Below are 115,343 nucleotides of genomic sequence, written 5' to 3'. Positions count from 1 at the left end.
CTTCGGCACGGGAGAGCTGATCGAGCTCGCGGAGCAGTACGGCGCCGTCGGCGTGGCCGTGGAGTACCGGCTCTCCCCCGAGCATCCCGGGACGGCGGCGGGAGAGGACTGCTACGCCGGGCTGCTCTGGCTGGCCGCGAACGCCGCCGACCTCGGCATCGATCCGGAGCGCCTCCTCGTGTCGGGCGCGAGTGCGGGAGGCGGCCTGTCCGCGGCCGTCGCGCTGATGGCGAGGGACAGGAACGGCCCACGCCTGGCCGGGCAGCTCCTCAACTGCCCGATGCTCGACGACCGCAACGAGACCGTCTCAGCCAGGCAGTACGACGGGATCGGCGCGTGGGACCGCAACAACAACGACACGGCCTGGGATGCGATCCTCGGCTCCGACAGGTTCACCGACGCCGTCTCGCCGTATGCCGCCCCTGCCCGCGCCACCGACCTGTCCCGCCTGCCTCCCGCATACATCGAGGTCGGCGCCGCGGAGGTGTTCCGCGACGAGTCCATCGAATACGCGGGCAGGATCTGGGCGGCTGGCGGCCAGGCCGAACTGCACGTCTGGTCCGGCGCGTACCACGGCTTCTCCGGCTTCTCCCCGGACGCCATCGTGTCGAAGGCCGCCATCGCCGCCAGGGACAGCTGGCTGCGCCGCACCCTGCGCCTGCCCCGCTCGTGACGGCGTCGCGCCCGTGACCACGTCCAGCGCGGTCGCTCCCGTGATGAGCGTGCGCCGCAGCATCCTGGTGCTCGGCCTGCTCGAAGCGTTCGGGCCGCTGTCGATGGACCTCTATCTTCCTCAGCTGCCGCAGCTGGCCGCATCGCTCGGCACCAGCGACGCGCTCGCCCAGGCGACGATGTCGGTCTGCATGGTCGGGCTCGGCGTCGGCCAGCTGGTGGCGGGTCCGCTCAGCGACCGGTGCGGCCGCCGTCCTCCGCTGCTGGTCGGGGTCGCGCTGTTCACGCTGCTCTCGCTGGCGTGCGTGCTCGCGCCGAACATCCAGGTGCTGCTCGTCGCCCGGCTGCTGCAGGGACTCGCCGGTTCGGCCGGGCTGGTGATCACGATGGCGGTCGCGCGCGACATGTACAGCGGCGTCGACTTGTCGCGGATGCTGTCGCTGCTCGCGGTGGTCAGCGCGTCCGCGCCGATCGTGGCGCCGGTCGTCGGCGGAACGCTCGCGCTCCTCATGGACTGGCGCGGGATCTTTCTGGTGCTGACCGGGATCGGCCTCGCCCTGTTCGTCATCGCGCTCACCGGCCTGAAGGAGTCGCTGCCGCCCGGGATGCGGCACAGCGGTGGGCTGCGGACCACCGGCGGCCACCTGCGCGAACTGTTCCGCGACCGGCTGTTCGTCGTAATCGTGATCGCCGCGGCGGCGGGAGGGGCGGCGTTCTTCGCCTACCTGTCGATGTCGAGCTTCGTGCTGCAGGACCAGTTCGGCCTGAGCCCGCAGCTGTTCAGCCTGTTCTTCGCGATCAACGCGCTCGCCAACCTGCTCGGCGCTCAGGTCAGCCGGCTGCTGGTTCGACGCGTCGGACCGGGCAGGATGTACCTCATCGGCCAGCTCGCGACGGCGGCGGCCGCCCTCCTGCTGCTGGCGTCGGTGCTGCTCGGCTGGGGGCTGGCCGGTGTGCTGTCCTCGCTGGCCCTGTTCCTGTTCTCGTCGGGTGTCGGCGGCCCGAACGGCACGACGCTCGCCCTCGGCGCCCACTCCGCCAGGGCGGGGACGGCCGCCGCCGTGCTCGGCACGGTCACGTTCACGGTCGGGCCGATCGTCGGGCCGTTCGCCTCGCTCGGCGGTTCGACCGCGCTGGCGATGGCGCTCACCATCGCCATCGCCGCCACGGTCGCCGGGCTGCTCGCCTGGGCGGTCGTGCCGCGCCTGGCCGGGATGCGGGTCAGCCGCACACGCGCCAGCGGCGCGCCGGCTCCGCTCACTCCCCCGCGAGGATGAACGCCGCGGCCTTCTCGCCGATCAGCACGCTCGGCGCGTTGGTGTTCCCTGTCGTCACCCGCGGCATGATCGACGCGTCCGCCACCCGCAGCCCGTGCACGCCGTGGACGCGCAGCCGCGGGCTCACCACGGCCTGCGCATCCACCCCCATCGCACACGTCCCCACCTGGTGGTGGTAGGTGACGGCGGTGGAGCGGACGTAGTCGGCGAGGTCGTCCCCGTCGCCCACCTCCGGCCCCGGGTAGAGCTCGGTCGCACCCCAGGCGGCGAGCGCCGGACGCGTGCCGATGCTGCGGCACTGGCGCACAGAGGCCACGAGCGAAGCGACGTCGTCCGGGTGACCGAGCGCATCCAGGTCGATGAGCAGGGGGTCGCGCGGGCCCGGACCGGACAGGGTGACGCTGCCGCGCGCCTTCGGGGAGACGATGCCCGCCATCAGGCTGAACCCGTCGGCCGGGCCGGTCATGCCGTCCTGGTACATCGGGACGGAGAAGTGGATGGGCTGAGTGTCCGGCACCTCCAGCTCGGGGTCGGATTTCCAGAACAGGTGGGACTGGGTCACCGAGACGCCGGGGCGTGGAGCGCCGACCTCGCGCTCCGTGCCGAAGATCACCGGGGAGAGCAGGTGGTCGTGCAGGTTCTTGCCGACCCCCGGCAGGTCGACGAGCGACGGGATCCCGACCGCCGTCAGCTCGTCCGCCGGGCCGATCCCCGACCGCAGCAGGATGCGCGGGGAGTCGAGCGCGCCGGCGCACAGCACCACCTCGTCGGCGCGCACTTGGTGCAGTTCGCCGTCCTGCTCGAACTCGACGCCGACCACGCTCGGGACGCCGTCGTCCCCCTGCTCGGTGAGCAGACGGTGCACCCAGCATCCTGTGCGCACATCCACCCGGTCGCGCACCGGTTTGAGGTACGCCAGGTAGGTGTTCAGGCGATGGCCGTCGCGCACGGTGATCTGCTGCTGGGAGACGCCGTCGAGGTGGTCGCCGTTGTAGTCCGGATTGTGTTCGAGCCCCTCCTCCACCGCGGCATCCACGATGGACTGCTGGATGGGGTCGAGCGCGTAGTCGTCCGTCACGTCGAGCAGGCCGTCTGCACCGTGCAGCTCGGATGCTCCCCCGGAGTGCCGCTCGATGGCGCGGTAGACGGGCAGCACGTCCCTCCACGCCCAGCCGTCGTTGCCGAGCGACTCCCAGTGGTCGAAGTCTGCGGGGGCGCAGCGCACCCAGATCATCGCGTTGAGCGAGTGCGAGCCTCCGAGCACCTTGCCGCGCGGCAGGTGCAGCCTGCGTCCGGCCGCGTGCTCCTGCGGCACCGTGAAGTAGTCCCAGTCGTCTGCGCTGTGCCAGAGTTCGCCCATCCTGGACGGGTCGTGGATGGCGGGGTTGGTGTCCTCGCCGCCCGCCTCCAGCACGGTCACGGCCACACCGGCGTCCGCGAGCCGTCTGGCCACCACGGAACCGGCAGAACCCGCACCGATGACGATCACGCTGCGCGGCACCTCCGCCGCTGCGTCCGCCGACACCGCCGCTGCGGTCGCCGCTGCCTTCGCATCCACTGTCTCCGCCACAGGTCCTCCCCTTCGAGTCCCCCCGAGGTTCGCACGCCGCGCCCGCCCGGCGGAACGTCCGCCCTCCGACCATTCGCTCGCAGACAACGGCCGTGCCCCACCGGTCAAGACAGCGCACGACTCCCCCGCGGATACTGCTTGCGTGGGCGTCCGTCAGCGGAGTCCGCCCGTCTCGTCCGGCTACGCAAAGGAGCACGAAAGTGGCCACCAAACTGTTCATCGACGGCGAGTGGACGGAAGCGTCCGGCGGCGCCATCGCCACCGTCGACCCCGCCACCGAGCAGGTCATCGAGGAGGTCGGCACCGCATCCAGGGCCGACGTGGATGCGGCGGTCGCCTCCGCGCGCGCCGCCCTCGGCACGGCGGAGTGGGCCGGGCTCCTGCCCGTCCAGCGCGCTGCGCTGCTGTTCCGGCTCGCCGACCTGATCGACGAGCACCACGACGAGCTCGCCGCGCTGGAGACCCGCGACCAGGGGCAGCCGCTCGGCATCTCCAAGATGGTGTCCGTGACCGGCGCCGCCGAGCACTTCCGCTACTACGCGGGCTGGGTCACGAAGATCCAGGGCACAGTCAACCCGGTGTCGTTCCCGGACACCCTGCACTACACGCGGCGCGAGCCGGTCGGCGTCAACGCGCTGGTCACCCCGTGGAACTTCCCGCTGATGATCCTCGCCTGGAAGCTCGCCCCTGCGCTCGCGACCGGCAACACCGTCGTCATCAAGCCGAGCGAGGTCACGCCGCTCACGACCATCCGGCTGGTGCAGCTGTGCGCAGAGGCCGGCATCCCGAGCGGTGTGGTGAACCTGGTCACCGGCGACGGCGCGATCGGCGCCATGCTCAGCGAGCACATGGACGTCGACCACCTCTCGTACACCGGCTCCACCGCCGTCGGCCGCATCATCACGCGGGCGAGCGCGGACTCGAACCTCAAGAGGCTCACGCTCGAGCTCGGCGGCAAGGCGCCGTCGATCATCGCGGCGGACGCCGACATCGACGCGGCCGTCGGCGGCAACATCGCGGGCAGCATCCTGAACTCCGGGCAGGTCTGCGCCGCGTACACGCGGTTCTACGTCGACAAGAAGCGCGAGGCGGAGTTCGTCGAGAAGCTCGCGGGCGGCGTGGCCGGTCTGCGCCTCGGCAACGGCCTCGACGAGGGCGTCGACCTCGGCCCGCTCGTCTCCGCCAAGCACCTCGGCCACGTGGAACGTCTGGTCGAGATCGGGCGGCAGCAGGGGGCGGAACTGGTCACCGGCGGCACGCGCGCCGACCGCGACGGCTACTTCTTCACCCCGACCGTGTTCGCCGGCGTCACCGACGAGATGACGATCATGCACGACGAGATCTTCGGTCCTGTCCTGTCGATCACGAGCTACGAGGACGAGGACGAGCTCGACGCGATCATCGCCCGCGCCAACGACACCGAGTACGGCCTCGCCGCGACCATCTGGACCAAGGACATCGCCACCTCCCAGCGCCTCGCCAACGGCATCAAGGCCGGTGCGGTGTTCGTGAACATGCCGTCCATCCCCGACATGGCAGCGCCGTGGGGCGGATACAAGGCCAGCGGCTGGGGCCGCGAGATGGGCCCGTGGGCGATCGACGCGTACACCGAGACCAAGTCGGTCTGGCTGCACTACTGAGCGACGAACACAAACGGCCGCGACCTCCCGAGGGGGTCGCGGCCGTTTCGTCGTGCGCCGTCACTCGTAGATGCGCGCGAGCTCCCGTTCGATCGGGATGATGACCTCGGGGTTCTCCTGCGCCTTCCGTCCCGGGACATAGCGCACCGCGTGCAGCACCCCGCTGAACGGGAACGACCTCCGCTGCTCGTACACGTCCCAGTCGACGGGGCCGCCGCGGTCCACGCCGACGCTGATGCCCGTGAACGGCGCCATCCCGACCAGCTGCAGCACCGGGCCGAGCTCTGCCACTCGCTCGCCGCCCGCCTCCACGCCGATCAGCCACCGGATGCCCGGCACGGCCTCGAAGCTCAGGGTCACGTCCCGGCCGCCCAGCGCCGTCAGCGGCACCGTCACCCGGTGCATCCGGCCGTACTCGTTGTACGCGAGCGTCAGCCGCCCGTCGGAGACCTGCAGCGCGTATCCGCCGCCCTGGTCGCCGTGTGCGACCAGCGTGCCCTCTCCCGAGGCCAGGTCGGCGCGCACCTCCACGTCGAAGCTGCGCAGCTTGGTCAGCTTGCTCGCCCGGAACCGCTCCAGCGTCGGGGTGCCGGGGTACAGGGTCACCGGCCGCTCCAGCTCGAGCTCCGTCGACGGCCGGTGCGTGAACAGCGAGCCGTCGTCGCCGAGCGGGAACACCGTGTTCCTCCACGCTGACGCACGCCACTTCTCCGCCAGCTCGGCCACCAGCTCCGGATGCGCCCCTGCCAGGTCCACGCGTTCGGTGGGGTCGTCCGCGAGGTCGTACAGCCGCCACTCCGCGTCGGTGAACGCGTCGGTCCAGCGGTGGTCGGTGACGATCTTCCACCGGCCGCTCACGAAGGCGCGGTTGCCGGCGAACTCCGAGTACTGCTCCGTGCGCGTGGCCGGAGCGCCCGCATCCCGCAGCACCGCGTCGAACGGGACGCCGTCCACCTCTTTCGCCGGGAGTCCGGCGCGCGAGGCGAGCGGTTCGACGCCCGCCAGCGACAGCAGGGTCTGCCCGAGATCGGTCACGTAGGTGTACTGGTCGCGCACGCCGTCGTCGCCAGCATCGCGCGGCAGTCCGGCCGGCCAGGAGACCACGAGCGGGACGCGGATGCCGCCCTCGTACGTCGCCCCCTTGTAGAGCCGGAACGGGGTGTTCGACGCGTACGCCCATCCGGCCGGGTAGTGCGCGAACACGCGGGGGCCGCCGATCAGCGACGGGTCGCGGTCGACGTCGCGCTCCCAGTCGGCGGGCAGTCCGGCGAGCTGCACGAACTGGCTGAAGTAGCTGCGTGTGCCCTCCGTACCTCCCTCGCCCGTGCCCCCGTTGTCGGAGGCGACCACGATGATCGTGTTCTCGTACTCTCCGCTCTCGCGCAGCGCATCCACGAGTCTCGCGAGGTTCTGGTCGACGTTGTCGACGGCGGCCGCGTACACCTCCATGTAGCGGGCGAACAGCGCGCGCTGCTCGTCGCCGAGGTCGTCCCACGCCGTGACGGGAGCGAGCGGTTCCTCGTTGCGCGGGGCAGGCACCGTCTGCGGCGGGAACAGCCCGTCCCGCACCTGCCGGGCGAACCGCTCCGACCGGATGTGGTCCCAGCCGCGCTCGTACGCCCCGCGGTACTTCTCGATGTCCGCCGCCTTCGCCTGGATCGGCCCGTGCACGGCGTGATGCGCGAAATAGAGGAAGAACGGCTTGTCCGCGTCGTTGGCGCGCAGGCCGCGGATCATGCCGACGGCGCGGTCGGTGAGGTCGTCCGTGAGGTAGTAGTCGTCCGGGAACTCGTCGACGGTCACCGGGCTGTTGTCGCTCACCAGCCGGTGCGGGTGGAACAGCGTCGTGAAGCCGTCCATCGAGCCGTAGTACCGGTCGAAGCCGCGCTGCAGCGGCCAGGAGGCTTTGTCTGCGCCGTCGTGCATCTTCGACTCGGTGGTGAGGTGCCACTTGCCCACCATGAACGTGGCGTACCCGGATGCGCGGAACGACTCCGCGATGGTCGGGACGTCGTCCGCGATCTCCATCACGTAGCCCGGGAACCCCGGATCCGCGTGCACCACCGAGGCGAAGCCCGCCCTGTGCGGGTTGAGCCCGGTGAGCAGCGCGGCGCGCGCCGGGGAGCACACCGGCGTCGAGTGGTAGTTGGTGAACCGGTAGCCGGACTCGGCGAGCTGCTGCACGGCCGGGGTGTCGATCTCGCTGCCGAACGGCGACAGGTCGCTGAACCCGAGGTCGTCGAGCAGCACCACGATCACGTTCGGCGCACCCTCGCGCGCTCGGACGCGCGGCGGCCACGACGGGATGGATGCGCTCGCCACCTCGGCGACGAACCCGCCGAACCTCTCGTACCCCCTGCTGTCCGCCGGCGCCCCGTTCGCGCCTGCCCCGGTCCCGCTCGCCCCGCTCACGCCGCCTGCTCGCGCAGCTTCAGCCACGCCGCCCGGCGCTCCGCCTGCCCGGCAGGGTCCGCGACCGGCGATGCCATCAGCAGCCGCTTGCTGTAGGGGTGCTGCGGGTCGCGCGTGACCTGCTCGCCGTCGCCCGTCTCGACGATCTCGCCGCGGTACATCACAGCGACGCGGTGGCAGATCCTGCGCACCACCCCGAGGTCGTGCGAGACGAACAGGTAGGAGACGCCGGTGTCGCGCTGCAGCTCGATGAACAGGTCGATGATGGTCGCCTGAGTGGTGAGGTCGAGTGCGCTCACCGGTTCGTCGCAGACGATCAGGCGCGGCTTGCGCACCAGCGCGCGGGCGATGGCGATGCGCTGCCGCTGCCCGCCGGAGAACTCCTTCGGGTAGCGGTCGATCACGGTCGACGGCAGCTTGACCCTGTCGAGCATCTCGGAGACGGCCGCCCGCGCATCCCGCCTGCCGGTGCCCGCCGTCGTCAGCGGCTCCGCGAGGATGTCCCCGATGGTCATGGCCGGGTTGAGCGAGCCGTACGGGTCCTGGAAGACCACCTGGATGCTCGACGCGAGCGCCCTCCGCTTCGCGCCCTTCAGCCGGGTGATGTCCTCGCCGTCGAACCGGATGCTTCCGCTCGCGACGGGCACGAGGCCGAGGATCGCCTTGCCCAGGGTGGACTTGCCGGACCCGGACTCCCCCACCAGGCCGACGCACTCTCCCGCGCCCACATCGATGGAGACCTCTTTCAGGGCGCGGAACGTCCCGCGCCGGGTGCCGTAGTCGACCACGACGTTGGATGCGCTGAGCAAGGGGGTGTTCATGCGAGGACCGCCTTCCGCGGTTCGGTGGGTTCTGTCGGCCCGCTCGATGCGGCGAGAGACGCATCCAGTTCCGACCGGCTGGCCGCGCCGTCGAGCGAGGCTGCGATCAGCTCGGCCGTGTACGGGTCCGTCGGCCGCGAGAAGATGCGCTCCACGGTGCCGACCTCCACGATGCCGCCGTCGCGCATCACCACGACGCGGTCGCAGATGTCGGCGACGACGCCGAAGTTGTGGGTCACGATCACGAGCGCCATCCGGTACTCCTGCTGCAGTTCGCGCAGCAGTTCGAGCACCTCCGCCTGCACGGTCACGTCGAGCGCCGTGGTCGGCTCGTCGGCGACCAGCACGGACGGCTTCCCGGCGATGGCCCCGGCGATCAGCACGCGCTGGGCCATTCCGCCGGAGAGCTGGTGCGGGTACGACTTCATCACCCTGGCGGGGTCGACGATGCCGACCCTGTCCAGCATCGCCAGAGCCCGGGCTGTGGCGTCCGCCTTCGACAGCTTGTGCACCGAGCGCAGGGGCTCGGTGAGCTGGTAGCCGATCGTGTACGAGGGGTCGAGGTTCGACATCGGCTCCTGCGGGATGTATCCCACCTCGTGGCCGAGCAGCTTCTGCCTGTCGGCGTGCGCCATCCTGGTCACGTCGGCCCCGCCGATCCAGAGGGCGTCGGCCGTGTACTCGCCGCCGGCCGGCAGCAGGTCGAGGATCGAGAACACCGTCTGCGACTTGCCGGAGCCGGACTCGCCGACGATGCCGAGCACCTCGCCGGGGGCGACGTCGAGGGTGATGCCGTGCACCACCTCTACTGTCCCGCCCTCCGGCGTCACGTAGTTCACCCGCAGGTTCTGCAGCTGTACGGCGGAGTCGACCGACTTGTGCGCGACGGAGCCGGTCGACGAGGTGACGACCGCCGGCTCCGCTCCGGAACGCCGTGCGCGCCGCGAGGCCTTCCTGCGCCGCCCGATCGGAGTGCGCACGCTCACCACGTCGGCGAGCGTCGAGCCGAGCACCGCCAGCGCCGCGATGGTGATGCCGAGGGCCAGCGACGGCCAGAGCAGCAGCAGAGGGGTGGTCAGCATCGTGCGGAAGCCCTCGTTCATCATCGCGCCCCAGCCGGGCGTCTTCGCCCCGCCGATGCCGAGGAACTGGAGGCCGGCCTGCATGCCCATCGCCATCCCGGCGGTCAGCGCGGTCTGGATGATGACCGGGGCGTAGACCGCCTTGACGATGTGCTTCGCCATGATCCTGGCGTTGCCGAGGCCGGAGACCTTGGCGGCATCCACGTACGGCTCGTTGCGCACCGCGAGCACGGTGGAGCGGGTGAGGCGGAAGTAGCCGGGCGCCATGAAGACGCCGAGCGTCGCCATCAGCACGGTGAAGTCGTTGCGCGTCCCCGCCGCGACGATCAGCAGGATGATCATGGCCGGGATCGCCTGCAGGGCGTCGCTCACCCAGGTGGCCGCCCTGTCGAAGAAGCGTCCGTAGTATCCGGCGGCCAGGCCGGCGGGTACGCCGACGACGACCGCGACCACGATGGTCACGAACGCGCCCCACAGGGTCGACTGCGTTCCCCAGATGAGGCGGCTCAGCACATCCCTGCCCGCGCTGTCCCCGCCCAGGGGATGCGCGGGGCTCGGCGGCGCCTTCGTCAGCGCGAGGTCGACGAAGTTGGGGTCGTGCGGCGAGAGCAGCGGTGCGAAGAACGCGACGAGCACCACGAGCACCAGCACGGCGAACGAGATCGCACCGGCAGGGCGCTTGATGAAGCGGGCGAACGTCGAGCCGCGACGACCGGCGCGCGGGTCGATGATCACGTCGGTCGGAGTCGTCATTGCACCCTCGCTTTCGGGTTGATCCAGCCGAGCGCCACGTCGAGGACGAAGTTCACGATCACCACGAAGATGACCGTGACGACGGTGATGCCGAGCAGGATTGGGATGTCGCCGTTCTGCGACGAACCGCTGGTGAGCGCTCCGATGCCCGGCAGGGAGAAGATCTGCTCCACCACGATGGCTCCGCCGAGGAGGCCGACGAACATCAGGGCGAGCACGGTGAGGGATGCCGGAGCCGCGTTCCTGATCAGGTGCACGACCACGCGGCGCTGGGACAGGCCGCGGCTGCGCAGGGTGCGCACGTAGTCCTGGTTGTTCGCGGAGATGATCGCGTTGCGCAGCTGCTCGGCGATCATCACGATGGCGCCGAGCGAGAGGGCGATGGACGGCAGGGTGATCGAGCGCAGCCACCCGTCGATGCTCTGCGACGGCTGCACGTAGCCGACGGCGGGGAACCAGTGCAGGTTCACCGCGAACCAGATCACCAGCACGAGGCTCACCCAGAAACCGGGGAGCGCGAACAGGATCACCGAGGCCGCCTTGATCACCTTGTCCAGCACGGAGCCGGGCCGGAGCCCGGCCAGCACGCCGAACAGGGCACCGAAAACGGCGGACAGCAGGGTGGCCGCCGTCACCACGGAGAGGGTGACGGGGAGCTTGATCGCGATCTGCGCGTTCACGGGCTGGAAGTTGCGCCAGGACGTTCCGAAGTCGCCGACGATCGCGTGCGAGCCCCACTCCCAGAACTGCACGAGGAGCGGGCGGTCTGTGCCGATCTTCGCAGCGAGCGCCGCCTGCTGCGCCGGCGTCGCCGACGAGCCGAGGAGCCCCGCCGTCGGGTCGCCGATGGCGGCGTGGGCGAGGAAGAACGTGCCTGTCGCCACGACGAGCAGGAGGATCACGCCGGAGACGAGCCTCTTGACCGTGAATCTGATCATGTCTTGTCCTGTCGGAGACGGGGAGCGGGTGGAACGGGAGCGGGTGGAACGGGGATGGCGGGCCGCGCTCTCACGCGGCCCGCCTGGTGTGCGTCAGCCCTTGACGGTGATCTGGCGCAGGGTGGGGAACATCATGCCGGTCACCGGGGTGATCGAGATGTTCGAGGTGGAGACGTAGCTGTTGTTCGCCTGGTACCAGACGTCGAACCACGCCTTGCCGGTCACGAGGGTGTTCAGCTTCTCGATCTCGGCGGTCTGCTTGCTCGGGTCGGCGGAGAGGACCTTCTCGACCTGTGCCTGCACATCCGGGAACTTCTCGACCTGCGGGGTCGGGTTGAACCACTGCGGCAGGTTGATCATGCGCTGCACCGTCGCGACCGGGTTCGAGTCCATCGCGAGGAAGGAGACGAACATCGGGTAGGTCGGCGCGTTCTTCTGGTAGTCCATGTACTGCATGTCGTCCCAGGTGACTGTGATGCCGAGCTGGCCGAAGGTCTGGTCGACGACCGGCTGCCAGACCTGGAAGACCTGGGACATCGGCATGTGCAGGTCGAACCCGTCGGCGTATCCGGCGTCGGCGAGAAGCGACTTGGCCTTGGCGATGGAGAATTTGTACTCACCGTTCAGGCTCTTCACGTTGCCCGGCGTGCCGTCGGGGAACACCTGGTTGGACACCGCTCCTGCTCCGCTGCCGACCGACTTCAGGATGCTCGCACCGTCGAACGCGTAGTTCAGCGCCTGGCGCACCTTCTCATTGCCGAGCGGCTTGAACTTCTCCCCCGCACGGTCGGTGAACTGCAGACCGACCCAGCCGGAGACCTTGGCCGCGACGTTCCAGTTGTTCTCCTTGGCCTGCTTGAGAGCTGTGTCGTCGGCGTAGTTCACGTTGATCTGACCGGAGGCCATCGCGTTGTCGCGGGCCGTCGCATCCTGGATCGGGTAGATCGCCAGCGGGTCGAACGGGAACTGCTTCGCGTCCCAGTGGTTCGCGACCTTCTTGAAGTGGTATTCGGAGCCGGCGACGCTCGAGGTCTCGAGCGTGTACGGGCCAGAGCCCTCCGGGGTCTTCGCGAGCGTGCCGGCCGCGATGGCCTTGGGCGCCATCATCCAGCTGCGGCCGATGCCCATGAAGTAGAGCAGGGTGTCGTCGCGCTTGGTGAGGTCGATCTCCAGGGTCTTGTCGTCGACGGCCACGAACTTCGCGACGTTCTCGTACGCCTCGCCGGAGCGCGCGCCCTTCTTGAGGTAGTCGAGGCTCTTCACCGCTGCTGCCGCGTCGAATGCCTCCCCGTCGCTGAACTTCACGCCGGTGCGGAGGGTCATGGTGACCTTCAGGAAGTCGTCGGAGACCTTCCAGGAGGTGGCGAGGGCCGGCGTGGGCTTGCCGTCGCCGTCGACGCTGACCAGCGGGTCGTAGACCGCCGACAGGTACGGGCCATCGAAGCCGATATCGGCGAGCGACGGATCCCAGCTGGTCACATCGGCGAAGTTCCCGATGTTGAGCGGGCCACCGGATGCGCCGGTCGTGGCCTTGGTGTCGCTTCCCCCTGAGCCGCATGCGGTCAACGCAAGCGCGGTCACGGCGGCGACGGCCACCGCGATCATTGCTTTCTTCATGTCTTCTTCTCTCGGTTGGCAAGGCAGGAGCTAAAACATCAATCGAACGCTGCGCAGGCGTACGACACAGCAGTTACTGATCCGGTCGTCAACCGAGGTTGGCTACACATCGCTGTGTCGTGGCGGTAATTCTACAGTTGTTGACAAGAAAAACAACCTGTGGAGAAAAACGGGGTGAGACGAGCTTTCCATGACTCGGCCGCTCCGCGAAATCGCCAAGATGTACGGGATGATATACGATTCACCCGAGGCTGCTCCGGCGGCCAGAACCTCCGACGACGAAGGGACCATCCGGTGCTCGAAGACTCGACCATCCACTCGATCGCGGACGAACTGGCGGCCGCAGAACGCGACCGCAACACCGTGCCGCTGCTCACCGCCCGCCATCCGGAGATGACCGTCGAGGACTCGTACGCGGTCCAGAACGTCTGGAAGGAACGCGGCATCGCCGCTGGACGCAGACTGGTCGGCCACAAGATCGGCCTCACCTCCAAGGTGATGCAGCAGGCGACCGGGATCACCGAGCCCGACTACGGCGTCATCTTCGACGACATGGTCTTCGAGACCGGTTCCGTCATCCCGTTCGACGCGTACTCCAACGTGCGCATCGAGGTCGAGCTGGCGTTCGTGCTCGGCGAGAGCCTCACCGGCCCGGACTGCACGCTCTACGACGTGCTCGACGCGACGAAGTACGTCGTCCCCGCGCTCGAGATCCTCAGCTCCCGCATCGAGATGGCAGGGCGCACGATCGTCGACACCATCTCGGACAACGCCGCGATGGGCGGCATGGTCGTCGGGGGCCGTCCTGTGGCCGTGGATGCCGTCGACCTGCGCTGGGTGTCCGCCCTCCTCTACCGCAACGAAACCATCGAGGAGTCCGGCGTCGCCGCCGCCGTCCTCAACCACCCGGCCTCCGGCGTCGCGTGGCTCGCGAACAAGCTCGCGGCGCACGGCACCACCCTCGAAGCCGGCGAGATCGTCCTCGCCGGCTCGTTCACCCGCCCGATGTGGGTGGAACGCGGCGACACCGTCCACGCAGACTACGGAACCCTGGGAGCCATCACATGCCGATTCGCCTAGAACCAACACCCACGCTCGCCGACCGGCTGCGCACAGCATCCCGTCCCCAGTTCGGCATCTGGTCGTGCTCCGGCAGCGCGCTCGTCGCCGAGATCTGTGCGGGGGCCGGACTGGACATCGTGCTCATCGACGGGGAGCACTCCCCCGTCGGCCTCGAGTCGATCCTCGCGCAGCTGCAGGCCGTCGCCGCGTATCCGGTGACGCCGCTGGTGCGCGCGCCGATCGGCGACACGGTGATCGTCAAGCAGCTGCTCGACCTCGGGGCGCAGAACCTGCTCATCCCGATGGTGAACAGCGCGGAGCAGGCTGCGGAGATGGTCGCCGCCGTCCGCTACCCACCGGCCGGGGTCCGCGGCGTCGGCAGCGCCCTCGCCCGCTCCGCCCGGTGGAGCAGGATCGACGACTACCTCTCCCGCGCCGACGGCCTCGTCTCCCTGTACGTGCAGATCGAGACCGTGGATGGGCTGGCGAACGTCGACGAGATCGCTGCGGTCGACGGCGTCGACGGCCTCCTGGTCGGTCCGGCCGATCTCGCGGCGTCGATGGGACTCCTCGGCCAGCAGACCCATCCGGAGGTCGTCGCCGCCGTCGAGACGGCCATCGCGGCGGGGACGGCGGCGGGCAAGCCGGTCGGCGTGAACGCGTTCGACCCGGTCGCCGCCGACCGCTATCTCGCCGCCGGTGCGCGCTGGGTGCTGGTCGGCGCCGATGTCGCCCTGCTGGCGCGCGCCTCCGAGGCGCTGGCCGATCGCTTCATCGGCGGCGGTTCCGATGTCGCGCCCGCGAGCTACTGATGCGCGCTGGCGCACGCCTCACGAATCGTATACAATCTCAGATACAGTCCCCGATGACGAGGAGAACCACCCCGTGAGCGACATCAGCCTCCCCGGCAAGATCATCGCCGTGCACCTGAACTACCGTTCGCGTGCCGCGCAGCGAGGTCGCACACCCGCCACCCCGTCCTACTTCCTCAAGCCGGCCTCCTCCATCGCCGCCTCCGGCTCCGAGCTGGAACGCCCGGCGGGAACCGAACTCCTCGCCTTCGAGGGGGAGATCGCGCTCATCATCGGCCGACCGACCCGCCGGGTCTCCCCCGAGGACGGCTGGGCGGCCGTCTCCGGCGTCACCGCGGCGAACGACTTCGGCGTCTACGACCTGCGTGCGGCGGACAAGGGCTCCAACGTCCGCTCCAAGGGCGGCGACGGCTTCACGCCCATCGGCGCCCGCATCATCCCGGCGGACGCCGTCTCCCCCGACGCCCTCCGCGTGCGCACCTGGCTGAACGGCGAACTGGTGCAGGAAGGCACGACGGACGACCTGCTCTTCCCGTTCGGCCAGCTCGTCGCCGACCTCTCCCAGCTGCTCACCCTGGAGCCGGGAGACATCATCCTCACCGGCACCCCGGCAGGCTCGTCCGTCACGCAGCCGGGCGACCTGGTCGAGGTCGAGGTCGACGCGCCGACGGCCCCGGATGCGCCGAGCACCGGCCGCCTCGCCACCCGCATCACCGAGGGCACCGTCCCGTTCGGCGACTTCGGCACGAAGCCCGCCGTGGACGACCTGCAGCGCTCGGAGGCCTGGGGCACTCCTCCCGCCCCCGCGGCTCCCGGATTCGTGTTGACCGACGAACTGCGCGCCCAGCTGCTCTCCGTCTCCACCGCCACCCTCAGCTCCCAGCTGCGGAAGCGCGGCCTGAACAACGTCTCGATCGACGGCCTCAGCTCCACCCGGCCGGACGCCAAGCTGGTGGGCCGCGCCAAGACGCTCCGCTACCTGCCGAACCGCGAAGACCTCTTCGCAGCGCACGGGGGCGGATACAACGCCCAGAAGCGCGCCTTCGACGCCCTCGGCCCCGGCGACGTGCTGGTCATCGAGGCCCGCGGCGAGCGCGGCAGCGGCACCGTCGGCGACGTGCTCGCCCTGCGGGCGCAGGTCGCCGGCGCTGCGGGCATCGTCACGGACGGAGGCGTGCGCGACCTCGCGATCGTCGCCGCGCTTGACATCCCCACCTACCACGCGGGCGGTCACCCGGCCGTCCTCGGCCGCAAGCACGTGCCGTGGGATGCGGACATCACCGTCGCCTGCGGCGGCGCGGCCGTGCAGCCGGGCGACGTGATCGTCGGCGACGCCGACGGCCTGCTCGTCATCCCGACCGCCCTGGTCGAGGAGGTCGTGGCCGACGCGCTCGAACAGGAGCGCGAAGAGGAGTTCATCGCCGAGCAGGTCGCTGCCGGCGCGACGATCGACGGTCTGTTCCCGATGAACGCCGAATGGAAGGACAGGTACCGCGTGTGGCTGACACAGCAGTAGGAACCGCGAAGACGGCGACGCCGAGCAAATCCCAACTCGCATACGACTGGATCAGGGAGCGCATCGACGACGGCAGGTACGTGTCCGGATTCCGGCTCGTGCTCGGCCAGATCGCCGGGGAGCTCGGCATCAGCGTCGTGCCCGTGCGCGAGGCGATCCGCCGGCTGGAGGCGGAAGGGCTGGTGACGTTCGAGAAGAACGTCGGCGCCCAGGTCGCCCTGCTGCACGACACCGAGTACACGTACACGATGGAGACGCTCGCCCTGGTCGAGGGCGCAGCGACCCAGATGTCCGCTCCCCTGCTGAACGGCGACCACCTGCACAGGGCCCGGTCGATCAACCGGGAGATGATCGCGTGCCTCGACGACTTCATCCCGCACCGGTTCACCGAGCTGAACCTGGAGTTCCACGCCGTCCTGTTCGAGGAGTGCCCGAACCCGCACATCCTGGATCTTGTGCACCGCGGCTGGAACCGGCTGAAGGTGCTGCGCGACTCCACCTTCAGCTTCGTTCCCGGCCGTGCCCGCGAATCCGTCGAGGAGCACGAGCAGATCCTGAAGCTCATCGAGCGGGGGGCCGAGCCTCTCGACATCGAGCTGGCCGCCCGCCGCCACCGCCTCGCGACCCTGGATGCGTTCCACGCCTATCAAGACGAGCACAAGCACCCGCAGCACTGAGACCACTACACATCAATTCACCGACCGCCGAAGGAGGCGTGCGCCCATGACGCAGCACTACATTCCGGAGAATCTGCCAGACAGCATCCAGCACTTCATCGACGGCGCCTTCGTCGACAGCGTTTCCGGCGCGACGTTCGACGTGCTCGACCCTGTGTCGAACGAGACGTACGTCACCGCCGCGGCCGGCCAGAAGGAGGACATCGACCTCGCCGTCGCCGCCGCCACCCGCGCCTTCAAGGAAGGCCCGTGGCCGCGGATGAAGCCGCGCGAGCGGGCTCGCATCCTGAACCGCGTCGCCGACGCCGTCGAAGCCCAGGATGCACGCCTCGCCGAGCTGGAGACCTTCGACACCGGCCTCCCGATCACCCAGGCGCTCGGCCAGGCGCAGCGCGCTGCGGAGAACTTCCGGTTCTTCGCCGACCTGATCGTCGCCCAGGCCGACGACGCGTTCAAGGTGCCCGGCTCGCAGCTCAACTACGTCAACCGCAAGCCGATCGGCGTCGCCGGCCTCATCACGCCGTGGAACACCCCCTTCATGCTGGAGAGCTGGAAGCTCGCCCCCGCGCTCGCCTCCGGCTGCACGGTCGTGCTCAAGCCCGCGGAGTTCACACCGCTCTCCGCCAGCCTGTGGGCGCAGATCTTCCGCGACGCCGGGGTGCCGGACGGCGTGTTCAACCTCGTCAACGGCCTCGGAGAGGAGGCGGGAGACGCGCTGGTGAAGCATCCGGATGTCCCGCTCATCTCGTTCACGGGTGAGAGCCGCACCGGCCAGCTGATCTTCGGCAACGCCGCTCCCTTTCTTAAGGGCCTGTCGATGGAGCTCGGCGGTAAGTCACCGGCCGTCGTCTTCGCCGACGCCGACCTGGACGCCGCGATCGACTCCACCCTGTTCGGCGTGTTCTCGCTGAACGGCGAGCGTTGCACGGCGGGCAGCCGCATCCTGGTCGAGCGCAGCGTCTACGACGACTTCTGCGCCCGCTATGCCGCCCGCGCCAAGAACATCGTCGTCGGAGACCCGCACGACCCGAAGACCGAGGTGGGCGCGCTCGTGCACCCCGAGCACTACGACAAGGTGATGAGCTACGTCGAGCTGGGCAAGCAGGAGGGCCGGCTCCTCGCCGGAGGCGGCCGTCCGGAGGGCATCGACCACGGCAATTATGTGGCGCCCACCGTGTTCGCCGATGTCGCACCGGATGCGCGGATCTTCCAGGAGGAGATCTTCGGCCCCGTCGTCGCCATCACGCCGTTCGACTCCGACGAGGAGGCCCTCGAGCTCGCCAACGGCGTCCGCTACGGCCTCGCCGCATACATCTGGACCAGCGACCTGAAGCGCGCGCACACCTTCGCCCAGAACGTCGAGGCCGGGATGGTGTGGCTCAACTCGCACAACGTCCGCGACCTGCGCACCCCGTTCGGCGGCGTCAAGGCGTCCGGGCTCGGTCACGAGGGCGGCTACCGCTCGATCGACTTCTACACCGACCAGCAGGCCGTGCACATCACCCTCGGCCCGGTGCACACCGCACGCTTCGGCGCCAACTGACCTTCACCCCTTACTCCCCCCTCAACGAAGAGAAAGCGATTCACCCCATGACCACCACCGCCATCCCCACCCCGAAGGCGACGCCGCCGGACGTCGTGCGTTGCGCGTACATGGAGCTCGTCGTCACCGACCTGCAGGCCAGCCGCGACTTCTACGTCGACGTGCTCGACCTGGTCGTGACCGAGGAGGACGAGAACGCGGTCTACCTGCGCAGCTTCGAGGAGTTCATCCACCACAACCTGGTGCTCCGCAAGGGACCTGTCGCCGCCGTCGCGGCGTTCGCGTACCGGGTGCGCACCCCGGAAGACCTGGACCGCGCCGTCGAGTTCTACACCGAGCTGGGATGCCGCGTCGAGCGCAACGCCTCCGGATTCACGAAGGGCGTCGGCGACTCCGTCCGTGTCGAAGACCCGCTCGGCTTCCCGTACGAGTTCTTCTACGACGTGCAGCACGTCGAGCGCCTCGCCTGGCGGTACGACCTCTACACCCCCGGCGCGCTGGTCCGTCTCGACCACTTCAACCAGGTGACCCCCGACGTGCCCCGCGCCGTCAAGTACATGGAGGACCTCGGCTTCCGCGTCACGGAGGACATCCAGGACGAGGCGGGCACCACCTACGCCGCGTGGATGCGCCGCAAGCCCACCGTGCACGACACCGCGATGACGGGCGGCGACGGCCCCCGGATGCACCACGTCGCGTTCGCCACGCACGAGAAGCACAACATCATCGCGATCTGCGACAAGCTCGGCGCCCTCCGCCGCAGCGACGCGATCGAGCGCGGCCCCGGCCGCCACGGCGTCTCCAACGCGTTCTACCTCTACCTGCGCGACCCGGACGGCCACCGCGTCGAGATCTACACCCAGGACTACTACACCGGCGACCCGGACAACCCCGTCGTCACCTGGGACGTGCACGACAACCAGCGCCGCGACTGGTGGGGCAACCCCGTCGTCCCGTCCTGGTACACCGACGCCTCCCCGGTGCTCGACCTCGACGGCAACCCCCAGCCGCTCACCTCCCGCACCGACGACTCCGAGATGGACGTCACCATCGGCGCAGACGGCTTCTCGTACACCCGCAAGGGCGAGGAAACCCAGGGCTTCAAGCTCGGAGCCACCCTCTAGCCGCGAGCCCCCCTCCCCAAACAATCGAGTCCGAACTTGTTCACGCGACACGCCGGTGTCAGGCGTGAACAACTTCGGACTCGATGTTTTCGGGGGGGGTCAGAACGCGACGTCGGCCGCCGGAACGACGGCGAACGTCTGGTCGGGGTAGCGCAGCCCGGAGAAGTACCTGTTGGTGTGCGCGATGATCTGCTGGGCCGTCAGTTGCTCGCCGTCCCACTCCGCGTCCGTCGTGGTGTGGGCGTCGCCCACCAGCGTCACGTCGTAGCCGCGGACGGCGGCGGCCTGCGTCGTGGTCCTGATGCAGTAGTCGGACTGTGCGCCGGCGACCACGATGTGGGTCACGTCGAAGCCTTCGAGCAGCTCGTCGAGCCCGGTGTCCGCGAACGCGTCGCGGTACGACTTGCGCACGAGCGGCTCCCCGAGCGCTCTGGTGAGCCCCTCCACGAGTCCCCAGCCTTCACTGTCCTGCGGGAAGTCGTGCTCGTCCTGCACCCAGATGATCGGCACCCGCTCGTCCCTCGCCCGATCGACCAGTGCGGCCGTGCGGCTGACGACGCCCTCCGCGTCGAAGCACTCCGCGAGCACCCCCCGCTGCAGGTCGATGACGATGAGGACGGTGGGGTTCACAGATGAGCGCACCCCCTCATCTTGCCGCACGGCACCGACACCCGCCGTCAGAAGGTCTCGACGTATTCCTCCCGCTCCCCCAGCTCCGGTCGTGCGCGGAATTCGACCGTCGTCCCCGAGCGATGGAGCTCGAGCACGGTCACCGTGTTCTCCCCCTCCACCAGCAGAGGAGCGGGGACATACAGGGTCCGCTGGGGGCCGATCTCCCAGTAGCGCCCGAGCAGGAAGCCGTTCACCCAGACGAATCCCTTGCCGAAGCCGGGCAGCGCGAGGAAAGCGTCGGCCGGTTCGCCTGCGCCGAGCACGACCCGTGCCGTCGAGAACCCGGCGGCGTCCGCATCCCTGGTCGCTGCGTACGCGCCGGCGAAGCCGGCGACCTCGCTCGCCGTCCACTCGTCGAGCGGCAGCGCCCTGGCCGTCCAGCCGTGCACCAGCCTGCGCCCGACCTGAACACCGCCCAGGATGCCCTTCCCCTGCCCGAGCAGCGGCCCGTAGTTGATGCGTCCCTGGTTCTCCACCAGCAGCTGCAGCGCGATCGTCTCGCCTCTGCCCGTCACCGGGACGGATCCGTCGGCGTCGAGCGTGCCGCACGGCACACCGTCCACGAACACCTGGGCCCGGTCGTGCAGCCCGGTGACCGTGATCGCGTTCTCCCCGCGCGGCAGCAGCGGAGAAGCACTGTAGAGCACCATCCCGGAGGCGATCCCCAGCTCGTCGAAGCTCGGCGGCGCCGGGTGCTCGGCGGTCACGGGCGCCGACAGGAGCGCCTCCAGGAGCCCGGCGCCCTTCGTCACCCGCACACTGCGTCCGGTCAGGATGCGCGGATCGCCGGGCACGGCGGGAACCGGCCTCCCGCTCACGGCCGAGAACCGCTCGCGGAAGGCGTGGAACTTCTCGGTGACCGCCCCGTGCTCCGCGATCGGAGCGTCCGAGTCGTAACTGGTGATCGTCGGCTGCAGCCGTCCATCGTGGTTCGCGCCCGCCCATAGCCCGAAGTTGGTGCCGCCGTGCGCCATGTACAGGCTCACGGAACCGCCGACGTCCAGGATCTCGTCCAGGGTGGCGTCTGCGCTCGGCACAGAGCGCACGTGGTGCAGCTCGCCCCAGTGGTCGAACCAGCCGTTCCAGAATTCGGCGCAGAGGAACGGCTCCCCGTCGCGCCGCGCGCTGAGCAGAGCGGACGCCTCCCGTGCACGCGACCCGAAGGTCGCCGTGGCGAGCACCCCGGGGATGCTCCCCCCGTCGAGCATGAGGTCGGTCGGCCCATCGGCGGTGTAGAGGAGTTCCGTCACGCCGCGCTCGGTCAGCGCGTCACGCAGCCAGGTCAGGTATCCCGCGTCGTCGCCGTAGCTGCCGTACTCGTTCTCCACCTGGACGGCCACGATCGGGCCGCCGTTCGACGCCTGCAGCGCCGCGAGGCGCGGGATGAGGTCGTCGAACCAGGTGGACACGGCGGAGAGGTACGCGGGCTCCGAGCTGCGTGCCCGCATCCCGATCCTGCCGGTGAGCCAGGCGGGAAGGCCGCCGTTGTCCCACTCGGCGCAGATGTACGGGCCCGGCCGCACGATGACGTCGAGCCCCACGTCCCCGGCCAGCAGGATGAACGCTTCGAGGTCGCGCCAGCCATCGAACGACGCCGGCCGATCTGCATGCCGCTGGTGGAAGTTCCACGCGACATAGGTGTCCACGGTGTTCAGCCCGAGCGCCACGATCCGCTCGAGACGGTCCCGCCACTGCTCGGGATGCACGCGGAAGTAGTGCATCGAGCCGGACAGCACCCGGTGCGGCTCTCCCGCGCGCAGCAGCGTGCCGTCCCGGTAGCTCAGCAGGGCGGTGGTGGCCGTCAGCGTCATTTCACCGCTCCCGCCGTCATGCCGGCACGCCAGAACCGCTGCAGGGCGAGGAACGCCACGATGAGCGGGACGACGGAGACCAGAGAGCCGATCACCACGAGGGGCGGGGGCACAGCGACGTGGCTGGCGTTCCAGCCGACCAGGCCGACCGTGACCGGCTGCATGTGGTCGTCGCCGAGCACCATCGCGGGAAGGAGGTAGTTGTTCCAGATGTCGACGAACTGGAACAGGAAGATCGTCACCAGCGCCGGCAGCATCATCTTCGTGGAGATGGCGCGGAAGATCCGGAACTCGCTCGCGCCGTCCAGGCGACCGGCCTCGATCACTTCGTCCGGCACGGACTGCGCCGCGAACACGCGCGCCAGGTAGACGCCGAACGGGCTGACGATGCTGGGCAGCAGCACCGCGAGCGGGTTGTTGATCAGGTGCACGCCGGAGAACATCAGGTACAGCGGGAGCGTGAACAGGATCTTGGGCACGAGCACGGCCGCGAGGATCACGCCGAACGCCGCTCCCCTGCCGGGGAAGTCGTATTTCGCCAGCGCGTATCCGCCCATCGCGGACAGGACGGTGCCGATCGCGGCGCCGACGCCGCAGTAGAGCAGGCTGTTCAGCATCCACTGCCAGAAGATCCCGTCGTTCTGGGCGGTGAGCCTGGCCAGGTTGTCGAACAGGCCGAACCCGTCGAACCAGAGACCGCTGCCGGAGAACTGCTCGCCGAACGGCTTGGTCGCCGCCACCAGCAGCCACCAGAGCGGGAAGAGGAAGTACACGGTGGAGACGGCGAGCAGCACCATCACGACGGTGCGGCTGAGCGGGGAGGTGTCCCTCCTGCTCCTGATGCCGCGAGGGCTGATGGCGGTCACGCCTTGTCTCCTTTGCTGGTGAGACGGAAGAACACGAACGAGATCACGCCGACGAGCACCGCCAGGATGACCGACTGCGCCGCCGCGTACGGATAGTTGCCAGCGCCGACGGCTGCCTGCGCAGACATGATCGGGGTGAACGTGGACGAGACGGACCCGCCGGAGATGGGCTGCAGCACCGTCGGCTCGTTGTAGAGCTGGGCGGACCCGATGATCGAGAACACCGCTGTGAGCACGATCGCGCTGCGCACCATCGGGATCTTCACGCTCCACGCCGTGCGGAATGCCGACGCCCCGTCGAGCTTCGCCGCTTCGAGCACCTCGGCGGGGATCGACTGCAGCGCGGCGTAGATGATGATCATGTTGTATCCGGTCCAGCTCCAGGTGACGATGTTCGCCACCGACCAGAGCACGGTGCCGTCGTCGAAGAACGGCAGCTGGATGCCGAGGGGCTCCAGCAGGTGGTTGATCGGGCTCGACGTCGTCGAGTACATGAACGACCAGACCAGTGCGGCGCTCACGCCGGGGATCGCATACGGGAGGAAGCTCGACAGCCGGAAGAAGCCCTTGCCGCGGGCCGACTTCGAGTCGATCAGCAGCGCAAGGGCCAGCGCGAGACCGAGCATCAGCGGCACCTGCACCACCCCGAACAGGGCCACCCGGCCGAGCGACGCCGTGAAGTCGGGGTCGGAGAACGCGTGCGCGTAGTTCGCGAACGGGTCGAACACCTGCGTCGGCGCCGTCAGCCCCAGTCCGGAGCGCTTCACCGTGAACAGGCTGCTGATGAAGGCATAGACGATCGGCGCGATGTACATGCCCAGGAAGAGCACGAAGAACGGCCCGAGGAACAGCAGCGGCGCCCGCCAGTCGAACGAGCGGCGCCTGCGCGGCGCCCGCCCGGTCGACGGCGCTGCGTCCGCGGTGGTCGCCATGCGCTCGGCGACGGCCAGGTCGGTCACGTTTCCTTCTCTCCGCACACGGGATGCGCGTGCTCGTCCACGGTGGATGCGGCGGCCGCCCGCGTGGTCGGCGCGCCGCATCCACCTGTCACTACTGGGAGACCGTCAGGCCCTGCTTCTTCAGCTCCGCCACCGTCTTCTGCTGCGCTGTCTTCAGCGCGTCGGCGATGGTGCCCTGACCGGCCCAGGCTTTGCCGAGGCCGTCGTCGAGGTCGGCGGCGGTCTTCGTCATCACCGGGCCCCATGTCCAGTCCTGGTTCACTTTCGGCGCCGCCTTCGCGAAGACATCGAAGATCTTCTGGCCGCCGAAGTACGGGTCGGCTTCCGTGAGCGCAGGCAGGTCGGTCAGCGCCGTCGCGGCCGGGTAGAGGCCGGCCTTCTGCACGAGCGTCGCGTACGTGTCCTTGTCCGTGCTCAGCCAGTGCGCGAACTCCCAGGCCGCCTTCGGCGTCTTGCAGCCCTTCAGCACGGCGGTCGCGGAGCCTCCCGCGTTGCCGACCTGGTCGTCCCCCGCCTTCCACTGCGGCATCGGCGCGACGGCCCACTTGCCCGAGCCGTTCGCCGCACCGCCCTTGATGACCCCCGCCTGCCAGACGGCCCCGACGACGGTGGCGATGCTGCCGTCGCCGAGGCCCGTGTACCAGGCCTGGTCGTACATCGGGGCGCTGCTGATCAGTCCTTCGGTGACGAGCCCCTGCCAGTAGTCGGCCACCTCCGCGTTGGCGTCGGAGGCCATCGAGACCTTCCACGCGTCACCGTCGACGCTGAACCACTTCGCGCCGGTCTGCCAGGCGAGCCCGGCGTAGTCGTAGTCGAGGTATGGGGACGAGATGAACTTCTTCGGGTCGGAGGCGTGGATCTTCTCCGCGTCCGCCTTGTACTCGTCCCAGGTGGCCGGGGCGGAGAGGCCGAGCGAGTCGAACAGCTCCTTGTTGTAGAACAGGCCCATTGGCCCCGTGTCGACCGGGGCGCCGTAGACCGCGTCGCCGATGCTCACCGAGCTCCATGCGGCGGGCTGGAAGTCCTCTTTGTCATCGTTCGCATACTGCGAGACGTCGTCGAGTGCCCCCTGCGCCGCGAAGCTCGGCAGGGTCTCGTATCCCACCTGCGCGAGACACGGGGCGTTGTTCGCGGTGACCGCGTTGAGCATCTTCTGGTAGCCGCCCTTCGAGCCGGGCTGCACCTCCTGATACGTCACCGTCACGTCCTTGTGCGATGCGTTGAATGCCTTGACGGCGTCGGCGTATCCAGGGGCCCAGCCCCAGAACGTGACCTTCGCCGTGCTCGGCTCGGTGGATCCTGCGCTGCCGGAACACCCGGCGAGCGACATCAGGCCGAGCGCAACCGCCCCCGCCGCGCCCGCCATACGGATTGCTGCTGACTTCTTCACTGCCTCTCCTTTGATCACAGGAACCCGAGAGCGGGTTCGAGATGCGAGTGTCGCACAGAATTGATAGCGATAACAACTTGTCAATCCGAATTGATCGAAACGGCCGGAAATCTGCGCGAACACGCACATGCGCCCGCTATCATCGAGACCATGAGCAACACCGAGCTCCGGGACGCGGCGGCGAAGCCACCCGGCATGACCGACGTCGCGCGCGTGGCCGGCGTCTCCGCCCAGACGGTCTCCCGCGCCCTCAGCGGTCACCCCAACGTGCAGGAGAAGACCCGTGCGCGGGTGCTCGCCGCCGTCGAGCAACTCGGTTATCGCAAGAACAACGCGGCGCGCATCCTGTCGTCCGGGCACAGCAGGACCATCGGCATCGTGCTGCTGCAGACCAACTCGTACTCGCGCACGGCCGTCACGGCGGGTGTCGAGCAGGCGGCCCGCGAGGCCGGCTACGCCGTGAGTGCCGCCACCAGTCCGTCGCTCGAACCGGTCGCGATCGAGGAGGCCATGTCCCGGCTCGCCGAGCAGAGCGTCGAGGGCATCATCCTCGCGCTCCCGCTCATCCAGGTGACCAAGGGCATCGAAGACCTCACCAAGGACATCCCGACCATCACCATCGACGGCTCGCGCACCTCCTCCACCGAGGTGGTCGCCGTCGACCAGTCGCAGGCGGCCAAGCTCGCCACCCAGCACCTGCTCGACCTCGGCCACGAAACGGTCTGGCATGTCTCCGGCCCCACCGAGTGGCTGGATGCGGTGAGCAGGAGCGAAGGCTGGCGGACCACCCTGGAAGCAGCGGGCATCGCTCCCCCTCCCGAGCTGAAGGGCGACTGGTCGCCGGCCTCCGGATACCAGAACGGCCTCATCCTCGGCCGCATCCCGGACGTGACGGCGGTGTTCGTCTCGAGCGACGAGATGGCGTTCGGCGTGATCAGGGCGTTCCACGAGCTGGGCAAGCGCATCCCGGAGGACGTGTCCGTGGTCGGCGTCGACGACATCGCCCTCGCCGAGTACTGCTCCCCGTCGCTCACCACGGTGGCCCAGCCGTTCTCCGAGATGGCCTGCCTCGCGGTCTCCCACCTGCTGCGTTACATCGCCGACCCCGGCACCACGCTCGCCCCCGCCTCCGTCGAGCCCCGCCTCATCGTTCGCGCGTCCACCGGTCCGGCCCCTGCCCGCCCCTGACCGCCGCCCGCCCGAGGCGGCGAGTCCCGCCGAGTCCCAACGAAAAACGCTGGGCCCGACCGCTCCCCGACCGCTAGAGTGCGGATCGTGAGGATGCGACGGGCGGGTGCTCTGATCGGTGCCGCGGTGGCGGTGGCCACCCTGGTGGGGTGCACGGCGAGCGGCGGGGGCGGAGACCCGGCGCACACGCCGGCGGCCCCGGCCGGCCTGAGCACGGATCCGGGAGCGGACGCCGGTGTGCCCATCGCGCAGGGTGCCGTCACCGCCGCGATCGACAGGCTCCCCGCGCTCGCGTCGTCGATCCTGACGCAGACCGGCGTGCCCGGCATCGCCGTCGGCGTCACCTATCAGGGCAGGACCGTCTTCGCGAAGGGCTTCGGCGTCCGCCAGGTCGGCAAGCCGGGCGCCGTCGACGCGGACACGGTGTTCCAGCTCGCGTCGCTGTCGAAGCCCATCGGCGCCACGGTCATCGCCGACGAGGTCGGCAAGGGCACCGTCGCCTGGAACACCCCGGTGACGGCCAACCTCCCGTCGTTCGCGCTCGCGGACCCGTACGTCACGACGCACGCCACCATCGCGGACTTCTACGCGCACCGCTCCGGCCTCCCCGACCACGCCGGCGACGACCTCGAAGAGCTCGGCTACGACCGCGCAGAGGTGCTCTCGCGCCTGCGCTACCTCCCGCTCGAACCGTTCCGCGCCCAGTGGACGTACACCAACTTCGGCATCACCGCCGCCGCTCAGTCCGTCGCCGATGCCGCAGGCACCGACTGGGAGACGCTCTCGCAGCGCGACCTCTACGGACCGCTCGGGATGACGGCCACCAGCTCGCGCTTCTCCGACTACATCGCGAGGACCGACCGCGCGGTGCCGCACGTGCTGGTCGACGGCCAGTACGAGGCCAAGTACCAGCGCGAGCCGGATGCGCAGTCCCCGGCCGGCGGCGTCAGCTCCTCCGTCACCGACCTCACCAAGTGGATGGCGATGGTCATCGACGACGGACGGTACGGCGGCCACGAGATCGTCGACGGCAAAGCGCTGCTGCCCGCCATCTCCCCGCAGATCATCACGGGCCCGGTCGCCAACGCCGAGACCCGCCCCGGCCAGTACGGCTACGGCTTCAACGTCGGCGTCGCCGCCTCCGGCCGCACCACGGTGAGCCACTCCGGCGCGTTCCAGCTCGGCGCGGGGACCACGTTCGTCACGCTCCCCTCCGCCGACCTCGGCATCGTCGTCCTGGTGAACGCGGCGGCCAACGGCACGGCGGAGACGCTGGCGATGCAGTTCCTCGACCTCGTGCAGTACGGCGCGCCGCGCACCGACTGGGCGAAACTGTACAGCAACGCCTTCGCCAACATGGACGAACCCGTCGGCACCCTGGTCGGCCAGTCGCCTCCCACCTCTCCCGTCCCGTCCGCACCGCTCAGCTCGTTCGTCGGCACGTACCAGAACCCGTACACCGGCCCGGCGACGGTCGCGGCCACCGGCGGCACGCTCACCATCACGCTCGGCCCGAAGAACACCGTGTACACGCTGAAGCACTGGACGGGAGACGAGTTCGTCACGCCGCTCGACAGCGAGAACGCGCCGCCCGGCTCGCTCTCCGCGATCACGTTCTCCCCGCCGTCGGACGGTCGCAGCGCCTCGTTCGTGTTCGAGTACTACAACACGGAGAAGGTCGGCACCTTCACCCGCTGACCGGATGCGCGAGCGGCCTGTCGCGCCCGACGGCGCGGGCACCCGGCGGTTTCGGCCCCCAGGGGGCAGGATGGAGTCGTGGAACCCCTCGAAGTGGTGGCTGCCGTCCTCGTGCGCGACGGGCGTGTGCTGGCGTGCCGCCGCGCCCCCGGCAAAGACGCCGCCGGACTCTGGGAGTTCCCCGGCGGCAAGGTCGAGCAGGGCGAGACCCCGGAGACCGCGCTGGTGCGCGAGATCCGCGAAGAGCTCGGCGTCGGCATCCTGGTCGGCGAGCTGGTCGACCGCAGTGTCACGGAGGCGGGCGGACGCTCGATCGACCTGGCCTGCTACCGCGCAGAACTCACCGGTGAACTGCCGACGCGCAGCACGGACCACGACGCGCTGCTCTGGGTCCGCACCACGGAGCTGGCGGCGCTGGAGTGGGCCGCGGCCGACGTGCCAGCCGTCCGGGTGCTCACGGCATGAGGGCGATGGTCTATGACCGCTTCGGCGGTCCTGTCGAGGTGCGCGACGTCCCCGACCCCGTCGCTCCGGAGGGCGGCGCGGTGATCAGGGTGGGAGCATCCGGCCTCTGCCGCAGCGACTGGCACGCCTGGGCCGGACACGACGACACCGTCCACCTGCCGCACGTCCCCGGCCACGAGTTCGCGGGGACCATCGCCGCGCTCGGCGACGGCGTGACGGGCTGGCGGGTCGGAGACAGGGTGACCGCGCCGTTCGTCAACGGCTGCGGCGCATGCTCCTGGTGCGCATCCGGCCAGTCGCAGGTCTGCCCGAACCAGACCCAACCCGGCTTCACGCACTGGGGATCGCACGCGGAACTGGTCGCGATCCGCGCCGCAGACCTCAATCTGGTCGCCGTGCCGGACAGTCTCGACGACGACGCGGCCGCCAGCCTCGGCTGCCGCTTCGCCACCGCGTACCGCGCCGTCCGGATGCGCGCCGCCGTTCGCCCGGGCGAGTGGGTCGCCGTCTACGGCGCGGGCGGCGTCGGCCTGAGCGCGGTGATGATCGCGGTGGCTCTCGGCGCCAGGGTGGTCGCGGTCGACCGCAACCCGGCCGCGCTCGACCTCGCCGCCCGCCTCGGCGCAGAGCACGTCGTGCTCGCGGACCCATCCACTCCGGCCACCATCACCGACCTCACCGGAGGAGGCGCCGACGTGAGCATCGACGCCGTCGGCTCGTCCACCACCAGCACGGACGCCGTCCTGTCGCTGCGTCGCCGCGGCCGCCACGTGCAGGTCGGCCTGCTCTCCGCCGACCAGCTCCCCGTCCTCCCCCTCGACCGCGTGCTCGCCTGGGAGCTCGACATCCTCGGCAGCCACGGGATGTCCGCCGCCGACTACCCGGGGATGCTCAACCTTGTCGCCTCCGGCGCCCTCCGCCCGCAGGCCCTGCTCTCGGGCGCCGTCAGCCTGGAGACCGGCGCGGCGATGCTCCCCGATGCGGAGACGGCCTCGCCGACGGGCATCACGGTGGTCCACCCGGCCTGAGCGCGCCCACCTCCCGGAAACCCGGCATGATGGCCGTATGCGCCTCGCCGATTTCACCCCGCCAGACACCCAGGCCGCCCGCGCCGCGTACGAGTTCGCCGCAGAGCGGCAGACCCCCGCGCTGCTGAACCACTGCATCCGGTCGTGGCTGTGGGCGCTCGGTTTCGCCGAGCTGGACGGCGGGGACGACATCGACCACGAGCTGCTCTACGTCGCGGCGCTGCTGCACGACCTCGGGCTGGTCGAGGAGTTCGACAACGTCACGCTCAGCTACGAGGACGCCGGCGGTCACGTCGCCGCCGCGCTCACCGCCGGCGCAGGCTGGCCTGCCGAGCGGCGCACCCGCGTGCACGAGGTGATCGTGCGCCACAACTGGCCGACGGTCGATCCAGCACTGGATGCCGAGGGCCACCTGCTCGAAATCGCCACCGGCCTCGACATCTCCGGCGTGCGCGCCGACCTGCTTCCTCTGGCATTCCGGGAGGAGGTGCTCGCCGCATTCCCGCGACTCAGCATCGCCGCCGAGTTCGGAGCGTGCGTGACGGACCAGGCCGCGCGCAAGCCGACGACGCAGGCGGCCAGGATCGTCGCGAACGGCGTCGTGCGGAAGCTGGCGGAGAACCCGCTGGAGGCACTGGGCGCCTAGCGCCCGAACAGGGCGAGCAGCCTCGCCCCGAGTCCTCGCCGTTTCGGCGGCGCATCCTCGTGCGCGACCGGCACCGTGTCCAGGAACGAGATGCCGCACTGCGGGCACTCCACGATCAGCTCGTGCACCGCGAGACCGGCGCCGTAGTACGGGTTCCGCACCACGTGCGCCTCAGCACCGCACGACGGACAGGTCGCCCGTGCTCCCCCGCTGCCGTCCTGCATGGTTCCATTGTGCGCCACGCCAGGCGGGCGGCCGCACGCCACCCGGCGCGCTGGCCATCCGGTCAGCCGAGCGTGAGGACGATCGCCTGGTCTTTCCTCGCCGGCGTTCCTTCAGCGGGGTCCACCGCCTTCACCGTCAGGCTGGATGCGTCTTTCCCGTTCCCGCCGCCGTTGCCGTTGCCGTTGCCGCCACCGGCATCCGGCTTCTTCACGCTCACGTTGGTGAACCCGGCCGCGGCCAGCGCCGCCTTCGCCGCACTCTCCGACTGACCGATCAGGCCACCCGGGATGGTCGCGGACTGCCCGTTGCTGATCTGCACCGTCACCGAACTGCCCTTGTTGACGGAGGATCCTGCTGCAGGATCGGTGCCCGCCGCCGTCCCCGCCGGCTGCGCGGAGTCGACAGGCGTCTGGTCGACCGTCACGTCCAGGCCGAGCCCCGCCAGGAGCGACTGCGCCTCGTCGGGGGTCTTGCCGAACACATCCGGGATCGTCACCTGGTCGCCGTACAGCACGGCGTTGGTCGGCTTGGTGAACGCGTCTCCCCCGTACAGGCCGTCGATCGCCTCGAGGATGGGCTTGGCGACGGAGAACTTCACGTCGCCGCCGCCCACTCCGTTGAAGTCGAGACTGCGCAGCGGGGTCGCCCCTGACACGTTGCCGACCCAGGTCGCCGTCGACACCTTGCTGGTGGAGGTGACGAGCCAGTTCTGCAGCGAGTCGTCCGTCGTGCCCGTCTTGCCCATGATGGGCGTGCCGTCGTACGGGTTGGCGCTGGCCGCCGTGCCGCCGCCGCGCATCACGCCCTGGAGCGCATAGGTGACTCCGGCCGCGATGTTCGGCTGCAGCCCCTGCGTGCAGGTGGTCGGGCTGACCTTGTGCTGCGAGCCGTCCGCGTTCACGACCTTGTCGATGGCGACCGGCGTGCAGACCGTGCCGTTGTTGGCGATGCCCGCGTACGCGGTCGCCATCGTCAACGGCGACAGGTAATTGACGCCGAGGATCATCGACGGCACGGACGTCAACGGGTTGCTCGACGACGCGGGATGCACGCCGAGCGCCTTCGCCGCGTTGAGGATCGAGCAGAGGTCGACCTTGGTCCCCATCTTCGCGAACGCGGTGTTGACCGATTCGGCCGTCGCCGCCATCACCGAGAGCCTGCTGGCCGAGCCTTCGTCGTTGGTGACGGGCCAGTCCGGTCCGTTGATGTCGGCGCAGCTGTTCGTGAACTCGGAGGTCGGGAAGTCGTGCTGGGTGGCGTTGATGGTGTCGTACAGGCTGTTGCCCGCTTCGAGCCAGGCCGCCAGGTCGAACGCCTTGAAGGTCGAGCCGGTCTGGAAGCCCTGCGATCCGCCGTACGCCTCGTCGGTGTTGTAGTTCACCGCCGTCGTGCCGTCCTGCGGCTGGTCGGTGTTGTTGAACGCCCGGTTCTCGACCATCGTCACGATCCTGCCCGTGCCGAGCTCCATCGAGACATTGGATGCGCCGAGGTCGATCCCCGCCATCGACGGCGGGATGTATGCGCTGAGCGACTGCTGCGCCACCGCCTGCAGGTCGAGGTTGAGGGTGGTGTAGATCTTCAGCCCACCGCGGTTGAGCGTCGCCCAGCGGTCGTCGGCGGTCGCACCGTATGCCGGGTCGTTGAGCACGACATCCCGCACGTAGTCGCAGAAGAACGCGGCGTTGTACTGCGAGGCGGCCGCGCATCCGGAGGTGGTCGGCGTGATGACGGGCTGCACGGGCGTCTTCTTCGCCGCATCCCGGTCGGCCGCGGTGATCTTGTGGTTGATGGCCATGCGGTCGAGCACGTAGTCGCGCCGCTCCTTGGTGGCCTTGTATCCGTCGGCCGCGCCGTTGTCCTTGTTGTTCGGTTCGTCGATGCGCAGGTTGGCCGGGTTGTTCAGGATGGCGACGAGCGTTGCGGCCTGCGGCAGACTCAGCTGGGCGGCCGTGGTGTTGAAGTAGTAGTGCGCTGCCGCCTCGATGCCGTACACTGTGCCGCCGAATCCGACGACGTTGAGGTAGCCGAGCAGGATCTGCTCCTTGGTGTACTTCTTCTCCAGCCCGACCGCGTACCGCATCTCCTGCACCTTGCGCTGCAGGGTGACCCCGGCGGCGTCGGTGTAGCAGGCCTGCAGCTTCTTGGCGTCGGTGAGCGCGTCGCAGCGTTCCACCTCGACGTTCTTGACGTACTGCTGCGTGATTGATGACCCGCCCTGCACCGAACTCCCGCTCACGGTCGACAACGCCCCGCGCACGGTCCCGAGCAGGTCGACGGCGCCCTCGGAGTAGAACCGAGGGTCCTCGGCGGCCACGGTGGCGTCCTTGACGGTCTGCGCCACATCCTTCCAGCCGACGTCCTGCCTGTTCTGCGCATAGAACGAGGCGATCGGGACATCCGCCCCGCCCTTCTTGGCGTACACCGTGGTGTTCTGCGCGAACGGCTGGATCTCCAGGTTCGACGGCAGCGCCTCGAACGCACTGGACGCGGCAGCCGCCGTCTGGCCGACTCCCAGGAATCCGGGCATGACGAACACCGAACTCAGCACGGCCGCGATGAGCGCGACCACCCCGAACTGCGCGATCAGCCCCGCCCGCGACCTCGCCGGCCGGATCTCATAGCCCCGCAACGGATCGAACCGCCGCGAGAGCGCGACGAACCACGGCCGGTCACGGAACTGCGGGCGGGAAGACATCCATCCAGCGTTTCACCGCAACACTCAGAAACCACTGACGCACGGCAGCGAACCCTGTCCGTCCTTTCAGAGTGGGTGCAATCGAAGGTGAAGTAGACTTCACGCGCTCCATCTCCGAGAGGCCTTCAATGAAGACCCGCAGCACATACATCGTCTTCCTGGCCTGCTGCCTGCTCGGGCTCGCGGCCATCGCCGCCTGGGGGAACTCCACGGCCTCTGCCCGCCCGGTCTACCCGTGGCTGCTCGGTGCGATCGTGCTGATCGGCGCCATCGGCACCGTCGCGTTCCGCACTGCGCGGGAGCGAGCGACGCTGGCGGCGGAGGCGGAGAGCGTCGAATCGCACACCGCGCTGCGCGTGCGCGCAGCGGCCTTCGTCGACGCCCTGGTTCTCGCGGTCCTCCTCGGCACCCTGACGTTCACCGTCGGCTCGGACTGGCCACCCGGCTTTGTGATGCTCGGCTACGTCGTCGCGCTGGTGATCGACGTCTGCGTCCGCTCGGCGGTCAGCACGACCAGATACGGAAGTCAGGATGCGGAACAGGATTCGTGAGCACCGCCTCGCGGCCGGACTGACGCAGAGCCAGCTCGCCACGGACTGCGGCGTGTCACGACGCACGATCGTCGCCCTCGAGAACGACACGTTCCAGGCCAGCCTGACGCTCGCATTGAAACTCGCCCGCCGCTTCCATGTCCCCGTCGAAGACATCTTCAGCCTGGACTGATCGCGGTCACCGCCCGCTAGCGGCACGTGCTCCAACTGGAATGCACGTGCGCTGAATGCGCACACACAAAGAGGCGGCGCCCCCCTCCCGGGGACGCCGCCTCTCTCACCTCAGCACAACCGCGGCTACGCCGCCCGCGCCATCCACTCCGCAGCACGCGCACCGGCGGTCACCCGCACGGCGCCGTCCACCGCGTCGACGGTGACGGTGCCACCGTCGGTCAGCTCGCCGCTCACCATGAGTTCGGCGATCCTGTCGTCGATCTCGCGCTGGATGACCCTGCGCAGGGGGCGGGCGCCGTATTCCGGCTCGTAGCCGGCGTCGGCGATCCATTCCACCGCGGCGTCTGTCGCCTCGAAGCCGATCGAGCGCGCACCGAGGCGGGCGCTCGTCGCCGTGAGGAGGAGGCGCACGATGTCACGCAGCTGCTCGGCGTCGAGCTTCCTGAACAGCACGATCTCGTCGATCCTGTTGAGGAACTCCGGACGCATCGCCTCGCGCAGTTTGCCCATCACGCGGTCGCGCAGGTCTTTCTCCGACGCGAAACCGGATGCTGAGGCGTCGCCGCCCACCGGCACGAAGCCGAGGGCGCCGCTGCGGGATGCGAGGAACTCCGACCCCAGGTTGGAGGTCATGATGACCACCGTGTTGCGGAAGTCGACCGTCCTGCCCTGGCCGTCGGTAAGGCGGCCGTCGTCGAGCACCTGCAGCAGCAGGTTGAACACGTCGGGGTGTGCCTTCTCGATCTCGTCGAACAGCACGACAGAGTACGGGTTGCGGCGCACACGCTCGGTGAGCTGACCTGCCTCGTCGTATCCGACGTATCCGGGAGGGGCGCCGACCAGACGGGCGACCGTGTGGCGTTCGCCGAACTCGCTCATGTCGAAGCGGAGCATCGCCTTCTCGTCACCGAACAGGGATGCGGCGAGCGCCTTCGCGAGTTCGGTCTTGCCGACGCCGGTGGGGCCGAGGAAGAGGAAGCTGCCGACGGGGCGGCGCTCGTCTCCGAGCCCTGTCCTGTTGCGGCGCACCGCCTTCGCGACGGCGACGACCGCGTCGTCCTGACCGATCACGCGCTCGTGCAGCTCGGTTTCGAGCTTGGCGAGGCGTTCGCGGTCCGCTTCTCCGATGCGGCTGACCGGGATGCCCGTCGCACGCGAGATGACGCCGGCGATCTCCGGCTCGTCGACCACCGCATCCGGCCGGGGCGCGGAGCCGAGCTCGTCGAGCGAACGCTGCACCGCCTCGATCTCGTCGCGGAGGCGCGACGCCTCCTCGTAGTGCTCGGACGCGACAGCGGAGTTCTTCTCGGACTCGAGGGTGGCGAGGGTCGCCATCAGCTCTGTCGTGTCGACGCGCTTGCCGAGACGCAGGCGGAGGCGTGCCCCTGCCTGGTCGATGAGGTCAATGGCCTTGTCCGGCAGGAAGCGGTCGGAGACGTAGCGGGCGGACAGTTCGACGGCCGCGCGGATCGCGTCGTCGGTGTACCGCACGCCGTGGTGCTCCTCGTACGCTCCGCGGAGCCCGGAGAGGATGAGCACGGCGTCCTCGATGCTGGGCTCGCCGACCGTCACCGGCTGGAAGCGGCGTTCGAGCGCCGGGTCCTTCTCGATGCGGCGGTACTCCTTGAGCGTGGTCGCGCCGACCAGGTGCAGGTCGCCCCTGGCGAGCCGCGGCTTCAGGATGTTGCCGGCGTCCATGCCGCCGGACTCTCCCGAGCCGCCGGCGCCGACAACGGTGTGCAGCTCGTCGATGAACACGATGAGCTCGTCCTTGGCCGCGCTGATCTCGTCCATCAGCTTCGTGAGGCGCTCCTCGAAGTCGCCGCGGTAGCGGGTGCCGGCCACCATTCCGGCGAGGTCGAGCGACACCACGCGCTTGTCGCGCAGCTGCTCCGGCACTCCGCCGTCGACGATCGCGCTGGCGAGGCCTTCGACGATCGCGGTCTTGCCGACGCCCGCCTCACCGACGAGCACCGGGTTGTTCTTGGTGCGCCGGGACAGGATCTCCACGGTCTGCTCGATCTCGTCGAGCCTGCCGATCACCGGGTCGAGCTTGCCGTCGCGGGCGAGCGCGGTCAGGTCGGTGCCGAACTGGTCGAGCATCGGAGTGGTGGATGCGTTCTCCGCGTCCTCTCCGTCAGCGGCCTGTCCAGCAGTTCCGGCGCCGACGGTCGTGGTCTGGCGCATGGCGGAGGTCAGCGCATCCGGGGTGACGCCTGCTGCCTGCAGCACCTGCCCGGCCGGGGCGTCCTGGATGATGACGAGCGCGAAGAAGAGGTGCTCGGGGTCGATGTACGTCGATCCGGATGCGCGAGCCACCTGGTACGCGTGGAACAGCGCCCGCTGGGCGGACGGAGTGATGGATGCGGCATCCACGTCGACGGGGTCGCCCGTCTGCGGGAGTCGCTGCTCTGCCGCGGCGGCGACCGCCTGCGGGTCCGCGCCGATGCGGCGCATGGCGTCTGCGGCGGGCTCTGCCGTCGCCATGACGCGGAGGATGTGCAGGGCGTCGAGCTCCCGGTGGCCGTGTTCGAGCGCGAACCGTCCGGCCTCGGCGAGGGTCTCCTGCGTGCGCCGGCTCAGGAACCGGCTGATGTCGATGGAGCGCGCGGTACGCGCACGCTCACCCGCGAGGTAACGGGCGAGGAACTCGTCGAACGAGTTTCCTTCGTTACTGTCGGGAGTGAAGTCTTCGGGCACGAAATCTCCTGTGTGTTGAAAGTTGAGTGAACTGCACTCAAGTTCAACGCTGCGGGGTGCGAGGTATTCCCGCAGGCCCGAACACAGCCGCGGCGCGTTCGCCGTCGACCGTCGGCCGCGTTAACCTTGGTGGATGGAAAGTCGCGCCGGCTCCAGGAATGGCGTCGCGAATGCCAAGGCGAGGGCGCTGTACGACGCTGTAGCGTCAGCGCTCCAGTCCCCCATGCACGCCGACGCGGACACCGTCTCCGTCGAGCACGACGCCGCCCGATTCCTCGTCCGCTTCAGCGACCTCCCTCTCGCCGCGTTCCGTGCGCGCGTGCCGCTGTCCACGCCGCCCGCCCAGGCCAAGTCCGCCGTCGCGAACGCCGCGCGGAAGGCGCACGCGAACATCCTGCAGTGGCGGGAGCTCGGCTACCTCAACGAGGTGGGGGCCAAGATCACCGCTCTCCGCGACGGCGGAGCGTACGCAGGCCGCCTGTTCGAGGCATACGGCGCAGGGCGGCTCGACGAGGCCGAGCTGGTGGCGCGGCTGCGTGAGATCCCTCCAGTCCCCCTCGACGGCCTGCCGCTCGGCCAGGGCGGAGGAGGACCGATGGAGGTCGCGGGCACAGCACTCCGGCGACACCTCATCTCCTCCGCGCTGTTCGAGCACATCGTCGAGGAACTGGCGGACGCGGGACACCAGGCCTGATGCCGTCCACCGGGCTGAGCCGTGCAGAGGCGCGCAGGATCGCGGTGACCGCGCAGCGCCTCGACGCCGACCGGCCCACCGAACTGATCCCGCTGGTCGAGCAACTCACCCTGCTGCAACTCGACCCGACGGCGGCCATCGCACCGAGCGCAGAGCTGATCGCCTGGACCCGTCTCGGCTCCGCCTTCCGGCCGGAGCAGCTGCGCCAGGCGGTCGAGACCGACCGCACCCTGTTCGAGCAGAAGGCGCAGGACGACCAGAGCACCCCGCCCATCGCCATGCTCCGCCCCACCTCCGCCCTCGGCCTGCACCTCGACGCGATGGCCAGGTGGCCGCGCGAGGGAAGCGGCGTGCACGCCTGGCTGGAGGCGAACGCGCAGTTCCGCCTGGATGTGCTCGCCCGGCTGCGCGCCGACGGCCCTCTGCTCTCCCGCGACATCCCGGATACGGCGACCGTGCCGTGGGAGTCCAGCGGCTGGACGCACGGCCAGAACGTGACCAGGATGCTCGAGTTCCTCTCCGCCCGGGGCGAGATCGCCACCGCAGGCCGCATCGGCAAGCAGCGCACCTGGGACCTGGCGGAGCGCGTCTATCCATCCGGCATCGAGGTCGTCCCCGAGGAGGAGGCCGCACGCATCCGGGATGCGCGTCGCCTGCGCTCGCAGGGCATCGCCCGCGCCGCGATGGTCGGCGAAGCGGGCGTGCCGGTCGAGATCGAGGGCAGCAGCAGGCCGTGGCGGGCCGATCCGGATGCGCTGGACGCCCTCGACGCCGGCCCCGTCCGCGCGTTCTCCGGCCGTACCGCGCTGCTTTCGCCGTTCGACAGGCTCATCCACGACAGGGTGCGCACGCTGGAGGTCTTCGAGTTCGAGTACCTGCTGGAGATGTACAAGCCGGCCGCGAAGCGCCGCTGGGGCTACTTCGCGCTGCCGATCCTGCACGGCGACCGCCTGGTCGGCAAGCTCGACGCCACCGCGGACAGGAAGGCGGGCGTGCTCCGCGTCGCCGCCGTGCACGAGGACACCCCGTTCACCCCGGAGACGCGGGATGCGGTCGACGCCGAGATCGCCGACCTCGCCGCCTGGCTCGGCCTCGCCGTCGAGCGCGCCTAGTTCGCCGCGACCGGCGCCTTCCCGTGCGGGTCGCTCGCGTTGAGCGCAGCCACCACTGTCTCGTAGTCGCCGCGCGCCTCGCCGTAGCGCAGGAACTTCACCCGGTCGACCAGGATCTCCCGCGCATCCGGCTGCGTCTCCAGCAGCTCCATGACCTCGGAGACGAACGCGTCGAGCGGCATCGCCACCTCGCTCTCCTCCTGGCCGGGCAGCAGCCCGGTGCGCACCGCGGGTGGCACCAGCTCGACGACGCGCACGCTCGTGTCGGCCAGCTGCAGCCGGATGCTCTCGCTCAGCTGGTGGATGGCCGCCTTGGTCGCGTTGTAGCTCGGCGTCACGGCGAGCGGGGCGAACGCCAGACCGGACGAGACGGTGACGATGGTCGCATCCTGCCTGCTCTGCAGGTGCTCGGTGAACGCGGCGATCAGCCGGATCGGGCCGAGCAGGTTGGTGACGACGGTGGCCTCGGCGGACGCCAGGAATCCTGCTGCCGAGTGCCAGTCCTCCACCCGCATGATCCCGGCCATCGCGATCAGCACGTTGAGGTCGGGATGCGCGGCGATCACCGCTGCGGACGCCGACCGGATGCTCTCCGGGTCGGCCGTGTCGATCCGCACGGTGTGGATGCCCGGGTGCTCGTCCGCGATCCGTTCGAGCAGTTCTGCCCGGCGGCCGCCGACGATGACGGTGTTGCCCTTCGCGTGCAGGGCGACGGCGATGGCGAGGCCGATCCCGCTGGTCGCGCCGGGGATGAAGACGGTGTTTCCTGTGATGTTCATGCTTCGAGTGTCCGGGGGCTGCGCGCCTCCCGGCAGAGAGCGGTTATCGGGGGATCCGCGATCCCTGGCTCGCCACGGCTGGACGACGGATGATGGACACATGGACCGCGCAGACCTCGCCGATTTCCTCCGCAGACGCCGGGAGGAGTTGCAGCCCTCCGACGTCGGCCTCGCGTCCGGCGCCCGCCGCCGCGCGCCCGGCCTGCGGCGCGAGGAGGTGGCCCAGCTGGCGAACATGTCCGCCGACTACTACACCAGGCTCGAGCAGCAGCGCGGCCCGCAGCCGAGCGAGCAGATGCTCGGCTCCCTCGCCCGCGCCCTCCGCCTGAGCGGCGACGAACGCGACTACCTGTTCCGCGCGGCAGGCCACAACCCGCCCGACCGGTTCGCCGGGGCGGCGCACGTCGCCCCCGCTCTGCTCCGCGTGCTCGACCGGCTCGACGACACCCCCGCCCTGATCCTGTCCAACCTCGGGGAGACCCTGGTGCAGAACGGCATGTCGGCCGCGCTGCTCGGCGACCGCTCCGGCTTCACCGGCATCGAACGGTTCGAGGCGTACCGCTGGTTCGTGCATCCGGAGACCGAGCGCATCCGGTACCCGGAGGACGACAGGGACAGGCAGAGCCGCGCACAGGTCGCCTCGCTGCGGGTCGCGTACGGCGCGATGGGCTCCGCCTCGCAGGCGGGCGAGCTGGTGCGCGCCCTGCAGCGGGAGAGCGCGGAGTTCGCCGAGCTGTGGGACAGGCACGAGGTCGCCAACCGGTTCGAGGACCACAAGACCTTGGTGCATCCGGAGCTCGGCCCGATCGAGCTGGACTGCCAGGTGCTGTTCACCGAGGACCAGTCGCAGTGTCTGCTCGTCCTCACCGCTCCCCCGCGCACCGATGGCGCGGAGAAGCTCGCCCTGCTCGGCGTGCTCGGGATGCAGGCGTTCAGCTGACCGTCTTCTCGGTCTCCTCTTCCCGCTTGCGCCCCAGCACCTGCGTCGGGATGCCGCGCGACAGCGCGAGGGAGCCGACCGAGATCACGATGAGGCCGAAGATCGAGATCCTGAGCGACGAGAGCTGCGACTCCCGGTAGATCGACTCCAGCGTCTTCGCGTCGCTCTCCGACAGCCCTGCGTCCTCCCCGATCTTCTGCACGCTGTCCGCCGGGACGATGTCGACGCCGCCGTTCGTCCGCTCCTGCACGGTCGACTGCACACTGTCGGGCAGGCTGCTGCTGGACACCCCCGAGGCGAACGACGTGGCGAGCGCGCCGATCAGGATCGAGCCGATCAGCGCCGTGCCGAGCGACGAGCCCAGGTTCTGGAACACGCCCTGCAGGCCGCCGACCTCGCTGGACTGCTTCTCGCCGACACTGGACATGTTCACGTTGCCGAGCTGGGAGGCCAAGAGCCCGAGCGCCCCGCCGGCCAGGAACATCCCGATGCCGAACAGCCAGCTCCGCAGGTCGGCGGTGACCGCACCGAGCAGGATGAGCGAGCTGACCACCAGGATCACCTGCCCCACCCGCACGATCCGCCTCGGCGACCAGAACCGGGACAGCATCGTGCCGAGCACGGAGAACAAGATGAGCGCGATGGAGAGCGGGAAGATCTTGAGCCCCGTGGAGAGCGCATCCAGCCCCAGCGTCATCTGCAGGTAGACCGGCACCATGAAGAACAGCCCGGCCGTGACCGCGTACTGCGCGCCGAGCACGCTGAGGCCGCTGCGCAACTGCCGGATGCCGAACATCTCGATGTGCACGAGCGGCGATCTGCCGGAGTCGGCCAGTTTCCGCTGCCTTCGCGCGAACAGGAACAGCAGCACGCCGCCGATCAACATGAACCAGGCCGTCAGCGAGATCCCGAACGGGTTGATCGGCACGCCGCCGATCACCGGGGAGTGCAGCGGGATGAGCCACCCCCAGGTCTTGCTCTGCAGCATCCCGTAGACCACGAACACCAGGCCGAACGCCGACAGCAGCACGCTCCACACGTCGATCCTCGACTTCGTGCGTCCCGTCGCGTCGCGCACCACCCTGCTGAAGAGCACGACGATCGCCATGATGACCACCTCGGAGAAGAACACGTATCGCCAGTCGAGGTAGGTGGTGACGTACCCGCCGATCAGCGGCCCGGCGGCGACGGCCGCACCGGAGACGGCTCCGATGATCGCGTACGCCGTGATCCTGTCGTGCCCGCGGTAGTTGTCGGCGATCAGGGCGGCGATGGCCGGGATGACCAGCACGGCCCCCAGCCCCTCGATCACGGACCAGCCGAGGAACAGCGTCTCGATGTTCGGGCTCACCGCGGTCAGCAGTGACCCCAGCGCGTACACGCACGAGCCGATCACGAACGCCCTGCGCCTGCCCCAGACGTCGCCGAGCTTCGCGCCGAGCAGCATGAACGCCGCCATCGTCAGCGTGTAGAAGGTGATAGCGGCCTGCATCGCCGCGACCGTGGTGTCCAGGTCGGCCACGACGGTCGAGATGGAGACGTTCATCACGGTGCCGTCGAGCACCATCACGAACTGAGCGCTTCCCAGGACGATGACGACCGACCACTTCTTCATGTGCGGCTCCCGACTCTGCGGGGTGTTCCTCCCCGACCGGATGCGCTCAGTATGTTCCTCCGCGCGCATCGGCCGCAATGGCGCGGTCAGCCGCGGTCGGCGCTCCTGGCCGCGCGCACCAGGATGCGCGCGGCGTCCCTCGCCTGCTCTGCGGCGTCCGCCGTGCCCGCGATGGCCGCTGTGGTCTGCGCGCCCTCGGCGAGGATCGCGAGCTGGGGAGCGAGCGACGGGGACGCCCCGGCCTCCTCGACGAGCCGGGCGACGTACTCCTGGAACGACTGCTTGTGCTTCCTGGCCGCCGCGACGACATCCGGATGCCCGCCGCCGAGCTCCCCGAACGCGTTGATGAAACCGCAGCCGCGGAACGAGTCGTCGGCGAACCAGTCCGCCAGGTAGTCGTAGATGGCGAGGAGCTTCTCCTCCGGGCCGTCGACGGTGGCGACCCTGCCTGCGACGCCGTCCGTCCACATCCGGTGTCTCCTGTCGAGCACGGCGAGCACGAGGTCGTCCTTCGACGGGAACTCCAGGTACAGCTTCCTGAGCGACACGCCAGCCGTGTCGCGGATCTCGTCCATGCCGACGGCCGTGATGCCGCGCGCGTAGTAGAGGTCGTCCGCCGCATCGACGATGCGGTCCCGCACAGCTTCTCCGGTCATACCCAGAAGTATAGCTTGCGCGAGAACCATCGTTCTCATATGATCGTCAACAGCAGCCGAGAACGACCGTTCTCGGCGAACAGCACACACGAAAAGGGATACGGACATGGCGTTCATCACCGTCGGCGAAGAGAACAGCACCCCCATCGAGCTCTACTACGAAGACCACGGGACGGGCCGGCCCGTCGTCCTCATCCACGGCTTCCCGCTGGACGGCCACTCCTGGGAGAAGCAGTCCGCCGCCCTCCTGGACGCCGGCTATCGCGTGATCACCTACGACCGCCGCGGCTTCGGCCAGTCGAGCCAGCCGGCTACCGGATACGACTACGACACCTTCACCTCCGACCTCGCCACCGTCCTCGAGACGCTCGACGTCCGGGATGCGGTCCTCGTCGGATTCTCGATGGGCACCGGTGAAGTGGGCAGGTACCTCGGCACTCACGGCTCGGAGCGGGTCAGCAAGGCCGCGTTCCTCGCACCGCTGGAGCCGTACCTGCTGAAGACGGACGAGAACCCGGACGGCGCGGCTCCGCTCGAGTTCTTCCAGGGCATCGTCGACGCGGTGAAGGCCGACCGCTACGCGTACTTCACCGCCTTCTACAACGACTTCTACAACCTGGACGAGAACCTCGGCAGCCGCATCAGCGAGGAGGCCGTGCGCAACAGCTGGGCCGTCGCGGCCGGAAGCGGCGCCGTCGCATCCAGTGCTGCTCCGCTCACCTGGTTCACCGATTTCCGCGCGGACATCGCGAAGGTCGACGTGCCAGCTCTCATCCTGCAGGGCACGGCGGACCGCATCCTGCCGATCGACGCCACAGGACGCCGGTTCACCGCAGCGCTCCCCGACGCGGAGTACGTCGAGATCGAGGGCGCCCCGCACGGCCTGCTCTGGACCCACGCCGACGAGGTGAACGCCGCCCTGCTGGCCTTCCTCGCCAAGTAGCCGAAACAGGCGCCACCCCACCGAGCGCCGGGGCGGACGGATCATCCGCCCGCCCCGGCGCTCTCGGCTGGCATACGACATTCCCCTAGTTCCTTGCCAGACAGCCTGCGTAACCTTCGAGGTCCGCCGCACTGCCGGCTTCACGTACGGAGGGGAAACGCATGACGACACGGTCGCTGCCTGCGCCGCGCGCCGATCGGCGGCCGTTCCGCGTCGGCTTCTTCGCCCGTCGCCGCCTGATCGAGCAGGCCAGGCAGGATGCGGCGACCACCGCCTCCGGCCCGGCAAGGGATGCGGACTCCGGCGAGCCGACCACCCCGCACGTCCAGGCGATGCAGGCCCACGCCGACGGATACGCCCGGCGCGAGGAGCAGCGCTTCTTCGCGAGGATCGACCGCGAACTCACCGAGTACCGCGTGCTGTCGAGGGCGCTCGACACCGACCTCGCCGACTACGACGCGCTCACCGGCGACGTCCGGCTCGACGACCGCGAGTTCATCGCCAACGGCACCGGCCCCGGCTTCGAAGAGCTGCGCAGGCTGGAGCGGCGCATCAAGCGCGGCAAGCGCCGCGTCGACGAGCTCTCCGCCCTCATCCACTCGCGGTTCACGGCCGCGAAGCTGCGCACCAACCGCTACTACGACCACGCGGACGAGAAGCTCGCCGTCTACTGGGGCGCGTACCGCAGGGAGCTCGCACCGGACAGGGGGCTCGACAGGGCGCCGGTCCTTCGGCGCTCCGAGTGGCTCACCACGAAAGAGAACACCCGGCTTCTCGAACTCTGGCAGGGGAGAAACGATGTCAAAGCGTGACCGGCAGCCCGCCGACTACTCCGTTCCGAAGACCGGCCGCCTCCGCCGCCGGCTGTTCTGGCGCCTGCGCAGGATGCGCGCCGCCGTCGACGTCGAGACGCTGGAGGTGTTCGAGCACGAGCTCGCCGCGTTCGAGCGCGGCGGCGTCGCGGAGATCGAGCGGCAGCGCACCCGCAACCTGGCCGCCTGCGCCGCCCGCGTCACCGCGTCGCAGAAGCGCGAGGAGCTGATCCGCGGCTCCATCGAGCGCACCGAGCACCAGCTGAAGCGCGCCGAGGTCGCCGCCGAGCGACTGGATGCGCGCCTGCTCGGCCACGACCCCGACCTGCACAACTACGCCTGAGACGGAGAGGAGACACATCATGGCCAGAGACATCGTCGAGAGACCGCCGCGCATCCGTCCCCGCGTCGGGCACATGTCGCGCTTCGCGCACGTGCTCGTCTACCTGCTGCTGCTCGGGATGATCACGGTCGACTACGTGCTGCTGTCGCAGGCGCTCACCCTGCTGTTGCGCAACGACAGCCAGTACGGCTCGATCGGGCTGCAGATGTACGTGATCACGCTGGGCATCTCGCTCGCCGTCGTCACCCTGCCGCACGTCGTCGCCGTCGTCATGCGGCGCATCCAGGCCAGGGTCATGGACAGGCGCTGGTCGATCGCCGCCGTGCTGATGTCCCTGATCTGGGTGGCACTGCTCACCGCCATCACCGTCGCCAGGATCAAGGCGGGCATCGACGCGCAGAACGCCGGCGGCCTGACCGGCCTCGTCGGAGGCTCCGCGGCACCGGCCGCGACCGGCTTCTCCTGGACGGCACCCGACACGATCATGGCGTTCCTCATGCTCGGCGTGCTCGCCACCTCCGGAGCGATCAGCTTCATCGTGGCGTGGCTCACCACCCGCCCGCTGCTCAGCGCCTCCGAGAAGGCGCACGCGCACGTGGACGAGCTGCGCCGCTACCGCGACCGCCTGCTCGGCGAGGCCGTCGCCGCCCGCGAGGAGACCGCCCAGGCCATGCACCTGGCCGCCGCGGACGGCGCCAGATACACCGGCGCCAGGATCACCTTCGCCTCGCGCGTCGACGTGCTCCGCGCCCAGCTCGCAACCCGGCTCGCCCAGCACGAGCGCGACCCGGAGAGCACCAGCCAGATCATCCGCGAGCTGCGCGCCAGACGGCTCAGCGACCCCGAGCTCGGCCAGGGTGCCCAGCCCGGTCGGCTGACCGACTGAGCCCCCTCCTCCCGAACGTCTCCCGAAAGGACGACCGTTGACCTCCCGACCTCTCGCCAAGGCCTTCGTCGCCATCGCGGCCGCCATCGCCCTGGGCGCCACCATGACCGCCTGCGCATCGGCCACCGCATCCGGCGCGGCCTGCGACCAGTCGCAGAAGCGCAACATGGGCGTCGTCGCCGGGAGCACCGCGAACGCCCCCGTCACGAACCTCCCCGCCTCCGCCGTCGACCAGTTGAAGGCGGTCGGCGCCAGCAACGGCAGCGTGACGGTGGTCGTCCCCTCCGGCACCCCGCAGGTGATGGGCACGACGGTGATCGGCTCGACGGCTCAGGATGCCGTCGTCTGCCAGAACGACCAGCGCACCAAGCTCACCCAGATCACCTCGTACATCAACGGCCTCGCCTCCGCATCCCCCGAGGTCGACTTCCTCGCCTCCATCGACCAGGCCGCCCGCAACCTCGGCTCCCACCCGATGGGCGTCCTCGTGATCGGCAGCGGCCTGCAGACCACCGACCCGCTGAACTTCTCCACGAGCGGCGTCCTCTACGCAGACCCGGCCCAGGTCGTCAGCGACCTGACCTCCCGCGGCCTGCTCCCCACCGACCTCAAGGGCGTCACCGTCTACTGGTCCGGGATGGGCGACGTGGCGGGAGCACAGACCCCACTGACCATCCCGGCCAGGAGCAACCTCACCGCCATCTGGACCGCGATCGTGAAGGCGGCGGGGGGCACCCTGTCCCTGCTGCCGGAGCCGGCATCCGGCGCCGCCCGTTCCGGGCTCCCCGCCGTCTCGGCCGTGCCCGTCGAGGCCGTCCAGACCAAGACGGACTGGACGAAGCCCATCGTCATCCGCAACAGCGACCTCCTCTTCACGAAGGACACGGCCACGTTCTCCGACCAGGCGAAAGCCCAGTCCGTCCTCGGCGAGCTGGTGCCGTCGATCGAGCAGAACGGTCAGCCGATCACCGTCACGGGCACAGCATCCAAGGACCAGGCGACCGACAACACCGCGGACACGGCCCTGTCACTGAAGCGCGCCGACGCCGTCAAAGCCGCCCTGGTGAAACTCGGCGTCTCCCCCAGCATGCTCACCACGGCCGGAGTCGGCTACGACTGGTGCGGCTGGAAGAGCGAGACGGACGCGGCGGGAAAGTACTCGGACGCCCTCGCAGAGCAGAACCGCTCCGTCATCCTCACGTCCGCCGGCGTCTCCCTCTGCAGCTGACTACCGCCCCGTCCCGTTCACCCGGGCCAGCAGGGATGCGAGCTGCTCCACGTCTCCGCGATCCCATTTCCGCAGGTTGCTGTAGAACACCCGCTGGTCGCTCGCGCGCACTTCGTTGACCTTCTCGATCGCCTCCGTGGTGGCGACCAGATAGCTGGCCCGCCTGTCCTCCGGGTCGCTGCGTCTCTCGACCAGTCCGAGGTCTTCCAGGATGCGCACCTGGCGGCTGACGACGCTCTTGTCGGTGGACAGCATCCCGGCGAGGGCGCCGGCGTGGACCGGTCCCGTCCTGGCAAGGGTGCTGAGGAGTTTGAAGCCGACCGGCTGCAGGTCGGGATGCACGCCGGCCGCCCGGTCGCGCATCCCGGCGCTCACCTTGTTGAAGAGGACGGTGAACTGCTCCTCGACGGAGGCGATGGCCTCGTCGTTCTCGCGGGTGGCGGCGCCGCTCGGCGCCACCACCCGTTCCGCGTTGCTCATGGCCGCGATCATAACCGACCGGCTAGCGCTGTTCCTCCGAGCGTTCGGACGGCGGACGCACCGCGCCGACCGAGCCGGTGACCGGGGCGCCGATCATGGCCTCCGCGACCTCGATCGCGGTCTCTTCGGCCTCTTCCGCCCCGTTGTGACCTGTACGCTCTCGCATCTTCTCGAGCGCCGTCTGCGTGCCGAGCTTGATGTTCGGCAGGAACAGGATGGCGATGATCGTGATGACCGCGAGCGGCACCGCGATGAGGAAGATGTCTGCGACGGCCTGGCCGTAGACGGACTCGATGATCGTGCGCACACCGACGGGGAGCTTGTTGACCTCCGGCAGCGTGCCGCTCTGCAGCGACTTCGCCACCTCGGCGCCCGCAGCGCCCAGCTTGCCGATCGCGACCTGCAGGTCGTGCTGGCGCTCGCCGAGCATCGTGACCACCTTGGAGCCGAGCACGCTGCCCATCACCGAGACGCCGACCGTGCCGCCGAGACTGCGGAAGAACGCCACGGACGAGCTGGCGACGCCGAGCTGCGACGGGTCGACCGTGTTCTGCACGATCAGCACGAGGTTCTGCATCACCATGCCGACGCCGGCGCCGAGGATGAACATGTAGATCGAGACGATGACGTAGTTGGTGTCGTACTCGATCGTGCTCATCAGGTAGAGGCCGATCGTGAGCATGATCGAACCGACGATCATGTACGGCTTCCATTTGCCGAAGCGGCTGATCAGGTTTCCGACGACCATGGACGAGATCAGCAGGCCGCCGATCATCGGCAGCGTCAGCAGACCGGACTCCGTCGGCGTCGCACCGCGGGCGAGCTGCATGTACTGGCTGAGGAACACCGACGTCCCGAACATCGCGACACCCACCGAGATGGATGCGATCACCGCGAGGGTGAACGTGCGGTTCTTGAACAGGGACAGCGGGATGATCGGCTCCTTGACCAGGAGCTCGGTGATGACCGCAGCGACGAGCATCAGCACGGAGGCGCCGACCATCCACGCGGTCGTCCAGCTCCACCAGTCGAACTGCGTGCCGGCCATGCTGACCCAGATCAGCAGCAGCGAGACGCCACCGGCGATGAGCACGGCGCCGAGGTAGTCGATCTTGACCTTGCCCTTCGGGCGCTTCGGCAGGCGCAGCGTGAGCTGCAGCAGGATGATGGCGAGGATCGCGACGGGCACGCCGACGAAGAAGTTCCAGCGCCAGCCGATCGAGTCGGTGAGCAGACCGCCGATCAGTGGTCCTCCGATGGTGCCGACGGCCATGATCGCGCCGAACAGGCCCATGTAGCGACCGCGGTCACGCGGGCTGATGATGTCGGCCATGATGATCTGGCTGAGGGCGGTCAGACCGCCGGCGCCGAGACCCTGCACGACACGGAATGTGATCAGCATCTCGGGGTTCTGCGAGAACCCGGCGAGCGCGGAGCCGAGCACGAACAGGCCGAGGGCGAGCTGGATGAGCAGCTTGCGGTTGAGCAGGTCGGCGAGCTTGCCCCAGATGGGCGTGGACACCGTGGTCGCGAGCAGCGTGCTGGTGACGACCCAGGTGAAGGCGGACTGGTCGCCGCCGAGTTCGGAGATGATGCGGGGCAGCGACGACGAGACGACGGTTCCGGCGAGGATCGAGACGAACATCCCGAGCAGCAGGCCGGACAGCGCTTCGAGCACCTGCCGGTGTGACATGGACGCCGACGGCGCCTCTTCCTCTCGGGTGAGAGAGCGTGACATGTTTTTCCTTCGTAATTGGTTGACGAGGAGCAACGATATATAATTAGGTGACCGAAATCAACTAATTCTCTGCATTGCTGCAAAATTTCTCAATATGCAAACTCCAGCACCGGCCGCCGAGCCCGGCCTCCGCGAGCGCAAGAAGGCGCAGACACGCGCCAGCCTCGAGCGCGCCGCCGTGACGCTCACCCTCGACCGCGACACCGACGACGTCACCATCGACGAGATCTGCGCGGCCGTCCCCGTCTCGCACCGCACGTTCTTCAACTACTTCGACTGCAAGGAGGACGCGCTCCTCGGCTTCCGCCACTCCTGGGGCGACGCCGCCCTCGTCGCGGAACACCTCGAACGCGTCTACGCGGGCAGCATCGTCGAGTGCGTCGTCACCACGCTGATCCGGGGCCTCCCCACAGCCACCGACCCCGACCTGCACGCGGCCAGGATGCTCATCGCCTCCCGCAACCCCGGTCTCATCCAGAGCAGGATGCGCCGCCTCGACGACCTGCGCTCCGGCCTGGTCGGCTCCATCGCCGACCTGATGCTGCGCGAGGGTCTGGTGGATGCGGACGGTCCCGTCTCCGCCGAGGCCCAGGCCGAGCTCGTCGTCGTCACCTGCATCGGCAGCATCCGCATCGCCCTCCGCGAGTGGGCGGACGCCGGCGCCGTCGGCAGCCCGGACGAGGTCGCCGCGCGCAGCGTCGCGATCGCGCGCACGCTCAGCGCGCTCTCCTGAGTTCCGCTCCTACTCCCGCCCGCGGTTGCGCCGCCGCACCACCCGCGGCGCACGCCCGGCCAGGAACGACTTGCCGGGGTCGACGACGAAGCCCTGACGCAGCGCCTCCCGGCCGATCAACATCCGGAAGCCCATCTGGTCGCGGTTGCTGAGCGTGGTCTCCGCCGTGATGGTGCGCCCGAACAGGTACACGTCCACCAGCACGACGATGCGCTCCTCCGCGTGCCCGGACGAGCTGCGGACGGTGCGGCGGTCGTGCACGGGGCACTCCACCGTGACCACGTCGTCCTCCGACCTCTGCCACGGCCGCACCCGGAAGCGGACCGTGTCGCCGTCGTCCTCGATGTCGAAGGCGTGCAGCGCCGAGCTGCGCGCGCCGGTGTCGAGCTTGGCTTTGATCCAGGGCACGCCGACATCGGGCAGGCTCACCCATTCGCGCCAGCCCACGATGGTGCTTGAATGGAGGTCGTCTTTCACACCCACCATCTTGGCAGGACACCCCCGATGAAACTCGCGCTCCTTTCGCGCGCCCCGCAGGCGTACTCCACTCAGCGGCTCCGAGCGGCCGCGCTGCAACGGGGGCACAGGGTGAAGGTGCTGGATACGCTGCGCTTCGCCATCGACCTGTCCGGCGACGAGCCCGACCTGCAGTACCGGGGCAAGCTGCTGTCCGACTACGACGCGATCCTGCCGCGCATCGGCAACTCGATCACGTACTTCGGCACGGCCGTCGTGCGCCAGTTCGAGCAGATGGATGTGTACACACCCAACACCGCGAACGGCATCACCAACTCCCGCGACAAGCTCCGGGCGACGCAGATCCTGTCCCGCCACAACATCGGGATGCCGGCGACGGCGTTCGTGCACAGCCGCGCCGACGTGCGCCTCGCCATCGAGAAGGTGGGAGGAGCGCCCGTCGTCATCAAGCTGCTGGAGGGAACGCAGGGCATCGGCGTCATCCTCGCCCCCGAGGTGAAGATCGCGGAGGCCATCATCGAGACGCTGCACTCGACGAAGCAGAACGTGCTGATCCAGAGCTTCATCTCGGAGAGCCGCGGCCGCGACATCCGGGCGCTGGTCGTCGGCGACCGCGTCGTCGCCGCGATGCGCCGCAGGGCGAACGGCGACGAGTTCCGCTCCAACGTGCACCGCGGCGGCTCCGTCGAGCCGGTGGAGCTGTCGCCGGAGTACGAGCAGGCCGCCGTGCGCTCCGCCCAGATCATGGGCCTCCGCGTCGCCGGCGTCGACATGCTGGAGGGCAACGACGGCCCTCTGGTCATGGAGGTCAACTCCTCCCCCGGGCTGGAGGGCATCGAGACGGCGACCGGGCTGGATGTGGCCGGTGCGATCATCGACTTCATCGACAACCAGGTCGCGTTCCCCGAGATCGACGTGCGTCAGCGCCTCAGCGTCTCCACCGGATACGGCGTGGCCGAGCTGGTCGTGCACGGCAACGCCGACCTCGTCGGCAAGCGGATGCGCGACTCCGGCCTCGGCGAGCGCGACATCACCGTGCTCACCCTGCACCGCGGAGCGACCGTCATCCCGAACCCGCGCGGAGACGTCGAGCTGGAGGCGGGCGACCGTCTCCTCTGCTTCGGCAAGCTGGAGGAGATGCGCTCGATGATCCCCGAGCGTCGCCGTCGCCGCACCAAGGTCCGCAAGCTCCCGAAGGAGCCGCTGCCGGAGAGCTAGGCTCCCACTCTCTCCCAGCCGGACGCGAGCGGCAGCGGTTCTCCGGGCAGCGGGGCCCAGGTGTCCCAGTCCACCGACAGCGGGAACGCCTGCGCTTCGACCGCCGCCACCGCCCGCCGTCGTGCGTCTTCGACCGCGGCGATCCTGGCGGCGTCGAACTTCCCCGTCTGCTCCGCCCAGGCGAGTTCGTCCTCGTCCTTGAGGCTGTGGCTGCCGTCCGGCTCTGCGATCACATCCAGGATCCAGTCGGCGGTGTCGAACCCGAGCGGCGTGCGCCCCCACGGCGACTCCAGGTTCACGTACGCGTGCTCCGTCCACCCGTCCGGGGTGAGCCAGCGCCACATCGACCACGGCTGCCCTGGAACGTGCACGCGCAGCACGCCGTCGCCCGTCCAGACGTGCTCCTCGTAGCCGCCGCCCCAGCCACCGGGCAGCATGTTGCGCCCGCGCGGCCCTCCGCGTCGCCCGACGGCCACTCTGCCGACGGTTCCCGCCGGCTGCCAGAGGGCGATGCACCGCTCGGAGTCTTCCACCACGTAGTGCTGGTAGACGCTGCTGATGCGGTCGTCGGAGACCCAACGGAGGAGTGAGGTCGCTGTGGTCGCGGTGGTCTGCGGCATGGAGTGGAGTCTAGCCGTGCAGGGCAGGCTCCCCGCTCCGCTCGACCTCGTGCTCGTCGTCGAGGAACGCCTCGTGGTGATATCCGGACCCGTCGAGCACGACCACCGTCGATTCCGGCACCTCCAGGAACACGCCGGGCAGGTCGTTGAGCGGTTCGGACACCACGAGGTGGGCGCGCCGGTCGAAGATCTTGAAGCGTTCGATGTCCGGGTACATCTCCAGCAGGGTCGGGATGTCCACCGAGTGGAACAGGGACCGCGTCCTGTGCTGCGTCGAATACCGGAACGCCCAGATGGTCTTCCCGTCCGCCACGGCGAGAGTCCCCTGCATCGGGAACCGGATGTCGTGCGCGTGCCCGATCTCTTCGACCTTCCGGATGGCCGCCGCGACCGCCGAGATCGGGTCGTCCCGCAGCCCGTAGGAGAGGGCGAGGTAGAACAGCACCTCGCTGTCCGTCGTGCCCTGGATGTACGGGTACAGGGCGGGGTCGACCGCCATCGTGAGGTCCCGTTTGATCGTCGGGAACTCGTCGATCGCCCCGTTGTGCATGAACATCCAGTGCTCGTGGCGGAACGGGTGGCAGTTGGTCTGCTGGATCGGTGGATGCGTCGCCGCCCGCACGTGCGCGAAGAACATCGGGCTCTCGATCGCCGTCGAGAGCTCCCGCAGATTGGCGTCGTTCCACGCCGGTTCCGTGCTGTGGAAGATCGCGGGGGTGTCGTCGCGGGTTCCCCCGCTCGGGTACCAGCCGAGGCCGAAGCCGTCGCCGTTGACCGGCTCTGCTCCGAGAGACGAGTTGAGCGACTGCGCGACGATCGAATTCTGCGCGTCGAGCACCAGGGTCGACGGTCTGAGCGGCCCTCCGGAATATGCCAGCCATCTACACATCGCACGACCTCCTCGTCAGTGCTTTCGGTATGGGCTCATCCTCTCACCGGGGAGGCCCACCGACTAGCCCGGGTTTCCGCTGGCCGCCCAGGCGCGCGCGACCATCGGGATGGTCCCGTCCTCCTGGATCGGCAGGTGCCCGACCAGGTGATCGCGGAGCCGGTCCCGTGCTGCGGCATCCAGCCCCGCGACGTAGCCCGGTGCCGGCCCCTGCCCGCCGAGGAACGGCGTCCAGTAGTCGTCGAAGTCGCCGAACACGGTCTGGATGTCGATCGCTCGTACGGTCACGCCGGTCAGGCCGGCGGCGGCTAACTCCTCCCCCAGCGCCTCCGGCCGGCACAGGGGGAACCGGGCGGCCTCGTCCAGCTCGGCCGCCGCCGGATCGAGCTCGACCGCCGCATCCCAGAAGCAGCGCAGGAACTCCATCCGGCCGCCGTAGTCCCACACCGTCGCCGCGACCATCCCGCCCGGCCGCACCACCCGGACCGCCTCGGCGAGCGCCGCCTGCACCTCCGGCACGAAGTTCAGCACCAGCCCGGACACGGCGACGTCGATGGATGCGCCGGGCAGAGGAAGCGCGTCTGCCGACCCCCGCAGCAGCCTGGCCCTCCCGCCCAGGTTCTCGGCGGCCGAGCGCAGGAAGCCGTCCGACGGTTCGACCCCGACGACCGACGCCGGGTCGCACCTGTCGAGGATCGCGCCGGTCAGCGCTCCGGTGCCGCACCCCACATCCAGCCAGTCGAGTCCGGGGCCAGCACTCAGTCCGTCGAGGAACGGCACAGCCAGCAGCCTGCTCCACCGCCCCACGTACCGCTCGTACGCGTCGCCGCGCTCCCAGGTGTCTCCGCCGTCCCCGTCCACGGTCCCCAGTGTGCGCCTCCCCCGCCCGCGGCGCACCGAATCGCCCGCAAACACTGGACTATTGTTGCCACCCGCAACAGAATGCAGTTATGAGGGGCCCTCATGTTATCCGCACTCCGGATCAACGACTGCGGATCTTCGTCAGTTCCACGCTGCAAGAGCTCGCCGATGAGCGTCGCGCCGCGCGGTCCGCCATCGAGCGCCTGCACCTCGCGCCCGTCATGTTCGAGCTCGGCGCCCGCCCGCATCCGCCCCGCGATCTGTACCGCGCATACCTCGAACAGAGCGACGTGTTCCTCGGCCTCTACTGGGAACGCTACGGCTGGGTGGCGCCGGAGGAGGAGGTCTCCGGCCTCGAGGACGAGTACAACCTCTGCCCGGACGACCTCCCCCGCCTGCTCTACGTCAAGACGCCCGCCGAGCGCCGGGAGCCCAAGCTCACCGAGCTGCTCAACCGCATCAGGGACGACGACCGCGCCGCGTACAAGTACTTCGAGTCGGCGAAGGAGCTGGCCCGCCTCGTCGAGGCCGACCTCGCCACTCTGCTCGCCGAGCGCTTCGAGCAGAGCAGGTCGTTCGTGCCGCTCGACGTCCCCGCCGACGCCGACAGGGTCGCGGAGCCCGTCCGGCTTCCCGAACCGCTCACCGGGCTCATCGGCCGCCACGCCGACCTGGATGCGATCCGCGACCTCTACAGCGCTGGCGCCCGCCTCGTCACGCTCACCGGCCCCGGAGGCATCGGCAAGAGCCGCCTCGCCCTCGCGGCGGCGCGCGCCGTCACCCCCGCGTTCGTCGACGGCGCCGTGTTCGTCGACCTGTCGGCCGTCCACGACCCTGACCGGGTGCCCGCCGCCATCGCGCAGGCGCTCGGCGTCCGGGACACCGGAGACGCCCCCATCATGGAGAACCTGGCGACCGCCCTGCAGGACAGGCACCTGCTGATGGTGCTCGACAACTTCGAGCAGGTGCTCACCGCCGCTCCCACCCTCACCGCGTTGCTCGCCGCAGCGCCGGGCGTCTCGATGATGGTCACCAGCCGCGCGCTGCTCCGGCTCACCGCCGAGCAGAGCTTCGAGGTCGGTCCGCTCCCGGAGGACTCGTCCGTCAGCCTCTTCGTCGAGCGCGCCCACGCCGTCAAGCCGGACTTCGAGGTCACGGACGAGAACCGGTCGGCGGTCACCGGCGTCTGCGCGGCCGTCGACGGGATGCCGCTGGCCATCGAGCTCGCCGCCGCGCGCATCCGGGTGCTCTCCCCCGACGACCTGCTCGACAGGCTCGACCGCAGCCTCTCGGTGCTCGTCGGAGGTTCCCGCGACCTCCCCGAACGGCAGCAGACCCTCCGCAGGACGATCGAGTGGAGCACCCAGCTGCTCGACGACGACCAGCGCAGGCTGCTCGCACGCCTCGGCGTGTTCGAGGGCGGCTTCACCCTGGAGGCGGCGGAGGCGATCGGGTCGGAGGTCATCGGTGCGGACGCGAGCGCGGAGGGAGCCGCTGCCGTCCGCGACGTCCTCGGCGACCTCGCCGCCCTCGTCGACAGCAGCCTGGTCCGGCAGCAGGACGGGGATGGGCGCGCCCGGTTCGCCATGCAGGCCATCGTGCGCGAGTACGCCAGGGAGCAGCTGTGGGACGCCGGTCTGCTGCACGCCGCCCGCGAGGCGCACGCCCGCTTCGTGCTCTCGCTCGGCGACAGCGCCAAAGAGGAACTGAAGGGCGGCAGGCAGCGCGAGTGGCTGCGGCGGCTCGGCGACGAACGGGACAACCTGCGCGCTGCCGAGCGGTTCCTGCTCGGCAGCCGCGACTGGGACCGCGCCGCCCACCTCGCGTACAGCCTCTACCTCTACTGGTGGGTCTCCGGCCTGCTCGGCGAGGTCAGGACCTGGATGGACGAGGCCCTCGACTCGGGAAGCGACCTCACCGACCACACCAGGGCGATCGCCCTCTACTTCACCAGGACCATCATGTTCTGGAAGGACCCGGACGGCAGCGTCGCCGCCGAGCTCGCGGAGAGCGCCGACCTGTTCCGCAGCGTGAACGATCCGGACGGCGAGGGCCTGACCCGCATCTCCCTCGCCCTCGCGCTGCTTGCGGGCGCGAAGCCCGACCCGGAGCGCGCGGAGGAGGTCATGCAGGAGAGCCTGCGCCTGTTCCGCTCCAGCGGCAGCGTGTGGGGCGAGTCGATGGCGCTCGTCCTCCTCGGCCGCGTCTCGCTGCGGAAGCAGGACATCCAGGAGGCGAGGGACCGGTTCGCGAGGAGCCTCGCCCTCACCCGCTCCGCCGGGGATGCGGTCGGAGAGCGGATCGCCACCTACCACCTGGGCTGGGCGCAGCTGATGCTCGGCGAGACGGACGACGCCCGGGCCGACTTCGCCCGCAGCGTCACGGTCTCCGCCGCGCTCGGCCACGTCGAGGGTCTGGCGTACGGCCTGGAGGGCATGGTCGCCATCGCCGCCATCGCGGGAGACGTGGACCGGGCAGGGCGGCTGGCCGGCGCTGCCAGGGCGCTGCGCGAGCGCAGCGGTCTGCACAACGGACCGACGTTCACCTTCCACCAGAAATACCTCGACCGGCTCACCGTCGCCGGCGACGGCGCTGCCCTGGATGCGGCCATCGCCGCCGGCCGCGAACTCTCGGTCGAGCAGGCGGTCGCCGAGGCCCTCGCGGAGGTCGGCGCCTGAGCCGTCACCGCGTTTCGGCCTCACCGCGCACCGCGTCCGTGTCCGCCGGATCGCGCTGCCGCCTGCTCAGGTACAGGATCGGGATCCCGATCAGCTCCACCGCCCCACCGATCACCAGGGACGTCCCGTACCCCCAGGCGTCGGCCGCGCGCCCGAGCGCCGGCTGGATGAACACCCCGCCGAGGCTGCCGAACAGCGAGTCGAACGAGAGCACCGTCGCCCGCTGCTTCGACGGGATCATGTCGTTCAGGTAGGCCTGCCGCACCGGCCCCGCCACCGCGAACACGAACCCCCACACCACCAGGAACACCACCGCCAGCCAGAACAGGCTCGTGATCCCGAGCACCACCAGCACCACCACGCTGCACAGCGACGCGCCGATCACTGTGGTGGTCCGCCGCGCGAACAGCCCCCGGATGCGCGGGGCGAGCACGCCGCCCGCCACCTGCGCCAGCGACAGGATCGCCGCCGCCAGCCCGGCCACCGAGTACGCGGTCGGATCCCCGTACAGCTCCAGCAGGTACGGCTGCAGCGCATAGAAGGCGTAGATGCCGACCCCGGATGCGAACGGTGCAGACAGGATCACGTAGCGCACCGAGCGCTTCCGCAGCCCGTGGTCGATGGACTGGACGAGCACGTTCCTCGTCGCCTTGAGCGGCCCCATCGACCTGTCCGGCGTGAACCCGATGTCCTTCATCACCACCGCCGCGAACACGAACATCACCACCAGGACCCCCGCCCGCAGCAGGAACGGCACCCCCAGGTTCGTCGCCTGGGCGATCACCCCGCCGAGCACGGAGCCCGCGAACATCGCGATGCCGGTCACCACCAGCCCGCGCCCGAACACCGCCTCGAGACTCCCGGTGTACTCGGTGGCGGCCAGCGCGTCCACCAGCCAGGCGTCGACGGCGCCGGAGAAGAAGGTGAAGCCGAGCCCGAGCAGCACGGACACGAGCGCCCACCAGACGAACGGGGCGTGCCAGAGCCAGAGCATCCAGTACAGCGCGGTGGTCACCGACAGCGTGACCGTGCCGAGCAGATACGACGCCTTCCTGCCGACGGTGTCGGCGACGACGCCGGTCGGGATCTCGAAGACCACCATCCCAGCGGTGAAGAACGCGTTCGCAGCGAACGCCTCGAAGTTGGTCAGCCCGGCGTCCAGCAGGAACAGCGTGTTGATGCCCCAGATGAAGGACGCGGCCAGCGTGTTGCCGAGCAGCAGGGTCAGGTAGATCCTCTGCACTCGCCGTGCCGCCGGGTTCATGGCCGGCGTCCGCTCCGCGCATCCGGTGTCGTCACACCTGTCATCATCGACCCGCGCGGCCCGCGACGCCAGGCTCGCGCGAGCGGCTGAGCCCGCTGAGGACTACCGTTGAACGTATGACAGCACCGGATACAGCGCAGGACGAGGCAGAGACTGCCCGCGAAGCGACGACATTCTCTGAGCTGGGACTCGACGGGGCTGTGCTGAAGGCACTCAAGGACGTGGGTTACGAGACCCCGTCCGCCATCCAGGCCGCGACCATCCCACTCCTCCTCGAAGGCCGCGACGTCGTCGGCCTCGCCCAGACAGGCACCGGCAAGACGGCGGCGTTCGCGCTGCCGATCCTGTCCAGGCTCGACACCTCCCAGAAGACCCCGCAGGCACTCGTCCTCGCACCCACGCGCGAGCTCGCGCTGCAGGTGTGCGAGGCGTTCGAGAAGTACGCAGCGCACGTGCGCGGCGTCCACGTCCTCCCGATCTACGGCGGCCAGGGCTACGGCGTGCAGCTGTCCGCGCTCCGCCGCGGCGTCCACGTGGTCGTCGGCACGCCCGGCCGCATCATGGACCATCTGGCCAAGGGCACCCTCGACCTCTCCGAGCTCAAGTACCTCGTGCTCGACGAGGCGGACGAGATGCTCAAAATGGGCTTCGCCGAAGACGTGGAGACGATCCTCGCCGACACCCCGGACGACAAGCAGGTGGCGCTGTTCTCCGCCACGATGCCGGCCCAGATCCGCCGCATCTCCAAGAAGTACCTGCACGACCCGGAAGAGATCACGGTCAAGAACAAGACCACGACCTCGGCCAACACCACGCAGCGCTACCTGATGGTCTCGTACCCGCAGAAGGTGGATGCGCTCACCCGCATCCTCGAGGTCGAGAACTTCGAGGGCATGATCGTCTTCGTCCGCACCAAGAACGAGACGGAGACGCTCGCCGAGCGCCTGCGCGCCCGCGGATACTCGGCCGCCGCCATCAACGGCGACGTGGCCCAGGCTCAGCGCGAGCGCACCGTCGACCAGCTGAAGTCGGGCAAGCTCGACATCCTGGTGGCGACGGATGTGGCCGCCCGCGGTCTCGATGTGGAGCGCATCAGCCACGTCGTCAACTTCGACATCCCGATCGACACGGAGTCGTACGTGCACCGGATCGGCCGCACCGGCCGCGCCGGCCGCAGCGGCGCCGCGATCAGCTTCGTCACTCCCCGTGAGCGCCGGCTGCTGGCCGCGATCGAGAAGGCCACGCGTCAGCCGCTGACCCAGATGCAGCTGCCCACGATCGAGGACGTCAACGTCACGCGCCTGGCGCGCTTCGACGACGCGATCACGGATGCGCTGGGCCAGGAGGACAGGATCGCCCGCTTCCGCGACATCATCACCCACTACGTGGAGCACCACGACGTGCCGGAGGCCGACGTGGCCGCGGCACTCGCCGTGGTGGCTCAGGGCGAGGAGCCGCTGCTGCTCTCCCCCGAGGACGAGCTCTCCCGCCGGGTGGAGCGCGACGGCCGCAGCGCGGAGCGCACGCGCGACTCGCGCGACGGACGCGACACCCGCGACTCCCGGGGCGACCGCTCCGGTCGTTCGGACCGTCCGGAGCGCCGCAGCCGTCCGAGCGGCAAGCCGATGGCGTCGTACCGTCTGGAGGTGGGCCGCCGTCAGAAGGTGGAGCCGCGCCAGATCGTCGGCGCCCTGGCCAACGAGGGCGGCCTGAGCCGCGAGGACTTCGGAGCCATCCAGATCCTCCCCGCGTTCTCCCTGGTGGAGCTGCCGGCGGATCTGCCAGGAGACGTCCTCCAGCGCCTCGAGAGCACACGCATCGGCGGCAAGCTCATCGAGCTGCGCCCCGACCGCAGGGGCGGCACCGTCCACCGCGACGACCGCGCTCCGCGGGCGGACCGCGACGATCGCCCGGCGCGCAAGCCGCGCCACAAGTAGCGCCAGCACCCCTGCCACAACGCAGAAAGGGCCGCCCGGTTTCGGGTGGCCCTTTCTTCATGTCCGCACCGGCATATAGCCGCCTGTGTGGTGTTGTGGTGGTGTTAAATGCGAAAGAGCCACCCGGTGTGGGGTGGCTCTTTCTAAAAGGGAGTCCGGCGGTGTCCTACTCTCCCACAGGGTCCCCCTGCAGTACCATCGGCGCAGAGAGTCTTAGCTTCCGGGTTCGGAATGTGACCGGGCGTTTCCCTCTCGCTATGGCCGCCGAAACACTATTGATGTATCAAAGTGAACGGACCAATCAGCTGATTGGTTCGGTTCTCGACCGTACATCGAGAACCACATAGTGGACGCAAGCATTCTTCAGGCCTCACACACCAGCCTTACAACATGTGTGTGAGTAGTGATTGTCAAGTTATCGGCTTATTAGTACCGGTCAGCTCCATGGGTCTTTAGTCCCCACTTCCACATCCGGCCTATCAACCCAGTAGTCTAGCTGGGAGCCTCTCGCCCGAAGGCATGGAAATCTCATCTCAAGGCCGGCTTCCCGCTTAGATGCTTTCAGCGGTTATCCATCCCGAACGTAGCTAATCAGCGGTGCTCCTGGCGGAACAACTGACACACCAGAGGTTCGTCCAACCCGGTCCTCTCGTACTAGGGTCAGATCCTTTCAAATTTCCTACGCGCGCAGCGGATAGGGACCGAACTGTCTCACGACGTTCTAAACCCAGCTCGCGTACCGCTTTAATGGGCGAACAGCCCAACCCTTGGGACCTACTCCAGCCCCAGGATGCGACGAGCCGACATCGAGGTGCCAAACCATGCCGTCGATATGGACTCTTGGGCAAGATCAGCCTGTTATCCCCGAGGTACCTTTTATCCGTTGAGCGACAGCGCTTCCACAAGCCACTGCCGGATCACTAGTCCCGACTTTCGTCCCTGCTCGACTTGTCAGTCTCACAGTCAAGCTCCCTTGTGCACTTACACTCGACACCTGATTGCCAACCAGGTTGAGGGAACCTTTGGGCGCCTCCGTTACTTTTTGGGAGGCAACCGCCCCAGTTAAACTACCCACCAGGCACTGTCCCTGAACCGGATTACGGTTCGAAGTTAGATATCCAGAGTGACCAGAGTGGTATTTCAACAATGACTCCACGAACACTAGCGTGCCCGCTTCACAGTCTCCCACCTATCCTACACAAGCCACACCGAACACCAATACCAAGCTGTAGTAAAGGTCACGGGGTCTTTCCGTCCTGCTGCGCGTAACGAGCATCTTTACTCGTAGTGCAATTTCGCCGAGTTCGCGGTTGAGACAGCTGGGAAGTCGTTACGCCATTCGTGCAGGTCGGAACTTACCCGACAAGGAATTTCGCTACCTTAGGATGGTTATAGTTACCACCGCCGTTTACTGGGGCTTAAATTCTCAGCTTCGCCTTACGGCTAACCGTTCCTCTTAACCTTCCAGCACCGGGCAGGCGTCAGTCCGTATACATCGTCTTGCGACTTAGCACGGACCTGTGTTTTTAGTAAACAGTCGCTTCCCACTGGTCTCTGCGGCCGTCAAACGCTCCCGGAGCAAGTCCGTTCACGCCTCAGGCCCCCTTCTCCCGAAGTTACGGGGGCATTTTGCCGAGTTCCTTAACCACGATTCTCTCGATCTCCTTGGTATTCTCTACCTGACCACCTGAGTCGGTTTGGGGTACGGGCGGCTGGAACCTCGCGTCGATGCTTTTCTTGGCAGCATAGGATCACCGATTTCGTCACTTAAGACTACCCATCGTGCCTGGCCCTTCATGAGAGACGGATTTGCCTATCTCTCGGGTTACACACTTAGACCGGGACAACCATCGCCCGGCTCGGCTACCTTCCTGCGTCACACCTGTTAATACGCTAGCCGCACCAGCATAGGGTCGTGTGCTAGGCCCACTCGTCTCAACCCGAAGGCCTCGATCAAGGGGATTCAGACACTTAGCATTACTGGATTAGCTTGGGCGGTTCTTCGCCGGTACGGGAATATCAACCCGTTGTCCATCGACTACGCCTGTCGGCCTCGCCTTAGGTCCCGACTTACCCAGGGCGGATTAGCCTGGCCCTGGAACCCTTGGTCTTTCGGAGGACGGGTTTCTCACCCGTCTTTCGCTACTCATGCCTGCATTCTCACTCGTGTAGCGTCCACGGCTGGTTCACACCGCCGCTTCACTCGCCACACGACGCTCTCCTACCCATCAACACGGCTGGACCACGAAGGCCTACCACTAATGTCAATGCCACAACTTCGGTGGCGTGCTTGAGCCCCGTTACATTGTCGGCGCGGAATCACTTGACCAGTGAGCTATTACGCACTCTTTCAAGGGTGGCTGCTTCTAAGCCAACCTCCTGGTTGTCTGTGCAACTCCACATCCTTTCCCACTTAGCACGCGCTTAGGGACCTTAGTTGGTGGTCTGGGTTGTTTCCCTCTCGACGATGAAGCTTATCCCCCACCGTCTCACTGCTGCGCTCTCACTTACCGGCATTCGGAGTTTGGCTGACGTCAGTAACCTTTTGGGGCCCATCGGCCATCCAGTAGCTCTACCTCCGGCAAGAAACACGCAACGCTGCACCTAAATGCATTTCGGAGAGAACCAGCTATCACGAAGTTTGATTGGCCTTTCACCCCTATCCACAGCTCATCCCCTCAGTTTTCAACCTAAGTGGGTTCGGTCCTCCACGACGTCTTACCGTCGCTTCAACCTGGCCATGGATAGATCACTTCGCTTCGGGTCTAGGACATGCGACTGAATCGCCCTATTCAGACTCGCTTTCGCTACGGCTACCCCTCACGGGTTAACCTCGCCACATATCGCTAACTCGCAGGCTCATTCTTCAAAAGGCACGCTGTCACCCCTACAAGGAGGCTCCAACGGTTTGTAAGCAAACGGTTTCAGGTACTATTTCACTCCCCTCCCGGGGTACTTTTCACCTTTCCCTCACGGTACTTGTCCGCTATCGGTCATCTGGGAGTATTTAGGCTTATCAGGTGGTCCTGACAGATTCACACGGGATTTCTCGGGCCCCGTGCTACTTGGGATACTCTTCACGCCATCAGAACATTTCGGCTACGGGGTTGGCACCCTCTATGACTGGCCTTTCAAAACCATTCGCCTATATTCCTCTGTAACGTTCGCTGTTCGGCAGAAGCAGCAGAAAAGTCCCACAACCCCGACCATGCAACGCCTGCCGGCTATCACACATGATCGGTTTAGCCTGATCCGGTTTCGCTCGCCACTACTAACGGAATCGCTTTTGCTTTCTCTTCCTGTGGGTACTGAGATGTTTCACTTCCCCACGTTCCCTCTACCCGCCCTATATATTCAGGCGGGAGTCACTGGGTCACCTTACGGGCCCAGCGGGGTTTCCCCATTCGGAAATCCTCGGATCAAAGTTCGTTTATCAACTCCCCGAGGCTTATCGCAGATTACTACGTCCTTCTTCGGCTCCAGATGCCAAGGCATCCACCGTTTGCTCTTAGAAACTTGAAATCACATGAGTTTATGAATCGATCGGCCCACCCGAAGGTGAGCAGATTGACCAATGATCTACCAACACTCCAAAGGAGTGTCGATTTGATCTTGTGATCCGAGACTCGAAAGTCTCGAATCTAAGATGCTCGCGTCCACTGTGTAGTTCTCAAAGTACGGGCGGTACCCTCTCCGCCAGCCAATCATGGCCAACAAGAAAAGGTCCAGAGGTTCGATTCCCACCCACTTACGGGTGAGGCCCGGTCCCTCAGGACCCAACAGCGTGCATATGCGGAACATCCGGGTCCGAACCGTTCCAACTCCCCGAAAGAAGCGTACTGAGTCCGAGCCGATCAGCTCCGCACCAATGTCAATGTTCCACCCATGAGCTACCAGCGAGAACATTCGTCTCGATCTGGCGCCTGGACACCACCAGCGTCTTTCAACACCGGGATGCCAGATGCTCCTTAGAAAGGAGGTGATCCAGCCGCACCTTCCGGTACGGCTACCTTGTTACGACTTAGTCCTAATCACCGATCCCACCTTCGACGGCTCCTTCCACAAGGGTTAGGCCACCGGCTTCGGGTGTTACCGACTTTCATGACTTGACGGGCGGTGTGTACAAGGCCCGGGAACGTATTCACCGCAGCGTTGCTGATCTGCGATTACTAGCGACTCCGACTTCATGAGGTCGAGTTGCAGACCTCAATCCGAACTGAGACCGGCTTTTTGGGATTCGCTCCACCTTACGGTATTGCAGCCCTTTGTACCGGCCATTGTAGCATGCGTGAAGCCCAAGACATAAGGGGCATGATGATTTGACGTCATCCCCACCTTCCTCCGAGTTGACCCCGGCAGTCTCCTATGAGTTCCCACCATTACGTGCTGGCAACATAGAACGAGGGTTGCGCTCGTTGCGGGACTTAACCCAACATCTCACGACACGAGCTGACGACAACCATGCACCACCTGTTTACGAGTGTCCAAAGAGTTGACCATTTCTGGCCCGTTCTCGTATATGTCAAGCCTTGGTAAGGTTCTTCGCGTTGCATCGAATTAATCCGCATGCTCCGCCGCTTGTGCGGGCCCCCGTCAATTCCTTTGAGTTTTAGCCTTGCGGCCGTACTCCCCAGGCGGGGCGCTTAATGCGTTAGCTGCGACACGGAAACCGTGGAATGGTCCCCACATCTAGCGCCCAACGTTTACGGCGTGGACTACCAGGGTATCTAATCCTGTTCGCTCCCCACGCTTTCGCTCCTCAGCGTCAGTTACGGCCCAGAGAACTGCCTTCGCCATCGGTGTTCCTCCTGATATCTGCGCATTCCACCGCTACACCAGGAATTCCATTCTCCCCTACCGCACTCTAGTCTGCCCGTACCCACTGCAGGCCCGAGGTTGAGCCTCGGGTTTTCACAGCAGACGCGACAAACCGCCTACGAGCTCTTTACGCCCAATAATTCCGGACAACGCTTGCACCCTACGTATTACCGCGGCTGCTGGCACGTAGTTAGCCGGTGCTTTTTCTGCAGGTACCGTCACTTTCGCTTCTTCCCTACTAAAAGAGGTTTACAACCCGAAGGCCGTCGTCCCTCACGCGGCGTTGCTGCATCAGGCTTGCGCCCATTGTGCAATATTCCCCACTGCTGCCTCCCGTAGGAGTCTGGGCCGTGTCTCAGTCCCAGTGTGGCCGGTCACCCTCTCAGGCCGGCTACCCGTCGTAGGCTTGGTGAGCCGTTACCTCACCAACTACCTGATAGGCCGCGAGTCCATCCTTGACCGAAATTCTTTCCACGCACAGGAGATGCCTCCGTACGTCATATCCGGTATTAGCTTCCGTTTCCGGAGGTTATCCCAGAGTCAAGGGCAGGTTACTCACGTGTTACTCACCCGTTCGCCACTAATCCCCCAGAGCAAGCTCCAGGTTCATCGTTCGACTTGCATGTGTTAAGCACGCCGCCAGCGTTCGTCCTGAGCCAGGATCAAACTCTCCGTAAATGTTTAGCTCCACAACCACCCGAAAGCGGAAGGGAAACACTGTGCGAGAAGCGGACCGGAAAAAGGTCTGTTCTCCCCGCGAGTTGATCTGACTAGTTTCGAATATCTACTGACATTCTGTATCTAATCCAAAGGAATCTCTTGCCTAGCCGAAGCTAAACACGAGGTTTTTGGCATTTGACATTGTGCACGCTGTTGAGTTCTCAAGGATCGGACGCTCCCACCATCCCGCATCACACGGTCAAAATGGGGCAACCTGTCAACCCTACCACTCGAAGCCATCCTGTCAAATCAGCCGGTCGCAACCTGGCCGCCTGAAACAGGCAACCGATCACACGACCGAGCATGACGATCAGCTCAGCAAGTGGAGGATAACCACCCTCGGATATTCGAGAAGAAAACCGGGGATGTGGTCCCGCTTGAGGCCGGGGAGCAGTTCCGCTCTCCCGCACCTTTGGGGTGACAAGTAAGTACTTTACGCAATACCGCGAATGGTGGCAAATCACGGTTGCATCCCGGGCGCGTCGCGAAGAAGTCGGGGCCACAGGGCCACCAAACGGCGGCGTTTGCGGGGATCCGACGTCCCTCCCCGACCCTATCCGCGCTCCGCACCGGATGCGAGGATGCTGGGGCAGAGGGCACGCGAGCGGAGGACACGACGATGACCGAGACACCACGCGTCAGGGTCCGGCGCATCTACGAGGAGCCGAGCGCAGACGACGGGACACGCGTACTGGTCGACCGCCTCTGGCCGCGCGGCGTGAGCAGGGAGCGCGCCCACCTCGACGCGTGGGAGAAGGAGATCGCCCCGTCCACCGAACTGCGCACCTGGTACGGGCACATCCCCGCCCGCTTCGACGAGTTCGCCGAGCGATACACGGCCGAGCTCGCCGATCCGCAGCGGGCGGAGATCCTGGAGCGGCTGCGCGGCATCGCCGCGGCGGGCACCCTCACACTCCTGACCGCGACGAAGGACCCGGACATCAGCGAAGCCGCCGTGCTGGCAGGACTTCTCCGCGAGCATCCGGATGCTGCCGCGTGAGGTTCACGCGCGCGGAGCTCGAGTCCTACCGGGGCGCCGAACTGCCGGACGTTCTCAGCGACGGAGTTGAACTCGTCTTCGCCGGCATCAACCCCGGACTGCGCAGTGCGGCCATCGGAGCGAGCTTCGCCAACCGGGGCAACCGCTTCTACCCCGCGCTGCGGCTGGCCGGTATCACCGACAGGGTGATCGACTCGTCCGAGGGCTTCCTCCCCGACGACCGCGACCACCTCGCGCGCCGGAAGGTCGGGCTGACCACCCTGGTGAACTTCGCGACGGCGAAGGCGTCCGAACTCACCGACGAGCAGCTGATCGCCGGGCGGGGGCGACTCGAGCGGGTGGCGGAGAGGTACCGTCCGCGCGTGATCGCGTTGCTCGGCGTGACCGCCTACCGTGTCGCCTTCGCTGAGCCACGCGCGGTGCCCGGCCGACAGGACAGGATGCTCGGCGCATCCACTGTCTGGGTGGTGCCGAGCCCGAGCGGACTCAACGCGCACTATTCGCTCCCCCAGCTGGCCGCCGCATACCGGGAGGCGGCGGCGGCAGCCGGGATCGACGTCGGCGAGGAGTAGGCGGGCTCTGGTCAGCGCGTGGCGCGGGCGACCTGGTGGCCGTCGATGAACGAGCCGAGGCTCTCCTCGATGTGGAACTGGGTGTGCGCGAGGCGCGCATCCCGCACCTGCACCCGCTTGCGCGCCGCCCGGCGCCGGCCGTGCAGCCGGACGAGGGAGACGGTCACCTTCGCGATCACGACGGCCGCGAAGGCGGCGCCTGCCCACACCGCGATGAAGCCGGTGCTTCCGAGCAGGGAGGAGTTCAGCACGCCCCAGACCAGCACGGCGTCTGCGACGAGCAGGACGGCGGCGATGGTCAGCGGAGTCCAGACGAGGGTTGCCGGGCTGGCGGCCAGGAGTGCGCGCGCCTCTGCCAGCTCGCGTTCCTGCTGGCGGCGGCGATCTTTCGCCCACTGCAGGTCGCGTTCGTGACGACGGAGCTGTCGTCGGGCCTCGTCGTGGGCATGGTTGTAGGAAAGGGTGTTCGGGTTCACAGCGTGTCCTTCGGGTTGACGTGACTGCGTTTCGTCCAGAGCCTAGCCAGAATGTTCCGTCTGTGGGTCAAATGGAGGACACGTGTTTGTACCCCAATTCGGGCGACACGCCCGGCGTCCTCAGGGCAGGTAGGACGGCCTCGTATCGGTGCTGAGCACGGACATGAGGATGGAGTCCACCCACTCGCCGTCCCAGTAGAGAGTGTCGCGCTGGCGCCCCTCGACGACGAAGCCCGCCTTCTCGTACGAGCGCTGGGCGCGCGGGTTGAAGGAGTAGACGTCCAGCGTGACGCGGTGCAGGCCGAGCTCGTGGAACGCGTGGTCGAGAGCCAGCGTGGTCGCCTCCGTGCCGTATCCCTTGCCCGGGTTCCCAGGGAGGAGGGCGATCCGGAAGTTCATCACCGCATCCTCTTCCTCCAGTTCGTTGAGCACGATTTCGCCGAGGTACTCCCCCGTCGCCTCGTCGACGATGGCCCAATCGACCCGGTCGTCGGCCGACTGGATGGAGGAGAGGTGGCGCGCCACCGCATCCCGTTCGAACCGGGTGCGGGTGCCGGTGAGACGCAGGGTCTCGTCATCCTGCAGTCCACTCCAAACCGCATCCAGGTGCTCGGGGCCGAGCGGCTCCAGCCGGAGGCGCGGGCCGCGGAGGGTGCGCACCGCGGTCAGGAGCGAGGTGTCGACGGCGGGCGGCGGAGAGGCTGGCATGGTCAGCGAGCCTAGCAAGGGCGATTCACGCCGATAGGTTGTGCACAACTCAATTGCGTGCAATCATCGAGATATGCCCGTGACCGATGAGATGGTGTGCTTCTCCCTGTACGCCGCCACCCGTGCGACGACTCAGGCCTATCGTTCGCTGCTCGAACCGTGGGGAATCACCTACCCGCAGTACCTCGTGCTCGTGACGCTGTGGATCGAAGGCGACCAGACCGTCTCCTCGCTCGGCGACCACCTCCAGCTGGACTCGGGGACCCTGTCCCCGCTGCTGCGCCGGATGGAGCAGGCCGGGCTGGTGCGGCGCGAACGGCGGCAGCCGGACGAACGCGTCGTCACCGTCGCCATCGGCGACCGCGGGCGGGAACTGCGTTCCGAGCTTGCGCACATCCCGGCCAGGATCGCCGCGGGAACAGGCCTGCCCGATGAGAAGTCGGCAGCGGCCCTGATCGGAACACTCCACCATCTCACCGAGACGATGCACGCCGTGGGCGCGCACCAGCCGGTCGAGCACTGAAAAGCACAAGAAAGGCACCGATGAACGTCCTCTACACCGCAGAAGCCCTCTCGACAGGAGCGGGCCGTGACGGGCGCGTCGCCACAAGCGACAACTCGTTCGCACTGGACCTCGCCGTTCCGAAGGAGATGGGAGGCTCCGGAGCAGGCACGAACCCGGAGCAGCTGTTCGCCGCGGGATACGCGGCCTGCTTCCACTCCGCCCTGCAGGCGGTCGCGCGCAGCAAGAAGGTGACGCTGACCGATTCGTCCGTCGGCGGACGCGTGCAGATCGGCCCGAACGGCGAAGGCGGATACCAGCTGTCCGTGCTGCTCGAGGTCGTCCTCCCCGGCCTGGAGGCGTCGGAGGCGCAGTCGCTCGCCGACGCCGCGCACCTGGTGTGCCCGTACTCGAACGCGACGCGCGGCAACATCGACGTCACGATCACCGTCTCGGAGGACTGAGCCATGGCGACCGAGACGATGAAGGCGCTCGTGCACCACGAGTTCGGCGCCCCGGAGACGGTCCTCGCCGTCGAAGAGCGGCCGCTCCCCCAGCCCGGCGCAGGCCAGGTGCGCGTGCGGACGCTGCTCTCCCCCATCCACAACCACGACCTCTGGACGGTGCGCGGCACATACGGCTTCAAGCCGTCGCTACCTGCGCAGGCCGGAACCGAGGCCGTCGGCGTCGTGGATGCGCTCGGCGAGGGCGTCGACACGCTCGCGGTCGGCCAGCGGGTCGTCACGGGCGGGACCTTCGGCGTGTGGGCGCAGTACTTCGTCGCCGACGCGGCCGGTCTCATCCCGGTTCCGGATGCGCTGCCGGACGAGTCGGCAGCGCAACTGGTCTCGATGCCGTTCAGCGCGCTCAGCCTGCTGCACTCGCTCGATCTGCACGAGGGCGACTGGCTGATCCAGAACGCGGCGAACGGCGCGGTCGGTCGGATGGTCGCCCAGCTCGGCGCGGCGCGCGGGATCAATGTGGTCGGGCTCGTGCGGCGCGCTGCCGGTGTCGACGAGCTGCGCGCTCAGGGGATCGATCGCGTCATCGCGACGGACGGCGACGGCTGGCGCGAGGAACTCGCAGCGCTCACCGGCGGCGCCCCGATCTCGGTCGGGATCGACTCGGTGGGCGGATCGTCGGCCGGGGACGTGCTCTCGACACTCGCGGTCAACGGCACGCTCGTGGTGTTCGGCGCGATGGCGTCGCCGACGCTGGAACTCGCATCCGGTGACGTGATCTTCAAGCAGGCCACGGTCAAGGGATTCTGGGGCAGCGTCGTCAGCAAGGAGATGCCCGCGGACGTGCGCGGGAAGCTGTTCGGCGAGCTGATCGCCCGGGTGTCGGACGGCACCCTGACGCTGCCGGTGGCGGGGACGTACCCGCTGGATCAGATCGACGCGGCCGTCGCGGCGAGCAACGAGGCAGGGCGCGTCGGCAAGGTTCTGCTGAGCGCGTGATATTCCGGCGGGCGGCTGCGACGCTCTGTCGCTTCCGCCCGCCGCCCCGCTAGGCTCGTCGGAGCCACACGGGGAGAAGCATGGTTCACAGGGGGAAGACGCGCCGTTTCGCGACGGCGCTGGGCGTCGGAGCGGTGATCGCCGGCGTTCTGGCCGGATGCGCACTCTTCGGAGGCGCTCAGCCGACACCAACCCGCGCACGGCACACCACGCACAGCGCGACACCCACCCCGAAGCGGACCTCCGACACGGCGACCGGCGCCGTCGGCAGCGCGACGCCGTCCGCTGCTCCCGTCCCGCCCGCGACACTGACGCCGGTTGCCGCGCGGACGGTCGTCGCGCAGGGCGACGTCGCCTCGCCGAAGGGGAGCATCCACTTCCACTACCGGATCGTGTCGAACGGCAACAACACGTACACGGCCGAATACTCCGGGTTCACCTCGTCGGTCCCCGTCCCGGTGTCCGTGACGCTGCTGGAGATCCCGCCGAGCGTTGGAGACGGACTGACGTTCCACGGGGTCGGCGATCACCCGCTGGGCGGGCCGACCACCGCCGGAGCATCGTCGTCGGCGCTGCTCGGCGACGTCGGGCAGCCGTCCTACCTGGGCACGCTCGTCATATACTCCGCCGCCGCCTCCGCCGACGGTGTGCCGCAGGAGCTCGGGCCGGACAAGGTGCTGGCGGTGAACAGCATCCACTGGTCGGTGCCCGTGCGGGAGTCGAACGTGCACCCGGTGGATGGCGGGGCCAGGCAGGGCGCGACGGGAACGGTCTCGTCGACCACGGCGAGCGGCGCGCCGAAGCGCTATGCGATCGCGCCGGGCGACAACCCGACCGACGTGGCTGCGCGGTTCGGGATCCCGGTGGAGTATCTGCTGTGGCTGAACCCGGATCTGCCGGGAGACGGCGGGAACCAGTTCCTGTACGCATCCACGTCGTTGAATCTGGACCCGGACAGTTTGTAGCGAGCGCCGGCGCCGCTAGCGTCTGCGCCGGCCCGCGAACAGGGCGTGCAGCAACGGCAGGACCGACAGCGCCATCAGGACGGTGCCGAACACCGGCTCCCCCGCATGCAGCACAGCGCCCGAGATGAGCAGCGCGCCGAACAGGATGGCGGAGACCACCCGTCTCGCCGTGCGGTCGAGGGACGCGACGCGTTGCTCCAGTCGCGGAGAGCGGACCTCGACGGTGCCGTCGTCGATGCGGTCGAGCAGTGCATCCACCCGCTTCGGCAGGCGCAGGGCGATGCCCGCGATCTCGACGGCCTGCTTCGCGAGATCCTGGACGACGTTCCCCCGCTCGTCGCGGAGCAGCTGGGCGGCGTACGGCTCGACCGAGTCCCACAGGTTGAACTCGGGGTCGAGCGCGCTGCACACCCCGGAGGTGAGCGACATCGCACGGATGATCAGCAGGAAGTTCTCCGGCAGCTGGAACGGCAGCGAACGCACGACGTCGCCGAACTGCACGGCGAAGTCGCGGAACTCGCGCGGGTCGACCTCGCGCAGCTCGGCGAACCCCATGCCGCCGAACCGGGCGAACAGGTGCGTCATCGCCTTCTCGAGCTCGGTGGTCTCGGCGGTCGGGAGGAGCACGCCGACGTCGCGCATCGCATCCACCAGTCCGCGACCGTCGCGGGAGGCGGCGGCGATCAGCAGCTTGCGCAGGCCGCTGCGGGTGGAGGACGGGACCTCGCCCATCATGCCGAAGTCGATGAAGGTCAGCTTCCAGGGCCGGGTGTCGGGTGCGACGGGTGCGTCGGGTGCTGGCGAGGCTGCCGCGGTGACGGGCGCGACCGGCGTGACGAAGATGTTGCCGGGGTGCGGGTCGGCGTGGAAGAAGCCGTTCGTGAACAGCTGGTCGAACATGACGGAGGCGAAGACCGGCGCCACCTGGGCCGGGTCGATGCCCGCCGCATCCAGTGCGTCGGTGTCGGTGATCTTGATGGCCGTCACGTCCTGGAGGGTGAGAACGCGCCTGGTCGTGCGCTCCCAGACCACCTCGGGCACCGCCACTCTGGGGTCTCCGGCGAACTGCTCGGCGAAGCGCTCGGCGTTCGCGGCCTCGTGCAGGTAGTCGATCTCTTCGAGGCTCGTGGTCGCGAACTCCTCCACCAGCGCCGGCATGTCGACCCGGTCGGACACGAGCCGCACGCGGCTCAGCCAGCCGCCGACCTTCCGCAGCGCGGCGAGGTCGACGTCGACGATCGCGCCGATGCCGGGGCGCTGCACCTTGATGACGACGCCATCGAGTCCGGTGTCTGCCGCGTCGATCGGTGAGAGACGGGCCCGGTGCGCCTGGCCGAGGGATGCGGCGGCGACCGGCGTCTCGTCGACCTGCGCGAACGCCTGGCCGAGCGGGACGCCCAGCTCGGCCTCCGCCAGCTCCCGGATGGCCGAGAAGGAGACGGGAGGCACCTCATCCTGGAGCCCCTCCAGCTCGGCGGTGATTTCGGGAGGCAGCACATCCAGCCTGGATGACATGAACTGCCCGACCTTGATCATCAGCCCGCCGAGGTCGACGGCGAGGCCGTGGAACCGCTGGGCGAAGCGCCGCATCCGCTTCGACCGGGTGCGATCGGCGACCCGCTGCAGGCCGATCCGCGGGAGGAACAGCTCGTACCACCAGGTCACGGCCAGATTCCAGCCGGCGAAACGCAGGATGCGGCGGTAGCGGGCGCGCGTCGACCCCGCGCCCTGTGCGTGTGCGTGTGCCTGTGGGTCAGGGCGAGCGGGACGAACCGACGACACCCGCGTCAGTCCTGGGCGAGAATCGAGTACAGTTTCCGCCGCGCCTCGTCGAGCACCGCGGCGGCCTGGTCGACCTGCGCCGGCGTGCCGGTGCGGCGCACTTGGCCTGCGGCCTGCGCGAGCTCGAAGGCGGCCTTGGGGAGGGCGCCGAAGCCCGGGCCGTCTGTGGCGTTGCCTGCGCTACCAGCGCTGGACTCCCACGGCGCAGGACCAGCGGCCTCCGCCTCGGCGCGACCGCCCTCGGTGAGCGCGTACGTCTTCCGGCCGTTCGACTCCTCGGCGGTGAGCAGCCCCTCGTCGGCGAGCAGCTGCAGCGTGGGATAGACGGAACCGGCGCTCGGCCTCCAGCTGCCGCCGCTGCGCTCCTCGATCTCGCGGATGATCTGATATCCGTGCATGGGCTTCTCGGCGAGCAGCACGAGGACGGCGGCGCGGACATCGCCGCGGCCCATGCGCGGCGTGACGCGCTTTTCGAAGGTGGAGCGCAGCTGCTCGAACGCCTGCCACATGGTGTCGGCGTTGAGTCCGGGGCCGGTGGCGCCGGCCGGGAAGGACGTGTTCATGATGTACCTCCGGATCGAGTCGGTAACGATAGTCAACGATATATCGTTACGGGCGGGGATGCGAGGGGTTCGTCGACGAATCTGCCTCTCGACGGGGAGCGATCGCTGCCGCTAGGGTGTGCTCGTCTGACAGCACAGGAGCTGCAGCGAACCGGGAGACGAACGATGGCCGGGAAGTTCGAGATCTACCAGTCCAGCAACGGCGAATACCGCTTCCGGTTGAAGGCGGGGAACGGCGAGATCATCGCGGTGTCCGAGGGGTATAAGTCGAAGGCGTCGGCGAAGAACGGGATCGAGTCGGTGAAGACGAACGCGGGAAGCGCGAGCGTCGAGGATCTGACCGAGTAGGCGGCCGCGTGCCGCTTCCCTACCGCAGGTACACGTAGAGGGCGGCGATCCGACCGTCCCGGATGAGCGCCACGTCGGTGCCGCGCACGACCGGGTCCGCGCCGGCCGGCCCGTATGACCACTCGACGGTGGCGAGATCCTGGACCTCGTGGAACGCTCCGGGAACGAACACGAAGCCGGGAGTGCGGTCGTGCAGCTCGCGGATCTTGTCGTTGATCGCCGCGGGACCGACCGCGACGCCGTCGTGGTCGGAGAACCGCGCATCCGGTGCGTAGAGTTCGGCGAGCACCGGGAGACGCCTGGCCTCGTCGCGTTCGTTGAAGACGCCGAGCAGGTTGCGGTGGAGGAGCTCCTCGAAGGTGGTCACCGTTTCTGTATACACGAAAGCCGCGGCGGGCCGACAGGGGGCTGCGTCAGTGGCGCGCGGTGGCCGACGGGGACGGTGTGCTGGCGAGGCCGTTCAGGATGGCGTCGATGGCGAAGTCGCGGCGGGCGCGCGCATCCGGGCCCGTGAGCGCTTCGGCGAGCTTCGCGACGTGGGGGTACAGGGCGGGGTCGGCGTCGCCGTAGACGGCCTTGACCCGTTCGCGGGCTCCGTCGCCTCGCCCGCGGTCGGGGTGCGACGTGCGCTCGATGGCCGTCGCGGCGGCGAACTGGGCGATGAGATCGACTCCGAGCGCAGCCGCATCCTGGTCGATTCCGCCGAGTTCCATCAGGGTGAGCTCGTGCTCCGCCAGGCGGAGGGCCCCCGGCCGGGTCGGGATGGTGCCCAGTGCCACCGCGCCGAGGCCGGGGTATGACTCGAGGGTCTCGATGGTGTTGACGATGGTCGCCGCCAGCGCCGGCCGCCACGCGCCGTCGCGGGCATCGACCAGCTGCACCTCGGCGTACGCGGAATCGAGGACGTGCTCGAGGAGCACGTCGCGATTGCCGAAGTAGGCGTACAGCGACGCCGGACCCGTCTGGACCTCGGCAGCGACGTGCCGGAGCGCCACCGCCTCCACTCCCCGTTCACGGATCAGCTGCCGAGCTGCATCGAGGATCAGCTGCCGGGAGAGCGGGACCTTCGCTGGTCGGTCCCGGCGCGAGACGGGCTCGGTGGATGCGGTCATGGGTCGATCGTAGCAATTGACACGATCAATGTTCTATACGAACATTGTTCGCGAACGTTGTTCGTGATTGTTCTTCGTGAGTGGAGGAAGAGGATGTCGGTTGTGGTGGTGGGCGCCAGCGGTGCCGTTGGGAGTCTGGTGGTCTCTGGACTGGTGGAGCGCGGGATGGCGGTGCGGGCGACGAGCCGCACTCCGCAGACGCTGAGCCTGCCGTCGGACGTGAAGGTGTTCGCCGCGGATCTGAACGAGCCTGCCTCGTTCGAGCCGGCGCTGGCAGGGGCGGATCGGGTGTTCCTGTACGCCGATCTCGAGGATCCGGGGGCACTGGTGGCGCAGCTGGTGCGATCGGGCATCCGGGATGTGGTGCTGCTGTCGTCGTCGGCGGTGACTCTCCCCGGAGCGTCGGACGACTTCAACGGTTCCCGATTCCTGCGCGTCGAACGGGCGATCGAGGCGTCGGGGCTGGGATACACGTTCCTGCGGCCGGGCGGTTTCGCCAGCAACGCGGCGCGGTGGAGCTGGAGCGTGAAAGGCGAGAGCGCGGTGCCGCTGCCGTATCCGGAGGCCGTGCAGGTGCCGATCCACGAAGCGGACATCGCCGACGTTGCGCTGGTCGCGCTGACGGGCGACACGTTGCGCGGGGCGAAGCCTCTCCTCACAGGGCCTGAACGGTTGACCCTGCGCGAGCAGGTCGCCACGATCGGCGAGGTGATCGGCCGCACGGTGTCGGTGATCGAGCAGACCGAAGCGGAATCGGTCGCGATGCTCTCGCAGTACGTGCCGGAGGTGTGGGTGAGGCAGATCGTGAAGGACTGGCGGGAAGCGGTGGGTGCGGAGCCGGCGGTGTCCGGGGAGTATGCGCGCATTATGGGGAGGGCGGGGCGGACGTTTCGGGAGTGGGTGGGGGATCATGTGGAGCTGTTCAGGTGACGGTGCGGCCGTCGCGGCGAGTGGTGTGCGCTCCAGAACGACGAAGTCGTGACGATCACGGCTCTCCGTCGGGCTGTGCCCCACACGCTCCCCCCGGGCGGCGGGGACCCCAACAGACAGCAGCGAGTAACGACAAATGGAGAGTGGCCGCTCGCATCGCGAGCGGCCACTCTCCATTTGTCGTTACGTGGGCTGTTTACGATACTTGCGCACGCTGGGCCACGCAGTCATGGAACCCCTTCCTTTCCTCCGTCGGCTCCGTTTTTTCCTCCGGCGTTTCATCTCGAGCGGTCAGCGTGCTGCGCGGGCCATCGGGTGCGATTGTGCGAACCTTCTCATGTGAAGCCGGCAACTCTAACGCCACTGCTCGACCTTTCCGAGTCCGCAGCTGGATCGCGCGTTTCATACTTCGTTGGGGGAGCTAACCTGGCGGAACCTGCCCGCGAAGTCGCCGCCCAATTGATTGCGGATGACGGGATGCGTGTGGCGTGCGGCAACACCCTCGCATTCGACAGCTGGCGGGCGCGACGGGACGGTGGCGCACCACACCCTTCTGCGCGCAGACAGGCCGTGGAGACGTATGCCTCCATCGCCTTCGGCCTACCCGGAGCTCCGCCGAATACCGACCACCTTCAGGGACATGTGGCGGAGTTGATCTGGAATCGCGTACTCGGCGAACGCGAGACGTGCATGGATGGTCGCCGACTGGTGAAAGCGCATTCAGTTAAGGCCGACCCAACCGAACCCGGTGGCGATGGGCTGGTCATCTACCGAGATTCGGCCGGCGATTTGGTCTTCCGTCTCTGGGAGATCAAGAAGCACGCAGCAACCGCGCGGATTTCGGCGACAATCAACCGGGCAAGTTCACAGTTGGAGGGGCGCGGTCACGAGTACCTGGCCAAGTTAGCCGCTCCCGAAACTCTCACCGCCGAAGGTGAGCTGCTCGACTTGTACGGCGAGATGGTGGAACTTTGGTTCGATCGAAGTGCCAGGGCTGGTGTCGGAGTTGCCGTCGGCACCACCAAGGACAACGCACCCCGAGACGGACGAACTTTCAGGTCCATCCGAACAAGGTTCCCCGCGTTCACATCAGCGACTCAGACCGAAGGACTGGTCGTGGCGCTACCTGACTTTGCGGGTTTCGCCGATCGTGTGAAGGAGATCGTGTGGAGCGGGCTTTAGACGCAGCCGTTCTCGCCGAGGCTTTGGGTCGAGCCCACGATGGCCTTCCATCAGCCGAAGAACTCCAGGAGATGCTCGCACAGGTCGAGATAGCGCTAGTGCTTCGGCGAGCCTCGTTCGAGCCAAAGCTCATCGAGACGGCGTGGTATCTGCACGCCGTTGCGTCAGTAGAGGAAGCTCGCAACCTTTACTCCTTGGCTCAGCAGCGCCGTGCCTTTCAAGTAAGCGCCCACATTTTCGACCTTGCGTTGAGTGTTGCCGACGCTTCAGCTTACGAGCGCCAGAGTTGGGGCTTCGCCGCAGCGATTGGCTACCGTCGTGGCGGGTTGGACCCCAACGCATCGGCTATCGCCCATCGGTTCGGGGAAGACTTGTATCAAGCCGCCGACAATATGTCCCGCATAGAACTGCTGCCAAGTCGGATAGGACTGGCCTTTCTCACCCTCAACGCCAGACGACTGTTCCCACTCCTGTCTGCATGGAGACGCCAGTTTGAGTCCCTCGCTGATGCATCCGACTTGGATGACCTCAGCCTTACCTCGCTGGGCAGCCTACAGTTCTTGATTCTCGGGGCCGAGGATCTTCTTTACTACTTCGCACGCGGCAATGCTGAACGTTACGAACGCGGCATGAACCTGTTGCGCCTCGCAGCATCGGACGACGTCAAGACCAACTCGCTGGACGCTCGATGGGTAGCCGCGCACCTTTTCGCCTTCGGTGAGGCAGCGCTACAAGGTTCTCTTTGGAACCCCTCGGTGTTGCCTGACTCGGCTGCGTCGATTGTACGGAGCGCGTTCACCACGGGCGGGTCGCCTGTCTTCACTCTCTGGGAGCCACAAAGAGAGTTACTCACGTCGAGTCCCAGCCCCTATGACCCGCAGACAAAGCGCATGGTCCTGGCCGTGCCTACCAGTGGTGGAAAGAGCCTGGTTGCTCAGATACTCGCCGTCGAGCAGCTAGCCAGAACCGGTAGAGGTGTCTGCTACGTCGTACCAACACGGAGTCTCGCCCGAGAAGTTCGCGCCAGCATGTCGAAGAGGGTGCGGGTACTGCAGCGCGAAGTAAAAGCGGAACAGCCCGATTACAACTCGTTGTGGGATCTGATCAACGCTATGCCAGAGCCGTTCGGAGATGTCGAAGTCATGACGCCCGAGCGGCTCGCGCACCTTCTAAGGCACGATGCAGACGGGGTCCTACGAACATTCGGCATGTTCATCTTCGATGAGGCCCAACTCCTTGCAGAGCAGGGCCGCGGGTTCACCCTGGAGTCCGCAATCTCGCTCCTGCACGTCCTGACTCAATCCACCGAACACAAGATCATGCTTATCTCGGCCGCGATGGGTAATAGCGGGGGGATTGCTCAATGGGTTGCCCAAAACCAGACTCCCCTGGTTTTCCGTTCGGATTGGCGGGGTCCTCGACGACTCCACGCGATCTTCTCAACCGAGGCCGAATGGTCTACCACGAAGACAGAAAAGACCTCAGGGACTGTCTGGAAATACAGGCACGTCACTGAACTGAAGGGTGTCATTCGCGTGCGCCTGGCAAACGGACGTGTGGAACGCTTGGTGACTCAAGGCGATACCGGATGGCGGCTCGTGCGCAAAGCCCGCGAGCTATCATCTGCCGCTGCGTCGTTCAGCACTGACGCCACTTCGACGAAGCAGTACGTCATCGCGGCGGAAATGATTGAGGCGTTGGGTCATGCTGGCTCGGTCCTAGTCGTGACATCGACGAAGGCGGATGCGCAACGTTTGGCACGTGAACTCGCGCGGCTGAACGGCCCCCAGGATGGCCTCGATGGGCTTGTAGAGTTCGTTCGCCAGGAACTGGGGGACGCGCATCCGCTAGTCGCTTGTTTGCGAAGTGGTGTTGGCTTTCATCACGCCGGCCTGCCCGTGGAAGTTCTGGAGGCGCTCGAATCAGCAGTACGCGACGAGAGACTCTCATATCTAGCTTGCACCTCAACGCTCACAGACGGAGTCAACCTTCCCGTCCGAACGGTCGTCATCTACGACGCGCCATACCCTGGGCAGCCGGAGGAAAGCCGCTTCGCTGGCGCGCGACTGGTGAACGCCATCGGTAGAGCGGGTCGTGCCGGCATTGAAACCGAAGGCTGGATCGTCCTGATACGAACTCAATCACCGTCGGATGACGACTTCGACGAGTTGAACCCTACGGCCGATCGGCTAGAGGTGCGATCTTCTCTCCTAGTCAACTCGTCTCTGGCCGCGCTCGCGGCCGCGGAGACGAGACTCAGCGCCGACGCCGACGCCATCTTCAGTGAACAAGATGTTGCCGCAGACTTCATCAGCTTCATTTGGACGACGCTAAGCGTCGTCGAGCGGCGTGCTCTGGATCCGGCCTCTTTGGACATTTCGAATATTGTGGCGGAGACCCTAGCCGGGAATCAGGCCGACCCCGCTCAATTACAGTTGCTTCAAAACTCAGCTCGAGCGGTTCAGCGGCGCTACATCACCGCGCCGGCAGCGGCACGGCTTAGATGGGCACAACCCGGAACATCAATCGGGTCGGCTCGGATCCTCGACCAAATCGCGGAGTCCGTGGCCCGCGAACTCTCCCAAGATACGGTTCTCGTTGGAAGCCCTGGGAGAGCCGTTGACTACCTCTCCGACGTCATTCGGGATCTGTATAGCTTGCAGGAAGCTCCCCCGTGGAAGTTCAAGCCGACCGCGCGCTCACCTCGCGACATCGCTGTTGACCCGGTCGAAATGTTAGGCGCCTGGATCGATGGGGCGAGCCTGCCATCAATCGCCAGCAGGTTCTTGAAGGACGTGGAAGACGACGAGTTTCGCTCTGAGCAGGTCGTCGGTGCTGTATCGCAACATTTCGAGCACTACTTAGCTTGGCTAATGGGCGCGCTCGTCGAACTGATCAATAATCGCCTCGAGGAACTGGGCTCGGAAAACTTCATCTGCCCAGAGTTGGGATCATTCATCCGATTCGGGGTCTCAAACGAGGCCGCTCTCGTCCTTCTGCGCGCAGGGCTGAGGTCACGTCGCCTTGCAAACACGATCGCGGTGCGGCTACCGGAAACACGAGATTCTGACGAAGCTGCACTTCGAAGCCGTTTGGCGCTGATGACGATCAGCGACTGGAGAATCAAGTTCGACGCCAACTCCTCGGATTTGATTGACCTCCTGGAGTTCACCCGAAGGAGGAAGCGCAATCTTCTGACCGAACTCTTGGAATCTGGCGTAACATACATCGCCCTAGCCGCGTTCGAATGGCCTACGGGTTTCAGCAACTTGCAAATCCACGAGGCGAAAGATGAACCGGATCCGAGGCCGTTTGGTGTCTACGCTGCGGGCAAGCTATTCGCATACGTCGCCACAGAAGACCATGCAGACGTCGCAAGCATTATCGACAGCGGCTTTGCAATCAGGGTCGAGCTGGATTTGACCGCCACAAAGCAACGACTGAGGGTGAGCCTGGAATCTTGACCCCGCCGGTGCAGCTCTTGCCACAACCCGCCGTGCGGCCACTGGCCTCGCGTGGCGCGCGAGGAACGGCTATTCGGCAGGGCAGAATCGCCATTACGAGTATCGATCGACTCAACAGTGCCGGCAGAGAGTTCCGCGTATATAGGGGGACGTTTGGATTACCTTCTCGACTCTGAATTGGCGTCAGGCCCCCATGAGGTGCAGGTCGGGTTGAGGCCGTCGGTCGTGGCGAGATGCGTCTCGACGCTGACGCAGGCTCAGGCGGCGGTCGCAAGGCTTTGTCAGGCGTGGGGCGGCGCAGGAAATCCGCTCCTCCCGCTCGCCGACGGAGCGGCTCCGCGCTACATCGCCAATCGGCTGGTTGAGGGCGAGGTGGACGGTTATCTACCGCATGAGGGGCAAGATTGGGCCACGCCCATCCCGGGTGTCCCGTACCTCTCGAGCGCCAATCCTTGGGACTACCCAGTGCTGGTCATAGCTGCAAAGGAGGATCTGACAAATGCGCGACCAATCGAAGTAGTCGAATTGGATCCAGACGATCCCTGGCGCACGGCTTACTTGGGCACCCTGGGCTGGATGCCCGACGAGCTTGATACGGACTTGACCGACCGAATTGGAGCGGAGCCGCTTGCCGTCTCTTCAGTTTTCCCACTCAATCGGGTGAAGGCCGAAGGTAGCATCCAGGATCTCGTGCGTCGGCTGCAAAATCAGAATGCCATAACCCCGCGTCAGTTCAGCACCTTATTCTTGGCCGCAGGCATCAGCCCGAATACCGGCTACTTCGCCGACGAGCCGGTCATCCCCGACCCGTGGCGTACGGCAACTGCCGCAGGCCCAAACATTGTCGTCGTTATGGAGCCGGAGTCGCTTGTCGACCTAGCTCTTCTCTGGAATCTGAGAGCCGCCTGGGGCGACTCCCACGTCATGCCCATCGGCATGCCGGTTAGTGCAGTGAACGGTGCAGCAATTCGTGAACTTCGTGTTCCCGGTGCCACCGCCTACTTTGGCTTCAGCGGCGGCGAAACGTATCTCACAAGCTCATCTGTGTCGGTCGAGCGCCTTACCGCGCTCAGTGTTGGCATCGCTAATACGCATGTTGCAGAGCCGGCGGACCTCCTCCGTTTCGGACAAGCACCGTCTCGGTACAGCGAGAGTGTGCAGAACTGGGCCGAGGGGGCGGCACGCATAGCCGGCCTTTCGGCCGACGACCGCGACTTGTTTCGGGCAACAGGGAAGGTGCCAAGCCTTCGCCTTTCGGTTCGGCTGAGAGACCGGCCCATTCCCGCTGTGGGTCCTCTAAGGGGACGCTTCTACGCAGACTTTCAGTCTGGCGGCGCTCAGGTTCAGGTGTCATCGTTGCAACGTCGGGGAACTGCGGAAGTGCGGTGGCCTTCCGGCTGGACGTCCCTCTCTGCAGCCGCGCTCACACTGGGACTGGACGTCCGCGAGTCGCAGCCGGGCCTAACTGCCATGAGCCTTGTCAGAGCCATCGGGTCCGTAGCCGATTGCTACTACCTGTCGGATCCTGGACTGCTCGGCCTCCTGTATGAAATGGCCGAGTTGAGCGGTATGTCTTGGTGGAAACAACGGTGGGCTGCCGCCGAAAGGAAGCTACGTGATGCCGGGCTTTCTCCGGATGAAACCGATGCCATCGCGGTGTCGGGGCAGCGAGATGCGCCCGTGGTCGCGGGGGCCGACGACACGCGCCAGGTCCCATTTGGTCGGTTCAAAGCCTGTTTCGGCGATCTGCGCGCCGCAAAGGTCTGGGTAGATTGGGCAACTAATCACAGGTTGCTAGTCAAGGGCGTGGAACTTCATTGCCCCTCTTGCCGAGCGACAACTTGGGTTCCGATAGCAGAGCTTTCTCCACCGTTCGTTTGCTCAGGATGCGCTCGCACTCTGCCTCAACCGTTCGGGCCGGAGAACCTAGTGTTCAAGTATCGCCTTGGTGAGGTGCTGCGGCGATGCCTCGAAAACGACTCTCTAGGACACGTGCTTGCATTGAGGTGGCTCGTCGATTTGTTTCACGATCGCGGACTTGTTGGCGCTCACCCCGGCGTCGAGTTCATTCTGGAAGGGCGTGTCGCGGCTGAAGCAGACGTCGTACTTCTTTTTGCAGATGGAAGCCTCGTTCCCGTCGAGGCAAAGCGTCGCGGTTCAGCCTTCAATCGCAGCGCCGCTGACCAGCTGGATGCAACATCGGAGCACCTCGGATCCCCATTCGATGTGATGTGCGTGCTCGACAGCGTGGCGAGTAACGACCTGCCAAGCAGCCTCGAACGCCGCCTTCCAGATCGACCCAGATTCCTTCTAACTGCTGATCATCTGAGCAGCCGCCACGTCATGTGGGCGATGGGCGCCGATCCCTTCAAAGCGCCTGACGCAGCGTCGTCGACTGATCGCAGGAAACAATGGGTGAGGTCTGTGGGAGAGATGAACGACGCCCCAGCAGACCCCGTGCTCCGGACGGTGGCACATTGGCGAGAGGAAGCGAGCGATTGAGGCCCAAGTCGAGGACATTCAGCAGCCTGACCGACGTAGCCAATCGTCGCAGCTGAGCAGTCGTACCTTGTCGGCCGTGCCGCGCTTGTATATGTCGCCCCAACGCTGCACGGCGTCTTGCACATAGCCGAGGTACTCAGCCGCGCTCACTGTCCACCGGTGGTCGTAAGTCAGCGCTCCATTAGCGCCTGAGGGGCTGACGTCGATCCAAACTACCGACCCGGCACCATTCCCAATCGCGTCGAATAGTGAGAGTCGGAGGTGACGCCACTCGCGTGGAGTGCGGTGTCTGACTCGGCGCACGGACTCGTACGCCTCCGCCATCACGCGTCGCCACGCCTTCTTGTCGCACTTACCGGTTTCGAGGCGGTACAGCCGTGACCGGAGCTCCGGGATCGAGCTGAGCAAATCGGCCGCCGCCTCGCGACGCAGGTTCCTCTTACGCCTGGGGCGTGCTCCGGGCGTTGCTGACGCTGACAAGCAGTACTGGGCGAATAGCCTCGCTGAGCGTCTGCACGAGCCGGCCTTCATGCTCGGCTTCACACCATCAACCGACTACCGCGTGGATCGGTTGAAGCCGTCCGGTGGTGCACACGGTGCCCGCTATCTGGAGGGACGCGCATGCTGTCCCAGCACTCCCGAGAGCAACCTGTAGGCGACTCAGCAGTATCACGACGGCGACATCGACAAGCCGACGTTCCGCGAGCGCAAGGAGGAATTGGCTGCCTACGAGCTCCACAAGAAGGAGACGAAACCGAACGGCAAGGTCATGCTGGCCTGCCCGGCGTTGGGGAACGCGCCCACCGTCACCTGCCCCCTGCGAGAACTCGTCAAAAAGGCGGCGAAGAAGAGCCGACCGGCGATCGACGAGGAAGACCTGATTCCTGCCGCCGTCCGCGACACAATCTGCTCGAAGCACAGTGCCACCTTCGACCCGGCCGATCTCCGTCGCGAGGCACAGGCGTTCCCCTACGGGACACAGGAGTGGGAAGACTTCCACACGCACGCACGCACGCAATGCGATCGAGTCGCTCAACTCGCAGATCAATAGCGGCGGCGGCCACAACCTTCACGACTCCACCCGTCGCCCCGTACGCGGATTCGCCGCGGCTCAGGTAATGATGACGCTCATCGTTGCGGCGTTCAACATGCGTAAGATCAGCTCATTCATCGCCGACGCTGCACACGAAGCTGCTCGGAGCCAGCCGAAGGATCCCAAGGTCAGACGACGTGACCGCGAGCACTACAACCCATACACCGGAACGTATCCGCCGGGCGTTAAGCCGTCTAAGCCCGACAGGACGCGACCTAACGATGGTGACGGTACGGGCGGGCCTCCGCTCCAGGAGTAGCCTGCCGGCCACCTACTGACACTGCTCGAGAGAGCCACAGCCCTGCTTAGAGACGGCGCCAGCCTGCCCGAAAAACCACAGCTGGCGAGAACCGATACTGACAACTACGAAGATCGCACCAAACTGACGCACTCAATCGGCATCTTCGCTATTAGGACCAGAATCGCCCCGGAGATTTCTCCGGGGCGATTCTCTTTTGGCCGGTTTCGTAAACAGTTACACAAACGGCCCGTTACGTCGGGCTGACAGGATTTGAACCTGCGACCCCTTGACCCCCAGTCAAGTGCGCTACCAAGCTGCGCCACAGCCCGAAGTCGCTTTGAGGGTGGAGCCCCAAAGCAACTTGTCCATACTAGCGTGTCCCGGCGGGTGCCCGTGCCACCTACTCGAAGACCAGCTGGCGCACCTCGACACCGTAGGGGGCGAGCGTCACCGTGGGCGAAGCAGAGCCCGTCAGGGTGTGGAGGGTTCCCGCAACCTGGGGGGTCACCGTCACTTCGGTGGGGTGCTGGGAGATGAAGAAGACGAAGCGGCGGCCGTCGGTGTGGACGAGGGTGTCGGTGAAGATCTCCGGGTCGGTGAGACGGATGTCGCGTTCGACGTCGGCCACGTCGGCGAGGGCGTCGTAGAGGCGCCAGGTGTCTTCGGGGTTCACGGCGGGGAGTTCGGAGGCGAAGTACTCCAAGGGGTAGGTGGAGAGGATCGCGCGGCCGGAGCCGTGGGGCTGGGAGACGATGACCGGGCGGTCGTGCGCATCCACTGCGATCACCGTTCCCGTGGTCGGTTTGACCGGGAGGAAGGAGCGAGAGTGGGCGTTGCCGGCGGCGGCGAACGACAGGACCTCGCCCTCGGCGAGGCTGCCGAACGACGTGAGGAAGCGGACCGTCACGGTGTCGTCGGCGACCGGGGAGACGAGGCCGTATGCGGAGTCGCGCTGCACGCCGAAGAGTTCTTCGGTGTATGCCCACCACGGGCCGCGCTGCACGCCGATGTCGCCTGCGCAGTACGAGGCGTAGATGGTGGCGCCCTCGGAGGCGAGCGTGATCAGCTGCTTCCAGGTGGGGCCGCAGAGCTGCTTCACGCTCGGCAGCAGGTAGAGGCCGTAGCCCGACGGAATGCCGCCGTCCTCCGCCTCGCGCACCACCGCGACAGGCACGTGGGCCTCGTGGGCGGCGACGTATGCCTGCTCCCCCGTCGCCACGATGAGCGCGCGCTCCGGCTCCTGGGTGAAGGGGTAGTCAGCGGCGAGGTGCGAGGGGACGACGATCGCCGCATCCACCGGGGAGCGCGTGACCGAGGCGAGGTCGATGGCGGCGAGGTCGGCGGCGAAACCGGCCAGCTCCAGCAGGGGCGGCTTCGGGGCTCCGGTCGAGTCGGTGATGCCGAAGTGCATCTCGAACGGGTGGTGGGAGTACGGGCGCTGGGCGATCAGGTCGTCGTAGTCGGTGTTGTTCCAGGCGATCCAGCCCGTCGCGCCCGCCAGCAGCGTGTTGTAGAGCAGCTGGCGGTAGTACGACGCAGCACCGGATGGGGAGACGAAGTCGCTCGTGACGCCGAACTCCTCCATGATCACCGGGAGGCCTGCGATATGGCAGAGCTCCGCGATGTACGCGGCTTTGAGGTGCTGCCTGGTCTGGTCGGACTCCATCCGGTAGACGTGCGGGCCGACGAAATCCGTGAAGGCGGCGAGGTCGGTGGTGGAGAAGCCGTTGTCGTGGCCGGTGGTCTCGATGCCCCATGCACCGTCGCCGACCGAGACCGGCTGCGTGCCCCCGCCCGCGCGCACCGCATCCACCAGGAGCGACGCCCATGCATCCACGATCGGGCGCGGCGCCTCTCCCCCGTAGATCGGGACCTCGTTGGTGAGCAGCCAGCCGGCGACAGCGGGATGCTCGGCGAAGCGGGCGGTCAGCTCGCGGACGTACCAGGCCTGGCGTCCGACGAACCAGATGTCGCTGTACAGGTCGCGGCCGTCCCGCCAGGCCGGATCCCAGTTCTCGCCCGACATGTGGCCGACCAGGAAGGTGGGCACCGTCGTCATGCCCGCATCCACGTGCGCGTCGAGGAAGTCGTGGAAGTTGGCGATGCACTGCTCGTCGAGCGTGTCCGGGGTGGGGTGGAAGTCCGGCCAGTAAAAGAACGAGCGTGTCATGGTGAGACCATGCTCGGCCAGGACGGCCAGCTCGGAGCGCACGACGTCGTGGTCGTAGCGCGTCCACATCAGCGGGCCGCCCGACCGGGACCAGAAGTTGGCGCCGAGCCAGATGGCCGGGGCGCCGTCGACGGCGAGCAGGGGGGAATGGCGTTCCATGATTCCTTCCGAAACGACGAGAGAAGAGCGAAGAGCGACAGGCGAGCAGAGAGCGGGGCGGCTACTTCACGGCGCCCGCCGTCAGCCCGGCCACGAACGAGCGCTGCAGCAGCAGGAACGCCACCACCACCGGGATGCTCACCACAAGCGACGCGGCCATGATCTGGTTCCAGTAGACGTTCGTCTGCGTCGAATACAGCTGCAAACCGACCGCGAGCGTTCTGTTCTCGTCCGTCGTCATCACCGAGGCGAACAGCACCTCGCCCCAGCTCGTCATGAACGAGTAGATGGCGACGGCGATCAGGCCGGGGCGGGCAGCGGGCAGCACGACGTGCCAGAGCGCGCCCATCGGGCCGCTGCCGTCGACCATCGCCGCCTCGTCCAGGTCGCGCGGGATGCCGTCGAAGTAGCCGGCGAGCATCCAGATCGAGAACGGGAGCGCGAACGTCAGGTACGTGATCACGAGACCGAACCGGGTGCCGACCAGCTGGATGCCCACGGCCTGGTTGATGTTCACGAAGATGAGGAACAGCGGCAGCAGGAACAGCACGCCGGGGAACATCTGCGTGGACAGCACGGTGGTCGTGAAGACGCTGCGGCCCTTGAACCGGTAGCGGGAGACGGCGTACGCCGCGAACACCGCGATCACCAGGCTCAGGATGGTCGCCGAACCGGCCACGATCAGGCTGTTCACGAAGTACGACGCCAGCGGGACGGTCGACCACATGTCGATGAACGGCTGGAACGTGATCTCGGTCGGCCACCAGGTGAAGGCGCCCTGCACATCCGGCAGCGACTTCATCGACGACGTGATCATCACGTAGATGGGGACGGCGGTGAACACGGTCAGGATGACCAGGACCACCCAGCGGAAGACTTTCGAGGATGCTGTGTCACGCACGACGGGACCTCCGGTTCAGCACGAGCAGGTACGCACCCGTCACGATCAGCAGGAAGATCAGCAGCAGGACGCTCATCGCGGCGCCGGAGCCGAAGTTCCAGGTGAGGAACGACGCGTTGTAGATGTGGAAGGAGATCAGGTCGCCGGCCGCCGGCTGGGCGTTGCCGAAGAGCACGAACGGGGTGTTGAAGTCGTTGAACGTCCATAAGAACATCACCAGCAACAGCACCGTGTTGACCGGCCGGAGCATCGGCAGGGTGATCGCACCCCACTGCCGGAACGGCTTCGCGCCGTCGACGGCGGAGGCCTCGTAGACCTCCTCCGGGATGGATTGCAGCCCCGCCATCAGCATCAGGAAGGCGAACGGCCACAGGCGCCAGATCGCCACGACCACGATCGACCAGAATGCGTTGCCGCCGATCAGCCAGAACGGCTTGTCCCCCGGCAGCCCGAGGTTGTCGAACAGGAAGTGGTTCACCGCTCCCGTGTCCTTCTGCAGCATGAACTTCCAGGCGATGATGCCCGCGTACATCGGCAGCGCGTACGGCACCAGGAACAGGGTGCGGAAGAAGCCGCGGCCCCAGAACTTGCGCTGCAGGGCGACGGCGGCGGACATCCCGAGCGACCAGGAGATGCCGACCACCAGGATCGTGAACGCGCAGGTGATCAGGAACGACTGCAGCAGCGCCGCGCCGACCGATCCGTTGAAGTCGAGGGCGACGGCGTAGTTCTTGAAGCCGACGAACGGCGCCTCCGACCAGTTGGCGATGTAGAACTTCGTGAGCTGCACGAAGCTGATCCAGATGCCCGTGAGCATCGGGATGACGTGGATCAGGATCTCGAAGATGATGGCGGGCGCGAGCAGGGCGAGAGGGATCCACCACCCCTTGTTCCTCTTCTTGCGCTTGCGCGGAGGGGCCGGCGCTGGGGCGGCGGTGGCGGTGCTGAGTGTCGTCGTCGACATGGTGACCTCTGTCTGGTCAGGAGGTGGTCATGGAGTGCTTGGGGGTGCTGCCAGGCACGGGATGCGCGCTGTGCTGCACGCGCATCCCGCACCTGGCGCCGGTGGTATTAGCCGCCGATGGACTGCTTCACCTGGTCTTGCGCCGACTGCAGCGCTGCCTTGATGTCGCTGTCGGAGACGGTGCCTCCTGTGGCGATCTTCGCGAACATGTCGTTCATGGCCTTGCCGACCGTGTTCTCGAACTGGTCCTCCGCCGGGACGAGCGGCAGCGGCTTCGACATGGTGTTGTAGATCTTCTGGAACGTGGCGGCCTCTTCAGCGTTGTCGGTGAAGTTGGCCTTCGCCCCGTTGAGCACGGGGAGGGTGGCGTACGGCTTGCCCAGCGTGGTCTGGGTCTCCTCGCTCGTCATGTACTTGACGAACTGGAGCGCCGCATCCTTGTTCTTGGTGTTCTTCATGATCGACAGGTTGATGCCGGCGACGTGGCTGGCGACCGGCTTGCCGCCCTGAGGTGCAGGGAACGGAACGACGCCGTACGCGTCGGTCTTCATGCCGTTGGCGTTGATCGACGAGTCTGCGTTGTTCTGGCTGAGGATCATCGCGACCTTGCCCGTCGCGAAGTCGTTCACCGCCTGCACGCCATTGTCGTACTGGGCGTTCGAGGTGTTGACGACCTTGTCGGTCTGCATCAGGTCGAGGTAGCGCTTGATGCCGTCGACCGCCCCGCTCGACGTGAAGGTGGGGTTGCCCTTGGAGTCGAAGAACTCCGCGCCGTTCTGCGCGGCGTTGATGAAGGCGAAGTGCGCGTTCTCGGTGTAGCTGCCCGCCGCGAGGGAGAAGCCGTACGTCGTGCCGTTCGTCAGCTTCTTGGCGTCGGCAACGAGGTCTTCCCAGTTGGTCGGCGGCTGGACGCCGGCGGCGGTGAACATCGACTTGTTGTAGTACAGCCCGTATGCGAGGCCGTAGAGCGGGACGCTGGTGACGTCCTTGCCCGGCGCACCACCGGTCTCGAGCGCCGTCTTGACGAACTTGTCCGAGCCGCCGATGGCCTTCATGTTGGCGGAGTCGAACGGCATGAACGCGCCGGTGGCCTGCAGCGAGGCGGCCCAGGTGTTGCCGATGTTCAGCACGTCGGGCCCCTGGCCGCTGGTGACGGCGGTCTGGATGCGGGTCTGCAGGTCGTTCCAGCCGATCACTTCCAACTTGACCTTGATGCCGGTCTTCTTGGTGAAGGCGTCGAGCACCGGGGTGAGGACCTGCTTGTCGTTGTCGAGGCTGGTGCCCTGGTTGCTGGCCCAGTATGTGATGGTGGATCCGCTGGCCGAGCTACCCGATCCCGAGCTGCTGCAACCTGCTGCGACGAGCGCGACCGCGGCAGCGATGGCACCCGCGAGGATGGCGCGTTTCTTCATAGTGACTCCCTTGTCTCTTGGTCGTGGCGCACACACCACGAGTTATACGCTAACTGAACCGGTTCAGTTGTCAAGGGGGCGAAGAAAACGATTCGGCATCGGCTGCCTCCGCTATCGGGCGGGGATGCTCGTGGCCCGGACGACGAGCTCGCTCGGCTTCGCGGCGGTCACCTCGGAGGGCATGCCGGCCAGCGCATCCAGCAGCATCCGGGTGGCGCGCCTGCCCTGCTCCTCCGGGAACCGCGCGAGCGCGGTGATCGGGCGGGAGCCCAGGCGGCACATGAAGGAGTCGTCCCAGCTGACCAGGGCGACGTCGTCGCGCCCGAGCCTGCCGAAGGCGGCGGCTGCTCCCAGCGCGAGCACGTCGTTCGAGGTGACGACCGCGGTGATGCCCGGGTCCGCGGCCAGGTGCTCGACGACGAGCCGCTCCCCCGCCTCCGACGAGTAGTCCGACTCGGCGAACACCGTCCCGATGCCGCGCGCGAACGCCTCGACCTCGATGGAGGTCGCCCTGTCGCCCTCGTGCTCGAACTCCCGCGGACCGGTGACGTGCAGCACCGTGCGGTGGCCGAGCCGCGCCAGGTGCCCGACGATGAGCGCGGACTCGGCCGGCGGGTCGTAGACGAGCACGTGACCTGGCGCGATGTCGTCCCGGTTGCCGTGCATCACGTAGTCGAGGCCGAGCTGGTCGAGGAGGGCCGGCCGCGGGTCGTTGACCCCGATGTCGAACAGCATCACGCCGTCGACCCTGCCCTGGGCGCTCCAGCGCCGGTAGGTCTCGAGGTCCTGCCCGACGCCGGTGCCGACCATCCGGAGCATGAGCGCCTGGTCGGTCTCCGCGAGCACGCTCTCGACGCCGGCGAGCAGGCTCATGTAGAACGGTTCCGTGCCGAGCAGGCTGGGGTCGCGGCGCAGCACGATGCCGATCGCGTCCGTGCGGGAGCGCGACAGGGCGCGGGCGCTCGCGCTCGGGTGCCAGCCGAGGTCGGCCGCGAGGTCGAGGACCCTCCTGCGGGTCTCGTCGCTGACACCCGGCTGGCCGTTGAGGGCGTAGGAGACCGACGCCTTGGAGAGCTTCAGCTGGGCCGCCAGCCCGGCGATCGTCACACGCGTCACGTCACCCTCCTTGTCGACTCAACGATACTCACAGGCGGTATGCGAACGTGCCGGCGAACACTCCCGGGCTCGCTACCCGAAAGTCCGCCCGGTGCTCGCCGGCACGACGCGCCAGTGGATGCGACCCGACAGTGTGCCGCATCCACTGGATGCCCAGAACTCTCCGCCCCGCAGCGGGAGTCCGGGTCTGGTCGGCGACGGGATGCGTTCAGGGGGGAATCTGCATCCCGCCGCCGAGTCTCACTGGGCGGCGGTGCCGCCGCCCAGAATCGTGTCGATCTCGTCCTGCGTGAGCGGAGCCCACGGGGACGCGTCCGGGTTGGCGCTCGCGGCCTCCGGGCTGTCGCCCTGGGTCCACCACTTGGCCTCGAACGGCACGCCGTCGAAGAGCACGCGGGCGCCCTTGTCGAACTGCGCGGTGCCCGTCCACTCCGGGTACGTGCCGGCCGGGACGGTGGGCTGCGGGATGGGCGTCTCGCCCGGCAGCACGGGGCCGACCAGCTCCCACGGCGTCTCCCACGCGTTCAGCACCGGGTCGTCCGGCATGTCGCCCTTCGTCCACCACTTGGCGACGTAGACGTTGTGGTGCCAGACCACCTTGGTGCCCTTGAGGTAGGAGTGGGACGTGGTCCAGATCGCGTACGGCGAGGTGGCGGGGTCGTCCTTGGCGGCGGTCGAGACCGGCTCCGGCGTGGTGACGGCGGCCTCGCCGAGCGAGATGTGCCCGTCGAATCCCTTGGACAGCAGCCCGGCGAAGGTCTGCTTGCCCTGCTTCACGCCGCTGCACGCGTCCGAGACGACGGAGGTGTCCACGTAGTTCGACCCGCAGGTCTTGTCGCGGTTCGCCGACCACATCGACATCCGGCCGACGCCCGTGGAGACGGCCCACGCGTTGAACGACTTGGCATCCGCGAGCGAGAAGACCTCCTTCTCGACATCGTTCTGGCCGATCATCGGGGTGGCGCCGACCTTCGACCACAGGCTCGGGTCCGACTGGTGCAGTTTGGCGCGGTCGTAGAGGATGCCGAGCTGGCGCTGGGTGGCGGTGACCGCATCCTGTGCGGCGTCGGACATCGACTGCTTGGCCTTCTTGGCGTCGCCGAAGTCCATCGTCATGGCGTTGACGCCCGCGATGTCGACCTTGGCCTTGAGCATGGCGGCGACCGCGTCCGTGCCCTGGCTGGTGAGCCCGGTCGGAGAGGCGGGCAGCGTCAGCCAGACGGCGAGGCTCTTGCCCTCCGCCCTGCGCTCCTTCTGCAGGGCAGCGATGGTGGATGCGCGGCGCGCGTTCGCGTCGGAGTCCGCCAGGCCGTCGCCCTCCAGGTCGAGGTCGATCGTGCCGATCTTGTAGCGGTCGATGACCGCGGCGTACGCGGCCTTCAGCTTGGTGGCGTCGGTGCAGGCGACAGCGAGCTCGTCGTTCAGCTGGCCGCCGAACGACACGGCGACGGTCCCGCCCTGCTGCTGCAGCCTGGCGATGCGGCGATCGAGATCGAGGGAGCCCCGCGCCTGGTCGAGCGTGTACGCGTTGCCCCACGACGGGGTGCATGCCGAGGAGGAGTCGGCCACGATGAACGAGAGGACGGCGTCCTTGTTCTTCGTGCTGCCGAGGTTCTCGAACGCGAACCGCGGGGTGGCGGTCACGTCGACGTACGACGCGAACCAGGGCTGCGCCTCCACGGCGGCCTTCGCACTCCACCACTGGAACCCGACGACACCGACGCTGACCACGACGGCGGCGACGAGCGCTGCGCCGACCACCCGGAGGGGCGAGAGGCGGCGGCCGCCGTCGGCGTGTCCGGCCGACGGGGACTGCGCATCCGGAGCCTGCTCGGCAGGAGCCTGGGTCTTCGGCGTGTTCTTCCTCCCCATCAGGCGGCCTGCTTCTCGGTCTCGGCGGCCGGGAGGGCGATGCGCTCCACGTGCGGCAGGTCGCCGCCGGTGTGGCCGTGGTAGAGCACGGAGCGCCAGTCGATCACGTCGGCGGCGGGGGCCGTCGACGTCGCTGCGGCCTTGCGGTTCCGCTCCACGTACAGCGGCTTGGTGAGGCCGAGCCAGATGTCGACGATCGCGTTGCCGACACCGATGTAGCTGACGATCGCCCAGATGGCGAGGGTCGCGTTGAAGGCGGCGAACGCGGCGTTGCCCCAGTTCTGCGCGTTCACGTCACGCCACAGGGTGAAGGCCGAGAACGCGACGATCAGGAACGGCGTGATGACGTAGAGCAGCGGAGATGCCGTGCGGTTCTTGACCTTCGGGGTGCGGACGAACGGGATCTTCTTGCCGGTCAGCGACTGCTGGAGCGACTTGAGAACGCCGGCCAGGTTCACCGGCAGCAGGATCAGGTTGAACCCGTAGATGCGGAGCACATCGGTGGCCTTGTATCCGGCGTAGCGCAGGTCGCTGGCCATCGCGATGAAGTACGGCAGCGCTGCGAGCAGCACGACAGGGCTGAGCAGGCGGCCGTCGTACGGGTACGCGAGCAGGAAGATCAGGCCGAAGCTTGCCCAGGCGATCGACGCCATGTAGTTCACGCGCAGCAGCAGTTCCGTGCGCGAGATGACCTCGCCGCGGCGCTTGCGCTCGCGCAGCTGACGCCACAGCTTCGGCAGAATGAGGAGTCCGCCGTTCGCCCAGCGGCGGCGCTGCACGATGAGCGAGCCGAAGTCGGGCGGGGTGGCGGAGTAGCTGAGGCGCTCCGGGTAGTTCACGAGCGTCCAGCCGTGGGTGCCGAGGTCGATGCTCGACTCGGTGTCCTCGATGACCGTGCGGTCCTGGACGTAGCGGCGCACCTCGAAGCCGCCGACGAACTCGGTCTCCACGATGTCCTCGATGGCGCGCTTGCGGATGACCGCGTTCGCACCCACCCAGAAGGTGGCGCCGTAGAAGCTCATCCCCTGGTGCAGGATGTGCTGGATGTCGGTGGTCGCACCGGCGAGGCGCTCGATGCGCGTGCCTGCCCCACGGAAGGAGGAGTACGGCGTCTGCGTCACGGCGACGCGGGCGTTGTCCGGCTGCTGCAGCAGGTAGGTGAGACGGAGGCAGTACTCGCGGAGCAGGATCGAGTCCGCGTCGAGCGTGAGCAGGAAGTCGCTGTCCGGGATGACGATGTCACCGGGGCGGCGCGAGGACACCGGGGTCAGGATGGGGCCGTCCGGCGTCTCCTCGACGCGGTACGTTCCGCCCATCAGGCCGATGTACGCGTTGAGGTTCATCGCCTTGTTCGCCTCGTGGGACAGGGATGCCCACTGCTTGCGCTCGAACACGTCCAGCTCGGCGTCGAACGTCCAGGCCAGGCGGCGGTAGAGCTGCGCGACGCGCTCGGAGGACAGGGCTGCGCCCTCCTCGACGGCGGCCTCGACGGCCTGCGCGGTGAGCACCAGCTCGTCGCCGAGGGCGCGGAGCACCTGGTCGGCGAAGAACAGGTCGACGTGGTCTTCGACGCCGTGGGCGTCCGCCTGGTCGTGCAGCCACTGCGCGGCCCAGGTGTAGTGCGCCGCGAGGTCGAGGGTGTCGGACTCGGAGGCGAACGCGCCGGTCTCGGTCAGCTCGTAGTGCAGCAGCGCGTCGCTGAAGCGGGTGCGCGGCTCGGCGAGCAGCGCCGCGATGTCCGTGCCGAGGGCGCGGGTGGCGTTGAGCCTCTCCGCGACGGCTGGATCCTTCGGGTTGGGGTTGTCGTCGAGCAGCAGCACGACGCGCATCGACGGGAACTCCTGCAGGGCGGCGGAGAGCAGCGTCATGCGCACGACCTCCGGCTCCTCGGCGTACGAGGGCACCAGGACCGTGATGGACGGCTGGTTCTCGGCGAAGTGCCTGTCCAGCTCCGCGCGGGGAACCCGCACGTGCTTCTGGAACCGCTGCAGCGCACCCTGGCGGGCGACCAGGTACATCAGAGCGGAGAAGGTCAGGAAGGTGACGACGATCAGGTAGCCGATCGCCTCCATCGTGAACCGGAAGTCCTGCGTGCCGAGCACGAGGAACTGGCGGATAATGGTGGTGACGACGTAGATGGCCCAGAAGAGCACGGTCGCGACGATGGCGACACGGCTCCAGGTGACCTTGCGGTCCGAGGGCTTCGGGTGGACGGTCGGGAGCGGCTCGGTGCGGCGCTCTGCGCCCCACTGGCGTTTCCGGGCAGGGGAATATGAACTTGTAGAACTCATGATCGGGTATGCGTCCTTGATTCTCAGAGAGCCCGCGCTTTCGGGTCGCGCGGTCGGGTAGCTCTCGTTGTCCACAATAGTGAGGACAAGCCGGGGTACAAACCCCCCGTTGTGGTGAGATTTCAGGCACGGGGCTACTGTTACGCCATGGACAGTGTCGCGGGTCGTCTGCGTTACGACCACGAACCGGTTGCCAGCGACCGGGATCAGTACCAGCTCGGCAAGGATGCGAGAGCCCGCATCCCGCGGTCGGCGCACGCCGAGTACACGCCGGATGCGCGGCGCGACCCCCTCGCGATCCTCGAGCAGCAGAACGCGAGCCGCCTGCCGAACCTGGTGCCGCTGCGCACCGCAAGGATGCTGCAGGATCCGTTCGCCTTCTACCGGGGAACCGCGGCGCTGCAGGCCGCCGACCTCGCCGACGGGGCAGCATCCGGAGCGAACGTGGTGGCCTGCGGCGACGCGCACATCGCCAACTTCGGCATCTTCGCTTCGCCGGAACGCCGGATGGTGTTCGACCTCAACGACTTCGACGAGGCGACCATCGCGCCCTGGGAGTGGGACCTCAAGCGCCTGGTCACCAGCGTCGTCATCGCGGCGCGCGGCCGCGGGGCGACCGACGCCGCTGCGGAGGAGTCTGCGCTGCGCTCCGCGATCGCATACAGGGACGGGCTGCGGACCTCCCTCGGGCTCGACGTGACGCAGCGTTTCTTCGAGGCGGCGGTCATCCGGGGCGGGCGCCAGTACGGGAAGGAGACACAGCGGCTGGTGAAGAAGGCCGTCGCCTCCGCCGAGAAGCGCACCTCCGCCCACGTCGTCTCACGCATCACCGAGCTGGCGGAGGACGGCTCCCGCCGGATCGTCGAGAACCCGCCGAGACTCACGCACGTCCCCGCGGAGATCGAGGACAGCGTCGGCGAAGTGCTCGCGCAGTACAGCCGCACCGTCTCCCCCGACATCGCGCTGCTGCTCGACCAGCACACCGTCACCGACATCGCGCGCCGCGTGGTTGGCGTCGGCAGCGTCGGAACGCGATGCTTCATCGTGGTGCTCACCGGGCCGCGCGGCGAACCGCTCGTGTTGCAGGTGAAGGAGGCGACCCAGTCGGTGCTGCACGAGTTCGGCGGTGTGCCGGAGTACGACGTGGCCGGGATCGACAGGGCGACCCTCGCCGCGCACCACGGCTACCGGGTCACGGCGAGCCAGCGCATCCTGCAGGCGGTCTCCGACCCGTTCCTCGGCTACGTCAACTTCGAGGGGTTCGGCTTCTACGTGCGTCAGTTCCGGGACAGGAACCTGTCGTTCGACATCCCGACCATGCCGGACGAGCCGTTCGACGACTACGTCCGCACCTGTGCGACGATCCTCTCCCGGGCGCACTCACGCAGCCCGAGCAGCGCGTTCGTCGCCGGGTACATCGGCAGCGGCGACGCGCTGCCGCGCGCGGTGACGGCCTGGTCGATGGCGTACGCCGACCAGTCGCTCGCCGACTTCGAGGCGCTCGGCGAAGCGGCAGCAGCCGGCCGCTTCGCCGTCAGCGACGTGCTTTAGCCGGCCGCGGAGCCGGCTCCGCTGACGCGGAGAAGCGGGGAGACACGCCGCCGGTTTGTCCGTTCGTGCGGAGAAACCGGCCAGATCGGCGCCGAACTCCGCTCGAACGGAGACGCGCTCAGCGCATCCGGGGACTCCGTTCAAGCGGAGGGATGCGCGAACGCCGCCGGTTTGTCCGTTGGAGCGGAGAAACCGGCGGCGTGTCGCGGCGGGGTTCCGCGTGAGCGGAGCGAGCGAGCGAGGCTAGCGCTTGCGCTTCTCGCGCACGCGCATGTTGAGCGTGATCGGTGTGCCCTCGAAACCGTAGATCTCGCGCAGGCGGCGGATGATGTATCGGCGGTAGCCGGGGTCGAGGAAGCCGGTGGTGAACACCACGAATGTCGGCGGACGGCTCGACGCCTGCGTGCCGAACAGGATGCGCGGCTGCTTCCCGCCACGCACGGGGTGCGGGTGCGCCGCCGTGAGCTCGGCGAGGAAGGCGTTGAACTTGCCGGTCGGGATGCGCGTGTCCCACGACTCGAGCGCGAGCTCCAGGGCGGGGACCAGCTTCTCCAGGTGGCGTCCGGTGCGCGCAGAGATGTTGACGCGCGGCGCCCAGGAGACGTGGGCGAGGTCCTGCTCGATCTCGCGCTCCAGGTAGCGGCGGCGGTCGTCGTCGAGCAGATCCCACTTGTTGAACGCGAGCACCAGCGCGCGGCCGGACTCGAGCACGAGGTCGATGATCCGCACGTCCTGCTCGCTGATCGGCTCGGACACGTCGAGCACGACGACGGCGACCTCCGCCTTCTCCAACGCGGTGGATGTGCGCAGCGAGGCGTAGAAGTCTGCGCCCTGCTGCAGGTGCACGCGGCGGCGGATGCCGGCGGTGTCGACGAAGCGCCACACCTTGCCGGCGATCTCGACCTGCTCGTCCACCGGGTCGCGGGTGGTGCCGGCCAGCTCGTTGACGACGACGCGCTCTTCGCCTGCCGCCTTGTTGAGCAGCGACGACTTGCCGACGTTCGGGCGCCCGACGATCGCGACACGACGCGGACCGCCGACCTCCTGCTTGGCGACGGCGGAGACCTCGGGCAGCTTCTTCAGGATGTCGTCGAGCAGGTCGGCGACGCCGCGGCCGTGCAGTGCGGAGACCGGGCGGGGCTCGCCGAGGCCGAGCGACCACAGTTCGGTGGCGTGCGGCTCCTGGCGGAGGTCGTCGACCTTGTTGGCCGCGAGGAAGACCGGCTTCTTGGTCTTGCGCAGCATCCGGACGACGTGCTCGTCCGTCGCGGTGGCGCCCACGTTCGCGTCGACCACGAACAGCACGGCGTCCGCGAGGTCGATCGCGACCTCGGCCTGGGCGGCGACGGAGGCGTCGATGCCCTTGGCGTCCGGCTCCCAGCCTCCGGTGTCCACGATGGTGAACCGGCGGCCGTTCCACTCCGCCTGGTACGAGACGCGGTCGCGGGTGACACCGGGGGTGTCCTCCACGACGGCCTCACGACGGCCCAGGATGCGGTTGACCAGCGCCGACTTGCCCACGTTGGGGCGGCCGACGATGGCGAGCACGGGCAGAGCAGGCAGGTAGGTGATCGCGTCGGGATCTTCGCTGGCGGTCTCGAGGATGTCGAGGTCGCCCTCGTCCAGCTCGTAGTCGTCCAGCCCGCTGCGGAGGGCGGCGGCGCGCTGCGTCGCCAGCTCCTCGTCGAGCCCGGAGAGACGCTCGACGAGGTCGTCGGCTCCCTGGGGCTCCTCAAGTTCTTTGTCAGACATGCGCGTCAGGCGCCTTTCCGGATTTCGGTCTGTACGACGTCGATGACCGCGGCCACGGTCTGCTCGAAGTCGAGATCGGTTGAATCGACGGTGGTCACACCGTCGGCGGCGTTCATGAAGTCGACGACCCGGGAGTCAGCCAGGTCGCGGCGGTGCAGCTGCTCACCGACATGGGCGGCGGAGTGGCCGACGAGTTCCGCGGAACGCCTGGCTATTCTAGCGGCTTCGCTGGCAGTCAGCAGGATGCGCACGGGAGCATCCGGGGCCACCACCGTCGTGATGTCCCTTCCCTCGACCACGATGCCCGGCTTGTCCGTGCCGCGCATGATGCGCCGGAACAGCTCGGTGAGGAACGTGCGCACCTCCGGAACGCGCGCGATGGCGCTGACGACGGCGGACACCTCCGGCTCCCGGATGGCGTCCGTCACGTCGTGGTCGCCGACGAACACGTGGTACGTGTCCGGGTCGGTGCCGATGCGGTAGTCGAAGTCGGGCAGCGCATCCACGACGGCTGCCGAGTCGGTGGGATCGAGCTTCCTCGCGACCACGAACCAGCTGAGCGCCCGGTATGCGGCCCCGGTGTCGAGGTAGGCGTATCCGAGCTCGCGCGCTGCCGCCTTGCTGACGCTCGACTTGCCGCTCCCCGCCGGGCCGTCGACGGCGACGACCGTCGGGGTCTGCTGCCTCTGCTGCTGTTCGGTCGCGCTCATCCGGCGATCCTCCATCCTCTGGCTGTCAGGTCGTCGATGGTGCGCTGCAGCACCTCGGGCAGCACGGCGATCTCCGCGAGCCCCACCTGCGCGCCCGGCGAGTGCTCGAGCCGCAGGTCTTCCAGGTTCACGCCGATCTCGCCCAGCTCGGTGAACAGCCGGCCGAGCTCGCCGGGGCGGTCGTCGACCATGACGACGATCGAGGTGTACCGCTTGTCCTGACCGTGCTTGCCCGGCAGGCGCGAGACGCCGACGTTTCCGCCCGCGATCTCCTCCGCGATGGTGCGCCTGGCCCCGGAGGCGTCGACGTCGCCGAGCGCCACGAGCATCCTGTCCAGGTCGTCGCGGTACGCGTGCAGGATCTCCACGATGGCCGGGGCGTTCGCTCCGAGGATCTGCACCCAGAGTTCCGGCTCGCTGCCCGCGATGCGCGTCACGTCGCGCAATCCCTGACCGGCGAGGGCGAGGGCGGCGTCCGTCGATCCGGAGAGGCGCTTCGCCATCAGGCTCGCGACGATCTGCGGGGTGTGCGAGACCAGCGCGACGGCCGCGTCGTGCTCCGTCGTTCCCATCTCGACCGGCGTCGCACCGAGGTCGAGCAGTAGCGCCTCCACGAGGGAGACGGCGGCCCTGTCGTTCTCCGGGCGGGCGCAGACCACCCACGGACGGCCGACGAACAGGTCGGCACGTGCAGACGACGGCCCTCCGCGCTCCCGTCCGGCCAGTGGATGCGAGCCGACGTAACGGGACAGGTCGGCCCCGGACGCCTCCAGCTCGGACAGCGGGGCGACCTTCACGCTCGCCACATCGGTGACGACCGCATCCGGATGCGCGGCGAGCTCCGCCAGCACCACGGACGCCACCAGGTCCGGCGGAACGGCCACGACGATCAGCGCCGGCTCGGCCGCGCCGTCGTCCGGACGCCCTGCTCCGTAGTCGGCCGCGAGCCGGAGGTGCGCCGGTGACGCGTCTGCAAGCAGCACATCGACGCCGCGGGCGCGCAGCCCGAGCCCGACCGAGGCGCCGAGGAGCCCGGCGCCGACCACACGGACGGGTCCGGTGAGCCGGGAGGCGGTGTCGTTCACTTCGTGTCTTTCTGGCGGGAGATCGTCAGCAGCTGGCCGAGTTCCACCTTAGTCAGGTCGCGCATCTGGCCCACCCGGAGCGTGCCGAGGTGCAGAGGTCCGAACTGGCGCCTGACCAGCTCGATCACCGGGTGACCGACCTCGGCCATCATGCGCCGCACGATCCGGTTGCGGCCGGAGTGCAGGGTCAGCTCGACGAGGCTGTCCTTCGCGGACGAGCTGCGTTCGAGCAGTCGCGCCTTGTCTGCGGCGATGGGGCCGTCCTCCAGCTCGACCCCGCGGGTGAGCGTCGCGATGGTCTGCGGGGTGACGACGCCGCGCACACGCGCGATGTACGTCTTGGTCACGCCGAAGCTGGGGTGGGCGAGCACGTGCGCGAGCTCCCCGTCGTTCGTGAGGATGAGCAGGCCGGAGGTCTCGGCATCCAGGCGCCCGACGTTGAACAGGCGCTCGGGATAGTCGGCGGTGAACCGGGACAGATCGGGGCGTCCCTGCTCGTCGCGCATGGAGCTGACGACGCCGACGGGCTTGTTCAGCATTACGTAGCGGCGCGAGGTGTCCAGCTGCACGGCGGAGCCGTCGACCGCGACCAGGTCGGTGAGCGGGTCGATCCTGCGGCCGAGCTCGGTGACGACGTCGCCGTTCACGGTGACCCTGCCGGCCGCGATCAGGTCTTCGGAGACCCGGCGGGATGCCACCCCCGCGGCGGCCATCACCTTCTGCAGCCGCTCCCCCTCCGGGCTGCCGTCCGCCTGCTGCGGGTGCGTCTTCTTGTCGTCTCTGTAGTCTCTAGCGTCTTTAGCGGACATCGCCGTCGAATCCATCCGTTCCGTCCGCCAGCAGCGGGGAGATCTTGGGAAGCTCGTCGATCGAGTTGATGCCGAGCTGGGTGAGCAGGAGCTCCGTGGTGCCGTAGTTGATGGCGCCGGTCTCGCTGTCGGTGAACATCTCCGTGATCAGGCCGCGGCCAAGCAGCGTGCGCACGACGGAGTCGACGTTCACCGCCCGGATGGAGGCGATGGCACCGCGGCTGATCGGCTGCTTGTATGCGATCACGGCGAGCGTCTCCAGAGCGGCCTGGGAGAGCTTGGTGGGGTTCTGGGCGAGCACGTAGTCGGCGACGACGGGGTCGAACTCCGGCCGCACGTAGATGCGCCATCCTCCCCCGACCTCGCGCAGCTCGAAACCGCGGCGCGTTCCTCCGTCTACTCCGTCGAAGTCGGCGACCAGCGCATCCACTGCTGCCCGGACGCGCTTGACGGGTGCGCCGACGGCGGTGGCGAGGGTGACGACGCTCATCGGCTCGTCGGCCACCATCAGGATCGCTTCGAGGGCGCGCTCGATGGCGACGCCCTCCGGCAGAGCGGGCCGTGCCTCGTCCTGTGTCGCCGTGTCCACGTCGTCAACCGTCATAGTCCGCTCCCAAATTCGACAGATTCTCCTCCGACCAGTGCTCCGCCGTCCAGCGGAGCGTCAGCTCACCGAGTGGTTCGAGCTGCTCGAACGCGATCGCCGCGTGGCGATACAGTTCCAGCACCGCGAGGAACCGCGCGATCACGACCCCCTTGAGGTCGGCGCCGGCCACCAGCTGCCGGAACGTCACGGTCTCTCCGGATCGCAGCATCCCGACCACGAGCGCCGCCTGCTCCCGGATGCTCACCAGCGGGGCGTGCAGGTGGTCGAGCCCGACCACCGGGATCTCCCTGGGCGTGAGCGCGAGCGTCGCGATGGCCGCGAAGTCCTCCGCGGTCAGCGTCCACACCAGCTCCGGTGTGCGCTGCCGGTACTTGTCCTCCAGGCGGACGCTGCGCGTGTGCCTGGTCGCCTCCGCCTCCATGCCGCTCTGGAACCACGCGGACGCCTCCTTGAACGCGCGGTACTGCAGCAGCCGCGCGAACAGCAGGTCGCGGGCCTCCAGCAGGGCGACGTCCTCCGCATCCACCAGCTCGCCCTGCGGGAGGAGGCCGGCCACCTTGAGGTCGAGCAGCGTCGCGGCGACGAGCAGGAACTCGCTCGCTTCGTCGAGGCTGTCCGCGGAGTCGAGCGCGCGCAGGTAGGCGATGAACTCGTCCGTCACGCGGCTCAGCGAGATCGCGGTGATGTCGAGCTCGTGCTTGGTGATGAGCGACAGCAGCAGATCGAACGGGCCCTCGAAGTCGCCGAGCGCGACACGGAACGTCGCCGGCTGCTGGGTCTCCTCGCCGGCAGGGCTAGGCGACGGCACCACGCGCGATCAGTTCCCTCGCGAGCTGGCGGTACGCCTCGGCCGCGGAGTGCTCCGGAGCGAACTGGGTGATCGGGGTGGCGGCCACGGACGCATCCGGGAACTTGACCGTGCGCGAGATGACCGTCTCGAGCACCCGGTCGCCGAACGCGTCGACCACGCGCTCCAGGACCTCGCGGGAGTGCAGCGTGCGGGAGTCGTACATCGTGGCCAGGATGCCGTCCAGCTCGATGGCCGGGTTGAGGCGCTCGCGCACCTTGTCGATCGTCTCGATCAGCAGGGCGACACCGCGTAGCGCGAAGTACTCGCACTCCAGCGGGATGAGCACCCCGTGTGCAGCGGTCAGCGCGTTCACCGTGAGGATGCCGAGCGACGGCTGGCAGTCGATCAGGATGACGTCGTAGTCGCCGCTCACCTTGCGCAGCACACTGGCGAGGATCTGCTCGCGCGCGACCTCGTTGACGAGATGCACCTCCGCAGCGGACAGGTCGATGTTGGCCGGGATGATGTCGAGCCCGGGGACGCCGGTCTTCTGGATCGCCTCCGCCGGGTCCTTCGAGCGTGAGAGCAGGAGGTCGTAGATGGTGGTGACGTCGTGGGTCTGCGCGCCGAGACCGGCGGACAGTGCACCCTGGGGGTCGAAGTCGATCGCGAGCACCCTGCGGCCGTACTCGGCCAGGGTCGCCCCCAGGTTGATACTCGTCGTCGTCTTGCCGACGCCGCCCTTCTGGTTGCACAGGGCGATGATGCGCGCGGGTCCGTGACCCTTCAGCGCGGGAGGCACAGGGAACGGCCGCAGCGGGCGGCCGGTGGGTCCGAGCGGCACGGCGAGCGATGCGTCATCCATGCCCGGAAGCTGGGTTCTGACCTCGTCGTTGCGCGTCACCTGCGTGTTCCTCGTCCCTTTGTCGCTGACTTACGTCAGTTGCCCATCCTACCGACGCAACCCCCATCTCGCGGGGCGCACCGCCGCGCGGCGGCGGGGCCAGGGTCAGCGGGCGCGGGTCAGCGGGCGCGGGGGTGGGCCGAGGTGTAGACGTCGCGGAGGGTGTCAGCGGTGACGAGCGTGTAGATCTGCGTCGTCGCCACCGAAGAGTGGCCGAGAAGCTCCTGCACGACACGCACGTCCGCTCCCCCGGCGAGCAGGTGCGTGGCGAACGAGTGGCGCAGCGTGTGCGGGGAGACCTCGACGCCGAGCTGCGCACGCTCTGCGGCCGCCCGGATGATCAGCCAGGCGTTCTGGCGGGACAGCCTGGCCCCGCGCATCCCGAGGAAGAGGGCGGGCGTCGCCCTGCCCTTCAGCGAGAGGGTGGGGCGCGCGCGCACCAGGTAGGTGTCGATCGCCGCCCTGGCGTAGCTGCCGAGCGGCACGATGCGCTGCTTGCTGCCCTTGCCGGTGAGGCGAACGATGTCGTCGTCGATCACGTCGTCCACGTTGAGGTTCACCGCCTCGCTGACGCGCGCGCCCGTCGCGTAGAGCAGTTCGAGCAGCGCCTTGTCCCTGAGCGAGGCGATGCTGTCGCCGTCCGTCGCGGCGAGCAGCGCCGAGACCTGGTCGACGCTGATCGCCTTCGGCAGGCGGCTGGCCAGCTTCGGCGGCTTCACCTCGTGCGCCACGTCCCGCTCGACGACGCCCTCGTCGAGCAGGAAGCGGTGGAAGCCGCGGACCGTGGACAGCACCCTGGCGAGCGACGACGAGGTCAGCGGGGACTCGGCGCGCGAACCGAGGTGGAGCGTGAACGCGGAGATCATCGGCGTCGTGATCTCCGCGGGGGCCGTCACCTGCTGCTCGGCCAGCCACTGCGTGTACAGGCCGAGGTCGCGCCGGTACGCGGCGACGGTGTTCGCCGACAGCCCGCGCTCGATCGAGACGTGCCGCAGATACGAGTCGGCGGCCGCCTCGACGGTCATGCCTCGAGCTTCGGGTGCCGCAGCCACGGCAGGTCGGCCGCGCCCAGCTGCGACCAGCCGCTCTGCCGTCCGATGTGCGCAGCCAGCACGCCGATGGTCAGCGACGGGTTCTGGATGCGGCGGGCGAGCACAGCATCCACCGCCTCGTCGAGCGGCACCCAGCGCACCTCGATGTCCGCCTCCTCGTCGAAGCGGTCGAACGCCTCAGCGGTCGGCCGCAGCCCGCGGGCGAGGTAGATCCTGATCGCCTCGTCGCTCCCGCCCGGGCTGGTGTAGAACTCGGAGAGCACGTTCCACTGGTCGGCCTGGAAGTCGGCTTCCTCTGCCAGCTCGCGCTTGGCGGCATCCAGTGGATGCTCGCCGCGCACGTCGAGCAGACCGGCCGGGATCTCCCAGTCGCGGTGCCGCACGGGGTGCCGGTACTGCTTGATGAGCAGCACCCGGCCGTCGTCGTCCAGAGCGAGGACGGCGACGGCACCCGTGTGGTCGACGAAGTCGCGGCCGATCTCGTCGCCGTTGTAGCGGAACGTCTCGTGCCGCACGTCCCACACCCGGCCGGAGAAGACCGTCCGCGAGGAGACGACCTCCGGCGAGAACGGGTCGTCCGTCAGCTCCGCCGCCATCAGGCGTCCGCGGCGACTTCGAACAGCATGCTGGCCTTCTGCCGTTCGAGGGCGGCACCGACGAGCCCGCGGAACAGCGGGTGCGCACGGTTCGGGCGCGACCGCAGCTCGGGATGCGCCTGGGTGCCGACGTAGAACGGGTGCACGTCGCGCGGAAGCTCGACGTACTCGACCAGGTGACCGTCCGGCGACGTTCCGGAGAACCACAGGCCGGCGTCCGCGATCTGCTCGCGGTAGTTGTTGTTCACCTCGTAGCGGTGGCGGTGACGCTCAGACGCCTCGGGCGCACCGTAGAGCTCCGAGACGATGGAGCCGTCGGCGAGGAGTGCCGGGTAGAGGCCGAGGCGCATGGTGCCGCCCAGGTCGCCGCCCGCGATGATCTCCACCTGCTCCGCCATCGTCGCGATGACGGGGAACTCGGTGTCCGGGTCGAACTCCGACGACGACGCTCCGCCGAGACCGGCCTCGTTGCGGGCGTACTCGATGACCATGCACTGCAGACCGAGGCACAGGCCGAGGGCCGGGATGGCGTTCTCACGGGCGAACCGCAGCGCGCCGAGCTTGCCCTCGATGCCGCGCACGCCGAACCCGCCGGGCACGCAGATCGCATCCACGTCGCTCAGCTGAGCCGCCGCGCCCTCGGGGGTCTGGCACTCGTCGGAGGCGATCCACTTGAGGTGCACCTTGGTGTTGTGCGCGAAACCGCCTGCGCGCAGCGCCTCGGTGACCGAGAGGTACGCATCCGGGAGGTCGATGTATTTGCCGACCAGGCCGATGGTGACCTCGTGCTTGGGGTCGTGGACGGCGTCGAGCAGCTCGCTCCAGCCGTCCCAGTTGACCTCGTCGGCCTTGTCGAGGCCGAGCTGGTCGATGATGTACGCGTCGAGGCCCTGGTCGTGCAGCATCGTCGGGATGTCGTAGATGCTCGGCACGTCGACGGCGTTGACCACTGCGCTCTCGTCGACGTCGCACATCAGCGCGATCTTGCGCTTGTTCGACTCGGAGACCGGGCGGTCGCTGCGGAGGACCAGCGCATCCGGCTGGATGCCGATGGAGCGGAGGGCGGCGACGGAGTGCTGGGTCGGCTTGGTCTTCTGCTCGCCGGAGGCGTTCATGAACGGCACCAGGGAGACGTGCACGAAGAAGCAGTTCTTGCGGCCGAGCTCGTGGCGCACCTGCCTGGCCGACTCGATGAACGGCTGGGACTCGATGTCGCCGACCGTTCCGCCGATCTCGGTGATGATGACGTCCGGGGCCAGCTCGCCGTCCGGCCCAGGCTGGGCCTGGAGACGCATCCTGCGCTTGATCTCGTCGGTGATGTGCGGGATGACCTGCACCGTGTCGCCGAGGTATTCGCCCCGGCGCTCCTTGGCGATCACGTTGGAGTAGATCTGTCCCGTGGTCACGTTGGCCGACTGGCCGAGGTTGATGTCGAGGAACCGCTCGTAGTGCCCGATGTCGAGGTCGGTCTCCGCACCGTCGTCTGTGACGAACACCTCGCCGTGCTGGAACGGGTTCATCGTTCCAGGGTCGACGTTGAGGTACGGATCGAGTTTCTGCATCACGACGCGAAGGCCGCGAGCAGTGAGAAGGTTGCCGAGGCTAGCGGCCGTAAGACCCTTGCCCAACGAAGAAACGACACCACCCGTCACGAAAATGTGCTTGGTAATGCCGTTCGAAATGCCCGCGTCTGATTTATCCACCACGGGCTTTTATCCTATCACCCTGTTCGGGACGTTCCGTGCGCGCGACATCACCGCGACGCTCCCGCCATCTCCACCAGCTCGCGCGCGTGGGCGAGTCCGCTCTCGGAGTCGGGCAGACCGGAGAGCAGGCGGGCCATCTCGGCGATGCGCTCGTCTCCGCCCAGCTGCCGGACACTGGATGCGGTGACCGAGCCGTCGCTGCCCTTCACCACGGTGAGGTGGTTGCCCGCGAACGCGGCCACCTGCGCGAGGTGCGTGACGACGATCACCTGCGAGGTCTCCGCCAGCTTCGCGAGCCTGCGGCCGATCTCGATGGCCGCCGCGCCGCCGACGCCCGCGTCGATCTCGTCGAAGATGAAGGTGGGCACGGGGTCCGTGCCTGCGATGACGACCTCGATGGCGAGCATCACGCGGGAGAGCTCGCCCCCGGATGCGCCCTTGCCGAGCGGCCGCGGCTCCGCGCCGGAGTGCGGCTGCAGCAGGATCGAGACCTGGTCGCGGCCCGCGGCCGTGAACTCGTCGCGCTGGATGACCTCGACCACCACGCGCGCGTCGGCCATCGCGAGGGCCGTCAGTTCGTCGGAGACGGCCGTGCTCAGTCGCTCAGCGGCCGATCGCCGCTGGGCGCTGAGGCCGTCCGCCAACTGCTCGGCGAGGGCGGCGTCCGCCTCGACCTCTGCGCGCAGCTCCTCGATCCTGTCGGAGTCCCCGTCGAGTTCGAGCAGGCGGCCGCTTCCGGTGTCGAGCGCCCCGATCACGTCGGCGAGCGTCGGGCCGTACTTGCGCACGAGGGTCGCCAGTTCCGCGCGCCTGTCCTGCACGATCTCGAGCTCGCGTGCACCGTCGGTGTCCAGGGTCGCCAGATAGGTCGACAGCTGCGCGGCGACGTCGGAGATCAGGTAGTTGGCGTTCGCGACGGACTCGGCGACGGCGACGAGCGCGCTGTCGTGCTCGGAGACGCGTTCGAGGTGCCTCCTGGCGCTGTCGAGGAGACCGAGCGCATCCGCGCCCTCCGACTCCTCCGCCGAGAGCAATTCGCGGGCGCTGGCCGCTGCCAGGCGCAGTTCTTCGAGGTTGGACAGCCGCTCTGCGCGCTCGGCCAGTTCGTCGTCCTCCCCCGGTTGCGGAGCGACGGCCTCGATCTCGGCCATCGCGATCCGCAGGTCTTCGGCCTCACGGGCGCGCCGGTCCTGATCCGCTACCAGCTCGTCCAGCTCGGCGCGGTTGTCGCGCCAGCGGTGGAAGACCTGGGCGTACGCGTCGACGGCTGCGGCGAAGTCGGGACCGGCGAACCGATCGAGGGCCTCGCGCTGCGCGACGGCGGACCGCAGCCGGATCTGGTCGGATTGGCCGTGCACGACGACCAGCTGGCCGCCCAGCTCGGTGAGCACGCTCACCGGAGCGCTGCGGCCCCCGACGATCGCGCGCGAGCGCCCCTCCGACGAAACGGAGCGCGTGAGCACCAGCTCCGCTCCCCCTCCACCGACGGGGTCGACATCTCCGCCTGCATCCCGCACGCGCTCGACGACATCACTCGACTCCGCGATGCGCCAGCGCCCTTCGACCCACGCCTGCGCGCTGCCGAGCCGCACGGCTCCCGTGTCCGCCCGCTCTCCGAGCAGCAGCCCGAGCGCGGAGACCACCATCGTCTTGCCTGCGCCCGTCTCGCCGGTGATCGCCGTGAAGCCCGGTCCGAGGGGAAGAGAGGCGTCGGCGATGACACCCAGGTCTTTGATCGAGATCTCCTCGATGCCTCCGCGGTTCTCAGTCACGGTCGGCCGGCCCCCTCCATCCCGTGACGGGAAGGTTGAACTTGTGCACCAGCCGGTCGGTGAACGGGCCGGGATGCAGGCGGGCGAGACGCACAGGGATGGGCGACCTGCGCACGACGACGCGCGCTCCGGGCGGCAGATCGTATGCACGGCGGCCGTCGCACCAGAGGATTCCGGCCCCGCCCGTCCTGTCGAGCAGCTCGACGGCGAGCGAGGAGTCCGCATCGACCACCAGCGGCCGTGCGAAGAGGGCGTGCGCGCTCAGCGGCACGAGCAATAGAGCGGCGACGCCCGGCCACACGACAGGGCCGCCGGCGGAGAACGAGTATGCGGTGGACCCGGTCGGCGTCGACATCACGACGCCGTCGCAGCCGAAGCTCGACATCGGCCGTCCGTCGACCTCGATCACCACTTCGAGCATGCGCTCGCGGCTCGCCTTCTCGACGGTGGCCTCGTTGAGAGCCCAGCTCTCGTAGACGACCTCTTTGCCGAGCTTCACGCGCGCGGACAGGGTCATGCGCTCCTCGACCTCGTAGTCCTTGGCGAGGCCGCGCGCGACGGCCAGCGCGAGGTCGTCCCTCTCGCTCTCGGCGAGGAACCCGACGTGGCCGAGGTTGATGCCGAGCAGCGGGGCCGAGCATCCACGGATCAGCTCGGCGGCGCGCAGGATGGTGCCGTCTCCACCCAGCACGATGACGAGCTCCAGCTCGTTCGGCTGCACGTCGACGCCGAGCACGGCCACGTCGTGGAAGCTCGGCCTGGCGGCGAGGACGTCACGCCGCTCGTCTTCGCTGAGCACGGGCACGACGCCCGCCTCGATCAGCTGGGAGCAGACCTGCACCCCTGCTTCGAGAGAATCTTGGCGACCGGTGTGCGCGACGACGAGGATGTACCTGGTGGGTGCATCCATTGGCGTCACGCTCCGTTCTGGTGGTGGAATCCGGTCTTCCCATTCTGTCGGTTTTCGGCACGTCTGTGTGAGCGCGCGGCAGGTTGGGGAAAGCTCTCAGGGTGTGGACAACGTGTTCGCGCGTGCCCGAGCGTCAGCGCGCGGTGACCGCCTGCACCTCGGCTAGCCACTCGGTGGGGTTGACCCCGGATGCGCTCAGCCAGACCAGGTATTCGCGGTTGCCCTGGCTGCCGGCGATCGGCGACGCGATGAAGCCCTTCGTGCCGAGGCCGAGGTCGTGCGCGGCCCAGAGCACGCTCGTCACCGCGTCGGAGCGGAGCGCCGCGTCGCGCACGATCCCCTCCTTGATGCCCGTGCGGCCCACCTCGAACTGCGGCTTCACCAGCAGCACGAAGTCGGCTCCGTCCGCCGCCGTCTCCGCGAGCGCAGGCAGCACCTGGGTCAGCGAGATGAACGACAGATCCCCGACCACGAGATCCGGGCGCACCTCATCGCCGACCAGCCCGGCGAGCGCCCTCGCGGTGAGCGTCCGCACGTTGACGCCCTCGAACGACGCCAGCCGCTCGTCGCCCGCGATCAGCGGGGAGAGCTGCCCGTGGCCGACGTCCACGGCGATCACCCTGGCGGCTCCGCGCTCCAGCAGCACCTGGCTGAACCCGCCCGTGGATGCTCCGGCGTCGAGGGCGACGCGGCCCGCGACGTCGATGCCGAACGCATCCAGTGCACCGATCAGCTTGTGGGCGCCGCGGCTGACGTAGTGGTCGGCGCCGGCCACCTCGACCACCTGGTCGTCCCGCACCTTGTGCGACGCGCGGGTGACGGGCACGCCGTCCACCGTGACCAGTCCGTCGGCGATCACGGTGGCGGCGTGCGAGCGCGACCGTGCGAGTCCCCTGGCGGCGAGCGCGACGTCGAGACGGGAGTCAGCCATTGCGCTGCACGTCGCCGCCCTCGAGCTGGTCGCGCAGTTCGTCGTGCACCTGCGCGTACGCCTCCGCCCGCGCTGCGAGCGCCTGCTCTTCGATCACGGCGAGGCGGGAGACGAGCCCGTCTTCACCCCTGTCTGTCGCATCCATGGGTTCAACGGTACGCGACAAGGCGGGCGGCTACTCGACGAACAGGCCGGCGAGCGTCTTCTTGCCGCGGCGGAGCACGACGAGGTTGCCGGGGAGCACCAGATCGCCGACCGGCACCTCTCCGTCGTCCACCTTCGTGTTGTTCACGTAGACGCCGCCCTGCGCGATGGCACGCCTGGCCTCGCCGAGGCTCGATGTGAGGCCGGTGTCGACCAGGGACTGGGTGACGGTCGCCGTGGGTGCCGTCGTGGTGTTCGGAAGCTCGCGCAGCGCTGCCTCCAGCGTCGACGCATCCAGTGCCGTCAGCTCGCCCTGGCCGAAGAGCGCCTGGGCGGCGGCGATCGCAGCTTCCGTCGCCTCCGTGCCGTGCACCAGGCTGGTCACCTCGAAGGCGAGCGTGCGCTGCGCCTCCCGCTTGAACGGCTCGTCGGCGACGGCCTGGGCGAGGCGCTCGATCTCGGCGCGGCCGAGGAAGGTGAACACCTTGAGGCGGTCGACAACATCCGCGTCGTCCGTGTTCAGCCAGAACTGGTACATGGCGTACGGGCTGGTGAGCGTCGCATCCAGCCAGATGGCGTTGCCCTCGCTCTTGCCGAACTTGGTGCCGTCGCTGTTCAGGATGAGCGGAGTGCCGATGGCGTGGACGGAGACGTGCTCGACGCGGCGGACCAGATCGGTGCCGCTGGTGAGGTTGCCCCACTGGTCGCTCCCGCCGGTCTGCAGCACGCAGCCGTATTCGCGGTACAGCTCCAGGTAGTCGAGGCCCTGCAGGATCTGGTAGCTGAACTCGGTGTAGCTGATGCCCTCGTCGGAGTTGAGGCGCGCGGCGACGGCGTCCTTCTTGAGCATGGTGCCGACGCGGAAGTGCTTGCCGATGTCGCGGAGGAAGTCGATGGCGGACAGCGGCTCTGTCCAGTCGAGGTTGTTGACCAGCCGCACAGCGTTGTCGCCCTCCGCGCTGAGGAAGCGCGAGACCTGCCCCTGCAGGTAGCCGACCCACTCGGAGACCGTCTCCTTGGTGTTCAGCGTGCGCTCCGCGCTCGGGCGGGGGTCGCCGATCAGGCCGGTGGAGCCGCCGACCAGGCCGAGCGGCTTGTGGCCGGCCAGCTGCAGCCTGCGCATGGTGAGGAGCTGCACCAGGTTGCCGAGGTGCAGGCTGGCCGCTGTCGGGTCGAAGCCGCAGTAATAGGTGACCGGCTCGCCGGCGAGGAGCTGTTTGAGCGCTGCTTCATCCGTGGACACCTGGATGAGCCCGCGCCACACCAGCTCATCCCAGACGTCGTCGAAGGACGGATCGTTGGTCTGTGCGTTGAGCGTTTCGGAGTCGGACACGCACTCAGATTATCAGCGGGGCCGCCGCGGGATTGCCGCGAGCGATCAGGGCTGTGGGCCTGATCGGGGTTGAATCAGGTCTGTGGGCCTGATATTGTCAGCATCAGGTTCACAGCCCTGATGGAAGGAGTGCGCCGTGTACGTCATCACCGCAGACCAGGTCGACAGCAGGAACAGGCCGGACATCGTCGCCTCCGCCCTGGACGACCTCAACGGGCGCTACGCCGACCGGCTCGAGCTCCCCGTCGACCGCAACGCGGGAGACGAGCTCCAGGCGCTCACCGCGTCGGCGGACGCGGCCGTCGACCTCGTGCTCGACCTCACCAGGCGGGGCGCCTGGAGCGTCGGCCTGGGCATCGGAGCCGTGCGCACCCCGCTCCCCGACGCTACCCGCAAAGCGGCAGGGGATGCGTTCGTCGCGGCCAGAGACGCCGTCACCAGGGCGAAGCGCGCCAGCACCCGCTTCGCAGCCGCGTCCGTCGCATCCGGAACCTCCGGAGCCTCCGAGCAGGACGCAGCGGACGTCGAGGCCCTGATGAACCTCCTGCTCACCATCCGGGCGGAACGTTCCGACGCCGGCTGGGAGCTCTACGACCTGCTGGAGACCGGCCTCACCCAGGCGGAGGCCGGCGCCCGCCTCGGCATCACACCGCAGTCGGCCAACGACAGGGCGCGGGTGGCGAACCTCCGCGTCGAGCAGTCCGCCGTCCCCGCTCTGACTAGGCTGGTGGCGCGTGCCGACGATGCCGGGCACGACGCCGGGCGCAGAACGGAGAGAGCGTGACGACCATCCCATACCCCGCGATCCTCGCCGCTGCCGGCCCGATCGCCGCCTGGTCGTTCGCGCTGGTGCTCGCCATCGCAGCGCTCTGCTGCATGATCGCCACGCTGCGGTCGCCGCGGCGTCCGCTGGTCTACGTCGCCTCCGGGCTGCTCGCCCTGGCGGTGGTGCTCGTGATCCTGCCCGGCCAGCACGCTCCCCTGCTCTTCCAGGTGCTCATCGGCATCGTGGCCATCGCGCTCAGTGTTGCGGGAGGCGGACCGGCGTCGCAGGTGGTGCTGGCCCTCGCATCCCGGTCCACCGTCGACGGAGTGCACGGCGGCATCGTCGTCCCCGACCGCGTCGACGGTCAGGACGGCACCCGCGAGGTGCTGCGCGGCGGAACGACGATCGGCTTCCTCGAACGCTTCGCGACGACCGGCGCGATCATGGCCGGCTTCCCGGAGGCCATCGCCGTGCTCGTCGCCATCAAGGGCGTCGGCCGCTTCACCGAACTGGACGCGGCCGAAGCGCGCGAGCGGTTCATCATCGGCACGCTCACCAGCCTGGTCTGGGCATGCGTGTGCGCCGCGCTGTTCCGGATCGCCGCCGGCTAGTCGTGCGACTTCGGGTGCCGCTTGTACGCGGACACCGACGGTTCCCCCGGCAGCCAGTACCGCCACGGGAACGCCGCTCCCCCGCCTGCCCCTGACACCCCGGTGCGCGGCCCCGTCTCGTGCGGCAGCGGGATGCGCGGCAACAGCAGCGAGAACGGCGGCGCGTACAGGTCCGCGCCGTCGTCGGCGAGGGTGATCCCGGCGGCGACGACGAGCCGCGCAGGCCCGCGTCCCAGGTCGCGGCGCGGGACGACGCGCGCCGTCGGGCCGGAGCGGCGCAGGGTCGCCAGCTCCTCGCCCTCCACCACCTCTGCGCCGCGCAGCAGCACAGCCGAGGCCTCTCCAGGCGGCGAGCAGACGACGTTGGCGCAGACGTGCATCCCGTAGGTGAAGTACGCGTAGAGGTGCCCTGGCTCGCCGTACATGACGGCGTTGCGCTTGGTGCGGCCGCGGAAGGCGTGCGATCCCGGGTCGAGGCCGTCGCCGATGTACGCCTCGACCTCGGTGATGCGCAGGGAGACCGCGCCCTCCGGCGTCTCGTGCCGCAGCACGCCACCGAGGAGCCGAGGGGCGACGTCGAGCGACGACGCCAGGAAGAACTCGCGGTCGGGCAGGAAGAGCCCGTCCGCGAGCGCCCCCTGCCCGCCCGAGGTCATGTCCGGTCGCCGCTCAGAAGATCCGGCCGCCGGCCACGAGCGTGACGATCAGGCCGACCACGATCACGAGCACGGCGACCACGACGATCGCCGGGATGATCCACGGATAGCGCGGAGACTTCTTGTCGGGACGATAACCGCTCATCAGCCGAGATCCCGTCGTGCGGCGACGAATGCCGAGGTCAGCACGCGCACCCGCTCGGTGAGGGCGGCGAGCTGCTCCGCCACGCGCACGGGTGCTGTTCCTCCCACGTTGTCGCGGCTGGCGACGGAGCCGTCGATGGTCAGCACCTCGCGCACATCCGGGGTCAGCAGCGGCGACACCGAGGCGAGACCGGCGTCGTCGACGTCGCTCAGCTCCAGGCCGCGCTCCTCCGCGAACTTCACCAGGTTGCCGGTGATCTCGTGCGCATCCCGGAACGGGACGCGCCGCTTGACCAGCCACTCGGCCACATCGGTCGCGAGCGAGAAGCCCTGCGGCGCAAGCTCGGCCATCCTGTCGGTGTGGAAGCGGAGCGTCGCGACCATGCCGGTGAATGCGGGGAGCACCACCTCCAGGGTCGTCACAGAGTCGAACACCGGCTCCTTGTCCTCCTGCAGGTCGCGGTTGTACGCGAGCGGGAGGCCCTTGAGGGTGGTGAGCAGGCCCGTCAGGTTGCCGATCAGGCGCCCGGCCTTGCCGCGGGTGAGCTCCGCGATGTCCGGGTTCTTCTTCTGCGGCATGATCGACGACCCGGTCGAGTACGAGTCGTCGAGGGTGACGAAGCCGAACTCGCGCGTGTTCCAGAGGATGATCTCCTCGGCGAACCGCGACAGGTCCACGCCGATCTGGGCGCAGACGAACGCGAACTCCGCCACCACGTCCCGGGCGGCGGTGCCGTCGATCGAGTTCTCCGAGCTGGCGGCGAAACCGAGGTCGCGCGCGACGAGCAGCGGGTCGAGCCCGAGCGTGGAGCCCGCGAGGGCTCCGGAGCCGTACGGCGAGACGTTGGCGCGCTTGTCCCAGTCGGCCAGGCGCTCCAGGTCGCGGACGAGCGGCCAGCAGTGCGCGAGCAGGTGGTGCGCGAGCAGCACCGGCTGCGCGTGCTGCAGGTGCGTGCGCCCGGGCAGGATGGCCGATGGATGCGCGTCCGCCTGAGCGGCGATGGCGTCGATCAGGGCGATCAGCCGCTCGGCGATGACACCGGCGTGGTCGCGCAGGTAGAGCCGCACCAGCGTCGCGATCTGGTCGTTGCGGCTGCGCCCGGCGCGCAGCTTGCCGCCGAGCTCCGTTCCCGCCCGCTCGATCAGGCCGCGTTCGAGGGCGGAGTGCACGTCCTCGTCCGTCTCGAGCGCCGCGAACGCGCCGGAGGCGACGTCGGCGTCGAGGCGGTCGAGTGCTGCGAGCATCCCGTCCAGTTCCTCGGGGGCGAGGTAGCCGGCTGCCGCGAGGGCGCGGGCGTGCGCCCGGGATCCCGCGATGTCGTACGCGGCGAGCTGCCAGTCGAACTGGGTGGACTTGCTGAGCGCTGCCAGCTCCGGAGACGGCCCGCCGGCGAAGCGGCCGCCCCAGAGGGCGCCCGCCTCGCCTGCGCGATTGCCTGCGGCCGGCTGATCGTTCTGATCAGACACCGTGCTCCTTACTGGGCCTGGTCGCGACGAGCCGAGATCTTGCTCGGCAGCGACCACAGCTCGATGAAGCCCTTGGCGAGCGACTGGTCGAACGTGTCGCCGGTGTCGTACGTGGCGAGGTTGAAGTCGTACAGGCTGGTGTCGCTGCGGCGGCCGGTGACGACCGCGGATCCCGCGTGCAGCTTCAGGCGGATGTCGCCGTTGACGTACTTCTGCGTCTCGTCGATGAACACGTCC

At 68.1% G+C, this 115,343-nt stretch carries 99 protein-coding genes, 1 tRNA gene and 3 rRNA genes (2 of these 103 only partly in view); 43 read left to right on the top strand and 60 right to left on the bottom strand.

Annotated features, from left to right (window positions below; genetic code table 11):
- A protein-coding gene (locus HF024_RS06230) for an alpha/beta hydrolase (RefSeq protein WP_168688995.1) crosses the window boundary here: on the top strand, nt 1-673 show its 3' portion. The gene continues 320 nt to the left of window position 1, outside the view; 673 of the gene's 993 nt are visible here — the last part of the coding sequence; the start codon falls outside the window, past its left edge; it ends in the stop codon at nt 671-673.
- A 13-nt stretch (nt 674-686) separates the two neighbouring features.
- Nucleotides 687-1,949, top strand: coding sequence for a multidrug effflux MFS transporter (locus HF024_RS06225; protein ID WP_247597329.1), 1,263 nt, complete (start codon nt 687-689; stop codon nt 1,947-1,949).
- Here the strand turns inward: HF024_RS06225 and HF024_RS06220 are convergent.
- A complete protein-coding gene (locus HF024_RS06220; RefSeq protein WP_168690802.1) occupies nt 1,930-3,450 on the bottom strand; it encodes an FAD-dependent oxidoreductase in 1,521 nt (506 codons plus the stop codon). The two genes, HF024_RS06225 and HF024_RS06220, sit on opposite strands and share 20 nt — an antisense overlap.
- Nucleotides 3,451-3,719: 269 nt before the next feature.
- On the opposite strand from HF024_RS06220, the gene HF024_RS06215 reads away from it, so the two are divergent.
- On the top strand, nt 3,720-5,159 hold the full coding sequence (locus HF024_RS06215) for an aldehyde dehydrogenase family protein (RefSeq protein ID WP_085370790.1): 1,440 nt from the start codon (nt 3,720-3,722) through the stop codon (nt 5,157-5,159).
- A 60-nt stretch (nt 5,160-5,219) separates the two neighbouring features.
- Here HF024_RS06215 and HF024_RS06210 read toward each other — a convergent pair whose 3' ends face one another.
- The 5 genes from HF024_RS06210 to HF024_RS06190 all read right to left on the bottom strand — a co-directional run bounded on the left by HF024_RS06210 (nt 5,220) and on the right by HF024_RS06190 (nt 12,782).
- Nucleotides 5,220-7,571 carry an arylsulfatase gene (locus HF024_RS06210; protein ID WP_210724036.1) on the bottom strand — a complete coding sequence of 784 codons (2,352 nt, stop codon included), beginning with the start codon at nt 7,569-7,571 and terminating at the stop codon, nt 5,220-5,222.
- Nucleotides 7,568-8,392: an ATP-binding cassette domain-containing protein gene (locus tag HF024_RS06205; protein WP_085370788.1), complete on the bottom strand. Its 825-nt coding sequence runs from the start codon at nt 8,390-8,392 to the stop codon at nt 7,568-7,570. Before HF024_RS06205 ends, HF024_RS06210 begins: the two co-directional genes overlap by 4 nt.
- Nucleotides 8,389-10,227 carry a dipeptide/oligopeptide/nickel ABC transporter permease/ATP-binding protein gene (locus tag HF024_RS06200; RefSeq protein WP_168688994.1) on the bottom strand — a complete coding sequence of 613 codons (1,839 nt, stop codon included), beginning with the start codon at nt 10,225-10,227 and terminating at the stop codon, nt 8,389-8,391. Before HF024_RS06200 ends, HF024_RS06205 begins: the two co-directional genes overlap by 4 nt.
- Complete coding sequence (locus HF024_RS06195) at nt 10,224-11,165, bottom strand: ABC transporter permease (RefSeq protein ID WP_085370786.1); 942 nt, start codon at nt 11,163-11,165, stop codon at nt 10,224-10,226. Before HF024_RS06195 ends, HF024_RS06200 begins: the two co-directional genes overlap by 4 nt.
- 93 nt (nt 11,166-11,258) lie before the next feature.
- Nucleotides 11,259-12,782 carry an ABC transporter substrate-binding protein gene (locus tag HF024_RS06190; RefSeq protein WP_168688993.1) on the bottom strand — a complete coding sequence of 508 codons (1,524 nt, stop codon included), beginning with the start codon at nt 12,780-12,782 and terminating at the stop codon, nt 11,259-11,261.
- A 294-nt stretch (nt 12,783-13,076) separates the two neighbouring features.
- Between HF024_RS06190 and hpaH the strand changes: the two genes are divergently transcribed.
- From hpaH to hpaD, 6 genes are all read left to right on the top strand, one after another.
- Entirely contained in the window at nt 13,077-13,862 is a 786-nt protein-coding gene (hpaH, locus tag HF024_RS06185) for a 2-oxo-hept-4-ene-1,7-dioate hydratase (RefSeq protein ID WP_168688992.1), read from the top strand.
- Nucleotides 13,847-14,656: an aldolase/citrate lyase family protein gene (locus tag HF024_RS06180; RefSeq protein ID WP_168688991.1), complete on the top strand. Its 810-nt coding sequence runs from the start codon at nt 13,847-13,849 to the stop codon at nt 14,654-14,656. Before hpaH ends, HF024_RS06180 begins: the two co-directional genes overlap by 16 nt.
- Nucleotides 14,657-14,729: 73 nt before the next feature.
- Entirely contained in the window at nt 14,730-16,172 is a 1,443-nt protein-coding gene (locus HF024_RS06175) for a fumarylacetoacetate hydrolase family protein (protein ID WP_168688990.1), read from the top strand.
- A complete protein-coding gene (locus HF024_RS06170) occupies nt 16,154-16,849 on the top strand; it encodes a GntR family transcriptional regulator (protein ID WP_168688989.1) in 696 nt (231 codons plus the stop codon). Before HF024_RS06175 ends, HF024_RS06170 begins: the two co-directional genes overlap by 19 nt.
- Before the next feature lie 46 nt (nt 16,850-16,895).
- On the top strand, nt 16,896-18,392 hold the full coding sequence (hpaE, locus tag HF024_RS06165; protein ID WP_085370780.1) for a 5-carboxymethyl-2-hydroxymuconate semialdehyde dehydrogenase: 1,497 nt from the start codon (nt 16,896-16,898) through the stop codon (nt 18,390-18,392).
- Between the two features lie 47 nt (nt 18,393-18,439).
- A complete protein-coding gene (hpaD, locus tag HF024_RS06160; protein ID WP_247597328.1) occupies nt 18,440-19,516 on the top strand; it encodes a 3,4-dihydroxyphenylacetate 2,3-dioxygenase in 1,077 nt (358 codons plus the stop codon).
- A 99-nt stretch (nt 19,517-19,615) separates the two neighbouring features.
- Here hpaD and HF024_RS06155 read toward each other — a convergent pair whose 3' ends face one another.
- The 5 genes from HF024_RS06155 to HF024_RS06135 form a co-directional block, all read right to left on the bottom strand.
- Nucleotides 19,616-20,146 (bottom strand): cysteine hydrolase family protein, encoded by a 531-nt coding sequence (locus tag HF024_RS06155; protein ID WP_168690800.1) that lies wholly within the window; start codon nt 20,144-20,146, stop codon nt 19,616-19,618.
- A gap of 47 nt (nt 20,147-20,193) precedes the next feature.
- The gene (locus tag HF024_RS06150; protein ID WP_168688988.1) at nt 20,194-21,999 is read right to left on the bottom strand and encodes a glycoside hydrolase family 35 protein; all 1,806 of its coding nucleotides are present in this window, start codon (nt 21,997-21,999) and stop codon (nt 20,194-20,196) included.
- The gene (locus HF024_RS06145) at nt 21,996-22,865 is read right to left on the bottom strand and encodes a carbohydrate ABC transporter permease (RefSeq protein WP_247597327.1); all 870 of its coding nucleotides are present in this window, start codon (nt 22,863-22,865) and stop codon (nt 21,996-21,998) included. The genes HF024_RS06150 and HF024_RS06145 overlap by 4 nt, the downstream gene beginning before the upstream one ends.
- Nucleotides 22,862-23,824, bottom strand: a complete 963-nt coding sequence (locus tag HF024_RS06140; RefSeq protein ID WP_247597326.1) for a sugar ABC transporter permease — start codon at nt 23,822-23,824, stop codon at nt 22,862-22,864. Before HF024_RS06140 ends, HF024_RS06145 begins: the two co-directional genes overlap by 4 nt.
- A 91-nt stretch (nt 23,825-23,915) precedes the next feature.
- Nucleotides 23,916-25,214, bottom strand: a complete 1,299-nt coding sequence (locus tag HF024_RS06135; RefSeq protein WP_210724032.1) for an extracellular solute-binding protein — start codon at nt 25,212-25,214, stop codon at nt 23,916-23,918.
- A gap of 150 nt (nt 25,215-25,364) precedes the next feature.
- Here HF024_RS06135 and HF024_RS06130 point away from each other — a divergent pair, with 150 nt between their 5' ends.
- From HF024_RS06130 to HF024_RS06110, 5 genes are all read left to right on the top strand, one after another.
- Nucleotides 25,365-26,402: a LacI family DNA-binding transcriptional regulator gene (locus tag HF024_RS06130; protein WP_247597325.1), complete on the top strand. Its 1,038-nt coding sequence runs from the start codon at nt 25,365-25,367 to the stop codon at nt 26,400-26,402.
- A 93-nt stretch (nt 26,403-26,495) separates the two neighbouring features.
- Nucleotides 26,496-28,100 carry a serine hydrolase gene (locus HF024_RS06125; RefSeq protein WP_168690796.1) on the top strand — a complete coding sequence of 535 codons (1,605 nt, stop codon included), beginning with the start codon at nt 26,496-26,498 and terminating at the stop codon, nt 28,098-28,100.
- A gap of 78 nt (nt 28,101-28,178) precedes the next feature.
- Nucleotides 28,179-28,565 (top strand): (deoxy)nucleoside triphosphate pyrophosphohydrolase, encoded by a 387-nt coding sequence (locus HF024_RS06120; RefSeq protein ID WP_143466015.1) that lies wholly within the window; start codon nt 28,179-28,181, stop codon nt 28,563-28,565.
- On the top strand, nt 28,562-29,593 hold the full coding sequence (locus tag HF024_RS06115; RefSeq protein WP_168688987.1) for a zinc-dependent alcohol dehydrogenase family protein: 1,032 nt from the start codon (nt 28,562-28,564) through the stop codon (nt 29,591-29,593). Before HF024_RS06120 ends, HF024_RS06115 begins: the two co-directional genes overlap by 4 nt.
- Before the next feature lie 37 nt (nt 29,594-29,630).
- Nucleotides 29,631-30,239 (top strand): HD domain-containing protein, encoded by a 609-nt coding sequence (locus HF024_RS06110; protein ID WP_168688986.1) that lies wholly within the window; start codon nt 29,631-29,633, stop codon nt 30,237-30,239.
- Here HF024_RS06110 and HF024_RS06105 read toward each other — a convergent pair.
- Both HF024_RS06105 and HF024_RS06100 read right to left on the bottom strand, forming a co-directional pair.
- Nucleotides 30,236-30,463: a hypothetical protein gene (locus tag HF024_RS06105; protein ID WP_168688985.1), complete on the bottom strand. Its 228-nt coding sequence runs from the start codon at nt 30,461-30,463 to the stop codon at nt 30,236-30,238. The genes HF024_RS06110 and HF024_RS06105 overlap by 4 nt on opposite strands.
- A 62-nt stretch (nt 30,464-30,525) precedes the next feature.
- On the bottom strand, nt 30,526-33,159 hold the full coding sequence (locus HF024_RS06100) for a transglycosylase domain-containing protein (RefSeq protein ID WP_168688984.1): 2,634 nt from the start codon (nt 33,157-33,159) through the stop codon (nt 30,526-30,528).
- Nucleotides 33,160-33,287: 128 nt separating this feature from the next.
- Between HF024_RS06100 and HF024_RS06095 the strand changes: the two genes are divergently transcribed.
- Together HF024_RS06095 and HF024_RS06090 are read left to right on the top strand one after the other, a co-directional pair.
- Nucleotides 33,288-33,710, top strand: a complete 423-nt coding sequence (locus HF024_RS06095) for a hypothetical protein (protein WP_168688983.1) — start codon at nt 33,288-33,290, stop codon at nt 33,708-33,710.
- A complete protein-coding gene (locus HF024_RS06090) occupies nt 33,691-33,882 on the top strand; it encodes a helix-turn-helix transcriptional regulator (RefSeq protein WP_085370772.1) in 192 nt (63 codons plus the stop codon). Before HF024_RS06095 ends, HF024_RS06090 begins: the two co-directional genes overlap by 20 nt.
- 125 nt (nt 33,883-34,007) lie before the next feature.
- On the opposite strand, the gene HF024_RS06085 is transcribed toward HF024_RS06090, so the two are convergent.
- Nucleotides 34,008-36,584, bottom strand: a complete 2,577-nt coding sequence (locus tag HF024_RS06085; protein WP_168688982.1) for an ATP-dependent Clp protease ATP-binding subunit — start codon at nt 36,582-36,584, stop codon at nt 34,008-34,010.
- 133 nt (nt 36,585-36,717) lie between these two features.
- On the opposite strand from HF024_RS06085, the gene HF024_RS06080 reads away from it, so the two are divergent.
- Nucleotides 36,718-37,278, top strand: coding sequence for a hypothetical protein (locus tag HF024_RS06080; RefSeq protein ID WP_143466012.1), 561 nt, complete (start codon nt 36,718-36,720; stop codon nt 37,276-37,278).
- On the top strand, nt 37,278-38,390 hold the full coding sequence (locus HF024_RS06075; protein ID WP_168688981.1) for a crosslink repair DNA glycosylase YcaQ family protein: 1,113 nt from the start codon (nt 37,278-37,280) through the stop codon (nt 38,388-38,390). The genes HF024_RS06080 and HF024_RS06075 overlap by 1 nt, the downstream gene beginning before the upstream one ends.
- On the opposite strand, the gene HF024_RS06070 is transcribed toward HF024_RS06075, so the two are convergent.
- A complete protein-coding gene (locus HF024_RS06070; RefSeq protein ID WP_168688980.1) occupies nt 38,387-39,169 on the bottom strand; it encodes an SDR family NAD(P)-dependent oxidoreductase in 783 nt (260 codons plus the stop codon). The genes HF024_RS06075 and HF024_RS06070 overlap by 4 nt on opposite strands.
- Before the next feature lie 100 nt (nt 39,170-39,269).
- Here HF024_RS06070 and HF024_RS06065 point away from each other — a divergent pair, with 100 nt between their 5' ends.
- Nucleotides 39,270-40,109 (top strand): helix-turn-helix transcriptional regulator, encoded by an 840-nt coding sequence (locus HF024_RS06065; RefSeq protein ID WP_168688979.1) that lies wholly within the window; start codon nt 39,270-39,272, stop codon nt 40,107-40,109.
- Here HF024_RS06065 and HF024_RS06060 read toward each other — a convergent pair.
- Nucleotides 40,102-41,724, bottom strand: coding sequence for an MFS transporter (locus HF024_RS06060; protein ID WP_168688978.1), 1,623 nt, complete (start codon nt 41,722-41,724; stop codon nt 40,102-40,104). The genes HF024_RS06065 and HF024_RS06060 overlap by 8 nt on opposite strands.
- A gap of 86 nt (nt 41,725-41,810) precedes the next feature.
- The gene (locus HF024_RS06055; RefSeq protein WP_168688977.1) at nt 41,811-42,380 is read right to left on the bottom strand and encodes a TetR/AcrR family transcriptional regulator; all 570 of its coding nucleotides are present in this window, start codon (nt 42,378-42,380) and stop codon (nt 41,811-41,813) included.
- Nucleotides 42,381-42,486: 106 nt separating this feature from the next.
- On the opposite strand from HF024_RS06055, the gene HF024_RS06050 reads away from it, so the two are divergent.
- From HF024_RS06050 to HF024_RS06030, 5 genes are all read left to right on the top strand, one after another.
- Nucleotides 42,487-43,323: an alpha/beta hydrolase gene (locus HF024_RS06050; protein WP_085370763.1), complete on the top strand. Its 837-nt coding sequence runs from the start codon at nt 42,487-42,489 to the stop codon at nt 43,321-43,323.
- Between the two features lie 161 nt (nt 43,324-43,484).
- Nucleotides 43,485-44,135 (top strand): hypothetical protein, encoded by a 651-nt coding sequence (locus HF024_RS06045; RefSeq protein ID WP_085370762.1) that lies wholly within the window; start codon nt 43,485-43,487, stop codon nt 44,133-44,135.
- Nucleotides 44,122-44,478, top strand: coding sequence for a hypothetical protein (locus tag HF024_RS06040; protein WP_168688976.1), 357 nt, complete (start codon nt 44,122-44,124; stop codon nt 44,476-44,478). The genes HF024_RS06045 and HF024_RS06040 overlap by 14 nt, the downstream gene beginning before the upstream one ends.
- 19 nt (nt 44,479-44,497) lie before the next feature.
- Nucleotides 44,498-45,364, top strand: a complete 867-nt coding sequence (locus HF024_RS06035; RefSeq protein ID WP_085370760.1) for a hypothetical protein — start codon at nt 44,498-44,500, stop codon at nt 45,362-45,364.
- Nucleotides 45,365-45,401: 37 nt separating this feature from the next.
- Nucleotides 45,402-46,592, top strand: a complete 1,191-nt coding sequence (locus HF024_RS06030) for an OmpA family protein (RefSeq protein ID WP_247597324.1) — start codon at nt 45,402-45,404, stop codon at nt 46,590-46,592.
- On the opposite strand, the gene HF024_RS06025 is transcribed toward HF024_RS06030, so the two are convergent.
- Nucleotides 46,593-47,072, bottom strand: a complete 480-nt coding sequence (locus HF024_RS06025) for a MarR family winged helix-turn-helix transcriptional regulator (protein ID WP_247597323.1) — start codon at nt 47,070-47,072, stop codon at nt 46,593-46,595. It abuts the gene before it with no gap.
- A gap of 22 nt (nt 47,073-47,094) precedes the next feature.
- Nucleotides 47,095-48,765, bottom strand: a complete 1,671-nt coding sequence (locus HF024_RS06020; protein ID WP_085370792.1) for an MDR family MFS transporter — start codon at nt 48,763-48,765, stop codon at nt 47,095-47,097.
- A gap of 139 nt (nt 48,766-48,904) precedes the next feature.
- Here HF024_RS06020 and HF024_RS06015 point away from each other — a divergent pair, with 139 nt between their 5' ends.
- A complete protein-coding gene (locus HF024_RS06015) occupies nt 48,905-49,543 on the top strand; it encodes a TetR/AcrR family transcriptional regulator (RefSeq protein ID WP_168688975.1) in 639 nt (212 codons plus the stop codon).
- A 9-nt stretch (nt 49,544-49,552) separates the two neighbouring features.
- Here the strand turns inward: HF024_RS06015 and HF024_RS06010 are convergent, their stop codons facing one another.
- On the bottom strand, nt 49,553-50,029 hold the full coding sequence (locus HF024_RS06010) for a RimK/LysX family protein (protein WP_168688974.1): 477 nt from the start codon (nt 50,027-50,029) through the stop codon (nt 49,553-49,555).
- 18 nt (nt 50,030-50,047) lie between these two features.
- Between HF024_RS06010 and rimK the strand changes: the two genes are divergently transcribed.
- Nucleotides 50,048-51,238, top strand: coding sequence for a 30S ribosomal protein S6--L-glutamate ligase (rimK, locus tag HF024_RS06005; RefSeq protein ID WP_085370756.1), 1,191 nt, complete (start codon nt 50,048-50,050; stop codon nt 51,236-51,238).
- On the opposite strand, the gene HF024_RS06000 is transcribed toward rimK, so the two are convergent.
- From HF024_RS06000 to HF024_RS05990, 3 genes are all read right to left on the bottom strand, one after another.
- The gene (locus tag HF024_RS06000; protein ID WP_168688973.1) at nt 51,235-51,858 is read right to left on the bottom strand and encodes a DUF402 domain-containing protein; all 624 of its coding nucleotides are present in this window, start codon (nt 51,856-51,858) and stop codon (nt 51,235-51,237) included. The genes rimK and HF024_RS06000 overlap by 4 nt on opposite strands.
- Nucleotides 51,859-51,868: 10 nt before the next feature.
- Nucleotides 51,869-52,747, bottom strand: coding sequence for a class II glutamine amidotransferase (locus HF024_RS05995; protein WP_168688972.1), 879 nt, complete (start codon nt 52,745-52,747; stop codon nt 51,869-51,871).
- Nucleotides 52,748-52,810: 63 nt separating this feature from the next.
- A complete protein-coding gene (locus HF024_RS05990) occupies nt 52,811-53,608 on the bottom strand; it encodes a class I SAM-dependent methyltransferase (protein ID WP_168688971.1) in 798 nt (265 codons plus the stop codon).
- A gap of 89 nt (nt 53,609-53,697) precedes the next feature.
- Between HF024_RS05990 and HF024_RS05985 the strand changes: the two genes are divergently transcribed.
- The gene (locus HF024_RS05985; RefSeq protein ID WP_168688970.1) at nt 53,698-56,286 is read left to right on the top strand and encodes a DUF4062 domain-containing protein; all 2,589 of its coding nucleotides are present in this window, start codon (nt 53,698-53,700) and stop codon (nt 56,284-56,286) included.
- A gap of 4 nt (nt 56,287-56,290) precedes the next feature.
- On the opposite strand, the gene HF024_RS05980 is transcribed toward HF024_RS05985, so the two are convergent.
- The gene (locus tag HF024_RS05980) at nt 56,291-57,550 is read right to left on the bottom strand and encodes an MFS transporter (RefSeq protein ID WP_168688969.1); all 1,260 of its coding nucleotides are present in this window, start codon (nt 57,548-57,550) and stop codon (nt 56,291-56,293) included.
- A gap of 116 nt (nt 57,551-57,666) precedes the next feature.
- On the opposite strand from HF024_RS05980, the gene HF024_RS05975 reads away from it, so the two are divergent.
- A complete protein-coding gene (locus HF024_RS05975; protein WP_168688968.1) occupies nt 57,667-59,487 on the top strand; it encodes a DEAD/DEAH box helicase in 1,821 nt (606 codons plus the stop codon).
- Nucleotides 59,488-59,640: 153 nt separating this feature from the next.
- Here the strand turns inward: HF024_RS05975 and rrf are convergent.
- From rrf to HF024_RS05960, 3 genes are all read right to left on the bottom strand, one after another.
- Nucleotides 59,641-59,756 (bottom strand): 5S ribosomal RNA (gene rrf / locus HF024_RS05970).
- Nucleotides 59,757-59,893: 137 nt separating this feature from the next.
- Nucleotides 59,894-63,009, bottom strand: a 23S ribosomal RNA gene (locus tag HF024_RS05965).
- A 450-nt stretch (nt 63,010-63,459) separates the two neighbouring features.
- Nucleotides 63,460-64,983, bottom strand: a 16S ribosomal RNA gene (locus tag HF024_RS05960).
- The 16S, 23S and 5S rRNA genes sit together here, the layout of an rRNA operon.
- A 661-nt stretch (nt 64,984-65,644) precedes the next feature.
- Here HF024_RS05960 and HF024_RS05955 point away from each other — a divergent pair.
- Both HF024_RS05955 and HF024_RS05950 read left to right on the top strand, forming a co-directional pair.
- A complete protein-coding gene (locus tag HF024_RS05955; RefSeq protein ID WP_168688967.1) occupies nt 65,645-66,025 on the top strand; it encodes a DUF488 family protein in 381 nt (126 codons plus the stop codon).
- Nucleotides 66,022-66,597 carry a mismatch-specific DNA-glycosylase gene (locus HF024_RS05950; protein ID WP_168688966.1) on the top strand — a complete coding sequence of 192 codons (576 nt, stop codon included), beginning with the start codon at nt 66,022-66,024 and terminating at the stop codon, nt 66,595-66,597. Before HF024_RS05955 ends, HF024_RS05950 begins: the two co-directional genes overlap by 4 nt.
- A gap of 11 nt (nt 66,598-66,608) precedes the next feature.
- Here HF024_RS05950 and HF024_RS05945 read toward each other — a convergent pair whose 3' ends face one another.
- Together HF024_RS05945 and HF024_RS05940 are read right to left on the bottom strand one after the other, a co-directional pair.
- The gene (locus tag HF024_RS05945; protein ID WP_168688965.1) at nt 66,609-67,073 is read right to left on the bottom strand and encodes a hypothetical protein; all 465 of its coding nucleotides are present in this window, start codon (nt 67,071-67,073) and stop codon (nt 66,609-66,611) included.
- Between the two features lie 120 nt (nt 67,074-67,193).
- Entirely contained in the window at nt 67,194-67,781 is a 588-nt protein-coding gene (locus HF024_RS05940) for a GNAT family protein (RefSeq protein ID WP_168688964.1), read from the bottom strand.
- Nucleotides 67,782-67,854: 73 nt separating this feature from the next.
- Between HF024_RS05940 and HF024_RS05935 the strand changes: the two genes are divergently transcribed.
- The 4 genes from HF024_RS05935 to HF024_RS05920 all read left to right on the top strand — a co-directional run bounded on the left by HF024_RS05935 (nt 67,855) and on the right by HF024_RS05920 (nt 70,708).
- Entirely contained in the window at nt 67,855-68,304 is a 450-nt protein-coding gene (locus HF024_RS05935; RefSeq protein WP_210724030.1) for a MarR family transcriptional regulator, read from the top strand.
- A 20-nt stretch (nt 68,305-68,324) separates the two neighbouring features.
- Nucleotides 68,325-68,747, top strand: coding sequence for an organic hydroperoxide resistance protein (locus HF024_RS05930; RefSeq protein WP_085371404.1), 423 nt, complete (start codon nt 68,325-68,327; stop codon nt 68,745-68,747).
- An 18-nt stretch (nt 68,748-68,765) separates the two neighbouring features.
- On the top strand, nt 68,766-69,743 hold the full coding sequence (locus HF024_RS05925; RefSeq protein ID WP_168690793.1) for a zinc-binding dehydrogenase: 978 nt from the start codon (nt 68,766-68,768) through the stop codon (nt 69,741-69,743).
- An 80-nt stretch (nt 69,744-69,823) separates the two neighbouring features.
- Entirely contained in the window at nt 69,824-70,708 is an 885-nt protein-coding gene (locus HF024_RS05920; protein ID WP_168688963.1) for a LysM domain-containing protein, read from the top strand.
- A gap of 15 nt (nt 70,709-70,723) precedes the next feature.
- On the opposite strand, the gene HF024_RS05915 is transcribed toward HF024_RS05920, so the two are convergent.
- Complete coding sequence (locus HF024_RS05915; protein ID WP_247597412.1) at nt 70,724-72,379, bottom strand: AarF/UbiB family protein; 1,656 nt, start codon at nt 72,377-72,379, stop codon at nt 70,724-70,726.
- 116 nt (nt 72,380-72,495) lie between these two features.
- A complete protein-coding gene (locus HF024_RS05910; protein WP_168690792.1) occupies nt 72,496-73,053 on the bottom strand; it encodes a PadR family transcriptional regulator in 558 nt (185 codons plus the stop codon).
- A gap of 165 nt (nt 73,054-73,218) precedes the next feature.
- Between HF024_RS05910 and HF024_RS05905 the strand changes: the two genes are divergently transcribed.
- The gene (locus tag HF024_RS05905; protein WP_085371400.1) at nt 73,219-73,401 is read left to right on the top strand and encodes a YegP family protein; all 183 of its coding nucleotides are present in this window, start codon (nt 73,219-73,221) and stop codon (nt 73,399-73,401) included.
- Nucleotides 73,402-73,420: 19 nt separating this feature from the next.
- Here HF024_RS05905 and HF024_RS05900 read toward each other — a convergent pair whose 3' ends face one another.
- Together HF024_RS05900 and HF024_RS05895 are read right to left on the bottom strand one after the other, a co-directional pair.
- Nucleotides 73,421-73,768, bottom strand: a complete 348-nt coding sequence (locus tag HF024_RS05900) for a nuclear transport factor 2 family protein (protein WP_168688961.1) — start codon at nt 73,766-73,768, stop codon at nt 73,421-73,423.
- A gap of 46 nt (nt 73,769-73,814) precedes the next feature.
- The gene (locus HF024_RS05895) at nt 73,815-74,513 is read right to left on the bottom strand and encodes a TetR/AcrR family transcriptional regulator (protein WP_168688960.1); all 699 of its coding nucleotides are present in this window, start codon (nt 74,511-74,513) and stop codon (nt 73,815-73,817) included.
- Between the two features lie 93 nt (nt 74,514-74,606).
- Here HF024_RS05895 and HF024_RS05890 point away from each other — a divergent pair, with 93 nt between their 5' ends.
- The 5 genes from HF024_RS05890 (at nt 74,607) to HF024_RS05870 (ending at nt 83,642) form a co-directional block, all read left to right on the top strand.
- Complete coding sequence (locus tag HF024_RS05890; protein ID WP_168688959.1) at nt 74,607-75,443, top strand: NAD(P)H-binding protein; 837 nt, start codon at nt 74,607-74,609, stop codon at nt 75,441-75,443.
- A 339-nt stretch (nt 75,444-75,782) separates the two neighbouring features.
- Nucleotides 75,783-76,625, top strand: coding sequence for a hypothetical protein (locus HF024_RS05885; protein ID WP_168688958.1), 843 nt, complete (start codon nt 75,783-75,785; stop codon nt 76,623-76,625).
- Between the two features lie 71 nt (nt 76,626-76,696).
- Entirely contained in the window at nt 76,697-80,089 is a 3,393-nt protein-coding gene (locus HF024_RS05880; RefSeq protein ID WP_210724029.1) for a DEAD/DEAH box helicase, read from the top strand.
- A 153-nt stretch (nt 80,090-80,242) separates the two neighbouring features.
- The gene (locus tag HF024_RS05875) at nt 80,243-82,591 is read left to right on the top strand and encodes a hypothetical protein (protein WP_168688956.1); all 2,349 of its coding nucleotides are present in this window, start codon (nt 80,243-80,245) and stop codon (nt 82,589-82,591) included.
- Nucleotides 82,592-83,309: 718 nt separating this feature from the next.
- Entirely contained in the window at nt 83,310-83,642 is a 333-nt protein-coding gene (locus HF024_RS05870) for a hypothetical protein (RefSeq protein ID WP_168688955.1), read from the top strand.
- A 538-nt stretch (nt 83,643-84,180) separates the two neighbouring features.
- On the opposite strand, the gene HF024_RS05865 is transcribed toward HF024_RS05870, so the two are convergent.
- The 8 genes from HF024_RS05865 to HF024_RS05830 form a co-directional block, all read right to left on the bottom strand.
- Nucleotides 84,181-84,254, bottom strand: a tRNA-Pro gene (locus HF024_RS05865).
- 71 nt (nt 84,255-84,325) lie between these two features.
- On the bottom strand, nt 84,326-86,254 hold the full coding sequence (locus HF024_RS05860; RefSeq protein WP_168688954.1) for a cellulase family glycosylhydrolase: 1,929 nt from the start codon (nt 86,252-86,254) through the stop codon (nt 84,326-84,328).
- 61 nt (nt 86,255-86,315) lie between these two features.
- Nucleotides 86,316-87,155, bottom strand: a complete 840-nt coding sequence (locus HF024_RS05855) for a carbohydrate ABC transporter permease (protein WP_085370034.1) — start codon at nt 87,153-87,155, stop codon at nt 86,316-86,318.
- Entirely contained in the window at nt 87,148-88,119 is a 972-nt protein-coding gene (locus HF024_RS05850) for a sugar ABC transporter permease (RefSeq protein WP_085370033.1), read from the bottom strand. The genes HF024_RS05855 and HF024_RS05850 overlap by 8 nt, the downstream gene beginning before the upstream one ends.
- A gap of 107 nt (nt 88,120-88,226) precedes the next feature.
- The gene (locus HF024_RS05845) at nt 88,227-89,531 is read right to left on the bottom strand and encodes a sugar ABC transporter substrate-binding protein (protein WP_085370032.1); all 1,305 of its coding nucleotides are present in this window, start codon (nt 89,529-89,531) and stop codon (nt 88,227-88,229) included.
- A 111-nt stretch (nt 89,532-89,642) separates the two neighbouring features.
- Complete coding sequence (locus HF024_RS05840) at nt 89,643-90,647, bottom strand: LacI family DNA-binding transcriptional regulator (protein ID WP_168688953.1); 1,005 nt, start codon at nt 90,645-90,647, stop codon at nt 89,643-89,645.
- 240 nt (nt 90,648-90,887) lie between these two features.
- Entirely contained in the window at nt 90,888-92,519 is a 1,632-nt protein-coding gene (locus HF024_RS05835) for a glycosyl hydrolase family 18 protein (protein ID WP_085370030.1), read from the bottom strand.
- A complete protein-coding gene (locus tag HF024_RS05830; protein WP_168688952.1) occupies nt 92,519-94,810 on the bottom strand; it encodes a glycosyltransferase family 2 protein in 2,292 nt (763 codons plus the stop codon). The genes HF024_RS05835 and HF024_RS05830 overlap by 1 nt, the downstream gene beginning before the upstream one ends.
- Nucleotides 94,811-94,957: 147 nt before the next feature.
- On the opposite strand from HF024_RS05830, the gene HF024_RS05825 reads away from it, so the two are divergent.
- Nucleotides 94,958-96,361, top strand: a complete 1,404-nt coding sequence (locus HF024_RS05825; protein ID WP_168688951.1) for a DUF2252 domain-containing protein — start codon at nt 94,958-94,960, stop codon at nt 96,359-96,361.
- Between the two features lie 243 nt (nt 96,362-96,604).
- On the opposite strand, the gene der is transcribed toward HF024_RS05825, so the two are convergent.
- The 15 genes from der to tyrS form a co-directional block, all read right to left on the bottom strand.
- A complete protein-coding gene (gene der / locus HF024_RS05820) occupies nt 96,605-98,113 on the bottom strand; it encodes a ribosome biogenesis GTPase Der (protein ID WP_085370028.1) in 1,509 nt (502 codons plus the stop codon).
- A 5-nt stretch (nt 98,114-98,118) separates the two neighbouring features.
- Entirely contained in the window at nt 98,119-98,823 is a 705-nt protein-coding gene (gene cmk, locus HF024_RS05815) for a (d)CMP kinase (protein ID WP_085370027.1), read from the bottom strand.
- A complete protein-coding gene (locus HF024_RS05810) occupies nt 98,820-99,908 on the bottom strand; it encodes a prephenate dehydrogenase (RefSeq protein WP_168688950.1) in 1,089 nt (362 codons plus the stop codon). Before HF024_RS05810 ends, cmk begins: the two co-directional genes overlap by 4 nt.
- Nucleotides 99,905-100,717 (bottom strand): pseudouridine synthase, encoded by an 813-nt coding sequence (locus tag HF024_RS05805; protein ID WP_168688949.1) that lies wholly within the window; start codon nt 100,715-100,717, stop codon nt 99,905-99,907. The genes HF024_RS05810 and HF024_RS05805 overlap by 4 nt, the downstream gene beginning before the upstream one ends.
- Nucleotides 100,707-101,321, bottom strand: coding sequence for an SMC-Scp complex subunit ScpB (gene scpB / locus HF024_RS05800; RefSeq protein WP_247597322.1), 615 nt, complete (start codon nt 101,319-101,321; stop codon nt 100,707-100,709). The genes HF024_RS05805 and scpB overlap by 11 nt, the downstream gene beginning before the upstream one ends.
- Nucleotides 101,311-102,135 carry a ScpA family protein gene (locus HF024_RS05795; RefSeq protein WP_168688948.1) on the bottom strand — a complete coding sequence of 275 codons (825 nt, stop codon included), beginning with the start codon at nt 102,133-102,135 and terminating at the stop codon, nt 101,311-101,313. The genes scpB and HF024_RS05795 overlap by 11 nt, the downstream gene beginning before the upstream one ends.
- Nucleotides 102,119-103,018 (bottom strand): ParA family protein, encoded by a 900-nt coding sequence (locus HF024_RS05790; RefSeq protein WP_085370022.1) that lies wholly within the window; start codon nt 103,016-103,018, stop codon nt 102,119-102,121. Before HF024_RS05790 ends, HF024_RS05795 begins: the two co-directional genes overlap by 17 nt.
- 119 nt (nt 103,019-103,137) lie before the next feature.
- Entirely contained in the window at nt 103,138-104,043 is a 906-nt protein-coding gene (gene xerD / locus HF024_RS05785; RefSeq protein WP_168688947.1) for a site-specific tyrosine recombinase XerD, read from the bottom strand.
- A complete protein-coding gene (locus HF024_RS05780; RefSeq protein WP_168688946.1) occupies nt 104,040-104,666 on the bottom strand; it encodes an NUDIX hydrolase in 627 nt (208 codons plus the stop codon). Before HF024_RS05780 ends, xerD begins: the two co-directional genes overlap by 4 nt.
- A complete protein-coding gene (locus HF024_RS05775) occupies nt 104,666-106,336 on the bottom strand; it encodes a CTP synthase (RefSeq protein ID WP_168690789.1) in 1,671 nt (556 codons plus the stop codon). Before HF024_RS05775 ends, HF024_RS05780 begins: the two co-directional genes overlap by 1 nt.
- Before the next feature lie 83 nt (nt 106,337-106,419).
- The gene (gene recN / locus HF024_RS05770; RefSeq protein WP_085370018.1) at nt 106,420-108,144 is read right to left on the bottom strand and encodes a DNA repair protein RecN; all 1,725 of its coding nucleotides are present in this window, start codon (nt 108,142-108,144) and stop codon (nt 106,420-106,422) included.
- Nucleotides 108,137-109,054, bottom strand: coding sequence for an NAD kinase (locus HF024_RS05765; RefSeq protein ID WP_168688945.1), 918 nt, complete (start codon nt 109,052-109,054; stop codon nt 108,137-108,139). Before HF024_RS05765 ends, recN begins: the two co-directional genes overlap by 8 nt.
- Before the next feature lie 133 nt (nt 109,055-109,187).
- Nucleotides 109,188-109,985, bottom strand: a complete 798-nt coding sequence (locus HF024_RS05760; protein WP_168688944.1) for a TlyA family RNA methyltransferase — start codon at nt 109,983-109,985, stop codon at nt 109,188-109,190.
- Nucleotides 109,978-110,130, bottom strand: a complete 153-nt coding sequence (locus tag HF024_RS05755) for a hypothetical protein (protein ID WP_168688943.1) — start codon at nt 110,128-110,130, stop codon at nt 109,978-109,980. Before HF024_RS05755 ends, HF024_RS05760 begins: the two co-directional genes overlap by 8 nt.
- Before the next feature lie 30 nt (nt 110,131-110,160).
- A complete protein-coding gene (gene tyrS / locus HF024_RS05750) occupies nt 110,161-111,462 on the bottom strand; it encodes a tyrosine--tRNA ligase (RefSeq protein WP_168688942.1) in 1,302 nt (433 codons plus the stop codon).
- A gap of 136 nt (nt 111,463-111,598) precedes the next feature.
- Between tyrS and HF024_RS05745 the strand changes: the two genes are divergently transcribed.
- Together HF024_RS05745 and HF024_RS05740 are read left to right on the top strand one after the other, a co-directional pair.
- Nucleotides 111,599-112,246: a DNA-binding protein gene (locus HF024_RS05745; protein WP_168688941.1), complete on the top strand. Its 648-nt coding sequence runs from the start codon at nt 111,599-111,601 to the stop codon at nt 112,244-112,246.
- Nucleotides 112,243-112,839: a hypothetical protein gene (locus HF024_RS05740; RefSeq protein ID WP_247597321.1), complete on the top strand. Its 597-nt coding sequence runs from the start codon at nt 112,243-112,245 to the stop codon at nt 112,837-112,839. Before HF024_RS05745 ends, HF024_RS05740 begins: the two co-directional genes overlap by 4 nt.
- Here the strand turns inward: HF024_RS05740 and HF024_RS05735 are convergent.
- The 4 genes in view from HF024_RS05735 to HF024_RS05725 are tightly spaced (at most 13 nt apart) and all read right to left on the bottom strand, a layout consistent with a single transcriptional unit that may run on beyond the window.
- The gene (locus HF024_RS05735; protein WP_168688940.1) at nt 112,836-113,495 is read right to left on the bottom strand and encodes a DNA-3-methyladenine glycosylase; all 660 of its coding nucleotides are present in this window, start codon (nt 113,493-113,495) and stop codon (nt 112,836-112,838) included. The two genes, HF024_RS05740 and HF024_RS05735, sit on opposite strands and share 4 nt — an antisense overlap.
- A gap of 13 nt (nt 113,496-113,508) precedes the next feature.
- Nucleotides 113,509-113,640: a hypothetical protein gene (locus HF024_RS19965; protein WP_256922021.1), complete on the bottom strand. Its 132-nt coding sequence runs from the start codon at nt 113,638-113,640 to the stop codon at nt 113,509-113,511.
- Entirely contained in the window at nt 113,640-115,106 is a 1,467-nt protein-coding gene (gene argH, locus HF024_RS05730; protein WP_085370010.1) for an argininosuccinate lyase, read from the bottom strand. Before argH ends, HF024_RS19965 begins: the two co-directional genes overlap by 1 nt.
- An 8-nt stretch (nt 115,107-115,114) precedes the next feature.
- On the bottom strand, nt 115,115-115,343 hold the 3' end of the coding sequence (locus tag HF024_RS05725) for an argininosuccinate synthase (RefSeq protein WP_085370009.1). The gene runs 968 nt beyond the window's last position; only the last 229 of its 1,197 coding nucleotides appear in the window; its start codon lies off the right edge, out of view; it ends in the stop codon at nt 115,115-115,117.

It is taken from the genome of Leifsonia sp. PS1209 (genome assembly GCF_012317045.1).
Taxonomy (GTDB): Bacteria; Actinomycetota; Actinomycetes; order Actinomycetales; family Microbacteriaceae; genus Leifsonia.
This window is presented reverse-complemented; position numbering and strand designations above follow the sequence as displayed.

What these genes read in the sequence shown, in the direction of transcription:
- HF024_RS06045 (WP_085370762.1), top strand. Translation starts at nt 43,485, where the DNA reads ATGACGACACGGTCGCTGCCTGCGCCGCGCGCCGATCGGCGGCCGTTC.
- rimK (WP_085370756.1), top strand. Translation starts at nt 50,048, where the DNA reads ATGAAACTCGCGCTCCTTTCGCGCGCCCCGCAGGCGTACTCCACTCAG.
- HF024_RS19965 (WP_256922021.1), bottom strand. Translation starts at nt 113,640, where the DNA reads ATGAGCGGTTATCGTCCCGACAAGAAGTCTCCGCGCTATCCGTGGATC.
- hpaD (WP_247597328.1), top strand. Translation starts at nt 18,440, where the DNA reads ATGACCACCACCGCCATCCCCACCCCGAAGGCGACGCCGCCGGACGTC.
- HF024_RS05985 (WP_168688970.1), top strand. Translation starts at nt 53,698, where the DNA reads ATGAGGGGCCCTCATGTTATCCGCACTCCGGATCAACGACTGCGGATC.
- HF024_RS05905 (WP_085371400.1), top strand. Translation starts at nt 73,219, where the DNA reads ATGGCCGGGAAGTTCGAGATCTACCAGTCCAGCAACGGCGAATACCGC.
- HF024_RS06070 (WP_168688980.1), bottom strand. Translation starts at nt 39,169, where the DNA reads ATGAACATCACAGGAAACACCGTCTTCATCCCCGGCGCGACCAGCGGG.
- HF024_RS06150 (WP_168688988.1), bottom strand. Translation starts at nt 21,999, where the DNA reads ATGACGCTGACGGCCACCACCGCCCTGCTGAGCTACCGGGACGGCACG.
- HF024_RS06015 (WP_168688975.1), top strand. Translation starts at nt 48,905, where the DNA reads ATGCAAACTCCAGCACCGGCCGCCGAGCCCGGCCTCCGCGAGCGCAAG.
- HF024_RS05925 (WP_168690793.1), top strand. Translation starts at nt 68,766, where the DNA reads ATGAAGGCGCTCGTGCACCACGAGTTCGGCGCCCCGGAGACGGTCCTC.
- hpaE (WP_085370780.1), top strand. Translation starts at nt 16,896, where the DNA reads ATGACGCAGCACTACATTCCGGAGAATCTGCCAGACAGCATCCAGCAC.
- HF024_RS05930 (WP_085371404.1), top strand. Translation starts at nt 68,325, where the DNA reads ATGAACGTCCTCTACACCGCAGAAGCCCTCTCGACAGGAGCGGGCCGT.
- HF024_RS06035 (WP_085370760.1), top strand. Translation starts at nt 44,498, where the DNA reads ATGGCCAGAGACATCGTCGAGAGACCGCCGCGCATCCGTCCCCGCGTC.
- HF024_RS06195 (WP_085370786.1), bottom strand. Translation starts at nt 11,165, where the DNA reads ATGATCAGATTCACGGTCAAGAGGCTCGTCTCCGGCGTGATCCTCCTG.
- HF024_RS06080 (WP_143466012.1), top strand. Translation starts at nt 36,718, where the DNA reads ATGGAAAGTCGCGCCGGCTCCAGGAATGGCGTCGCGAATGCCAAGGCG.
- HF024_RS05860 (WP_168688954.1), bottom strand. Translation starts at nt 86,254, where the DNA reads ATGGAACGCCATTCCCCCCTGCTCGCCGTCGACGGCGCCCCGGCCATC.
- HF024_RS06205 (WP_085370788.1), bottom strand. Translation starts at nt 8,392, where the DNA reads ATGAACACCCCCTTGCTCAGCGCATCCAACGTCGTGGTCGACTACGGC.
- HF024_RS06075 (WP_168688981.1), top strand. Translation starts at nt 37,278, where the DNA reads ATGCCGTCCACCGGGCTGAGCCGTGCAGAGGCGCGCAGGATCGCGGTG.
- HF024_RS06050 (WP_085370763.1), top strand. Translation starts at nt 42,487, where the DNA reads ATGGCGTTCATCACCGTCGGCGAAGAGAACAGCACCCCCATCGAGCTC.
- HF024_RS06105 (WP_168688985.1), bottom strand. Translation starts at nt 30,463, where the DNA reads ATGCAGGACGGCAGCGGGGGAGCACGGGCGACCTGTCCGTCGTGCGGT.
- HF024_RS06025 (WP_247597323.1), bottom strand. Translation starts at nt 47,072, where the DNA reads ATGAGCAACGCGGAACGGGTGGTGGCGCCGAGCGGCGCCGCCACCCGC.
- HF024_RS06190 (WP_168688993.1), bottom strand. Translation starts at nt 12,782, where the DNA reads ATGAAGAAAGCAATGATCGCGGTGGCCGTCGCCGCCGTGACCGCGCTT.
- HF024_RS06065 (WP_168688979.1), top strand. Translation starts at nt 39,270, where the DNA reads ATGGACCGCGCAGACCTCGCCGATTTCCTCCGCAGACGCCGGGAGGAG.
- HF024_RS06090 (WP_085370772.1), top strand. Translation starts at nt 33,691, where the DNA reads ATGCGGAACAGGATTCGTGAGCACCGCCTCGCGGCCGGACTGACGCAG.
- HF024_RS06095 (WP_168688983.1), top strand. Translation starts at nt 33,288, where the DNA reads ATGAAGACCCGCAGCACATACATCGTCTTCCTGGCCTGCTGCCTGCTC.
- HF024_RS06010 (WP_168688974.1), bottom strand. Translation starts at nt 50,029, where the DNA reads ATGGTGGGTGTGAAAGACGACCTCCATTCAAGCACCATCGTGGGCTGG.
- HF024_RS06100 (WP_168688984.1), bottom strand. Translation starts at nt 33,159, where the DNA reads ATGTCTTCCCGCCCGCAGTTCCGTGACCGGCCGTGGTTCGTCGCGCTC.
- HF024_RS05940 (WP_168688964.1), bottom strand. Translation starts at nt 67,781, where the DNA reads ATGCCAGCCTCTCCGCCGCCCGCCGTCGACACCTCGCTCCTGACCGCG.
- HF024_RS06200 (WP_168688994.1), bottom strand. Translation starts at nt 10,227, where the DNA reads ATGACGACTCCGACCGACGTGATCATCGACCCGCGCGCCGGTCGTCGC.
- HF024_RS05955 (WP_168688967.1), top strand. Translation starts at nt 65,645, where the DNA reads ATGACCGAGACACCACGCGTCAGGGTCCGGCGCATCTACGAGGAGCCG.
- scpB (WP_247597322.1), bottom strand. Translation starts at nt 101,321, where the DNA reads ATGACGGTTGACGACGTGGACACGGCGACACAGGACGAGGCACGGCCC.
- HF024_RS05935 (WP_210724030.1), top strand. Translation starts at nt 67,855, where the DNA reads ATGCCCGTGACCGATGAGATGGTGTGCTTCTCCCTGTACGCCGCCACC.
- HF024_RS05880 (WP_210724029.1), top strand. Translation starts at nt 76,697, where the DNA reads ATGCTCGCACAGGTCGAGATAGCGCTAGTGCTTCGGCGAGCCTCGTTC.
- HF024_RS05830 (WP_168688952.1), bottom strand. Translation starts at nt 94,810, where the DNA reads ATGAGTTCTACAAGTTCATATTCCCCTGCCCGGAAACGCCAGTGGGGC.
- HF024_RS05975 (WP_168688968.1), top strand. Translation starts at nt 57,667, where the DNA reads ATGACAGCACCGGATACAGCGCAGGACGAGGCAGAGACTGCCCGCGAA.
- HF024_RS06125 (WP_168690796.1), top strand. Translation starts at nt 26,496, where the DNA reads ATGCGACGGGCGGGTGCTCTGATCGGTGCCGCGGTGGCGGTGGCCACC.
- HF024_RS05850 (WP_085370033.1), bottom strand. Translation starts at nt 88,119, where the DNA reads ATGTCGACGACGACACTCAGCACCGCCACCGCCGCCCCAGCGCCGGCC.
- xerD (WP_168688947.1), bottom strand. Translation starts at nt 104,043, where the DNA reads ATGACCGTCGAGGCGGCCGCCGACTCGTATCTGCGGCACGTCTCGATC.
- HF024_RS05765 (WP_168688945.1), bottom strand. Translation starts at nt 109,054, where the DNA reads ATGGATGCACCCACCAGGTACATCCTCGTCGTCGCGCACACCGGTCGC.
- HF024_RS05910 (WP_168690792.1), bottom strand. Translation starts at nt 73,053, where the DNA reads ATGAACACGTCCTTCCCGGCCGGCGCCACCGGCCCCGGACTCAACGCC.
- HF024_RS06020 (WP_085370792.1), bottom strand. Translation starts at nt 48,765, where the DNA reads ATGTCACACCGGCAGGTGCTCGAAGCGCTGTCCGGCCTGCTGCTCGGG.
- HF024_RS06180 (WP_168688991.1), top strand. Translation starts at nt 13,847, where the DNA reads ATGCCGATTCGCCTAGAACCAACACCCACGCTCGCCGACCGGCTGCGC.
- HF024_RS05890 (WP_168688959.1), top strand. Translation starts at nt 74,607, where the DNA reads ATGTCGGTTGTGGTGGTGGGCGCCAGCGGTGCCGTTGGGAGTCTGGTG.
- HF024_RS05805 (WP_168688949.1), bottom strand. Translation starts at nt 100,717, where the DNA reads ATGTCCGCTAAAGACGCTAGAGACTACAGAGACGACAAGAAGACGCAC.
- HF024_RS05760 (WP_168688944.1), bottom strand. Translation starts at nt 109,985, where the DNA reads ATGGCTGACTCCCGTCTCGACGTCGCGCTCGCCGCCAGGGGACTCGCA.
- HF024_RS05895 (WP_168688960.1), bottom strand. Translation starts at nt 74,513, where the DNA reads ATGACCGCATCCACCGAGCCCGTCTCGCGCCGGGACCGACCAGCGAAG.
- HF024_RS05980 (WP_168688969.1), bottom strand. Translation starts at nt 57,550, where the DNA reads ATGAACCCGGCGGCACGGCGAGTGCAGAGGATCTACCTGACCCTGCTG.
- HF024_RS05845 (WP_085370032.1), bottom strand. Translation starts at nt 89,531, where the DNA reads ATGAAGAAACGCGCCATCCTCGCGGGTGCCATCGCTGCCGCGGTCGCG.
- HF024_RS05780 (WP_168688946.1), bottom strand. Translation starts at nt 104,666, where the DNA reads ATGGCGGCGGAGCTGACGGACGACCCGTTCTCGCCGGAGGTCGTCTCC.
- HF024_RS05835 (WP_085370030.1), bottom strand. Translation starts at nt 92,519, where the DNA reads ATGGGGAGGAAGAACACGCCGAAGACCCAGGCTCCTGCCGAGCAGGCT.
- HF024_RS05825 (WP_168688951.1), top strand. Translation starts at nt 94,958, where the DNA reads ATGGACAGTGTCGCGGGTCGTCTGCGTTACGACCACGAACCGGTTGCC.
- cmk (WP_085370027.1), bottom strand. Translation starts at nt 98,823, where the DNA reads ATGAGCGCGACCGAACAGCAGCAGAGGCAGCAGACCCCGACGGTCGTC.
- HF024_RS06060 (WP_168688978.1), bottom strand. Translation starts at nt 41,724, where the DNA reads ATGAAGAAGTGGTCGGTCGTCATCGTCCTGGGAAGCGCTCAGTTCGTG.
- HF024_RS06110 (WP_168688986.1), top strand. Translation starts at nt 29,631, where the DNA reads ATGCGCCTCGCCGATTTCACCCCGCCAGACACCCAGGCCGCCCGCGCC.
- HF024_RS05995 (WP_168688972.1), bottom strand. Translation starts at nt 52,747, where the DNA reads ATGTGTAGATGGCTGGCATATTCCGGAGGGCCGCTCAGACCGTCGACC.
- HF024_RS06055 (WP_168688977.1), bottom strand. Translation starts at nt 42,380, where the DNA reads ATGACCGGAGAAGCTGTGCGGGACCGCATCGTCGATGCGGCGGACGAC.
- HF024_RS06115 (WP_168688987.1), top strand. Translation starts at nt 28,562, where the DNA reads ATGAGGGCGATGGTCTATGACCGCTTCGGCGGTCCTGTCGAGGTGCGC.
- HF024_RS05920 (WP_168688963.1), top strand. Translation starts at nt 69,824, where the DNA reads ATGGTTCACAGGGGGAAGACGCGCCGTTTCGCGACGGCGCTGGGCGTC.
- HF024_RS06000 (WP_168688973.1), bottom strand. Translation starts at nt 51,858, where the DNA reads ATGCCGCAGACCACCGCGACCACAGCGACCTCACTCCTCCGTTGGGTC.
- HF024_RS05755 (WP_168688943.1), bottom strand. Translation starts at nt 110,130, where the DNA reads ATGGATGCGACAGACAGGGGTGAAGACGGGCTCGTCTCCCGCCTCGCC.
- HF024_RS06040 (WP_168688976.1), top strand. Translation starts at nt 44,122, where the DNA reads ATGTCAAAGCGTGACCGGCAGCCCGCCGACTACTCCGTTCCGAAGACC.
- HF024_RS05735 (WP_168688940.1), bottom strand. Translation starts at nt 113,495, where the DNA reads ATGACCTCGGGCGGGCAGGGGGCGCTCGCGGACGGGCTCTTCCTGCCC.
- der (WP_085370028.1), bottom strand. Translation starts at nt 98,113, where the DNA reads ATGTCTGACAAAGAACTTGAGGAGCCCCAGGGAGCCGACGACCTCGTC.
- HF024_RS06130 (WP_247597325.1), top strand. Translation starts at nt 25,365, where the DNA reads ATGAGCAACACCGAGCTCCGGGACGCGGCGGCGAAGCCACCCGGCATG.